Here is a 111,925-nt window from a genome sequence, read left to right as displayed (position 1 = left end):
CGCCGCGACACGACCCGTTGGAGCCTGGAGGCGTGGACGGGGCAAGGGCTCAGGAATCAGCCGGACGGTTCTGGTTCTCCAGCTTCTTCCTTAGCTCGATGATCTCGCGCTCGAGGGCTTCGAAGCGGTCGGCGATGGGGTCGGGCAGGTTGATATGGTCCATCGTGGCCTCGGGCAGGCGCTGGCCCTCCATCTTGATCACGCGGGCCGGGACGCCCGTCACGGTCGAGTTGGGCGGCACCGACTTGAGCACGACCGAGTTGGCGCCGATCTTGACGTTGTCGCCGATCTTGATCCCGCCGAGGATCTTCGCGCCCGCCCCGACGACCACGTGGTTGCCGAGCGTCGGGTGCCGCTTGCCGCGCTCCTTCCCCGTCCCCCCCAGCGTCACGCCCTGGAACAGCGTCACGTAGTCGCCGATCTCGGCCGTCTCGCCGATCACCACGCCCATGCCGTGGTCGATGAAGAAGCCGGTGCCGATCTTCGCGCCGGGATGAATCTCGATGCCGGTCAGCCAGCGGGCGAGCTGGGAGATGAAGCGGGGCAGGAAGGGCACGCCCCAGGCGTGCAGGCGGTGCGCCACCCGGTAGGCCAGCAGGGCGTGGAAGCCCGCGTAGGTGAGGATGACCTCCAGCGCGCTGGTCGCGGCCGGGTCGCGGTCGAAGACCGCTTGGAGGTCCTGTCGAACGGCTTTGAACATCGCGCGGTTACTTCCCCGTGATCAAGCAGACCGCCTGCGCGGCGATCGCCTCCTCGCGGCCGATCGCGTCGTCGAGCCCCTCGCCGCCCTTGACCTTGACGTTCACCCGCTCCCGCTCGACCTTCAGCACCTCGGCCAGGCGCGCCTGCATGGCCGCGAGGTGCGGGCCGAGCCGCGGCGCCTGGGCGATGATGACCGTGTCCAGGTTGACGATCCGCAGGCCCTTCGTGTCGAGCATGGCCGCGACGTCCTCCAGCAGCCGCAGGCTGGAGATGTCCTTGTAGCGCGCGTCCGAGCTGGGGTAGTGCCGCCCCAGATCGCCCTCCCCCATGGCCCCCAGCAACGCGTCGCAGACCGCGTGGACGAGCGCGTCCGCGTCGGAATGGCCGACGAGGCCCTGATCGTGCGGCACGTCCACGCCGCCCAGGATCAGCTTGCGCCCCCGGCCCAACGGATGGATGTCGTAGCCCAATCCGACCCGCATGCGTCCCCCGTTCCCCGCGAAGCGCCGCCGCTGGTGACGCGCGGACGAACCCGCGCGGCGGGCGCGTCACGCGTCTCGCGCCCCGCTCCTTCGCGCGGCCAGGATGGCCTCCCCGATGACGAGGTCCTCCGGCCTGGTGATCTTGATGTTCTCGCCGCTCCCCTCCACGACCGCCACGGGGTTGCCGAACCATTCGACAAGCTGCGCGTCGTCCGTGGCGCGGACTCCCTCGAGCTGGGCCTTGCGGTGCGCCTCCCGCAGAACCCCGACCCGGAAGGCCTGCGGCGTCTGGGCGAGCCAGAGGCCCCGGCGGTCCACGGTCCGCTCGACGAGGCCGTCCGCGCCGACCCGCTTGACCGTGTCGCGCATGGGGATCGCGACGACCGCCGCGCCCCACTCCGCCGCCCGCGCCAGCGCCCGGCCGATCATGTCCGCGGTCAGGAAGGGCCGGACGGCGTCGTGCACCAGCACGAACTCCGCCTCGTCGCCGACGGTCTGGAGCCCCAGCCGGACCGAGTCCTGCCGCTCCTCCCCGCCGGGGACAACGCGGGCGACCTTGGTCAAGCCGTGCCGGGCGACGATCTCGCGCAGGCAGTAGTCGCGCTCCGCGGACGGGACGACGAGCACGACCTCGTGGACGGTGTCGGCGCGTTCCAGGGCGAGGAGGGAGTGCACCAGGATGGGGAGCCCGCCCAGCGTCAGGAACTGCTTGGGGACGTCGCCCCCCATGCGGAGCCCCCGCCCCGCCGCCGGGACGAGGGCGACGGTCCGGTTAGCCACGCGCGACCTGGAATTCCTCTTTTTCGGCCTCTTCCTTCAGCCGGGTGAAGATCATCCGGCCGGCGGTGGTCTGCAGCACGCTGGTGACGACCACGTCCACGTTGCGGCCGATGCAGCGCTTGGCGTTGTCCACCACGATCATCGTGCCGTCGTCGAGGTAGGCGACGCCCTGGCCGGCCTCTTTGCCCTCCTTGAGCACGAAGACGCGGATGGTCTCGCCCGGCAGCACGACCGGCCGGAGCGCGTTGCACAGCTCGTTGATGTTGAGGACGCGCACCCCCTGCAGCTCGGCGACCTTGTTCAGGTTCAGGTCGTTGGTGATGACCTTGGCCCCCACCTTCTTGGCGAGCACGACGATCTTGGAATCCACGTCCTTCACCTGGGGGAAGTCGTCGTCCACGATCCGGACGTCGATGTCCACCATCTTCTGGATCTTGTTCAGGATGTCCAGCCCGCGCCGCCCCCGCGCCCGCTTGAGCGAATCCGACGAGTCCGCGATGTGCTGGAGCTCGTGGAGGATGAACTGCGGGACCAGGAAGGTCCCCTCCAGGAAGCCGGTCTCGCAGAGGTCGGCGACCCGGCCATCGATGATGACGCTCGTGTCGAGGATCTTCATGTTGGACACGGACATCGCGTGCTCCGGATGCTTGGCCCCGCCCGGCAGTTTCTCCCGCCCGAACCGGGCGCCGAGGACGAGTCCCAGGTAGGGCAGCCCCAGCAGGAACACGAGCCCGCCGATGTGGAAGAGGAAGGTCTCCACGTCGAAGACGACGCTGCCGACCCACTCCACCAGCCCGGTCAGCACCAGCCCGATCGCCACCCCGGCCGTGCCGCCGACAATGACGCCGAACGAGAGCTGCTGCAACGCATATTCACCGGCCAGAATAAGTCCGCCCGTGGCCGCCCCGATCGCGAACCCGGCGAGCATCAACGGCACGCCCGGCTCCCCTCCCCTGAGGAAAAGGGCCATTCCCGCCAAGGCGCACAGGAGCACGAAGACCGCGCGTCGTGCCATAGACTCACCCCCTTCGGCGTCGAATTATAGCACCGGTCCGTCTCCGACTTACGACTTCACCGTCACATAGCTCGTCCGTCCGTTCCGCTGGATCAGCAGCAGCACGCTCGGCGCCTCCGCCGCGGCCGAGGCCGCCTCCCGGTAGGCCTTCAGGTCGGCCACGGGCCGGCGGTTGACCTCCAGGATCACGTCCCCCGGCCGGAGGCCGCTCTCCTCCGCGACGCTGCCCGGCCGCACGCCGGCGATCACCACGCCGCGCTGCGCGGCCGAGAGGCCCAGGCGGCCCGCCATTCCCCGGTCCAGATCCTGCACCTCGAGGTCCGACAGCAGCCCGGCGGGGCGCACGGCCTCCGCGCTCTCCTCTTCGCCGGCCTGGGCGACGCTCTTGGGCTGCTCGGCGATCGTGACCTCGACCGTCTTCGGGCTCCCCTCGCGGATCAGCTTGACGACCGCCTTCCGCCCCACCTCCGTCTGGGCGACGAGGTTCTTGAGATGGGCGGGGGTGTCCACCGGCTTGCCGTCGAACTCCACGATGATGTCGCCGCGCGCGAGGCCCGCGCGCTTGGCCGGGCTGCCGTCCAGCACGTCGCTCACCAGCGCGCCCTTCGTGTCCGCGGCGCCGAACTGCGAGGCCAGCTCCGGCGACAACTCCTGGATGGAGACCCCCAGCCAGCCCCGGACGACCCGTCCCGATTTCACGAGCTGATCCATGATGGACCGGGCCATGTTGCTCGGGACGGCGAACCCGATCCCCATGTTGCCGCCGCTCTGGCTGAAGATGGCCGTATTGATCCCGATCAGCTCGCCCCGGGCGTTGACCAGCGCCCCCCCGGAGTTGCCCGGGTTGATCGCCGCGTCCGTCTGGATGAAATCCTCGTACTCGGCGATGCCCATGCTCGCCCGCCCGATCGCGCTGATGATCCCCATCGTCACCGTCTGGTGCAGCCCGAAGGGGTTGCCGACCGCGAGGACGAACTCGCCGACCTGGAGTCGGTCGGAGTCGGCCCAGGGGATCGTGCGCAGCCCCTCGGCTTCCACCTTGAGCACGGCCAGGTCGGATTTGGCGTCGGTGCCGACCAGCTTGGCCTTGTACTCGCGCTTGTCGGCCAGGTAGACCTTGATCTCGTCGGCCTTGCTGACGACGTGGTTGTTGGTCAGGATGAGGCCGCTCGGGTCCACGATCACCCCCGACCCCAGGCTGCGCTCCTTCCGCTCCCGCGGCCCTTCCCGCTCCCGCGGCGCCTCGAACCGGCGGGAGAATTCGTCCCCGAAGAACCGGCGGAAGAAGGGGTCGTCGAAGGGCAGGGCATGGGGGGGACCGCCGGAGCTGGTCCTGGTCGTGAAGATGTTCACGACCGCCGGCGTGACCGCCTTGGCCACCTCCACGAAGTTCTGCCCGCCGGGCCCCGCCGTCGGCGGCAGGGCGACCGGCAGGGGCTGCGGGAGGGACGGCTCGGGCACGGCGTGGCCGAAGGGCAGCCAGCCCAGGTCCGACGCGACGACCAACCCGATGAGGACGCCCGCGCCGAGCAGCAGCGCGCGCGCCGCCCACGAGGCGGGCGGGCGCTGCCGCGGGCGGTAGGGTTCGTATCCGGTCACGGGAACTCCCTCACTGGCCGTCGGCTGCCGCTACGGAATCTCGCCCGCGTAGATGCCCATCACGGTCTGCAGGAACTTCAGGGCCTCGGCCTTGGGCCGCTGGAAGGAGTTGCGGCCGATGATCGAGCCGAAGCCGCCGCCGTCGCGGATCGCCCGGACCTCGTCGAAGAAGACCTTGTCCTCGCTCTTGGGTCCGCCCGAGAAGATCACGATCCGCCGCCCGTCGAAGGAACTCTGGACGACGTGCCGCACCCGCTCGGCGAGCGTCTTGATCGGCACCTGGAGGGACTCGTACACCTTCTTGGCGGCGGCCTGCTCCAGGTGGGCGGTCGGCAGCTTCACCTTCACGACGTGCGCGCCGAGCTGGCAGGCGATCTGGGCGGCGTAGGCGACCACGTCCACCCCGGTCTCCCCCTCCTTGCTGAGCTGGGAGCCGCGCGGGTAGGACCAGACGACGACGGCGAGGCCGTGGGCCTTGGCCTCCTCGCTGATCTCGCGGAGCTGCTGGTACATCGTCGTGCAGTGGGCCGAGCCGGGGTAGATCGTATAGCCCACCGCGGCGCAGCCGAGCCGCAGCGCGTCGCGGACGCTGCCCGTCACCGACGGCAGGGGATCCTTGTCGTCGTGCAGGAGGTCGTGGTTGTTCAGCTTGAGGATCAACGGGATGCGGCCGGCGAACTCGGCGGCGCCCGCTTCGATGAAGCCCAGCGGCGCGGCGTAGGCGTTGCACCCGGCGTCGATCGCCAGCTCGAAGTGGTAGTGCGGGTGGTAGCCCGGCGGGTTGGGGGCGAAGCTCCTGGCCGGCCCGTGCTCGAAGCCCTGGTCCACCGGCAGGATGACCAGCCGGCCGGTCCCGCCCAGCGTGCCGTGGGTGAGCAGGCGCGCCAGGTTGGCGCGCGTCCCCGGATTGTCGCTCCCGTACCAGCTCAGAATCTCCCGGACCCGATCGCTCATGCTCGCCCCTCCCGACTGAATGACGCGGTTATGAAGTCCGTCGTCCCTGGATGAACTGCTCCGCGGTCTCCACGTCCTCGCGGCTCCCGATGACGAGCGGGACGCGCTGGTGGAGCCCGGCCGGCTCGACCGCGAGGATGCGGTGCAGGCCCGTGCTCGCGCGGCCGCCCGCCTGTTCGACGACCATCGCGAGCGGGTTGGCTTCGTAGAGCAGCCGCAGCTTGCCCTCCGGCTTGTCCGCCTCGGCGGGGTAGAGGTAGATGCCGCCGCCGAGCAGGATGCGGTGCACGTCCGCCACGAGGCAGCCGGAGTAGCGCCCGGCGTAGGGGCGGCCCGTCGCCCCGTCCTTCGCCTTGAGCCAGTCCATGTAGCGCCTCGTGCCAGCCGGCCACTTCTGCGCGTTCCCCTCGTTGACGGCGTAGACGCCACCCCGCGCGGGGACCCGGATGTCCTGGTGGGAAAGGACGTATTCGCCCACCTCCGGGTCGAGGGTGAAGCCGTGCACCCCCTGGCCGGAGGTGTAGACCAGCATCGTGCTCGACCCGTAGAGGAGGTACCCCGCCGCCACCTGCTCGGTCCCCCGCCGGACCAGCTCGGCCTCCGCGGGCAGCCGGTCCTGCCCCTCGTGCCGGAGGACGGAAAAGATGGTCCCGAGCGGCATGTTCACGTCCGTGTTCGAGGAGCCGTCGAGGGGGTCGAAGAGGAGCATGTACTTGCCGTGCGGCCAGTTCTCGGGCAGTTGGACCGGCTTTTCCATCTCCTCGGAGGCCAGCGCGCAGACCAGCCCGCTGTAGGAGAAGACCTTCAGGAAGGTGTCGTTGGCCAGCTCGTCCAGCTTCTTGACGGTCTCGCCCTGGACGTTGACCTCGCCGGTCGTGCCCAGGATGTTGATCAGGCCGGCCCGCCGCAGGTCCCGGGCGATCATCTTGCCGACCAGGCCGATCTGGGCCATCAGGGCGGAGAATTCGCCGGTGGCGCCGGGATGGGCCGCCTGTTTCTGAATGATGAACCGCGTCAGCGTGACGGGAAAGGGACCCATGAGGACAGTCTCCCCGCGACGAGGTCACAATTATAGCCGGTTCGGGGTGGTCCGGCAATCACGGCCTGTCGGGTTTTCCCTCCGGCGCGTGCTCGCCGTAGCCCGCGATCAGGTCCGCGACGACCGATCCGATGACGACCTTGGCCTTCATCCGCAGCGGGACGTGCCGGTCGTCGTTGGTGAGCCAGACCCGGATGTTGCCCTGGTTGAGGAAGATGCCCTGGAAGGGCATGACGGCGAGCACGCGGATCGCCTCGGCCTCGCCCCAGGGCCCCTTGATCCGCTCGACCTCCTCCACTCTCACCTCCAGGCGGTAATTCTTCTTGTCGTGATGGACGGTGAGGACGGTCGAGCTTCCGGGGCGGAGCACCGGCAGGCTCCGCACGTAGTAGAGGCAGGAAATCGCGTCGTGGATGTCCGGCGGGATGGGGATCGTCTCCTTCACCCCGTCCTTGATGGAGACGGCGACGCCCTCTTCCCGGCGGAAGGTCACGTCGAAGTCGTTCTTCCGCTTCCCCTCGCGCCGGCGGAACAGCAGGCGCCGCGGGGCCAGCGTCTTCGCGTCCACGAGGGACTGGACGCGGTTGTCCACGGGGTAGAACTTCGACACGAAGGGACTCGACCGGGCGGTGGTGACCAACTCCAGAGCGGGCGGTCCCTCGGTCGGCGGCGGCTCGCGGACCTCCATCACGGCCGTGCCGGCGCGCAGGCTCAGCCAGGACAGGGCGTAGGTGAAGCGCTCGCCCGCGGCGAAGGGCGGAGACGGAGCCGGGCGGATGACCGTGGGCTCGGAAAGGACCGCGGTGGCGGCGAGCAGGGAACCGCCGTAGAGCAGGAGCGGGAGGACGAGCCGGAGGAGCCGGCGCCGGTCAGGCGCCCGTCTCACGGCGCGCCTCGTCCAGGCTGGCTTCGATCAGCGCCTGGATCGCGGCCAGCCGCTCCGCCGTCCCGGCCTCGAACCGGAGGACCAGGGCCGGCTGCGTGTTCGAGGCGCGGATGAGCCCCCAGCCGTCCTCGAAGATCACGCGGATGCCGTCAATGGTGACCACGTCCCGGATGGCGAGGCCGTCCTTGCCCGGCGACCGGCCGGCCTTGGCGTAGGCGGCGAACCGCTCCTGCACGCGCCGGACGAGGTCGAACTTGATCGGGTCCGGGCAGTCCACGCGGATCTCCGGCGTCACGCAGGTGGCGGGCAGGTCCGCGATCAGCGAGGAGAGCGGCCGGCCCGCCCGGCTGAGGATCTCCACGAGCCGGCAGGAGGCGTAGATCGCGTCGTCGTAGCCGAAGTAGCGATCGGCGAAGAACATGTGCCCCGACATCTCGCCGGCCAGCACCGCCTGCTCCTCCTTCATCTTGGCCTTGATGAGCGAGTGGCCGGTCTTCCACATGATCGGGCGGCCGCCGCGCGCGCGGATGTCGTCGTAGAGGGTCTGGGACGCCTTGACCTCCGAGAGGATCGTGCTGCCCGGCCTGGCCGCGAGGATGTCGCGCGCGTAGAGGACCATCAGCTTGTCGCCCCACAGGATGTCGCCGCGCTCGTCCACGGCGCCGATGCGGTCCGCGTCGCCGTCGTAGCCGATCCCGACGTCGGCCCCCGTCGCCTTGACGGTCTTGATGAGGTCCTGCAGGTTCGCGACCACGGTCGGGTCCGGATGGTGGTTGGGAAACCGCCCGTCCAGCTCGCAGTAGAGCCCCGTCACGCGGCACCCCAGCAGCTCCATCGCCTGCGTGGCGACGAGGGCCGCCGCCCCGTTCCCGCAGTCGATGACGACGTGCAGGCGGCCGGCGTCCACGTGGGCGAAGTGGCGCTTGAGATAAGCCAGGTACTCGGGCAGCATCGGCCGCTCGGTCACCGTGCCCGAGCCGGACGAGAACCGGCCCCCCTCGATGACCTTGCGGATGTCCTGGATCTCCTCCCCGTGCAGCGCCTCCGTGCCGACGCAGAGCTTGAAGCCGTTGTACTCGGAGGCGTTGTGGCTCCCCGTGATCATCACCCCGCCGTCCACCGGGAGGGTGAACAGGGAGAAGTACAGGACCGGCGTCGGGCAGACGCCGACGTCCACGACGGTCAGGCCGGCGGCGGTGAGCCCCCGCACGAGCCGGTCGCGGAGGACCGGCGAGCTGGCGCGCCCGTCGCGCCCGACCGAGACGGTCTTGAGCCCCCGCTCGCGCCCCATCGTCGCGAAGGCCCGGCCGATCCGCTCGGCCATGTCCTCCGTCAGCTCCTGCCCGACGATGCCCCGGATGTCGTACTCGCGAAAGAGTGCCATCGTATGCGCGCCTCGCTGGTCGTCCCTCGTCGCTCGTGGTTCGTCGTCCGCCCGAGCCGTCCCGTTGCCCTGGGGAGACGCGTCACGAACGACGCTTCACGCTTCGTCCGTAGTCGTCGTGCAGCCGGACGATGTCGTCCTCGCCCAGGTAGGGGCCGTTCTGGACCTCGATGATGTGCAGGGGCTCCGAGCCCGGATTCTCCAGCCGGTGGGCCGTCTCCTTGGGCACGGCCGTGCTCTGGCCCACGGCGAGCTCGAAGACCCGCTTCCCGCAGGTCACGCGCGCGCGGCCAGCGATGACGACCCAGTGCTCGCTGCGTCGGTGGTGGAGCTGGAGCGACAGCCGCCCCCCCGGGCTCACGGACACCCGCTTCACCTTGTAGCCCGGCCCCTCCTCCAGCACGGTGTAGGAGCCCCACGGCCGGAACACGGTGCGGTGCTCCAGGTGCTCCGGCGCGCCCCGCCGCTTCAGCTCCGCCACGACCCGCTTCACGTCCTGCGCGCGCCCCTTCGGGCAGACGAGCGTCGCGTCCGGCGTGTCCACGACGACCATGTCGGCCAGGCCGATCGTCGCGACCAGCCGCCGGTCCGCGTAGATGATCGAGTCGCGGCTGCCCAGGTCCACGACGTTGCCGGTCAGCACGTTGCCGGCCCGGTCCCGGTCCGCGACCTCCTCCAGGCTGCTCCAGGTGCCGACGTCGGACCAGCGGAAGGCGACGGGGATCATCGCCGCGCGCGAGGACCGCTCCATGACGCCCTGGTCGATCGAGAGCGGCGGGAGCCGGCGGTAGAGCCCATGCAGCCGCCCGTCCGACGCCCCGGACGCGAGGAGCCTCGCCAGGCCGCGGATCGTCCCCGCGAGCGCCGGCTGGTGCCGCGCGTACTCCTCCAGGATCGTCGCCGCGCGCCAGAGGAAGATCCCGCTGTTCCAGTAGTAGTGGCCGTCCCGCAGGTAGCGGGCCGCCGTCGCGGCGTCGGGTTTTTCCACGAACCGCTCGACCCGGTAGCCGGTCAGGCCCTGCCGCGCGGCCAGCCGCGCCCGCCGGTCCGGCCTGATGTAGCCGTACCCGGTCTCCGGACGGATGGGCGGGACCCCGAAGGTGACCAGGTGGCCCGCCGCGGCCAACTCCGCCCCCAGCCGGACCGCGGCCCGGAAGGCCCGGTCGCCCGTGATCACGTGATCCGCCGGCAGCACCAGCATCACCGCCTCGGGGTCGCGCGCGACGAGCGTGGCCGCCGTCAGGGCGATGGCCGGCGCGGTGTTCCGCGCCTCCGGCTCGATGACGAAGTGCCCGTGGAGGGCGTCCTTCCACTGGCCGAGCTGGACCCGCAGGGACTCCGCCTGGGCGGGGGTGGTGGAGAGATAGACCCGCTCGACGGGCACGCAGCGCAGGACCCGCCGCATCGTCTGCTGGATCAGGGTCTCGTCGCCGATCAGGCGGAGGAGCTGCTTCGGGTAGAGCTGGCGGCTCAGCGGCCAGAACCGCGTGCCGCTGCCGCCGGCCATGATGACGCCGTAGAGGCGCCGCTCGGGACCGGACGCCGCCATCGGTCAGCTCCGCCCGCGGGGGGCGTCCGCCCGCTCGCCGCGCGGGTCGAACCCCTGGGCCGCCAGCAGCAGGTCGGCGACCTCGCGGACCGCTCCGTCGCCCCCGCGGTGCCGGCAGCGGTAGCGGACCGCCTGCAGGACGGCGGGCACGGCGTCGGCCGGCGCCGCGGAGAATCCCGCCCCGCGCAGCGCCTCCAGGTCATTGACGTCGTCGCCGACGTAGGCGACCTGGTCGAGGGAGAGGCCGTAGCGGGCCGCCAGGTCTCGCAGCGCGCCGAGCTTGTCCATGATCCCCTGGTGCACCTCGGGGATCGCGAGCCGCTCCGCGCGGCGGGCGACCAGCCTGCTCTGCTCCTGGGTGATGATCGCGGTGATGAAGCCGGCCTTCTGCAGCAGCTTGATGCCCATCCCGTCCCGCACGTGAAACCGCTTGCTCTCCTCCCCGGACTCCGCGTAGACCATCCCCCCATCCGTCAGCACGCCGTCCACGTCCGTGGCCACCAGACGGATGCGCCGCAGGGCGGCGGCCAGCGACGGCCGTTCCTTCTTGCGCTTCGATCGGCTGGGTTGGGCGGTCGGCATGGGGTTGGGGTCCGGGGTCGGAGGCGATCTTAGCAGAGCCGGACGGAAGGCGCCACCGGCCGGCGGCCGGTCTCCGTCACGCGCCCCTGCCGCTCCTGAGCGCCCGCAGGTCCTCGTCCACCATCTCCTCGACCAGGGCCGTGAAGCGGACCTGGCAGTCCCACCCGAGGTCCCGTTTGGCCTTGGACGCGTCCCCGAGCAGGGTGTCCACCTCGGCGGGCCGCATGAACTGCGGGTCCACCACGACGTAGTCCCGGTAGTCCAGGCCGACGCGGGCGAAGGCGGCCTCGGCGAACTCCCGGACCGAGTGCTGCTCGCCGGTGGCGATGACGTAGTCCCCCGGCTCGGGCTGCTGGAGCATCATCCACATGGCGCGGACGTAGTCGCGGGCGTGGCCCCAGTCCCGTCGCGCGCTCAGGTTGCCCAGCCGGAGCTCCTTGGCGAGCCCCAGCTTGATGCGCGCCGCGTGGGCGGTGATCTTCCGGGTGACGAACTCGAACCCCCGGCGGGGCGACTCGTGGTTGTAGAGGATGCCGCAGCTCGCGCGGATGCCGTAGGCCTCCCGGTAGTTCCGGGTCAGATGGAACCCGGCCACCTTCGAGATGCCGTAGGCCGACCGCGGGTGGAAGGGCGTGGACTCGGTCTGCGGCACTTCGGCGACCTTGCCGAACATCTCGCTCGACGCGGCGAAATAGAACCGGCAGTCCGGTGCGCAGTCTCGGAGCGCGGCCAGCACGTAGTGGGTGCCGTTGACGTTGGCGTTGAACGTGGAGAACTCGTCCTCGAAGGAGTAGGTCACGAAGCTCTGGGCGGCCAGGTGGTAGCACTCATCGGGCTTCACGATCTGGAACACCCGGTAGATGCTGGGCAGGCTCTCCATGGAAGCCGCGTGGAGGTGTATCCGGTCCCGGAGGTGGAGGATCCGCCACAGCCGGTGCTCCGGGTCCTCGATGGCCACGCGCCGGACGATCCCATGGACCTCGTAGCCCTTCTCCAGCAGCAGCTCGGCCAGGTAGGAGCCGTCCTGGCCGGTAATCCCCGTGATCAGCGCGCGCTTCATGACGACCCGCTCACCCTTCCGACGGGCCGGAGAGGGCCGCGGGGGAGGCCGCCCCCGCCTTCAGCCGGTCCCGGTACTGCCGCTCGTAGTAGGCCCGGAACTCGCCGGACTTGATCTTCCGCCACCAGGCCTCGTTCGCCCGGTACCAGTCCACCGTGGCGCGCAGCCCCTCCTCGAAGGGCACGGTCGGCGCCCAGCCGAGCCGCCGGAGCTTCGCGCAGTCCACCGCGTAGCGGCGGTCGTGCCCCGGCCGATCCCGCACGAAGCGGATCAGCGACGCGGGCCTGCCCAGCCGCGCCAGGATGAGCCCGGCCACCTCCAGGTTCTCCCGCTCGTTGCCGCCACCGACGTTGTACACGGAGCCCGGCTCGCCGCGGCGCAGGACGTGCTCGATCGCCGCGCAGTGGTCGTGGACCGAGAGCCAGTCGCGCCGGTGGCGGCCGTCGCCGTAGAGCGGCAGCGGCTCCCCGTCGATCGCGTTCGTGATGAACAGGGGGATGAATTTCTCCGGGTACTGGTTCGGCCCGTAGGTGTTGCTGCCGCGCGTGATGAGCACGGGAAACTTGAAAGTCGTCCAGTAGCTGCGCACCAGCAGGTCCCCCCCGGCCTTGCTCGCGGCGTAGGGACTGCGCGGGGCGAGCGCGTCCTCCTCCGTGGAGGCGCCCGACTCGACGCTGCCGTAGACCTCGTCGGTGCTCACCTGCAGGAAGCGGGACACCCCCGCTTTGCGGGCGGCCTCCAGCAGCACCGCCGTGCCGACGACGTCGGTCCGGGCGAAGCCGTCCGGGTCGAGGATGGAGCGGTCCACGTGGGTCTCGGCCGCACAGTTGACGACGGCCGCGATCGCGTGGTCGCGGAAGACCCGTTCGACGGTCCCGGCGTCGCCGATGTCGCCGTGGATGAAAACGTGGCCGGCGTGGCCGGCCAGGTCCGTGAGGTTGTCGAGGTTGCCGGAGTACCGCAGCGCGTCCAGGTTCACCACCCGCTCGCCCCCGGCGACCAGCCGCCGCACCAGGTGCGAGCCGATGAAGCCGGCGCCGCCGGTCACGAGCAGGGCCACCTCAGGGCTCCATCTTGTTCGCGCCGGTCCGGGCGACGAGCTGGTTCGCGTGGAGCAGCGAGGCGATCGTGCCGGCGTCGGTCCACCAGCCGTCGAGGACGTCCCAGGTGAGCTGCCCCTCGCGGATGTAGGCGTTGTTCACGTCGGTGATCTCCAACTCGCCGCGGCCGGAGGGCTTCAGCGTCTTGATGATCTCGAAGACCCGGGCGTCGTAGAAGTAGATGCCCGTGACCGCGTAGGGGGAGGCCGGCCGCTCGGGCTTCTCCTCGATCCGCACGACCCGGTCGCCCTGCAGCACGGGCACGCCGAAGCGCTGGGGGTCTTTGACCTCCTTGAGCAGAATCTTCGCCCCGACCTTCTGGTCGCGGAAGGCCCGCGCGGCGCGCAGGATGTTCCGCTCGATCAGGTTGTCGCCCAGCACCACGCACACCGGCCCGCCCTCCGCGAAGTACTCCGCGAGGCGGAGCGCGTCGGCGATGCCGCCCTCCCCCTCCTGGTAGGTGTAATCCAGGTGGCGGAGCCCGAACTCCTTCCCGTTGCCCAGCAGGCGGAGGAAATCCCCGGCGTTGTTCCCGCCGGTGACCAGCAGGATCTCCCGGATGCCGGCGTTGACCAGCGTCTGGATCGGGTAGTAGATCATCGGCCGGTCGTAGACCGGCAGCAGGTGCTTGTTCGTGACCTTGGTCAGCGGGAGCAACCGGGTGCCGAGCCCGCCCGCCAGCACGACGCCCTTCATGGCGCGCCGCCCTCCAGCCGGGGCAGCATCGAACGGAAATAGTCGATCGTCTTCGCCAGCCCGTCCTCGAGCGTGATCTGCGGCTCCCACCCGAGGAGGGTCTTCGCCTTCCGGATGTCCGGCCGGCGCACCTTCGGATCGTCCGCGGGCAGCGGCAAGTGGCGCAGCCCGCTCCGGCTGCCCGTCAGCTTGAGGACGAGGTCCGCGATCTCCAGCACCCGCAGCTCGCGGGGGTTCCCGATGTTGACCGGCTCGTGCACGCTCTCCGGCACCGGCGCGGCGCGCGCGGTCAGGAAGCCCCGGTCGGTCCGCTCGGCGACCGGGCGGTCCGACTCGGCCGTCAACAAGGCCGCGATCCCCCGCACCAGGTCGTCCACGTAGCAGAAGCTGCGCGTCTGGTTGCCGTCGCCGAACACCGTCAGGGGCTTGCCCTGCAGGGCCTGCACGATGAAGTTCGACACCACCCGCCCGTCGTTCGGGCGCATGCGCGGGCCGTAGGTGTTGAAGATCCGGACGATGCGCGTGTCCAGCCCATGGTAGCGGTGGTAGGCCATGGTCATGGCCTCCGCGAAGCGCTTGGCCTCGTCGTACACGCCGCGCGGGCTGATCGGGTTCACGTTGCCCCAGTAGGACTCCGGCTGCGGGTTCACCAGCGGATCGCCGTAGACCTCGGAGGTGCTCGCGAGGAGGAAGCGTGCGCTCTTGGCCTTGGCCAGCCCCAGCGCCTTGTGCGTCCCCAGCGCGCCGACCTTCAGCGTCGCGATCGGCATCTCCAGGTAGTCCTGCGGGCTGGCGGGCGAGGCGAAGTGCATGACCGCGTCGAGCGGACCGTCCACGTGCAGGTAGTCGCAGACGTTGTACTTGACGAAGCTGAACCGCGCGTGGCCGAGGAGGTGCGCGATGTTCTCCGCCCGGCCCGTGCTCAAGTTGTCCACGCAGACCACCTCGTGCCCGCGGCCCAGCAGCAGGTCGCAGAGATGGCTGCCGAGGAAGCCCGCCCCTCCGGTGATCAGGATGCGCATGGACGATTCCGTGGGTAGCGCGTCGTCCGCGGGCCGGCTCGCGGCGGCGGACGGCGCGGGGAGAAGATACGCGAACCCCGGCCCGCGACGCAAGCGGTATCCGCCGGGACGGCCGGGGCTATGGCCGTCCCGCGACCCTCCGGTAGACCGCCGCGGTTTCCCGCGCGGTCCGGTCCCAGGTGAACTGCGCCGCCCGCGCGAGCCCCCGTGCCCGAAGATCGCCCCACAGCGCCCGGTCCGTCAGCGCCCGCTCCATCGCCTCGGCGAAGCCCCCCGTGTCCGAGGGGTCCACCAACAGCGCCGCTTCCCCGGTCACTTCGGGCAGGGAGGAGGCGTTGGAGCTCACGACGGGACAGCCGCAGGCCATCGCCTCGAGCACGGGAAAGCCGAAGCCCTCGTAGCGGGAGGGGAAGACGAACAGGGCCGCGCGCTGGTAGAGGACGATCAGGTCCTCGTCGCTGACCACGCCCGTGAACCGGGTCTGCGGGGCGAGCCCCGCGGCGGTCACACGCTCCAGGAGGTCGGGCCGGCGTCGAAAATCCCCGGTGAGCACCAGGTCGTGCGCGGCGCGCAGGTCGCGGGGCAGCCGGGCGAAGGCCTCGACCAGGGTCAGGACGTTCTTGGTGGGGTCCGGGCCGGCCACGCAGAGGACGTAGGGACGCGCGCCGTCCCCGATGGCCGTCGGCGGAGCCGGTCGGAACCGCTCCAGGTCCACGCCGGGGAACACGACCGTGATCCGCTCCTCGGGAAGGCCCACCCTCTCGATCAGGTCCCGCTTGGAGCAGTGGGAATCGGTGATGATGTGGTCCATCCGCGCCCAGCGGTCGCCGACCAACCGGCCCTCGACCAGGCTCGCGAGGGTCTTCTTGGGCTGGAGCTCGGAGAAGATCAGGGGCTTGACGTCGTGGACCGTCGTGACGAAGGGCCCCCGCTTGCGCAGGACGGCGGAGTCGTAGGGAAAGTGCAGGACGTCGTAGGGGCCGACGAGCTGCGGCGCGAGCTGCTCCCAGAACCGGCGCTTGAAGAGGGGGAAGCGGACCAGGCGGTGCCGGACGGTCGGCCGCGGTGTCAGAGCCGGCGCCGGCACGGGGGCCAGGACCTCGTACCACGTGTCCCGGTCCACGCGGCCCAGCGCCTCGATCAGCCCGAGGGCGTACCGTCCGAGGCCGACGTTGGAATGGCTCAAGTGCCAGGCGGCGATGACGACCTTCATGGCCGCCATCCGTCGCCGGCCCCGCCGCCGCGGCCCGCCCTCATCCGCCGCCTCGGCGGCAGTCCGCCACCTTGACCGCACCGACGATCAAGCCTTCGCCGAAGAGGACCTCGTCGGACAGCAGGGTCTGCCGGACCGCTGCCACCTTCGGATGGGCCGCAGCCGCCCGGCGTCCCCTCGTGAAGAGGAGCCGCCGGAGCGCTCGGTACCAGAGGGCCCCGCGCTTGAGATAGCGGTTGGTCCGGACGAGGTCGGTCTCGAAACCCCACCGGGCCAACACGTACCGCAGCTCGAGGAAGCCGATCGGATTGATGTGCGCCACGGGCTTTTCCCGTCCGGTGTCCGGCTCCACCTCGACCATGTAGTGGAACTGATCCGGGTAGCCCCGCAGCAGGGTGCTCAGCCGGGACCGGATCGAGAGCACGTTGGGCGTGCTGATGAACAGGCGTCCCTTGGGCTTGAGGACCCGATTGGCCTCGCGGACGAGCAGGTGGGGGTTCTCGATGTGCTCGATCCCTTCGATGCAGGCGAAGCCGTCGAACTCCTCGTCGCCGAAGGGCAGCGCCGCGTTGAGGTCCGCCCGGAGGCAGGACCGGCCCGGCACGACGAATCCCTCCGGGCACAGGTCGGCCGACACCACGTCGATCCCCGATTCGAGCAGGAGGTGGGTCAGCGCGCCGGTGCCGCTGGGCAGGTCCAGGACGCGCCGACAGCCCGCCGCCCGGATCAGCCCCGCGACCAGCACCCGGGTCATGTGGACGGTGTTGGGCCCCCGGTGCGCGGGGTCCACGTGGTCGTAGGTCATGGGGTCTCCTCGGCGTGCAGGTTATTTCCCGTCGGCCGCCGCAACCGGGCCGCCGGTTTGGTATGATGGGGCGCACCCTGCGGCTCCCCGACGAACCGGACCAGATGGCGACCGTCAGCGCGATCATCCCGGCCTACAACGGCGTCTCGCGGTACCTGGAGCAGGCCATCCGGAGCGTGCTCGGCCAGACCTACCGCGACCTCGAGCTCATCGTCGTGGACGACGCTTCCACCGACGACACGGCCCGGCTCGTCCTGCGCTACCCGCGGGCGCGCTATTGCCGCCGCGCGACGAACGGCGGGCAGGCCGCGGCCCGCAACGACGGCGCCAGGCTGGCCCAAGGCGAATACCTGGCCTTTCTCGACCAGGACGACCTCTGGGAGCCGACGTTCCTCGAGCTGACCGTCCCCCGGCTGAAGGCCGCCCCCGACGCCGCGCTCGTCCACTGCGACGGCTACCAGACGGACGAGGCCGGCGCGCCGATCGAATACGACGCCGCGATGAAGGCGATGACGAGCATCACCCAGCTCCTGCGCGGGACCCACGACGTGGCGACCTCCGGGACCCTGTTCCGGAAATCCTGCTTCGACGCCGTCGGCGGCTACGACGCCCGGCTCGCGATCTGGGAAGACATCGACCTGGCGATCAGGCTCTACGGCCGCCATCCCTTCCTGCACCTGCCGCAACCGTTGTATCGCCATCGGCTCTATTCGCGCAACGCCTCACGCGACATTCCTTCGGAACGGGCGATCGAGGCCCGCCGCTATTTTTTGGAGAAGCACGCCCCGTCTTGCCGCCCGGGCACGGAGGAGGCGCGGGCGCTCGTGCGCGATTGGGCCTGCTATTACGGCGACCTGGGCAAGCTCCGCCTCGCCCAAGGCCGGGTCGGCGAGGCGCGCGAGGCCTTCCGGCAGGCGATCCGGCGCGACCCCTGGAACCGCCGGGTCCTCCTCCGGTTGATCCGTGCCTACCTGGCCTCGGCCAAGCCGACGCCCTCGACCGGGCTCCGGGCCTGACCGGGCGCACGCCGGAAGACGAACGCCTGCGGCACGTCGTGGCGATCGCGTTTCCTCCATCGTCATTCCGGCGGAAGCCGAAATCCAGAGCCAGACCGGCCCCCGGATTCCGAGGGGGAGACGGACACGGGGCAGGCTGCTCCACCCTGGACACCGCAATCACGGACGTCCAGCACCCGCTCGGCGATGAACCGAGCCACGGCCTCATGTCCGCATTCCCCCAGGTGCGTGTCGTCCCGCCACCAGAGCAACAGACCCGACGACTCGTACCGCCGCCGCGCCTCCTCGACCAGGAAGGGTTTCGCGTCCAGGCAGCGAAGGCCGGCTCGGTCGCAGGCAGGAAGGACGGCCTGTACGAAGCCGGACGGCGGAGCCTCCCACGAGGGCGCGGGCTTCCCGTCCAGAACCCACCGATACACCTCTCCCTTGGTCGGCAGGATCAGCACGGTCACGGCTAACCCGCGTTCCCTCGTCAGCCGGCTCACAGCCGCCAGGGTCCTCTCCAGTTTCGAAAAGTTCGGATGGGCCTCCACCTCGGTCCGCGCGCGGCGGCCCCACGCTTCCTGCTTGCCGCTGAACAGCATCGCGCGGCCGTCCGGCAGCGTCCGGACGAGCACCTCGAAGAAGGTCCAGACCAGCCCGGCGGACGGCGCAAGCGGCAGCCGCGGCCATTCGATCGCCAGGTTGAGGTACTGGTCGTAGGGCCCTCCGGGGAACCCGAGGTTGTAGACGCGCCCGCCGAGCCTCCCGGCCAGCAGGCTCGAAAACATCCGCTCCTGCGTCGTGCTCGCCCCCGCGGCGAAGGAATCGCCCAGGACGAGCAGGGCGATCCGACCCGGCACCGCGTCGTTCCGGAACCCCGCCTCGTCGGTCCGGAAGCGAACCCGTCACGGTTCCCTGAGGCCAGGCTCGCCGAGCATCGCGGCCAAGTCGCCGTACACCTCGGCCTCCACGTCGAGGTTCGCGTCCCACCGCCCCACGATCGGCAGCTTCGGCAGCTTGTGGCTGGAGATGTTCAAGGGCGTGTAGCTCAACCGCCGCGCCCACACCGGCCGGAGCGCGAGGTCGAAGGCGGTGGCCGTCACGCAGCAGACGGTCAGCGTGAGCAGCATCGAAGCGAGACGCCGGGTGCTTCGGCCGGGCAGGACAAACCAAAGGACCGGCGCCAGGAGGGCGACCTCGATCCAGCCGCTCTTCAGCAGCCCCTCCGCGAAGGGGAGCGCCGTGGACAGGCCCGCCGCCGCGGCAAGCCCCATGCGACAACGGGCGCTCACAAGGCTGTCCCCACGTCGCTCACTCGGCGGCGCCTTCCGTCAGTCGAGCTGGAATTCCGTCCGCCAGTCGCCATCCGACGAGAGCGGCGGCTGGTCGTGTTTTCGGAGGAGCGCGTTGCCCAGGACGAGCGCGTCCATCTCCGTCCGCATGAAGCAGCGGTAGGCGTCCTCCGGGCTGCAGACGATCGGCTCGCCCCGGACGTTGAAGGAGGTGTTGACGAGCACGCCGCAGCCGGTCTTGGCCTCGAAGGCCTTGAGCAGCGCGTGGAACCGGGGATTGGTCTTCGGCGAGACGGTCTGGATGCGGGCCGAGTAGTCCAGGTGCGTGACCGCCGGGATGTCCGAGCGCGGCCGGGTGAGCCGCTCGATCCCGAACAGCCGCCGGTCCGCCTCCGTTTCCGGCGCGCGCCGCTCCGCCCGGACCGGCGCCACCAGCAGCATGTAGGGCGACGGCTCGTCGAGCTCGAAGTACTCCGACACCCGCTCCTCCAGCACCGCCGGCGCGAAGGGGCGGAAGGACTCCCGGTACTTGATCTTGAGGTTCATCACCGACTGCATCCGCGGCGAGCGGGCGTCGCCGAGGATCGAGCGGTTGCCCAGCGCCCGCGGGCCGAACTCCATCCGCCCCTGCACCCAGCCCACGACGGCCTCGCGGGCAAGCAGGTCCGCCACCGCGGCGACGAGGGCCCGGTCGTCCAGCCGCTCGTGGGGCAGCCGGCGCGCCGCCAGCCACCGGTCGATCTCGTCCTGCGCCCAGGCCGGCCCGAGGTAGGAGCCGGCCATGCCGTCGGGCTCGTCGGGGGCCAGCCGCCGCGCCCCGCCCCCGTGCACGTGGTAGGCGGCCAGCGCCGCGCCCACGGCCCCGCCCGCATCGCCCGCCGCCGGCTGGACCCAGAGCCGGTCGAAGACGCGCTCGCGCAGGAGCTTGCCGTTCGCCACGCAGTTGAGCGCCACGCCGCCGGCCAGGCAGCACTGCCGCAGGCCGGTCTCCCTCCGCACGTGGCGGGCGAGCTTCAGCACCGCCCGCTCCGTGACCTCCTGGATGGAGCGGGCCAGGTCCATCTCCCGCTGGGTCACCGGGGCTTCGGGGGCCCGCGGCTCCCCACCGAACAGCCGGTGGAAGCGCTCGTTGGTCATCCGCAGCCCGGTGCAGAAATCGAAGTAGTCCAGGTTGAGCCGGAAGGAGCCATCCTCCTTGAGGTCGAGCAGGTGGGTCAGGATCAGGTCCACGTACTTGGGCTCGCCGTAGGGCGCCAACCCCATGACCTTGTATTCCCCCGAATTGACCTTGAACCCGGTGTAATAGGTAAAGGCCGAGTAGAGCAGGCCGAGCGAGTGCGGAAAGGCGAGTTCGCCCTGGAGCGTGAGGGTCGCGTCGCGCCCGACGCCGAAGCTGGTCGTCGCCCACTCCCCCACCCCGTCCATCGTGAGCACCGCCGCCTCGCGGAAGGGGGAGGGAAAGAAGGCGGAGGCCGCGTGGGAGAAGTGGTGCTCCGGAAAGAGCAGCGGCCCGGTCCAGGGGCCGCCGCCCGTCTCCGCCGCCACCGCGTCGAGCTCGCGCCGGAGCAGGCGCTCCAGGAAGAGCTTCTCCTTGAGCCAAACCGGCATGGCCGCGACGAAGGAGCGCCAGCCGCGCGGCGCGAAGGACAGGTAGGTTTCCAGCAAGCGCTCGAATTTCAGGAGCGGCTTGTCGTAGAAGGCGACCCGGTCCAGGTCCTGGAGCCGGCAGCCGGCTTCCTTGAGGCAGTAGGCCAGGGCGCGACGGGGAAAACGGGCATCGTGCTTCTTCCGGGTGAAGCGCTCCTCCTGGGCCGCGGCCACGATGCGGCCGTCCACGACCAGGGCGGCGGCGGAGTCATGGTAGAAGGCGGAGAGGCCCAGGGTCTTCATGGGGCGGCGGCCCGCCGTCAAAAGAGGGTATAGATGAACGGCGCAACCGCCGACCCTTCGGTCAGCACGATCAACGCGCCGAAGAGCAAGAGGACCATGATGACGGGCAGCAGCCAGAACTTCTTCCGCTCCCGCATGAAGGCCCACAGCTCCGTCAGAAACGCTCCCACGTCCCCTCCCTCGGGGTGTTCCCCTGACGCCTCACCCCCGGCTCCTCACGCCTCACGGTTCACGTCTGCGTCAGAACTGCCGCTCCATACGCGCCGGCGTGAACTCCTCCGCCTTCCGGCCGCGCCAGTAGGAGGCGGCGGCCTTGTCCCATCCCAGGGCCATCGGCCGCTTGCCGAGAAGCCGGAGCAGCACCGCCATCGGCGTGATCAGGAGCGCGAAGAGGAGCGTCAGCAGGATGCGCCCGTTGACGGCGCCGAGGACCGCGGCGAGCTTCATCCAGCCTTTGCGAAGGGGCTCCAGCTTCGCCGGCGCGACCAGCGCCGCGGCGAGCACGACGAGGGCCGCGGCGACCAGCCACCAGAGGATCACGCCCGAGAGCCCGTAACGGAGGGCGGCCAGCGCACCGAAGCCGCCGGCCAGGACCAGGGCGAAGGACCGGTTGGCCGCCGTCAGGTCGTTCCGTCGCCTCATGGCCCCTCCCGCTTCACCGCGAACCGGCTCTGCAACTGCCGCCGCAGGACGGGCGCGATGGCCTCGGCCGCCAGCGCATGGCCCGCCTCGTTCCAATGGATGTCGTTCCGGAAGTGGAGGTCTCCGGGCGTTCCCATCGCCCGGAAGACGGGAAGCAAATCGATCACCTGGACGCCCTCCTCGCGAGCCCAGGCGTTCAGGAGCCGTTGGGGCTTGCCGAAGTCGTACCGCTCCTCGGACGATGCGAAGGCTCCAAGATACTCGTTTTGCAGGTCCGGGTCAAATTGCACCTGGTCGGGAATCAGGACGAGCACCAGGGGAATGTGCCGCTGCCCCAAAAGGCTGCGGATCGCGGAGAGAGTCGCCCGGGTACGGGCCCAGTGCCCCTGGAAATAGTCCGTGTCGCGGGCGAGATAGATGTCGCTCCGCTCGTGAATCCCCCGCAGGTAGGCGGAGCGAGGCACCAGTCCCGGCCCCCGGTCGGCCATGGACCCCGCCTCGGCCCTGGCGAGGATCCGCGCCGTGCCCACCCGCCAGAGATAGTTCAGGTCGTGGTAGAGATACCAGCGGTCCGGCCCGAGCGTATCATGGACTAGGTGGCCGTTGCTGTGGACGTAGTAGCTCTGGCCGGCGACCAGGAGGATCTTGGTCAAGTTGCCGTCGTCGCCGCGCTTGTTCTGGATGTCGTTGCCGACGTAGAAGTCGAGCAGGACCAGGTCCGGGTCGAGCCGGACGCCGTAGCTCTCCAGCAGGTGCAGCTCCTCGTGGGGGCCCCAGCCGCCGACGCCCAGGTTGATGACCTCCAGCCCGGGCCACTCGGTCTTAAGCTTCTGCTCCACCAACGTCGTGAAGGTCTGGTCGTAGCTCACGCCGGCGCCCCAGGTGAAGGAGTCGCCGAGGGCCACGACGCGGGGCCCCGGGCCCCGCCGTTCCATCGTCCGCTCGCGGTCGCGGAAGCCTTGGGAATTGGAGACGCCGATCGAGCCTTGGACCGGCGCGTGCGGCTTGAGGTGGGCGGGCGTGTGCTTGTCGCCGAACAGGCCGCTCCGGGCCAATAGCGGGTCGGCGAGGCGAAACAGCGCTTCGCCGACCAGGGCGAAGACGACGGCGTTGACGGCCAGGACCCGCAGCCAGCGGGCCGGCCTCGTCGCGACAAGCCGGGCCACCGCGCCTGGCCGGACGTTCAGCGCCAGGCCGACGGCGAGGAGGAGCAGGCAGAGGACCAGGAACTTGTCCGTGTGGTGCGTCAGCGGAGGGACCGGGCTGTTGACCATCCACACGTACCACAGGAGCACGCCCCACAGCAGGATCGAGCCGGTGGACCAGGAGCCCGCCGCCGCCCGCTGCGCGGAATCGGCTCGCCACGTCTGCCGAGCGCCGACGGCGAACGACGCGGCGAGGACCGCCAGGACCGGCAGCAAGACCATCAAGGTGGTCGCCCGCGGAAGGGCGGCCAGCTTCGAGGCGGCGCGCCCCTGCAGGTAGAGGGCGATGTCCGCCAGCGCCAGGAGCGACAGGACGGCGCCGGCGCCGAGCAGCAGCGCGAGCACGGTCGCCGGGTCGCGCAGGCGGCGGACCCGGCCTTCCCCCCGCCGCCACCCCGCTCCCCGCAGGACGTCAGGCATCGGCCTCCTTCCCGGACTTCTCCGCATGGACGATCAACTCCGTCCCCGCCCCGATGTTCCCCGCCAGGAGACAAAAGGGACGCGCGACCAGCCGCTCGACCCATCGCCCGGCCGGCAGCGGGCCTCCGGCCCCGCGCGTCCAGGCCCGCTCCAGGCTGGACAGCCAATGCGCCGCCGTCACGCCCGTCCCCATCCGGACGACGCGGAAGCCCGCCCGATCGAGCAGGCGGGTCAGCGTCGCCTTCCCGAAGTGGTAGAGGTGGCGCGGCGGGTCCCAGTTCACCCACCAGCGGCCGAAGAGCCGCGCCTCCCAACTGTCCGCGTTCGGCACGGCGACGACCAGGCGGCCCCCGTCATCCAGGATGCGCCGGACCTCGGCCAGCACCGCGACCGGCCGGTACATATGCTCCAACGAATGGCTCATCAGCACGACGTCGAACGCGCGGTCCGGGTAGCGCGCGCTTTCCAGGTCGCCCGCGCGCACGCGGTCGCCGAGCAGCCTGCGAGCCAGGGCCACCGACGCTTCGCTGAAGTCCAGCCCCTGCACGTCCCACCCCTGCGCCAGCAGCATGGCCGCGCCGACGCCGTGGCCGCACCCCACGTCCAAGAGCCGGCCCCGGCCGACCCAGGGCAGGATCGTCCGCCCCGTCGCCGCCCGGCGGACCGCCTCCGGCCAGAGGAGCGCGCGGCGCAGCAGGCGAACCGCCGCCGGGACCGCCGGTCCCGGATAGCCGTAGAACTCCTCCATCAGCCACCGCTTGACCCGGCTCACCCGCCTCGGCGGCGCGGGGTCGCCGAAGTAGTGTTCGGGATAGAACCGGCCGATCTCCGCCGGCGCGGGCCGGGGGGTGAGGTAGAGGAACCCGCAGGCCGCGCACCGCACGATGGTGAACTCCTCGTCCGTGACCCGATGGAGCAGGTCCTTCTGCCTGATGACGACGGCCGACTCGTCCGATCCGCACAGCTCGCAGCCGACCTTCTCCACTCCCCCCCTCCCGTCGGGCGATCAGACGTAGGACCGCAGCAGGCGGCTCGCCGCCCGCCACACCGTCTTCCAGCGCAGCGCCTCGCGGAAGCTCACGGCGAGCGATTCCGCGAGGGCGGCCCGCCCGCCGGCCAGGTCCCCCTGCCGGCAACGCCACTTGCCGAGGTCGGCCAGGTAGGCGGCGCGCTCCTCCATGAGGTAGCGCCGCTTCTGCGGCTCGTGGCCGAAGCGCTTAAGCAGGGCCTCGTTGAGGACGGCCCGATGGCCCAACTCGATCTGCGGCGGCTTGACGAGCCGATGCCGGTGGAAGGTGAGCGGCTCGTCCACCAGCGCGAACTCGCAGAGCTGCGCCAGCCGCGGCCAGAGCTCATGGTCGTCGAGCCCGGCCGACCCGAAGCGTTCGTCGAAGCCGCCCGCCTTCTCGAGGATCGCCCGCCGGACCATGACGGCGGAGGGGGTAGGACCGAAGCCCTTCACGAACAACTGATAGAAGCGGCTGGACGGTCCGGTCGGCGCGGCGGGGATCGGCCGGCCCTCCCGGTCCAGGTGAGCGATGCCGGTCGTCACCAGCCCCACCTCGGGGCGGGTCTCCAGCACAGCCACCTGCTTGGCCAGCTTCGTCGGAGCCCAGAGGTCGTCATGATCCAGGAGCGCGATGTAGCGTCCCCGGGCCAGGGCGATCCCGCGGTTTCTGGCCCGGGCCACCCCGCCGTTCTCGAAGAAGTGGTAGCGGACCCGATCGCCGAAGGCCCGGACCACGGCGGCGGAGCCGTCGGTGGACCCGTCGTCGACGACGAGGATCTCCCGGTCCGTCCACGTCTGGGCGAGGGCGCTCTCGATCGTCTGCGCGATCACGTCTTCCCCGTTGTACAGGGGGATCACGACGCTGACCGTCGGGGCCCCGCTGGCGGCCGGTTCATCCCGCATGGCCCCGCCTCATCGCGCAGGCGCGTGCGAGCCGGAGGTAGGTGCGCAGCTTGAACGGGTTGTACCGCAGGGCCTCCAGCAGCTTCCGCCGCCCCTCCGCCGTCCGACCGGCCCGCGCCTGGCTGAGGCCCCAGTCGGAATAGCATTCCGCCAGCATCGTCCGGATCAACGCCTGTTTGTCCCCGTCGTCCGCGAACAGGGCCCGCATGCGGAGCAGGAACCGCTCCCGGCTCCGCTGCAACCGCTCGCCGCCCGAGCGGCTGAAGCTGCCCCGGTGCACGCGATAGCACATCCCGGGCTCCTCCACGAAGGCGAACTCCCCCAGGCGGCGCAGGCGGGCACAGAGGTCGAAATCCTCGAACCCGTGCAGGTCGGGGTCGAACATCCCGGCCCGCACGAAGGCCTCGCGCCGCACCATGATCGCCGAGGAGAGGAGCTGGTCGGTTTCCATCAGGCGGCCCAACGGCGAGTCCTTGAGCCTCGGCCGTTCGGCCGCGGTGGCCCTGGTCTGGATCAGACGCCCCTGCTCATCCATGCGGTCCGATTCGCTGAGCACGAGCACGACCTCCGGCCGCGCGTCCAGGACCGCCGTCTGCTGCTCCAGCTTCCGGGGATACCACCGATCGTCGTGGTCGAGGAACGCTACGTAGGGCGCCGCCGTCCGCTCCACGCCCAGGTTCCGCGCGGCGCAGGCCCCCCCCTGCTCCCTCGAGATGACCGCCAGCCGGTCCCCGTACCCCCGCAGGATCGCCGGGGTCTCGTCGGTGGAGCCATCGTCCACGACGATGACCTCGAAGTCCCGAAACGTCTGGGCGAAGACGCTCTCCAACGCCTCGGCGAGGTATCGCGCGCCGTTGTGGACCGGCATGACGACGCTCACCCTGGGCATGGATCGAATCCCCCCCGGAGCGCTCCCGGGGCGGCGCCCGGCGTCCGCGCCCCTTCCGCCGTCTCCGCCGGTTTCGAGCGATAGAGGATGAAATTCTCGTCGTCGCGAATCGCCCCGAGAAATTCGGCCACCTTCACGAAGTCGGCCTCGCGTGCGGAGGACTCCGTCGTGTAGGAACTGACGACGAGCACGTCCCCGCCCGCCGCGGAGGCGGATCGCAGGCAGTTGTCGAGTCCCACGTTTTCGTAGCGCTTGCGGTCCCAAATCACGAAGGAGCCCCATCGTTCACCCTGGGGATAGTAAAACCGCTCGGCCCCCAAATACCCCAGAACGGTCTGGGCCGAAAAGTCCACGCAGCCGACGACGGGAAGGCCCTTTAGACCGCGCGCCCGGATAGCGTCCGCCACGGCCTTCCCGTTGGAATAGGGCTTCGTCAGGTCCTGGTACAGGGCGGGGAGGCCGAAGGCGGCCTGGCCCGCGAGGACCAGCGTGAAGACCGCGTCCGCCGTCCGGCTCCGGCTGGACGCCGGCGACGCCGCCCGAGTCAGCCGGTCGAGCCAGTAGCCGATCAGGTACACGACGAACAGCAACCCGTGATGGTGGGGGCCGCCCGAGTGCACCGCGGAAAAGAAGAGGAGCAGCCCGGTCGTCCCCAGCCCGTACAGCAGCAGGAGCGGAAGACGGTCGCGCAGCCGGGACAACTGGAAGAGGAACACCGCCAGCCCGCAGAAGGCCAGGGTTTTGAAGCCGGACGCGCCGACCAGCCCTCCCAGGACGCTCGAATCGAAATAGAGCACGACGGCGACCGCCCCTATGCCCGCCGCCAAGACCGGGGGAAGCCGCTCCCGCAGCCGGAACAACAGCCATCCGACGAGCGCCGCCGCCCCGAGCGCCGCCGCCCCGAGCGCCGGGCCATGTTCCCGCAAGAGCCCCACCGTCGAATCGACCGGGCCGACGTAGCTCCGATCGGGAAGGAGCTGGACGAGCGACGTCGCGACCCCGACCGCGATCAGGACAAAGCCGAGGACGATGCCGGCCCGCCGCCGCGAAGCCGCTTCCTGCCGCAGGCGATCCCGCGCCTCCCAGCAATCCACCGCCAGGCCGGCGGTGATCGCGATCACCAGGAGCAGGATCAGCAGATGGGTATGGGCCGCGAGCATCAGAAGCAGACCGATGACCGGGAACAGACGGTGCCGCCTTTGATAGAGCGCGCAGAAGGCCACGAGCAGCAACACCCCCAGGGCATAGTTCCGGCTCACCACCGCATACTGCCAGAGCACGAAGAAACCGAGGGGAAACAGGACCTGTTGGAGGCGCGACAGGGGAGACCAGCGCGCGACCAGGTAGACCATCGCCGTGGCGATCGTCAGATGCAGCCCCTGCATGATCTCGGGCGAGCGGGACAGGCGCGTGAGCGGCATCAAGAGAAGATACCAGAGCGCGGGATGCCCTTCGTTCTTCAGGACGGCCAGCAGCTCCGGCACGGACCGGCTGTCGCGCGCGATCAGCCAGGCCTCGATCTCATCCCGCCACATTTCGTGGTGCACGAGGGCGGTGCCCACGACGACTCCGTACACGGAGGCGATGATCACGGCCGCGCGACCGGGAGCACGCCACCCCTCGTTGAGCCGATCGAAGAGCCCCATCAAGCCGGTCATCCGGGCGAAAACGTGCGCAGCCACCGGGTGTAGCCCCGCAGGCGCAGCGGCGCCTTGCGGATCGCCCGGGCGTAGAGGTCCCGGGCGTCGCCCCGCCGGCCCGTCAGCTCGGCCAGCCGGCCGGCCAGCAGGAAATAGTTCGCCCACTCGCGGGCCAGCGCCCTTCGCTGCTCGGTCGTCAGCGCGCCCCGGCCCTCCAGCCGCTCCAGGAACCGTCGCCGGCTGGACAGCACGCGCGCCCGGTGCGTCGGCTCGTCGAAGGCCATGTCCCGATAGCCGTGGCCCCGCTGGAGCTTGCGCACCAGCACCCGATCGACGCACTCGAAGGCGGCCGCCGCGTAGAGCCGGATCGTCAGGTCCGAGTCCTCGGAGCCGTAGAGGTCGGGGTCGAGGGCGCCGACCCGCTCCAGGACCGCCCGTCGCACCAGCAGCGTCGAGGGGAGGGCCACGTGGCCGCCGGCGAACGCGCGGACCAGCGGCTCCGCGCTGCGCCGGGCATGGACGCGCTCCTCCACGCGGCCGTCCTCGCGGACCACCTCGAAGTCGGTGTGGACGACCCCGACCTCGGGCCGCTGCCGCATGACGGCGAGCTGGGCCGCCAGCTTGCCCGGGAGCCACACGTCGTCGCAATCGAGCAGCGCGACGAATTCCCCGCGCGCCTCCGCGATCCCGCGGTTCCGCGAGCGGGCGGGCCCCCCGTGGTCCTGCTGGAACCACACGAGGTCCGCCGCCCGCTCCAACTCCTTGAGGACCGCCTGGGTGCCGTCCGTCGAGCCGTCGTCCACGACCAGGATCTCGACCTCCGGCACCCCCTGAGCCCTGATGCTCTCGACCGCCTTGGCGACGAAGGGCGCCCCGTTGAACACGGGAATGACCACGCTGACCAGCGGCGGCCGTCCGCCCATCAGGCCCCCCCCGCCGCGGCGAGCGCCCGCTCCGCCGCGGCGAAGACTTCATCCGTCGAGATCAGCTTCATGCAGCGCTCCTCGCCGCGGAAGCAGGTCGGATGGAAGCAGCGGCGGCAATCCAGCCCCTTCGAGAGCGTCAGGACGCGGCGGCCCCGCGGCCCCCAGACCGCGGGATCGGAGGGGCCGAACAGCGCCACGACGGGGACGCCCAGGGCGGCGGCCATGTGCATGGGCCCGTTGTCGTTGCCGACGAAGAGCGCGCAGCGCGTGAGCAGGGCCGCAAACTCAAGCAGGCTCGTCCGTCCCGCCAGCACCAGGGGCGCCGAGCGGGCCAGTGCGCGGACCGTCTCCGCCGTCTCGCGCTCGGCGGGACTGCCGCCTACCAGCACCAGGCAGCCGTACCGCTCCGTCAGCCGGTCGGCCAGCTCGGCAAAGCGCTCCACCGGCCAGGCCTTGAACCAGTACCGCGCCCCCGGCTGCAGCAGGACGAGGGGCCTCCGGTCCCCGGGGGCCACGCCCGCCTCGGCCAACAGGCGCCCGGCCGCCGCCTCGTCCTCCGGCGCGGTCCGGAGGACCGGCGGCTCCGGCTTGGGATCGAGGCCCAGGAGGCGGAGCGCCGCCAAGTCGTGCTCCAGGCGGTGCTCGGATTCCGGCCGCGCCGGCACGATGTCGCTGTACAGCAACCCGCGCCAGCGGTGTTCCTCGTTGAAGCCGACCCGGATCGGCGCCCCCGTGAGCCGGGCGAGGACCGCGGAGCGGTCCGCGTCGGTCAGGTCGATGACGCAGTCGAAGCGCCGCCGTCTGAGCTCCCGCGCGAAGCGGAGATCCCCGGCGGCCCCCATGCGATCGAGCACCAGGACCTCGTCCAGGTCGGGGTTCCGGCGGAGCACGTCCTCCGTACCTCGGTTGACCAGCATGGCCAACCGGGCCGACGGAAACCGGCTGCGCAGCGCCCGGAGCACCGGCGTCGCCAGCAGCACGTCGCCGATGTACCGGAGCTTGATGACGAGGATGTTGTTCATGGCCTCCGGCGTGAACGAGGGACCGTCCTTCTCCGCGTTGCCCCTGACCCCGTACTCCGTACCCCTTCCCACTACGAGGCTTCAGAGCAGAGCTCCCGGTACAGCTCCACCGTCCGACGCGCGGCGCGCTCCCAGGTGAACTGCTTGACCCGCTCGAAGCCCTTGCGGCGAAGCTCCCGGCGCAGATCCTCGTCCTCCAGCACCCGGACGATCTCGTTCGCCAGCGTCTCCGCGTCCTCCGGGTTCACCAGCACCGCTGCGTCTCCGGCTACCTCCGGCAGCGCGGTGCAATCCGAGGTAATCACCGGCGCCCCGCAGGCCATGGCTTCCAGCACCGGCATCCCGAACCCCTCGTAGAGCGAGGGAAAGACGAAGAGATCGGCGTGGGAGTAGAGCAGCCGCAGCTCGCCGGGCAGGAGGCGCCCCGGACACACGACGCGGCGCTCCACGCCGAAGGTGTGCGCGGTCTGGCGGATGTCCCCGAACCGGTGGGTCGCATCCCCGACCATCAGGAGCGTATAGTCCGCCAGCAGCTCGGCCACGCGCGCGTAGGCGCGGAGGAGGATCTGGTGGTTCTTCCGCGGGTCCGCGCCGCCAACGAAGAGGATGAAGCGTTCGGCCGGGAAGGCGTGCTTCCGGCGGAAGGCCTCCATCGCCGCCCCGTCCGGCACGGGACGGAAGTCGTCCGACACACCGTTGTGGATCACGGCGATCCGGTCCGCCGGCAGCCCGTAGAGCGCCTGGATGTCCCGGGCGGAGAACTCGGAGACGGTCACGACCTTGCGCGCGCGCCGGGCCGTCCGCCTGGTCCGGTAGAAGGACGCCCGTTGCCCGAACAGCTTGGCGGAGTATTGCGGATGGCGGTCCAGCCAGAGATCGTGGATCGTGACGACCCCGCCGCACCGCCCGGTGGTCGGCATTTTGAAATTGGTGCCGTGGTAGAGGTCCAAGCGGTCCAGGAGGCCCCGCCAGCCCATCATCGTGCGGCCGGACTCGACCCACCTGGCCCTTTCGCCCTCCGGCCAGGGGGGCAGCTTGCCGCGCCGAGCCGCCCCCGGCTTGACGTAGCAGAGGAGGTCGAGGTCCTCCTTGAGGTCGAGCATCGCTCGGACCAGGTTATACGTATGCCACCCGACCCCGCCGCGGTCGCCGATGATGGGGTTGGCGTCGATCCCGATGCGCATGGTCAACCGTGAGGCGGCAGGGATGCGGCGTGAGGCGACGCCCCGCCGACACGCCCCGCCCGCCGCTCCGTCATGGCCGATTCCTCACGCCTCACGCCTCGCGTTTCACGTTCAGGGCTTCCCACGCCTTCGCGTACTTGACGAAGGTGTGCATGCCCGAGAACAGGGCGAAGATCAGGCCGGGGACGCCGTCGCGCCAGCCGCCGCGCCAGAGGTAGATCCTCACGATCGTCGCCACGTGGCCGCCGAGGAGGTCGGCGGCCGTCACGCGCGACCGGCGCTTGAGCTTCTCCCGCGCCGCCAGAGTCGTGTACCGGACGATCTTGCGGACATGCTCCCGGATGTCCGGCATGCTGTGATGGTCCAGCGGCCGGGTCAGCCGCTCCGTGCGTCCGTCGAGATGCAGGTTCTCGTGCAGCAGCACACCATCGTACCGGCCGGCCGTGCGGCGGAAGAGGCGGAGCTGGTAATCGGGAGAGGCGCCTCCCCCGCGCAGCCGGCGGCCGTAGAAGAAGTTCCGGCGCGGCACCTCGTAGCCGGCCAGGTCGGGCGGCGGCCCCTTCCCCAGCACCAGGGCGATCTCCTCGCGCAGCTCCGGCGTGACCCGCTCGTCCGCGTCCACGATCAGGACCCAGTCCGCCGTCGCCTGCTCGATCCCGAAGTTCTTCTGGGGCCCGTAGCCCGGCCAGGGACGGACGAAGACCCGCGCGCCGCGGGCGCGGGCGAGCTCCGCCGTCCGGTCCGTGCTGTCGGCGTCCACCACGACGACCTCGTCGGCCCAGCCCACCGAGTCGAGGCAGGCCTCGATGTTCCGCTCCTCGTCCTTGGTGATGATCACCACCGCCACGGAAGTCGCGCGGGGTGAAGCGTGAGGAGGGCGGGGGGCCGCCTGGAGCGCGCGCCGCTCGCCCCCGTGTCGCGAATCTCTCGGTTCTTGTCCGGACACTCTCAGCCCTTACGCCTGACGCCTCGCGGTCTTCATCCCCGGAACCCCCGCTGGAGGACCGCCCGGTAGAAGCCGGGCGCGAGCCAGCGGTTCCGCCACGGCTTGATCGGCGGATAGCGGCGCACCCGCTCGGCCATCACCGCGGGGTGCGTCCCGGTGAAATTCCGCATGATGTCGTACTCCTCGAACTCGTAGGCGTCCCGCGCCAGCATGCGCGCCTGCTCTTCGCCCGGCTGCTCGCCGTGGTGCCGGGCGACCTGGTAGCGGAACTTCTCCAGCAGCACCCTGGGATGCTTGACCCAGCCGTAGTGATAGATCGTCGCGCCGGAGGGCCGGAGCCGGTCCTTGTGGGGCCCCTGGAGGTAGCCGCGGTCCGCCTTCAGCCAGAACCCGACCGCGTCGCCGCAGGACTCCACCTCGCCGTCGTTCCGGATCAGCCGGACCGCCTTGTGGTAGAACCACGGATTGGTGGACCGGTAGTCTCCGTAGAAGTGCAGGTAGCGGAAGGTGAGCCCCACGACCCGCGGGTCGGCGTGGTGCGTACGGACCGCCCGCCGGATACGGTCGAGGTCCGCCTCGTGGAGCACCTCGTCCGCCTGGAGGTAGAGCGCCCAGTCGCCCGTGCACTTCGCCAGCGCCTTGTTCGTCTCGCAGGAAAAGAGCAGTCCATCCTTCTTCATCGAGTCGTCCCAGACCGACTCGACGATCCGGACCTTGGCCGAGTCGATCGAACGGATCAGCTCCGGCGTCCCGTCGTCGGACTGGCCGACGTTCACCACGAACTCGTCCACGAGCGGCAGAGCCGAGCGGATCACCTCGACGATCGGATAGTCGAAGCGCACCGCGTTCCGGCAGATCGAAAACCCGCTGATCTTCACCTCAGACACCACTGTCCCGATCCCTCAATCATCCGCGGTCCTTCGTCAGCTCCCAGAACTTCGCGTACTTGACGAAGGTGTAGTAGGCGTAGAGCCCGGCGAGGATGGCGCCCGGCATGCCGTCCAGAAAGCCGGCGCGGCCGAGGTACATCTTGGCGAAGGTGAAGGCGGGGTGCGTCACGAGTTGATGCGGCCGGAAGCGCCGACCCTTCTCGTACAGCCGCCTCGCCATCAGGTCCGAGTACCGGTCCATTTTCGCCAGGTAATGATCCAGGTCCCGGAACGGATACTGGAGGACATGGTGCCGCAGGAAGCCGGCGCGGCCCTCCACGTCGAAGCCCTCGTGGACGATGTCTTCCCGGTAGCGCAGCCGCGCCCGGTGGAAGAGCTGCGGCTGCCGGTAGTCCGGATACCAGCCGCAGTGCTTGATCCAGCGCCCCAGAAAATAGTTCCGCCGCGGCACGAAGTAGGCCGGCGCGTCCGGCCCCCGAGCAAGGAGCGCATGGATTTCCTCCTTGAGCTCCGGCGTCATGCGTTCGTCGCTGTCCAGGCTGAAGACCCAGTCGTGCGTCGTCCGCGCCACGGCCTCGTTCCGCAGCCGGCCGAAGCCCCTGAACTCGTGCTGGTACACCTTGTCGGTGAACTCGCGGCTGATCGCCGCGGTCCGGTCCGTGCTGAACGAATCCACGACGACGAGCTCGTCCGCCCAGGCCACGGACTCCAGACAGGCCCGCATGTTGGGCTCATCGTTGTAGGCGATGACGTAGACGGACAGCTTAGACATGACGCACCCGGATGGGCTCGGCCCGACTGATGACCTCCCGCACCCGCCCGGCCACCTCCTCCACCGTGATCCGGTCCAGACAGTCCCAGTAGGGACAGGCCTCGAAGATGCAGCGCTCGCAGGTGGGCACGTCGGGCACGAGCACGAGGCCCTGGCCCAGCGGCCCCCAGCGGACCGGCGAGGTCTTCCGCTGCGGGTCGTAGAGGCTGACCGTCGGCACGCCCAGCGCCGCGGCCAGATGGGCCGCGCCGGTGGAGCCGGAGACGACCGCGCGACTGGCCGCGATGACCGCCATGAACTCCCTCAAGCCCAGCTCGCCCCGCAGGTCGCGCAGGACGCCGCGCGCGGGCGCCACCGGGCCGCCGGCTCGCTCGAACCGCTCGCGTTCCTCACGGCCGCTGGTCAGGACCACCCCGTACCCCTCCTCGGCCAGGCGGCGGGCCAGGTCCCGGTAATGCTCCGCCTTCCAGTTTCTCGCGGAGAGCCCTCCCACGTGCAGGAGCACGCGCGGCTCCGGCAGGCCGGCCAGCCGCGCCCCCCCCGCCCGGCGCTCCTCATTCGTGAGGGCCAGCCTAGGCGGGACCAGCGGGCCGGGGTCGAGTCCCAGGCCCCGGAGCAGGCCGAGATTATACTCACTCTCGTGCTTGGAAAACCCGCTCCGATGCTCGTAGACCCGCCGGTTGGCCAGGAGGCTGTACCAGCGGTAGCCCGTCGCCACGCGCTGGGGCACCCGCGCGACCCAGGCCGCCGCCATCAGCCGTCGGTAGGGTTTGAGAAAAATCGCCGCGCCGATGTCCCGACGGAACAGGGACACGAGGTCGCCAAACCGCTCCCGCCCGTCGAGCGCCAGCACGCCGTCGAGGTCCGGATGCCGCTCCAGGACCGGGGCGGCGGAGGCGCTGGAGAGGAACAGGACCCGCGCCTTCGGCAGCAGCCGCCGGAGCGCCGTGGCGAGGGGCAGCGCGAGCACCTCGTCGCCGATCCCGTCCGGCCGAACGAGCAGGACGGTCGTCCGATCCTCGGGCGTGAGCCGCCTCATCGCGCGGCCAGCCTCGCCGCCATCCGGTCCCGGACCGCCTCCACGACCATCCCCGGCGTGATGCGGCGCAGGCAGGCCAGCGGCTCCTCGTTCCGGCAGGCGACGCGGAAGCAGGGGGCGCAGGGCACCTCGCCGACGAACAGCCGGTGCCGGTCGCCGCGGGGGCCGGAATACCCGGGACTCGACGGCCCGAACAGCCCGACCACCGGCGTGCCGACCGCGGCGGCCAGGTGCATCGGCCCCGAGTCGCCGCTGATCACCACCGTCGCCGATTCCAACAGCGCGGGGAGCAGCGCCACCGACGTCGCGCCCGTCAGGTCCACCGGCGTGGTGGTCATCAGCCGCTTGACCGCCGCCGCCCGCTCCCGCTCGTCGGGCGCGCCGATGAGGGCCACCCGCCCGGTTCCGCGCTGGAGACCGTCCAGGGCCTCCGCGAACAGCTCCGCCGGCCACTGCTTCGTCGGCCAGCGGGCCGAGACGTTCGCGGCGATCCAGGGCGCGCCGGGCGTCACCCCGTGCTCGGCGAGCAGCGTCGCGACCCGATCCCGATCCTCGGACAGGGGGGTCAATCCGAAGTCCCAGGGCTCCGCCATCCCCTGCGCCTCCCCGCTCCAGAGGGCGGACGCGGCGAGCAGGTAGCGGTCGATCACGTGCATCGTCGGATCGGGCACGGCGACCCGCTTCGTGTAGAAGAGCGGCGCGCCCTCGCGCGCCTCGGCCAGGCCGACCCGGACCGGGCAGCCGGCCAGCCACCCCATGGCGCCGCTCCGAAACAGGCCCTGCAGGTCCAGGGCGGCGTCGAAGCCGGCGGCGCGAAGGCGCGGCACCTCTTCGAGCCAGCCGCGGACGGTCGGCTCGACGGGCCAGACCTGATCCAGCCCCTCGACGCCCCGCAGCAGGTCCGCCCACGGCCGCTTGACCAGCCAAGCCAGGTGCGCACGCGGGAAACGCCGTCGAACGGCCCGAAACGCCGGCAACGCATGGACGATGTCGCCGAACGAGCTGGGCTTGATGAGCAGGATGCGCCGGTAGTCCGCCATCGCCGATGCTTTCAGCAGACCGCCCTCATCGAACAGCCGACCGAGCCGGCTCGTCGGCGGAAGGAGGGCGGCGGGAGGCTCGATCGGCCATGATCCAGTCCGCCGCCTCCCGAAGCCCCGTCGCCACATGGTCCGGCTCCCCCTCGCTCCCCTTGAGGGACGCGAGCGTTTCGGAGCTCGCCGGCCCGCTCAGCACCAGGACGGCCCGTGCGCCGATCCGTCGCGCGAGCTGCATGTCGCGCGGCTGGTCGCCCACCACGTAGGCGACCGACAGGTCGAGCCCCAGGTCGGCCGCCGCCCGCTCGACCAGCCCCGGTCGCGGCTTCCGGCAGGCGCAGCCCTCCGCCGGATGGTGGGGACAGGCATAGAGGCCGTCGAGCGGCGCCCCGGCCCGTCGCATCGTCTCGCGCAGCCGCTCGTGGATCCTTTCCAGCGCGTCCGGCGCGATCAATCCGCGGGCCACGCCGGACTGGTTGGTCACGACCACGACACGAGCCCCCGCCCGCTTGAGCCGGACCAGGGCCTCGACCACGCCGGGCAGGAGCCGGAACTCCTCCGTGGACTTCACGTAGCCCGTGTCCTCGTTGATGGTCCCGTCGCGGTCCAGGAAGACCGTGACGCCCCGCAGGTCCGCCGCCGGATCGCCCCCGTGTTCGGCCGCGCCGGCCCCCCGTACCTGATCCAGCGCCGCCGCCACCACCGCCTCGACCGTCACGCCCGTCATGCACCGGTGGTCGATCGGACATTGTCCCAGATGGCAGGGGGCGCAGTCCACCGGCTGGCGGACGAGGGCATGGCCGCTCCCGAAGGGGGCGGTGACCTGCGGATCGGTCGGGCCGAAGATCGCGACGAGCGGCACCCCGAACGCCGCGGCGACGTGCATGGGGCCCGTGTCGTTGCTGACGAAGAGTCCGCAGCGCTTGATGACGGCCATGAGCTCCCGGATCGAGGTCCGCCCCGTCAGGACGACCGGCCTCGCCTGCATCCGCCGCGCGATGTCTCCGGCCACCGCCTCCTCGCCGGCCGCGCCGACGATGACGAGCTTCGCCCGCCTCCCGCGCTCCCGCGTCAACCGATCGAGGACCCGGTCGGCCGCCTCGGCGAAGCGCTCGGGGAGCCAGCGCTTGGCCACGCCGTAGGTCGAGCCGGGATTGAGGCCGACCAGGGGGTCGTCCGGTCCGATCCCCGCCTCGGCCAGAATCCGCGAGGCCGCCGCCTCCTCCTCCGCTCGCAGATGGAGCTGCGGCGGCCGGGCCGGCGCGAGGCAGCCCAGGGGCTCGAGGAGGTCGAGATAATAGCGCACTTGGTGGGGCCGCCGTCTCCGGGACGGCGCCGGCACCGGCCCGGTCAGCAGGAGGCCCCGTCCGTCCGTCGCGTAGCCGTGGCGGCGCGGCACCCCGGCGAGCCAGGCGATGAGCGCCGCCTCGAAGGCATTCTGGAACAGCACCGCCAAGTCGAAGCGGAACGACCTGAGCATCGAGGCGAGCCGCCATTTCCCGGCGAGGCCGGCATGTCCGCCCTTGCTGTCGTAGACGAGGATCCGGTCCGGGACCGGATGGGCGCCGAACAGCTCCGCGACCGCCGCTCTGGCGAGCAGGGTGATCTCGGCGGAGGGAAACAGCGTCCGCAGCGCCGCGAGCGCCGGCTCGCACATCACGGCGTCGCCGATCCAGTTGGGTGCCCGCACGAGCAGCCGACGAACGGCGGCCGGACGCACGGCCGGCTGGTCGGTGGTGAGCCGTACGGCGGCGGCGTTTCGTTGCGAGCTCTTCATGAACTCACCCTTCCACCCGGACGGCTCAACACTCGTTCAAGGCGCTCCCGCCCCCCGACGACTTCCGGTTCCAGCCGCAGGGCCCACACCCGCTCGTCGGCCCCGAGGAACGGCGCCACCTTGCCCGCGTCCTTCTCCGTCGTCACCAGCCGCTCGGCGCCGAGGCGGTCGGCCTGCTCCAGGAGGGCCGACACGTCGGCCGCCCTGTAGGTGTGGTGATCGGCAAAGACCCGGTGATCGGCGACGACCGCGCCCACCCCCTCCGCCAGTGTCTGAAAGGAGGCCGGGCTCGCGATCCCGCTGAACAGGAGGACCTTGCGTCCGGCCAACGAGCAGGCCGGCTCCTCCCGTCCGGCCGTCACGGCGACGAGGGCGCCGGGGGCGAATCGGAACAGAATGGGCGCCCCGGCCGGCGCCCCGGCTTGCCCGAGGGCGGCGAGCAGCGGCTCTACGGGCCGCCCCCCGTCCGCGCGGGTGAGGACGAGGGCCGTCGCCCTGGCCGCGGCCGACAGCGGCTCGCGGAGCCGTCCGGCCGGACACAGCGCCTCCAAGTCCGCCGGCGCCGAGGCGTCCACCAGCAGCAGGTCCTCATCGCGGTGGAGGGCCAGGTGCTGGAAGCCGTCGTCCAGCACGAAGCAGTCCACGGGGAACCGCTCCAGGAGCCACTGCCCAAGCGCGTAGCGATCCGCTCCGACGGCGACGAGGGCGCCGGGGCAGCGGCGTGCGATCAGATGGGGCTCGTCGCCCGCCTCCGCCGGGCCGGCCAGCAGATCGCGGCCGTCGGTGACGAGGAGCCGCGGCTCGCGGCTCCTCCGGCGGTAGCCGCGGCTCAGCACCGCGACCCGCACCCCCCGCTCCAGGAGGCGGCCGACGAGCCAGATCACCACCGGCGTCTTGCCCGTCCCCCCCAGCGTCAGGTTCCCGACGCTGATGACCGGGACCGGCAGCCGCCTCCGCCTGAGCCAGCCGCGCCGGTACAGCGCCGCACGGAGGCGAACCGCCAGGCCGTAGGGGGCCGCCACGGTCGCCAGCAACCACCGCCCCGGACCGGAGCGGAGGGGAACGGAAGAGGCCGGGAGGATGGAGTCAGGGTTCATGCCTCGCCCGCGAACGGGGGCGGCGGGGGCTACGACGGCGCGCCGCCCGCGCAGCAACCGGCCGGCTGCGCCGGCAAGGCCGACGGGCCGCCGAGCCGCCCGGCCTTCTCGACGGCGGCCCCGATCAACTCCAGGCTCCGTTCGAGCGCCCCGCGATGGTCCGCGACCACGGCCTGCGCGGCCCGTCCCATCTCTTCCAGGCCGGCCTTGTCGCGCAGAAGCGCGGCCACGAGCCGTTCCAGCTCGGCCGCGTCCACGGCGCACGCCCCGCCCCCGGCATCGAGGAGCACCCGGGCCACCTCCGCGCAGTGGTCGGTGTGCGGGCCGAAGAGGACCGGTCTGCCCCACTGGGCCGGCTCCAGCAGGTTGTGTCCGCCGACCGGCGCCAGCGTGCCGCCGACGAAGGCGACCTCCGCATGGCGGTAGGCGACGGCCAGCTCGCCCCGCGTGTCCAGGATCACCACCCGCGGGCCGGACCGCAACGCCTTGCCCGACGCCAGGTCCGTCCGCCGCACGGACACCAGGCCGGCCGCCCGGACGGCCGCCTCCACCCGGGCGACGCGCTCGATGTGCCGCGGCGCCAGCAGGAGGACGAGCGAGGGAAACGATCGGACCAGCGAGGCGTAGGCCGTCAGGATCTGCTCTTCCTCGCCGGGATGGGTGCTGCCGGCCGCGAAGAGGCTCTCGCCCTCGGCGAGCCCCAGGGCCTCGCGCGACAGGCCGTCCCGCGCGGGCAGGGGCTGGTCGAACTTGAGGTTCCCCGTGACGTGCACCGATTCCCGCCTCGCGCCGAGCGCCGCGATCCGTTCCGCGTCCCGGGCCGACTGCATGAGACAGGCGTGCACCCCGCCGAGCACCTGCTCCATGAAGGGCCGGATGAGCCGGTACCGGCCGAAGGAGCGGGAGGACAACCGCCCGTTCACCATCAGACAGGGCACGCCGCGGCGGGCGAGGACCCGCAGGAGGTTGGGCCATAGCTCCGTCTCGACGAAGAGGAAGGCGGCCGGGGCGATCGCCGCCGCGACGCGCGAGACCGTCCAGGGCGCGTCCAGGGGCGCGTAGCAATGGGTCGCCACGCCGGCGAGCCGCCGCTCGACCGCCTCACGCCCCGTCTCGGTGACCGTGGAGACCAGAATCCGACAGGCCGGGTAGCGCCGGTGAAGCGCCTGCACGAGCGGGGCGACCGCGACGACTTCGCCGAGCGACACGGCGTGGACCCAGAGGGTCGGGCCCGGCGAGCCCGACGGCGCGGGGAGCCGGAGGCCCAGTCGCTGGGGAATCCCCCTCCGGCACCGCTTCTTCGCCAGCAGGACCAGCAGGATCGCCGGAGAGAACGCGATCAGCAGCAGGTTGTAGACCACGTACCACATCGTTCTGTCAGGAGCGTCGCGCGTGGCGTCTTGCGTGTCGAGTCGGGGAAGGGGGCGGCCCCGCGCTCACCCCCCATCGGTCATCCCTCATCCCCCACCCACCGCCTCGTCCGCCCGGGCGGTCACGCGGCTGATCGCCTGCTCCACCTCCAGCCGCTTCTTCTCCAGCTCGTCGCCCTCCACCTCGCGCGGCACCCAGATCGGCGGCCCCCAGACGAAGCGGGCGCGGCAGAAGGGCCAGGGCAGGAGGAACCGGTCCCAGCTCGCGAAGACTTTTTTTTTGAGCAGCCGAACGCGAGGGGCACGATCGGGAGGCCCGTGGCCCTCGCAAGCTGGACCACGCCCATCTGCGCGACTTCCCGCGGCCCGCGGGGGCCGTCCGGCGTCACGACCAGATCGACGCCCGAGCGGCCCAGCCGGATGAGCCGGCGGAGGGCCTCGACGCCGCCGCGGGCGGTCGAGCCGCGCACGGAGCGGAGCCCGAAGCGCTCGACGATCCGGCTGATCAATTCGCCGTCGCGGTGCCGGCTGATGAGCACGTAGGCCAGGTCGCCCCGGTAGGCCAGGGGCATCATGAGCTGGCGGGCGTGCCAGAAGGCGATGATGATCCGCCCCCCGCGGTCGTAGACGGCATCCACATGCTCCGCGCCCTCGGTCCCGAGCCGCAGGCTCCGCCCGATCAGTCGGATCATCCACGCGGCCAGCGGCGGTGCGAAACGCAACACGAGCCAGGACACCGCCCGTTTCAAGAGCGGGCGACGGCGCGGCGGTCCGCCGGGGGCTGCCCGCACCGATCAGCCCTCCTCGACGACGGACGCCGCGAACTGCATCGCGTGCAGCCGCTGGTAGAGACCGCCGGCCCGCAGCAATTCCTCGTGCCGCCCGGTCTCGACGATGCGCCCGCGGTCGAGCACCACGATGCGGTCGGCCCGCTGGACGGTCGAGAGCCGGTGCGCGATCACCAGGGTGGTGCGGTGCTGCATCAGATTGGCCAGCGCGAGCTGGACGATCCGCTCGGACTCCGAGTCCAGGGACGAGGTGGCCTCGTCGAGGATCAGCAGCGGTGGATCGCGCAGGATGGCGCGCGCGATCGCCAGCCGCTGCCGCTCGCCACCCGAGAGCTTCACGCCGTTCTCGCCGATCAGGGTATCGTAGCCCTCCGGGAGCCGTTCGATGAAGTCGTGGGCGTAGGCCGCCTTGGCCGCCGCGACCACCTGCTCCGCCGTCGCGCCCTGGCGCCCGTAGGCGATGTTGTTGCGCACCGACTCGTCGAACAGGACCGTCGCTTGGGAGACGATCCCGATCTGTGCCCGCAGCGACGCGAGCGTCGCCTCCCGGATGTCGAGGCCGTCGATCAGGACCGCACCCTCCGTGGGCTCGTAGAACCGGGGGACGAGGCTCACCAGGGTGGTCTTGCCGCTCCCGCTGCTGCCCACGACCGCGACGACTTCCCCCGCCGCGACGGCCAGGTTGACGTCGCGGAGCGCCGGCTGCTCGCTCTCGTCGTAGCGGAACGTGACGTGCCGGAACTCCAGCGATCGGCTGATCGGACCGATCACCGTGCCGCCCCGGTCCAGGGTCCGCTCCGTCTCCAGGTCCAGCACGTCGAACACGCGCTGCGCGCCGGAGAGGGCCTGCTGGATCGTGTTGTTCGCGCCGGCGAGGCGGCGGATGGGCGAGTAGGCCATGGCCATCGCAGTCAGGAACGAGAAGAAGGAACCCGGCGTCATCGAGCCCTCGATCACCAGCGTGCCGCCGTACCAGATGATCGCGGCGATGCCCAGCCCGCCGATCGCCTCCATGTAGGAGGACACCAGCGAGGAGACCTGCACCGCCTTCATGTTCGCGCTGAGGTGCGCCCGGTTGCTGGCCAGGAACCGCTCGCCCTCGTAGCCCTCCCGGCCGAAGGCCTTCACCTCCCGGATGCCGACGAGCGTCTCCTGCAGCACGGAGGTCATGTCGCCGGCCCGCTCCTGCCCGCGCGTCGCCAGCCCGCGCAGACGCGTGCCCATCCGGATCATCGTGTGGGCGGAGAGCGGGATGACGACGATCGAGAGCAGGGCGAGCTTCCAGTTCTGGTAGAAGAGGATGCCCAGCATCGCGACGAAGGTCAGACCCTGCTGGAAGACGTCCTTCATCACGCCCGCGACCGCGTTCGCCATGAGGCTCACGTCGTTGGAGATCCGGGAGATCAGGCGCCCGGAGGCGTTGGCGTCGTGGAAGCGCAGGGGCAGGACCATGAACTGCCCGAACAGCTCCTGGCGCAGGTCCGTCACGACGCGGCTGCCGACGTAGTTCATCAGGTAGTTCTGCCCGTAGCTGAACACCCCCTTGGCCAGGGCGACCGCCAGGATGGTCAGGGGGATGACCGTGAGGAGCATCCGGTCCTTGTTGATGAAGATGCCCTGCAGCACGGGGTCCACCAGCCAGGCGTACATGCCGCTCGTGCCGGCGACGACCGCCGCACAGAGGAGCGCGGCGCCCAGCCGGAATCGGTAGGGCCAGAAGTACCGGGCCAGCCGGAGGAACAGCTTCATCCGCCGCACTCCTCGAGGACCGATTGCGCCGCGCGCCGGGACGCGCCGGACCCGCCGAGCGAGGCCCGGACCGACCGCAGCGCCGCGCGCATCGCCCCGGCCGCCGCCGCGTCGTCCAGCAGGCGCCCCGCCTCCTCGGCCATCCGCCGGGCCGTCGCCTCCCCTTGCAGCAGCTCCGGCACGACGCGGCGACCGGCCACGATGTTCACCAGGCCGATGCACCCCAGCCGAGCCACGATCCCGGTCCGATGGGCGAGGATCAACCGCCGCGCGAGCCAGTAGGACAGGGCCGACGCCTTATAGGTCAGGACCATGGGCGTGCCCACGAGCGCGGCCTGCAGGGTGGCCGTGCCCGAGGCGACGAGCAGGACGTCGGCGGCCGCCATGACCTCGCTCGCCTGTTCGGCCACGACCCGCACCGGCGCGGGGCTCCGCGCCGTGAGCGCCTCGACCAGCTCCGGCGGAATCGACGGAGCCCGGGCGAGCAGCGCGCACAAGCCCGGTCGGTCCCTCGTCAGCAACGCGGCGGCGTTCAGCATCTCGGGCAACAACGTCCGCACCTCGCGCTCCCGGCTGCCCGGCAGCAGGCCGAGCACCGGCCGCCCCGCCTCCAGCCCGAATCGTTTCCGCAGGTCGGCGCGGTCGTAGATCGGGGCCACCTCGTCCAGCAGGGGATGCCCGACGAACTCCGTCCGCACCCCCGCCTCCCGGAACAGAGCCTCCTCGAAGGGCAGGATCACCAGCAGGCGATCCACCACCCGGGCGATGAGCCGGAGCCGCGAGGGGTTCCAGGCCCAGACCTGGGGGGCGACGTAGTATACCACCCGATGCCCGGCGCGTGCGGCCGCGCGGGCCAGCCGCAGGTTCAGGCCAGGGTTGTCGATGAAGACCGCCGCATCCAGCCGCTCACGCCGGAAGAAGCGCGAGAGCGCGAGGTACGTCCGGACGCCCGCGCGGAGCTGCGCGAGCCCGACCAGACCGATCGCATCCAGTCGCTCGTTGCCCCCGATCAGCTCCACCCCCGCCGCCCGCAGCCCGGGCCCCCCGACCCCCAGGAGCTCCGCGTCGGGGCGGAGCGCCCGGAGCGCCGCGGCCAGCTTGGCTCCGTGCAGGTCGCCCGAGGCCTCGCCCGTCACGATCAGGATGCGCGGCCTCGCGGCCCGTCGCGCGTCGCTCGCGGTCCGCTCCACGAGCGACGCGGGGGAATCTCCGAGTTTCCGTCCACTCACGCCGCCCCCTCACGTCTCACGCCCGACGCCTCACGGGCCTTCGTGGCGCTGCATGAACTCGCCGATCGACTCCAGGACCCGGTAGGCCAGCTCCAGCGCGGCGAGGCCGTCCTCGCCCGAGACCACGGGAGGGGTCCCGTCCGCGACGGCCCGGAGGAAGGCCTCCAGCTCCAGCTTCAGCGGCTCCTCGTCCCCCCCCTGCACCTGCTCCGCCTTGATCGCCGGCCGCCCGCCCGGCGCGGCCTCCCGCCGGCAGATCACCCCCTGCCGGGTCTGGTAGTCCACCGAGATGTAGGCGTCGCGCTGAAAGAGCCGCAGCCGGCGCAGGCGGGTCATCGACACCCGGCTGGCGGTCAGGTTGACGACGCAGCCGGCGGCGAAGGCAATCCGGACGTTGGCGATGTCGATCGTGGACGAGAGCACCGGCACGCCGGCCGCGCGCACCTCCTCCACGGGCCCCGGCCCGAAGGACAGGACCATGTCCAGGTCGTGGATCATCAGGTCCAGGACCACGTCCACGTCCGTACCCCGCTCCCCGAAGGGCGCCAGGCGGTGGCATTCGATGAACCCCGGCTTGCCGACGAGCGGACGGACGGCGCGGATGACCGGATTGAAGCGTTCGATGTGGCCGACCTGCAGGATGCGCCCGCGGCGCCGGGCCCGGTCGATCAGGTCGCGGGCCTCGGCCACCGTCACCGCGATGGGCTTCTCGACGAGGACATGGGCGCCGGCCTCCAGGCAGTCCGACACGACGGCATGGTGGGCCGAGGTCGGGACGGCGACGCTCACCGCGTCCACCGCGGGAAGCAGGGCGGCCGGGTCGGTATGCCAGGGCACGCCGTGACGCTCCGCGACGAGCTTCGCCCGCTCGGAGCTGGCATCGACCACGCCGACGAGCTCGCAGCCCGGCAGGCTCGCGTACACCCGGGCATGGTGCTGCCCGAGATGGCCCACCCCGATGACGCCGACCCTCAGGCGATTCATAGCCTCGTGAGGCGTGATGCCTGACGTCCGGTTGTACGTTGGGCGTTGGGCGTTGGGCGTTGCGCCTCTTTCATGGACTCAACACTCAACGCTCGCCACTCACCCCTCTCTGCCTCACCCCTCACGCCGCTCGGCCGCGAGACCGACGATCGCGATCCCCGCCCGGTCGGCGTCGCGCAGGGTCGCCTCCCGTTCGAGCAGGATGCCCCGCCCCGCCTCCAGGGCCAGGACGGCGGCCTTCACCGATTCCATCGCCTCGATCGTGCGCGGGCCGACGGCGGGCAGGTCGAACCGAAGGTCCTGCTGCGGCTTGCAGCGCTTGACGACGACGGCGCCCGCCCCGGCCAGCGCGCCGCCGCGGCGGATGGTCTCGTCCGTGCCCTCCACCGCCTCCACGGCCACGACGACGCGCTCCTTGATCACGACGCACTGGCCGATGTCCAGGCGTCCGACCTCCCGCGCGACCTCCCACCCGTAGCGGATGTCCTCCCATTCCCTGTCGTCGGGACCGCGGCCGGTCAGCACCCCCGCCTCCACCAGGATGCCGGTCAGGCCGAAGGTGGACTCGCAGATGGTGATCCCCTCCGCCTCCAGCTCCGCCGCGATCTCCCGCAGGATCGCGTCGTCTTTCCAGACCTTGAGCCGGCCGGCGAGGGCGAGCGCCCGGAAGTCCGGCCGGACGGTCGTGAAGACGTGCGTCTTCTTGATGCCGCCGAGCATCACGGCCCGGCGCACGCCGTCGTCCTTGAGGGCCTGGATCAGCTTGTTGAACTGGCCGATCTTGATCCAGTGGATCCGGTCCACGTGCCGCTCCAGCTCGGGGTCCGTCTCCCCGACGTGAGCGACCGCCGACACGGCGTAGCCCATGCGCGTCACGTTGTCCGCGAAGATGATCGGGAACCGGCCGTTGCCCGCGATGAGCCCGATGCGCTCCCCCGGCGCGACGGGCCGGCGCGCCTCTCCACCCACGGCTAGTCCTCGTCCTCCGGCTCCTCCGACGCGGCGCGGCAGAGGCCGCGCTTGGTGCCCTCGAGGAACTCCAGCATGGCCCGCACGTCGGCGCTGTCCGCGAACTTCTCCCGCGCCTGCTTGACCGCGTCCGCCAGCTTCTGGCCGGAGCGGAACAGCAGGTCGTAGGCGTCCCGGATCGCGCCGACGCGCTCGGCCGAAAAGCCGTGACGCCGGAGACCGACGGAATTGAGCCCGTAGAGCTTGGCGCGGTACCCGCCCGCGGCCCTCGTGAAGGGGGGCACGTCCTGGCCGACGGCGGAGCAGCCGCCGATCATCACGTAGGCCCCGATGCGGACGAACTGGTGGATCCCCACCAGGCCCCCGATGATGGCGTGGTCGCCGATGGTGATGTGCCCCGCCAGCGTCGCCGAGTTGGCCATGATGAGATGGTCGCCCAGCCGGCAGTCGTGGGCGATGTGGCAGTAGGACATCAGGAAGTTGTGGTTCCCGACCGAGGTCACGCCCCCGCCCAGGGCCGTTCCCCGGTTCACGGTGACGTACTCGCGGATAATGTTGTCGTCGCCGATGACGACCCGCGTCGGCTCCCCGCGGTACTGCAGGTGCTGGGGCGGAGTGCCGATCGAGGCGAAGGGGTAGAGCTGGCAGCGCTCGCCGATTTCGGTCCAGCCCTCGATGTAGACGTGCCCGATGAGCCTGGTGCCCCGGCCGATCTTGACATGCTCGCCGACGATGGAGTACGGCCCGATCTCCACGTCGAGGCCCAGCTCAGCCTTGGGATGAACGATCGCGGTCGGATGGATCTGCACTCTTCCCTCCAGAGTCTCGTGATGGGCGATGCGTGATGCGGCTTTCCTCACCCGTCACTGGTCATGCGTGTCGGCTTTCTCTTCCGTGACCATCGCGGTCATCTCCGCCTCGCAGGCGAGGTCGGCCTCGACGTAGGCCCGCCCCTGCATCTTCCAGAACGGCGCCCGCTGTTTGAGCACCTCGACCTCCAGCCGGAGCTGGTCACCGGGGACGACGGGCCGCCGGAACTTGGCCTTGTCCACCCCGGTGAGATAGACGACGGGCCGCCCCCCGGGCGGCGCGGACTTGAAGGCGAGGACACCGCCCACCTGCGCCAACGCCTCCAGGATCAGCACGCCGGGCATGATCGGCCGGCCCGGAAAATGCCCGTCGAAGAAGGGCTCGTTGCGCGTCACGTTCTTGATCCCGACGATCCGGCGGCCGACCTCCATCTCCCGGACCCTGTCCACGAGCAGAAAGGGGTACCGGTGCGGCAGCGTCGCCTGGATCTCCTGGATGTCCATGTTCGCCATCGCGCTCGTCTCCTATTCCCTGCGGCCCGCCGCCCGTCACGGATACCGGCGGTCGAACTCCTTGATGACCTGCTCGGTCAGGTCGATCCCCTTGTGGCTGTACACGACGATCCGGACCGTCTCGGGGTTGCCGGTGTCCATCACGGCCGCGAACCCGCCCTTCTTCGCGACGTCCGCCGTGACCTCGGCGATCTTCTTCGTGTACTCCTCGAACAACTGCTGGTTCCTGGTCTGGAGCTCCCGCCGGAATTCCTCGATGCGGCGCTGGTACGCCTCCACCTTGCCCTGGAGCTGGGCCTGCTTCTGGGCCCGCTCCTCGGCCGGGAGCGTCCCGCTCTGCAGGTCGCCCTGGAGCCGCTTGAGCTCCTCCTCGTCGGACTGGATGATCCGCTCCCGCGCCGTCGCCAGCTCGCGGAGCCGGTCCATGTCCCGCTTCCCGGATTTGCTCTTCTCGAGGACCGCGCGCTGGTCCACGATGCCCACCTTGAACGTTTCGGCGGCCCGACCGCCCGCGGGCAGCAGCGCCAGCACCAAGAGCGCCCCGACCGCCATTCGCACAGTTCCTCTGCGCATGTTCGCCTCGCCCCCCCGACGCCTCGGTTTCGCGCCGGCGTCCCCGGCGCCTTACTTGGCGCCCTTGTTCAGCTCCTCGATGACCTTGTTCGTGATGTCCAGGGAGCCGTCGGCGAAGATCGTCGGGCTTCCCTTCGACTTCTCCAGCACCATCAGCAGCCCCAACTGGACGGCCACGCGGGCCGACACCCGCTCCACGTGCTCCCGGAACCCCTCGAAGATCTCCCGCTGCTTGTCCTGCACCTCCCGGTTCAGCTCGGCCGCCTTCTGCTGGTACTCCATCACGCGCCGGCGGAACTGCTCCTCGCGCTCCCGCTTCGCGTTGGCGCTCAGCACGCTGGCCTGCTTGGCCAGCTCCTCCTCCAGCCGGCGCAGCTCCTTCTCCTCGAGCTCGACGAGCTGTTGGCGGTTCTTCATGAAGACGTTGAACGAGTCCGTGGCCTTCTGGCCGGGGGTCGAGTCCTTGAGGACCCGCTCGGTGTCCAGGATCCCGATCTGCAGCGGCGGCTTGAGGGGACCGCTCCCGCCGTTGCACCCGCCGAGCAGCAGGAGGAGGCCCGCCAGGGTGCCGCCGAGCGCCCGCCGCGCCGTCCGTCTGGCCGTCTGATCCATCACGCCCCTCCCCCCCTTCTCCGCCACCGTACCCGGTCCGCTAGAAGAGCGAGCCGACCGAGAACTCGAACACGCCCTCCCGCTCGCCCGTCCTCGGCTTCAGGTTGATGCCGTAGGCCGCCCGCAGGGGGCCGAAGGGCGAGATCCAGCGGAGCTCGAGCCCGGCCGCCGTGCGGAGGTTGAGCGTGAGCGACTCGTTCTCGTCGAAGCCCTTGCCCCAGTCGAAGAAGATGTCGCCGTTGAGCTTGGCCTCCGACGAGATCGGGAAGATCAGGTCGTTGTTGAAGATCAGCTCGCGGGCGGCGCCGACCAGCGAGCCACTGCTCGTCACGGGGCCGGCCCGGCCGAAGACGAAGCCGCGCATGGTATTGATACCGCCGACGAAGAACCGCTCGGTGATCGGGATCGGCCGCCCGCCGATGCCCTCGACCGCGCCGTACCGCACGCGGATCGAATGGCGCAGGTCCCAGGGCAGCGGCGTGTAGTGGATCACGTCGCCCACGACCTTGTAGAAGTTGTTCGTGCCGCCGAAGTAGCGGGAGCCCCAGTCCAGGTTCAGCCCGATGCGGGTGCCGGTCCGGGGGTCCAGGTAGTAGTCGCGCGAGTCCCTGGCGAGCGAGGTCCGGAAGCCGGTCGTGGATTGGTAGCCGACCTGCTGGAGGATGAACTCCGGCGCATCGCTCTGCGGGTCCTTGATGTTCAGCCGCTCCGCGACCACCGAGACGCTGCCCGAGGTGTACTCCGAGAACCAGCGACCGAAGGTGCCGCTGATGCCCGCCTTGTCTTCCACGTAGGTGATGTAGTTGGTCAGGGTCGCATACACGTCGGCCTGGAAAGAGGTCAGCGAGTCCCGGATGTAGGGCTCGCGGAAGGTGATCAGGCCCAGCGACCGGCGCTGGCCGAGCTGGCCGCGGACGCGGACGAGCTGCCCGCGCCCCCCGAGGTTGCCCTCGGTGATGTCGGCGATGGCGACGAACTGGTCCAGGGTGCTGAACCCGCCGCCGATGCTGAACATGCCCGTCGGCTTTTCCTTCACCTTGACGTCGAGGTCCACCTTGTCCGACTCGACCTGCTTGGGCAGGATTTCGACGGTCTCGAAGAAGTTCAGGTTGTTCAGCCGCTGGAAGCTCCGCTTCATCGCGACCGTGTCGATCACCTCCTGCTCGTTGAGACGCAGCTCGCGGCGGATCACGTTGTCGCGGGTCTTGTCGTTGCCGCTGATCCGGATGTTGCGCACCCGGATCAGGTCGCCCTCCTTGATGTGGAACAGGATCGTCGCGGTCTTCGTCTGCGGGTCGGGGGTGACGGCCGGGTTCACGTCGGTGAAGGCATAGCCCTTGGAGCCGTACATCTCCGTGAGCCGAGTGAGCTCGTCCCGGACCTTCTGGCGCTGGAACACGTCGCCGACGTGGAGCTTGGTCCCCGCCCGCAGCTCCGGCTCCTCGAAGACGGTGTTGCCCCGGAACCCCACCTCGCCCACCTGGTAAGGCTCGCCCTCCTCGATCACGAAGGTGACGACGAACCACTTCTTGTCCTCGGTCAGCTCGATGGTCGGCAGCCCCACCTGGACGTTGAGGTAGCCCTTGTTCATGTAGACTTCGCGGATCCGCTCGACGTCGTTGACCAGCTCCTCCCGCTTGAGGAGCCCCGCGTCCGTGAAGTTCGAGATCAGCCAGACCCACTCGCGGGTCGCCATGAGCTTGAACAGCTCCTTCTTCGTGACCGCCGTCCGGCCCGGGAACCGCACTTCCTTGATCTTGGCCCGCTCCCCCTCCTTGATGTAGAAGGTGAGCCGCTTGCGGTCCTTGTCCAGGGCCTGGATGATGGGGATCACCTGCGCGTTGTAGTAGCCGTCCTCCTGGTACTGGAGGCGGATCTTCTCCGCGCTCTCCTTGGCCTGCTGCAGGTCGAGGAACGACTGGCTACGGATGGTGACCTTCTCCTTGAGCTTGTCGTCGCTCAATTCTTCGTTGCCGTCGAAGACGATCTCGGTGATGAAGGGTTTCTCGCGCACCACGAAGGTCACGGCGACCCCCGACGGCCCGGGCTCGGTCTCGACCTGCACGTCCTCGAAGAATCCCATCTCATAGATCTGCCGGATCTGGTTCCGCACGGCGTCGGCGGTGTGCGGGTCGCCGGGCCTGAGGGTGAGCCGGCCCAGGATCGCCGACGCCTCGATCCGCTGATTCCCGCGCACGCTCACCGTCGCCACCTTCTCCACGGTCCCCTGCGGGGACGGCGCCTCCGCGGCCGAGGCGCCGCGCGCGAGGACGAGCAGGACGACCATCGCCGGCACGGCCAGAAGCAGGAACGGGCCCACCGCGCGAGTGGTCACCGGGACGCTTCCGGGCAAACCCGTGGCCCCGCATTCGTGGCGATCGACGCCGAGGCTTGGAAACCCGCGAGAGGAGCGTGGACAGCGACGCCTGTGTCACCGTGGCGAGTGGTCATGGGCCTATGCTGGACGACGTGGGACCGCGGCACGTCTCGCGGGCCGCCCCGCTCGCGGCGCATCGTCCGTGCGCGGAGGGAGGTGCCGTCAAAGCGTTTGAAAAATCTGACGGATTATAGGGGGACACCCGCGCGATGTAAAGAGAAATTCTCCGCGCCGGGACGGTCCGCGCGGGAGCAGACGCGGGCCGCGTCGCCTTGACTTTCCCAAGACCCATCTCATAGTATCCCGTGCATGTCCCGTCCGGCGATTCGTACCGCCATCATCCCCGCCGCAGGGCTCGGCACCAGGTTCCTCCCCGCCACCAAGGCCTCTCCCAAGGAAATGCTCCCCTTGGTGGACAAACCGCTGATCCAGTACGCGGTCGAGGAGGCCGTCGCCTCGGGCATCCGGAACATCATCGTGATCACCGGCCGCGGCAAGCGCGCGATCGAGGACCACTTCGACCGTTCCCTGGAGCTGGAGGAAAACCTCAAGGGCAACGGGAAGAGTCAGATGCTCAGGGACATCCGCCGCATCTCGGACCTGGCGAACTTCTGCTACGTCCGGCAGGCGGAGGCGCGGGGACTGGGCCACGCCGTGCTCTGCGCCCGGCACCTGATCGGGAACGAGCCGTTCGCCGTCATCCTCGGCGACGAAGTGATCGACGCGCGGGTGCCCGCCCTGGCGCAGCTCATGCGGGTCTTCGAGGCGGACACCGGCGCCGTGCTCGGCATCAAGCAGGTGCCGACCACCCAGGTGCACCAGTACGGGATCATCGCGCCGCGCAAGGTCGGCGAGGGGCTGTACCGCGTCCTCGACATGGTCGAGAAGCCCTCGCCGGAGCGGGCGCCCTCGCGGCTGGCCGTGATCGGCCGCTACGTCCTGTCGCCGACAATCTTTCCGATCCTGGAGCGCACATCGCCGGGCAAGAACGGGGAGATCCAGTTGACGGACGCGCTGCGACGCCTGGCCCGGGAGGCGCCGGTGTTCGCGCAGGTCGTCAGCGGCGAACGCCACGATGCGGGCGACAAGCTCGGGTTTTTGAAGGCCACCGTGGCGTTCGCGCTCAAGAACCCGACCCTCGGTCGGCCGTTCTCCCGATATCTCCGGGAGGTGGTCGGGGGCGCTCGGAGCGCGCCGCTCGGCTGAGGGTCGGGCCACCGCCGCCGCCCGGCCCCTCCCGCGCCACCGCCGCCGCCCGGTCCACCAACATCGTCCGAGACACCGTCAGGAGCATCATGTCGGCAGAGCACAACGAACGAGACCCCCAGCCGGTCGAGATTCCGGACCAGCTCCCCCTGCTCCCCGTGCGGGACATCGTGGTCTTTCCGTATATGGTCCTGCCGCTCTTCGTGGGCCGGGAAATGTCCATCAAGGCCATCGAGGCGGCCTTGGCGGGCAACCGGATGATCTTCCTGGCCACGCAGAAGGCCTTGGACGTCGAGAATCCCACCCCCGACGACATCCACCGGGTGGGCACGATCGGGATCATCATGCGCATGCTCAAGCTGCCGGACGAGCGCATCAAGATCCTGGTCCAGGGCGTGGCGAAGGGCCGCATCCTCGAGTACATCCAGCAGGAGCCCTACTACTCCGTCCGCCTGGCCAAGATCGACGAGCCGAAGGCGCCGGCGGTGTCGCTCGAGGGCGAGGCCGTGATGCGCACGGTCAAGGAGCAACTCGAGCGCGTGATCGGCCTCGGCAAGGTGCTGATGCCGGACGTCATGGTCGTGATCGAGAACCTGGAGGACCCCGGCCGGCTCGCGGACATGGTCGTCTCCAACCTGGGCCTCAAGGTGGAGGTCGCCCAGGAAGTGCTCCAGGTCGAGGATCCGATCGCCCGCCTCAAGCGGGTGGGCGAGATCCTCGCCAAGGAGATCGACGTCCTCTCGATGCAGCAGAAGATCCAGGCCCAGGCCAAGGGCGAGATGGACAAGACCCAGCGGGAGTACTTTCTCCGCGAGCAGCTCAAGGCCATCCAGAAGGAGCTGGGGGAGCTGGACGAGCGCGCCGAGGAGGTCGCCGAGTTCCGCAAGCGCATCAAGGACGCGAAGATGCCGGAGAAGGTCCTCAAGGAGTGCGAGAAGCAGCTCAAGCGGCTGGAGAAGATGCACCCCGACACGGCCGAATCGGCCACGGTCCGGACCTACCTCGAATGGATGGTGGAGCTGCCCTGGAACAAGCGCTCCAAGGACAACCTCGACATCAAGGCGGCAGCCAAGGTCCTGAACGAGGACCACTACGACCTGGAGAAGGTCAAGGAGCGCATCCTCGAGTATCTCGCGGTCCGCAAGCTCAAGGACAAGATGAAGGGCCCGATCCTCTGCTTCGTCGGCCCGCCCGGGGTCGGCAAGACCTCGCTGGGCAAGTCCATCGCGCGGGCGCTCGGGCGGGAGTTCGTCCGCATCAGCCTCGGCGGCGTGCGCGACGAGGCGGAGATCCGCGGGCACCGCCGGACCTACGTGGGGGCGCTGCCCGGCCGCATCATCCAGGGCATCAAGCAGGCCGGCACGGCCAACCCCGTCTTCATGATGGACGAGGTGGACAAGATCGGCATGGACTTCCGCGGGGACCCCGCGGCGGCGCTCCTGGAGGTCCTCGACCCGGAGCAGAACCACGCCTTCAGCGACCACTACCTCGGCGTCCCCTTCGACCTGTCCGAAGTCATGTTCATCACGACCGCGAACCTGATGGACCCCATCCCCTCCCCCCTCCGGGACCGGATGGAGGTCATCGAGATCCCCGGGTACACCGAGGAGGAAAAGCTCGGCATCGCCCAGCGCTACCTCATCCCCCGCCAGCTCAAGGAGCACGGGATCTCGGACCAGCACATCCGCATCCCGGAGGCCTCGCTCCGGCAGGTCATCACGCACTACACGCGCGAGGCGGGCGTCCGGAACCTGGAGCGCGAGATCGCGAACATGATGCGGAAGGTGGCCAAGAAGGTCGCGGAGGGCAAGGCGGCCCGGCACACGGTCACGCCCGGCAGGCTCCACCGCTACCTCGGCGTCCCGAAGTTCCTGCCGGAGGCCGAGCAGCAGAAGGACGAGGTCGGCGTGGCCACGGGCCTCGCCTGGACCGAGACGGGCGGCGACGTGCTCTACATCGAGGCGACCGCGATGAAGGGCAAGGGCCACCTGACCCTCACCGGCCACCTGGGCGACGTCATGAAGGAGTCCGCCCAGGCCGCGCTCAGCTACGTCCGGGCCCGCGCCCGGCACCTGGGGATCGACCCGGAGGTCTTCGCGAAGACGGACATCCACGTCCACGTGCCGGCCGGGGCCATCCCGAAGGACGGCCCCTCGGCCGGCATCACGATGGCCACGGCGCTCGCCTCCATCCTCTCGAACCGCCCCGTCCGGCGGGACGTCGCCATGACGGGAGAGGTGACGCTGCGGGGACGGGTGCTGCAGATCGGCGGGCTCAAGGAGAAGATCCTCGCCGCCAAGCGGGCCAAGCTCTCGACCGTGATCCTGCCCGCCCGGAACGAGAAGGACCTGGAAGAGATCCCCAAGCACCTCCTCCGGGGCCTCCGCTTCGTGTTCGCGGAGACGATGGACGAGGTCATCCGCACCAGCCTGCGGCCGAAGGGCGCGGCCGACGCCACGCCCCGGCCCGCGCGCGTCCCCTCGCCGCGCCGCCTCAAGGCCGGCCGTGCGGAAAGGCGCAAGCCCCTCCCCCGCGCCCGTCCGCTCCAGCCGAGCGTGTCGGTCGCGCCCGACCGATCCCGCGCACGCTGACATGCCCCCCCGAGGCCGGCGCGAACCCGCCCTCCGCGAATTCCGCCTCATCCGGGACCTGGCGCGCCGGTTCGGCCGGGTCGGCCCCGCCGTCCGGCGCGGCATCGGCGACGATGCGGCGGTGGTGCGGCCGGAGGCAGGCCGCGACCTGGTGATGACGACCGACCTGTTGGTCGAGGGCGTGCACTTCGACCCCGCGACGGCTTCCTGGGAGGACATCGGCTACAAGGCCGCCGCCGCCAACCTGAGCGACATCGCCGCGATGGGCGGCCTCCCCCGCTATGCGCTCGCCGCCCTGGCCCTGCCCCGCGGACGCCGCGCCGAGGAGGTCCGGCGGCTCTACCGGGGGATGATGGCCGCCTGCCGGCCCCACGGAGTCGAACTGATCGGGGGCGACACGTCGGCCTCGCCGCACGACCTGTTCCTGAGCCTCACCGTGACCGGGGTCGTGGAACGGGGCCGAGCCCTGACCAGGGAGGGGGCGCGCGTCGGAGACCTGATCTGCGTCACCGGCACCCTGGGCGACGCCCGCGCCGGCTTGGCGCTGCTCGGCGAGGCGCGGGCCGGTGGACGCTCGTCCCTGCCGGCGCGCCACCGGCGGTTCCTCATCGCCCGGCACCTCCGGCCGACGCCGCGCCTCCGCGAGGGACGGCTCCTGGCGCGGCACCGTCTTGCGACGGCGGCCATCGACCTCTCCGACGGCCTCTCCGGCGACCTGGCCCATGTCTGTACCGCCAGCGGCGTCGGGGCCCTGATCGAGGCCGAGGCCCTGCCCCTGTCCGCCGCCGCCAGGGCCTACGCCGAGACCTCCCGGACCGCCCCCCCCGACCTGGCCCTGGCCGGTGGGGAGGACTACGAGCTGCTCTTCACCGTCCCCCCCGACCGGCTGGCGACGCTCGCGCGGCTGGCGCACCGGGAGGGCCGACGGTGCGCGGTCGTCGGGACGATCCGTCCACGCGCCGAAGGGCTGCGCGTACGCCTGGCCGGCGGCGCGGTCCGGCGGCTGGTTCCGACGAGCTACGAACACTTCCGATGAGCCCGCTCGCGAGCCTCCGCCGGCGCTTCCATCGGGTTCTGCACCTGGACGAGCCGCCGCGCCGCACGGCGGTCGCCTTCGCCCTCGGCACGTTCATCGCCTTCTGCCCCCTCTATCCCCACACGGCGCTGGTGCTGCTCTGCGCCTGGGCCTTCCGCCTCAACGTCGTGGCGCTCATGGCCGGGGCGCTGATCAACAACCCCTGGACGCTGCTCCCGATCCTCGGCGCCACGCTCTGGACCGGGATGCGGCTGGTCGGGGCGCCCGGCACGGCGGCCCTCGCCTGGGACGGCGGCTCGCTCGGCTCGCTGTACGCGGCCGTCGCCCCCTACGCGGTGCCCTTCGTCGTCGGAGGCCTCGCGCTCGGCCTCGCCGGGGCGGGGCTGGCCTACCCCGCGGCCTATTACGTCATCGTCCGCCAGCGCGGGCGGCGGGACCGGGACCGCGGCCCCGGCGCCGGTTGCGGGCCCGGCGCGCCCTGAGCTAAGATGCGCCATCCTCGAGGACCCGCCATGGACACCGCCGCGGCGCCGGGAGCCCCCTACGACGGCTCGGCCCTGATCGCCGACCCGATCCACGAATACATCTCCTTCACCGTCCCCTACGCGACGCCCGACCCGTCGGAACGCACGGAGAAGGACCTGATCGATTCCCCCTGGGTCCAGCGGCTCCGCTACATCTACCAGCTCCAGAGCGCCCGCTGGGTGTACCCTTCCGCGGAGCACAGCCGGTTCCAGCATTCCCTCGGCGTGATGCACGTGGCGGGCCGCTTCGCCCGGCACCTCTATCCCTTCCTGAAGCGGGTCGCGCCGGAGGTGCCGTCGGCCCACTACATCGAAGAGCTCCTCCGGGTCACCGCGCTGATCCACGACATCGGCCACGGCCCGTTCTGCCACTTCTTCGACGACAACTTCCTGAACGCCTTCGGCCTGACCCACGAGCGGCTCGGGCAGGTCATCATCCGCGAGCACCTGGCGCCCCTGATCCGGCGCATCCGGCGGAGCCCCTCCGGCCCCTTCGCGCGGGGCGAGGAGCTGGACCCCGACCAGATCGCCCACCTGATCCTCAAGGACAAGGGCAAGGACAACTCGCGGATGCCGCGCTGGTTGCACGCGATCCAGCCGGTCATCTCCGGCGGCTACACGGCGGACAACCTCGACTACGTCCTCCGCGACGCCTACATGTGCGGGGTGGCCGTGGGCCCCGTGGACCTCACCCGCCTCATCCACTACAGCCTCATCACCCCGCAGGGCTTCACGATCCACAAGACGGGCCTGCCCGCGCTCCAGATGTTCCTCACGACCCGGATGTACCTCTACTCGAACGTCTACTACCACCGGACGACGAGGGCCATCGACATCCACCTGCGCGAAATCTTCGGGGACACGATGCGCTGCCTGTTCCCCTACGACCCGCGGAAGAAGATGGACCGCTACCTGGGCTTGACCGACTGGTCGCTGCTGGAGGAGGTGCGGGGCTGGACGAAGGCGAGGCAGGCCGCTCGCCGCCGGCTGGGCGGCGAGTGGGCGCGCATCCTGGGACGGGACGTCAAGTGGAAGATGGCCTACAGCACCGTCTTGAAGGAGAAGGGGCAGGCGCGGGGCATGGACTTCCCCAGCCGCGAGGCGTTCGAGCGCCAGATCCGCAAGGAGCTGCCGGCCCGTCTGCAGGCCCTGCCCTTCAGCGTGGACATGGCGCCCCTGGACCCTCGGCCGGACCCGAAGGACACCCGCGGCACACCCCTGCTGGTCTACGACCCCGGGACGAGGCGGGTCTCGACCGAGCCGCTGGAGGAGTTCCTGGACCTCCTGCCGACGCGGCTGGTCCAGTTCCGCCTCTACGCCCTCCACCACCGGGCCGACTCCGAGCTGTCCCGCGCCGCCGCGACGGTGCTGAGCACGGCGTCGGCCAGCAGCCGCACCAACCTCTGATCGGCGGAGCGGAACGCGGGAGGCCGGGTCAATTCTCCCTGGTGGCGGGCGGGCGCTCCAGAAGATAGTGCGCGTCCATCGTCTGCTCCCAGATGCTCTCCTCGCTGTCGCCGCCCCAGCCGCGCAGGAAGAGGGCGTGGAGGACCGGCTCGCGCCCGGAGGCGGGCGAGCCCGCGGGCGCCGCCGCCACGCGGCCGACGACGGTCACCTGGGCCCAGTTCCGGTACGTCTTCGGGAGATTCTTCGAGGGCACGGCCACCCAGTAGTAGCCCGCCTCGGAGGGGATCTGCGCGATGGGCAGGTGCGGCTCGTAGTCCTCGTCCAACGGCCGGTTCTTCATGTGTAGCCAGACCTGCGCCCCCGCCTCCCGATGCTCCACCACGACGCCGCCGAGCAGCACGACCTTGCCGCGGTAGGCCTCCGGCCGACTCGCCAGGACCGTCAGGGTGACCCCCGGCTCCGCCTGCTTGAGGTACTTGGCGGGAATCGTCTGGCCGCAGCCCGCCGCCAGGGCGGCGGCGATCAGGGTGAGGACGACGCGGCCCCGGCCGAGCCGTGCGCAAGCGGAACCGAGGGGCCCGGCGCCGCTGCTCATGGCCGGCCGGCCGCCTCCTCGGCGAAGGACAGCGTCAGCAGGGCATAGGGGTCCACGCGGGCGCCGTTCAACCGGACCGCCCAGTGGAGGTGGGGACCCGACACCCGCCCGGAGGCCCCGACGCGGCCGATGACCTGACCCCGCTTGACCTCCTCGCCGTCCCGCACCGTAATCTCCGACAGGTGGAAGTACATCGAATAGAGGCCGAGCCCGTGGTCGAGATAGATCCCCTTCCCGGAGAAGAAGTGATCGACCGTCAGGCGGACGATCCCGTCGTTGGTCGCGACGACCTCGGTGCCGGGCGGCGCCGAGATATCCTCGCCGTTGTGGGGGTTGCGCGGCCGGCCGTTGATGATCCGCGCCTGTCCGAAGGAGCCCGCGATCGGGCCGTGCACCGGCTCGACGAAATCGCCGGCCCAGAGCCGCTCGCGGGTCACGTGGTCCAGCACCGACCGCACCTGTTGCTGCTCGGCCTTGACGCGGACGAGGCTCCGCTCGTCCAAATCCACCTTGTCCTTGGGCAAGGTCAGCCGCTGGACCGGGTAGGAGTGCTTGATGACGAGGACGTTGTAGCTCAACCGCTTCGTCCGGCCGGCCGACTTCACCCGCACGGCCAGCTCGTGCGTGCCGGGGGCGTCCTGCAGGTCGATCCCCAGGAGCCCGACGTAGCGCCCCCCCGATGAGGCCTGCGCGGGGAAGAAGGGGATCGTCCGACCCAGGAACCGGCCCTCAACCTCGATCGGATCGTCGGCCGACGGCTCCCCCTCGACGGGAAGCCGAACGACGATGACCTGCCCCTGTTTCCCGCTGAACTGCCCGTCGGTGCCGCGCAGGTCGCGCGGGGCGCCGGGGAACGGCTCGACGGGGAACACGCTGGTCACCAGCACGACGGCCATGATCGTCAGGCGATCCCGCCGACGGCCGCGCTCCGCCGTCGTCTGCCCGCCCCCGCCCATCATCGGTAGAACCGCAGCCCCGCCACCTGGGACACCAGCTCGTCCACCCGCCGGTTGACCGCGCTGAAGGGATCCATGCAGAGGATCGTCTCCTCCCAGTAGCCGTTGAGCTTCAGGTAGGTCCAGTCCACGGTGTAGGACCGATTCTTGGCCCGCGCGAAGCGGATGAAATCCCCCCGCACCTTGGCCCGCGTCGTCTGCGGCGGGACGGACATGGCCCGCTGCACCGCCTCCTCGTCCACGATCCGCTCGGTCAGGCCCCTGGCCTCCAGAAGATAGTAGAGCCCCCTGGTACGCTTGACGTCGTGGTACTGGAGGTCCATGAGCAGGATGCGGGGGTCGTCCATGCCGCAGCCCTTCTTGTCCATGTACCGGTCCAGGAGCCTCTTCTTGCTCACCCAATCGATCTCGCGGGAGAGCTGCATGGGGTCGTCCTCGAGTCGGTCGAGCACGTCGGCCCACTTCGCGAGGACGTCCTCCATCACCGCGTCGCGCGGCTGGGCGCTCAGGTACTCCCCGGCCCGGTCGAGATAGACCCGCTGGATCTCGATCCCGCTCAGTTGGCGGCCGTCGTCCAGCTTGACCTTCTTCTTCAGCGTCGGATCGCGGGAGATCTCGCGGATGGCCTTGACCGGGTCCTCCAGCTCCATTCCGCTGACGGTGAAGCCGTCCTCGATCATCGAGAGCACGAGCGCGGCGACACCCACCTTCAGATAGGTCGCGTACTCGGACATGTTGGAGTCGCCGACGATGATGTGCAAGCGACGGTACTTCTCGGCGTCCGCGTGGGGCTCGTCCCGCGTGTTGATGATGCTGCGGGAGGAGGTCGTCGAGGAGGAGGTCTTCTCGTGGATGTGCTGGGCGCGCTGGGAGATGAAGTACTGCGGCTTGCCGGACACCTTGATGACCTTGCCGGCGCCCGCGTAGATCTGCCTCGTCACGAAGAAGGGGATGAGCTGCTCCGTCACCTTCCAAAAATCCACGTCCCGGCGCATCAGGAAATTCTCGTGGCAGCCGTAGGTGTTGCCCAGCGAATCGGTGTTGTTCTTGAAGATGTAGATCTCGCCCGACAGGCCTTCCTCGCGGAGCCGCTCCTCGGCGGCCGGCAGGCAGGCCTCGAGGAGCCGCTCGCCGGCCTTGTCGTGCACGACGAGGTCGAGGATGTTGTCGCACTCGGGAGTGGAGTACTCGGGGTGGCAGCCGGTGTCCTGGTAGAAGCGCGCGCCGTTGACGAGGAAGGCGTTGGAAGGCCAACTGTTCGGGATGAGCCCCTCGAAGATATACCCGAGGACCTTCTCCATGGGCAGGTAGATGCGCCCGTTGGGGGAGAAGATCAGGCCGTACTCGTTCTCGAGCCCGAAGATGCGTTGTCTCATGGACGCGCCGCGTGCGGTCAGGTCATGGGCCAAGCATACACGCGGAGCCCGCCGACTTCAAGAACGGGAAGGACGGTCAGGCGAGGATCTGGCGCACCTCGGCGGGCGGGAGACGGCGGAAGCGGCGGCCGGTCCGGTGGCGGTCCAGTACGGCGATCTCCAACCCCTCGAGGGGGAGCTTCTGGTTGGTCACGCTCTCCAGCGCCTCCGTGCAGAGGGTGAGCGCGACCTTGAGCGACGGCGCCTCGCTCTTGTAGCGCTCCTTCAGGAAGACCTGGAGCGCCTCCGCCCGCCCGCCGATCGCGGTGAAGCCCCGCTCGTCGAAGATGCTGCCGTCGAACGAGATGCGGTACATCTCGTTGGGGCGCCCCGGCTCGCCCACCTGCGCGACGAGGATCTCGACCTCCAGCGGCTTGATCTCCTGGCTGAAGATCGTCCCCAGGCTCTGCGAGTAGGCGTTCGCGAGCGAGCGCGCGGTCACGTCCTCCCGGCTGTACATGAAGCCCTTGAGGTCCGCGTGGCGGATGCCGGCCTTGCGCAGGTTCTCGAACTCGCTGTACTTCCCCGCGCCCGAAAAGGCGATGCTGTCGTAGAGCTCGGAGATCTTGTAGAGGGAGGCGCTCGGGTTGTCGGCGACCAGCAGAACTCCGTCCGCATACTCCATGGCGATGATGGACCGCCCCTTGGCGATGCCCTTCTTGGCGTACTCCGCCTTGTCCTGCATCATCTGCTCGGGCGAGACGTAGTAGGGCAGCGCCATCCTCAGACCTCCTTCTTCCTTCCCTCGATCAGCTCCGCGTAGACGCCGGCGATGCGCCGCTCGTCCACGTCCGCGATGCCGCCGGCGCCGACGAGCTTGGCCGTCGGGTAGATGCCGCGGATCAGGTCGGGACCGCCCGTGCCGACGTCCTCCTCGGCGGCGTTGTACAGCGCGAGCAGGGCGACCTTGAGCGCCTCGGGCTCCGCCAGGTCCCTGCGGTAATGCTCCTTGATGGTGTTGCGCGCATCCTTGCCGCCCGAGCCGATGGCGTGGTACTCGGACTCCTCGTACCGGCCGCCCGTGACGTCGTACTTGAAGATCCGCCCCTCGTTCCGCCGGTGGTCGAAGCCGGCGTAGATCGGGATCACGATCAGCCCCTGGAAGACGAGGGGCAGGTTGGCCTTGACCATCTGCCCGAGCTTGTTCGCCTTGCCCTCGCAGGAGAGCTGGACGCCCTCCAGCTTCTCGTAGTGCTCCAACTCCGTGCGGAACAGCCGGGCCAGCTCGATGCACGGCCCCGCGGCCCCGGCGATGGCCATGGCCGAGTGCTCGTCCACCTTGAAGACTTTCTCCATCCGCCGGCCGGCGATCTGGAAGCCCTCGGTGGCCCGCCGGTCGCCGGCGATGAGGACGCCGTCCCGGTACTTGATCGCGAGCACGGTCGTGCCGTGGGGCGAGTCCGGCAGGGGCCCGCCCCGCCCCTCGACGGCCGCGGGCCCGGGCCAGCCGCGCGCCGCCGGTATCAGGTCGGGTCGCTGGTGGAGGAGATAGTCGAAGAAGCTGGAGCCCCAGTCGTCGGACGGCGGGAACGCCACGGTCTGCCCTCTCCTTCTGTCGGAACCGATCCCGGCGAATGTCCGGGTCGAGCGGCGCGGCGCGTGGGGCGGGCGCCGCAGGCGGGCACGGTCACGAGGTCAATTTGGCGAGCAACGACGCCGCCGAATCGGACCCTTCCAGCAACTCGCGCGTCAACGACTCGCTCCCGCGCAACGGCTCCATCAACGGGATTTTCTTGATCGCGGTGTTCCCGACGTCCAGGAGCACCGAGGTCCAGCTGGCCGCGTACACCTCCCGGGGGAACTTGGCGAGGCACCCCCCGCGGAAATAGGCCCGCGTCCCGGTCGGAGCGTGCCGGACCGCCCGCTCAATCTCGCCGTCCTGGAGCAAGCGCTCGATCATATTGCTACGCTCCAGCGTGTAGTACAGCCCCTTCTCCGGCCGGACGTCGTGGTACTGCAGGTCCAGGAGCAGGACGCGGGGATCGCTCCAGCCGCAGCCCCGACGGTCCATGTAGGAGCGCATCAGCTCCCGCTTGGCGACCCAATCCAGCTCCCGGGCCAGGAGCAGGGGATCGCGCTCCAGCTTGTCCAGCACCTCTTCCCACCGGACCAGGACGTCCTTGGTCACCTGCGAAATCTCGTGGCAGGCGTAGAAGTCGTACGCGGCCTTGAGGTAGCCGCGCTGGACCGCCACGGCGGAGGTGACGCGGCCGTCGGCCAGCTTGAGCACGCCCCTGAGGTCCAGGTCACGCGAGACCTCCTTGATCGCGCGCACCGGGTCCTCCAGCTCGAGTTCCGGCAGCGGCCATCCGGCCTCGATCATGTCCAGGACGATCATCGTCGTCCCGACCTTCAGATAGGTGGACAGCTCGGCCATGTTGGCGTCGCCCACGATGACGTGCAGGCGGCGGTACTTGGCCGGGTCGGCGTGCGGCTCGTCGCGCGTGTTGATGATGGGCCGTTTGACCATGGTGTTCAGGTCCACCAGGCACTCGAAGAAATCGGCCCGCTGGGAGATCTGGTACTCGGTCGGCCCGGTCTGATTCTCGGCGCCGACCTTGCCGGCGCCCGCGTAGATCTGGCGGGTCACCAGGAACGGGAGCAGGCCCCGCACGATCCGGTCGAAGGGCACGGCGCGGGGCACCAGGTAGTTCTCGTGGTAGCCGTAGCTGTTCCCCTTGCCGTCCGTGTTGTTCTTGTACAGGACGAACTTCTCGCCGCGGGCGTTCGCCATGGCCCGCAGGCAGTCGGCGAGCACCAGCTCGCCCGCGCGCTCGAAGGCGACCAACTCGCGGGCGTTCGTGCATTCGGGGGTCGAATACTCGGGGTGCGCGCCGTCCACGTAGAGGCGGCCGCCGTTGGCCAGCAGCTTGTTCAGGAGGCGGTTGTAGTCCGGCCCCGGACGCTCGCGCTCGCCCTCCACCTCGAAGCCCCGGGCGTCCAGCAGGGGATTCTCGTTCTCGTAGTCCCAGATGGCCTGGGGCGCGGGCAGGGCCGGATAGTGGCCGATCAACTGGAGCGAGTTGGACACCGGGTCGAGCGCCTCGGGGTCGCGGGCGGCGATGCCGAACTCCGTTTCTGTTCCCAGAACTCGCGGCACGGGTGTCTTCCCTGGTCGGTGCGGTCCGGTCAGAAGTAGTGACCGGTGCTGATGGTCTCGATCCGCCGGGACTCCGTCGAGCCCGCGGTGATGGTCCGGACGTGGATGATCTTCTCGCCCTTCTTGCCGGCGATCTTGGCCCAGTCGTCCGGGTTGGTCGTGTTGGGCAGATCCTCGTGCTCCTTGAACTCCTCGCGGATCGCCCGCTGCAGGTCCTCCAGCTTCAACCCCTTGCCCTGACCGGCGATCGCCCGCTTGATGGCGTGCTTCTTCGCGCGGGACACCACGCCTTCGATCAGCGCGCCGCTGGCGAAATCCTTGAAGTAGAGCAGCTCCTTCTCGCCGTTCGCGTAAGTCACCTCGAGGAATTTGTTCTCCTCGGAGGTCGCGTACATCCCCTCGACGGTCCGGGAGACGAAGGCCTCCACGAGCGCGCGCCGGTCGCCGCCGTAGCGCGCCACCTCCTCCTCGGCGAAGGGCAGCTCCGTCGTGAGGTACTTGGAGAAAATGTCGCGCGCGGCCGACTGGTCCGGACGCGAGATCTTGATCTTGACGTCGAGCCGGCCGGCCCGCAGCACGGCGGGGTCGATGAGGTCCTGCCGGTTGCTCGCGCCGATCACGATCACGTTGCGGAGCCGCTCCACGCCGTCGATCTCCGAGAGGAACTGGGGCACGATCGTGGACTCGATGTCGGAGGAGATCCCGCTGCCGCGGGTCCGGAAGAGCGCGTCCATCTCGTCGAAGAACACGATGACGGGGTTCCCCTCCGCCGCGCGCTCCTTGGCCTTCTTGAACACCTCCCGGACCTGCCGCTCGGACTCGCCGACGTACTTGTTCAGCAGCTCCGGCCCCTTGACGTGGAGGAAAAAGCTCCGCAGGGCCTTGCCCGTCAGGTGCCCCAGCTTCTTGGCAATGGAGTTGGCGACGGCCTTCGCGATCAGGGTCTTCCCGCAGCCGGGAGGCCCGTAGAGCAGCACGCCCTTGGGCGGGTTGAGCTTGTGCTCGGCGAAGAGGTCCGGGTACAGGAATGGCAGCTCGACGGCGTCGCGGACCTGCTCGATCTCCTTCTCCAGCCCGCCGATGTGCTCGTAGCTGACGTCGGGCACCTCTTCGAGGACCAGCTCCTCCGCCTCCGACTTCGGCAGCTTCTCGATCACGTAGCCGGAGCGCGGGTCGTAGAGCAGGGTGTCGCCTACGCTCAGGCGCTCGCCCTTGAGGCGATCTCCCAGCTCGGCGACCTTCTCCTCGTCCATGTGGAGGGTCACGAGTGCGCGGTGGTCCTCCAGCAGGTCCTTGAGCCGGACCACCTCCCCCATCCCGCCGTACTCGCGGACCTCGATCACGTTGAAGGCCTCGTTGAGGATCACCTCCTGGCCCTTGCGCAGCTCCTTGGCCTTGATCGCGGGATGGAGGTTGACCTTCATCTTGCGGCCGGACACGTAGACGTTCGCCGTGTGATCGCCGTTGAGGCTGGAGAAGATCGCGTAGGTGGAGGGCGGGGCGGTCAGCTTGTCCACCTCGACCCGCAGGGCCTCGATCTGCGCCTTGGCCTCCTGCAGGGCGGCGGACAGGCGCTCGTTCTGGCGGGACGCCTGCTCCAGTTGATGGCGGGAATGGTGGAGCTGCCGCAGCTCCTCCTCCATGGACTGGAGCTGGACGCGGAGCTTCTCGACCTCGCGGGCCTGTTCCTCCGACCTTCTCATCGGGTCTGCCTCTCCGTCCGACAACCGTTCGGTCAGTTTCTTCACCGAATCCCGAAGGGAACTGAGCCGACTCGAGCCGCGCTTGGACTCGGCCATGGGCCCCCTCTCCCGCCGTCTGCCGTCATTCACGGAGCGCAAACATGGGCGGATTCTATCATCGCCCCCCCGAGCGGTCAACAGCGGCGGCGGGCCGCGGGCGCGCGCCTCACCGCGCGAGCGCCGCCAGCAACGCGCGCGTCGCCGCCTCGACGTCGGAGGCGGAAAGGATCGCCGAGACGACGGCGACGCCGGCCGCGCCGGCCGCGCGCACCTCGCGGACGCGCGCCGCCGTGATGCCGCCGATCGCGAGCACGGGCATCCGACAGCGGCGGCACGCCTCCTCGACCGGCGAGAGGCCGATCGGCGCGCCGTACCCCCGCTTGGAGGGCGTGTCGTAGACGGGGCCCAGCACGGCGAAATCCGCCCCTTCCTCCGCGGCGCGCACGGCCTCGTCCGCCGAATGCGCAGAAACCCCGATCACTCGGCCGGAACCGACCAGGCGCCGCGCCACGTGGACGGGCAGGCCGTCGGACCGAAGATGGACGCCGTCGGCCTCGAGCGCCAGGGCGAGGTCCGCTCGGTCGTTGACGAGGAGACGGCAGCCCGCCTCGCGGAGGCAGGGCAGCGCCTCGCCGGCCAGGGCCAGCAGCTCCCGGTCGGCCAGGTCCCGCTCGCGGAGCTGGATCGCCCGGAGGCCCGCCCGCGCGGCCTGGCCCAGCAGCGGCACCAGCGGACGGCCGGCGGTCTGACGACGGTCGGTGATCAGATAGAGGGAGAAATCGATGGGAGGCATCGAGGCGTCACGGGTGGGAGGCTAGACGTGAACCGTCACCGCGTCCATCGGCCGGCAACCTTTTCCTTTACGGTTCGCGCCTCGCCGTTCACGCCTCACGCGGTCAGAGCATGCCCTCGATGGGGCTGCTGGCCGTCGCGTAGAGTTTGCGGGGGATGCGGCCGGCCCGGTAGGCCAGCCTCCCGGCCTCGACCGCGCGCTTCATCGCCTCGGCCATCATGACGGGATCCTTGGCCCCGGCGATCGCCGTGTTCATCAGCACCGCGTCGCAGCCGTACTCCATGGCGAGGGCGGCATCGGAGGCGGTCCCCACGCCGGCGTCCACGACGACGGGCACCTTGAGGGTCTCGAGGATGATCCTGAGGTTGTAGGGATTCCGGATGCCGAGGCCGGAGCCGATCGGGGCCGCCAGGGGCATGACGGCGGGACAGCCCACGTCCACCAGCTTCTGCGCCGTGATCGGGTCGTCGTTCGTGTAGGGCAGGACGAAGAACCCCTCCTTCACGAGGATCTTCGCCGCCTCGATCAGCCCCACGACGTCGGGGAACAGGGTGCGCTCGTCGCCGAGCACCTCGAGCTTCACCATGTCCGACACCCCGGCCGCCCGCGCCAGCCTCGCGTACCGGAGCGCGTCCTCCACCGTGTAGCAGCCGGCCGTGTTGGGCAGGATGGTGTAGCGCGCGGGGTCGAGATAGTCGAGCAGGTTTTCCTTGCCGCGGTCGGTGATGTTCACGCGGCGCACGGCGACGGTGACCACGTCGGCCCCCGCCGCGTCGATGGCCCGCTTGGTCTCGGCGAAGTCCTTGTACTTGCCCGTGCCCACCCACAGGCGGGACTTGAACTCGCGGCCCCCGATGATCAGGCGATCGTCGTCCTTCATCCGCCCCCCCGGTGCCGCGGTCGGCGGCCAGGGTCTCCACCGCCGATGAAGCTCAGAATCTCCACCCGGTCCCCGTCCCGCAATCGCCGCCGCTCGAAGTCGCCGCGGTCCAGGATCTCCAGGTTCACCTCGACCGCGACGCGGTCCGGTCGGACGTCCAGCTCGCGGAGGAGGTCCGCCACCGTCACATCCTCACCGGCGCGCCGAGGCTCGCCGTTGACGCGAATCTGCAGGGTCCGCCCCCCGGTGCCCACCCCTCTTCCCCCGGTCGACCCGCCCATCCTAGGGGAGGGTCCGACGGGTTGTCAACCGCCCCGGGCGCGCCCAAATGCGGTATCATGGAGGCATTCCGACGCGACCACGGCCCGACACGCAGCCGATGACCGACACCAACCGCGCGCTCGCGGCCCTCTTTCAAGCCATGGCCGCCGAGCTGGCCGCGCAGCAGGCCAACCCCCATCGGATTCGCGCCTACCGGCGCGCGGCCGCCGCCATCGCCGACCTGTCGGAGGATGTGCGGGCGGTGGCGGATCGAGGCGCGCTGCGCACGATTCCGGGGATCGGCAAGGACCTCGCGGCGAAGATCGCGGAGTTCCTCGGCACCGGCACGATCCGGGCCTACGAGGACCTCCGCCGGCCGCTTCCGCCCGAGGTCGCGGCCTGGAGCACGCTGCCCGGCCTGTCGGAGGGGATCGTGCAGTACCTCTACGGCCGGCTCGGCATCCGGACGCTCGCCGACCTGGAGGCGCTGACCCGGTCCCATCTGCTGCGGACGCTGCCGGGCGTCACGGCGACGGAAGAGGAGCTGTTGGCGGCCATCAGGCTGAGGATCGACGGCGGATCGCCTTGACTTGCCCCGATCCCTCTGCTACGGTGCGCCGTCCAGGTAGAAACCCCGAATGAAGAGGAACGGGACCGACGATGAGCGTGTCAGCCTTCGTGTTGATCGACGTGACCGGAGACCACACCAGGAGCGTCTTCAAGACGCTGAGCCGGATCGAGGGCGTGAAGGCGGTCTATAACGTGTCGGGGCCCCACGACCTGATCGCGCAGGTGGAAGGCGAGAGCTTCGACACCCTGTACGAACACACGATCGCCCCCATCCGCGCGGTGGACGGGGTGACCAAGACCCTCACGTGTTTCGTGCTTAAGCCCGAGAAACCGCGCTAGGCCGGGCGGGGGCGGCGGCCGGCGCTCCTCCGCCGCGCGCCGCTCAGAGCGGTCTCAGCTCCTTGAAGATCTTCCAGGTCTTCAGCAGCTCGACCGCCTTCTGGAGCTGCACGTCCTCCTCGGCGGCGGGCTCGGCCCCCGGCTCGCCGGCCGCCGGGGTCTTCGCGGCGCCCTCATCGCCCGGCTTGGCGCCGGCGGGCACCGTGCCCTCCTTGGGCTTCGCTCCCTTGGCCTCCGCCTCGCCCGCCTTGGCGACGACGGGCTGCGGCGGCTTGACCACGATGTCGGGCGTGATGCCGGTGGACTGGATGCTCCGCCCCTTCGGCGTGTAGTACTTGGCCGTCGTCAGCCGGAGGCCGGAGCCGTCGGCGAGCGGCAGGATCGTCTGGACGGACCCCTTGCCGAATGTGGTGTTCCCCACCACGACCGCGCGGCCCCAGTCCTGCAGGGCGCCCGCGACGATCTCCGACGCGCTGGCCGACCCCTCGTTGACCAGCACGATCATCGGATGGTCCTCGGGCTGCTCCTTCAAACGGGACACGTACTCGTCCTTCCGTCCGTCACGCCCCTTGATGTAGACGATCAGCTTGCCCGGCCCGATGAACTGCTCCGACACCTCCACCGCCGAGGTGAGCAGCCCGCCCGGGTTGTTGCGCAGGTCCAGGATCGTGGACTGCACCTTCTGCTCGCGGAACTGCTTGAGCACGCGGCTCAAGTCCTTGCCCGTGGACTCCTGGAACTGGCTGAGCCGCACGTAGCCGATGTTGTTCTCTAGCACCTTCGACTTCACGCTCTCGATCTTGATGACGTCGCGCACGAGCGTGAAGGAGAGCGGCTCGGCTGCGCCGTCCCGCTGGACCGTCAGGCTGACCTTGGTCCCCTTGGGTCCGCGCATCCGCTGCACGGCGTCCATCAGGGTCATGTCCTTGGTGGACTCGTCGTTGACCTTGATGATGAAGTCCCCCGCCTTGATCCCCGCCCGCTGCGCCGGCGTCCCCTCGATGGGCGCGATCACGGTCAAGCGATTCTCCTTGATCCCGATCTGGATGCCGACGCCGCCGAACTCGCCCTTGGTCTCGACCTGGATCTCCTTGTACATCTCGGGAGTCATGTAGGCCGAGTGCGGGTCCAGCGTGGCGAGCATCCCGCGGATCGCCCCCTGGACGAGGTCCTTGGTCTTGGCCTCCTCGACGTAATGCTTCTGGATCTGCGTCAGCACTTCCGAGAAGGTCTTCAGCTCCTCGTAGGTCTCCGTCGCGTGGCCGGTCCGCTCCCATCCCTTACCGATGAGGATGCCGAAGACCAGGACCACCATGACGAGGGGGCCCCAGTACCATGAACGCCGCTGGCCGTCGTGTGCCATAGCCTCTCGTATCCTTTCCTGAGATGAGGATGCGCCGGAATCGGTCGTATCTTACCGCCGTTTGGACAGCCATGCCAAGGGATCGACGGGGTCGGCCCCCTGGCGCAGCTCGAAGTACAGCGTGCTGTCGCCCGTCATGCCCGTGTCCCCGGTCTCGCCGATCACCTGACCGGCCTGGACCGGGTCCCCCACCTTGGCGAGCAGGCGGGACGCATGGGCGTAGAGGGAGAAGAACCCGTTGCCGTGGTCGAGGATGAGCACCAGCCCGTACCCCTTGAGCCAGTCCGCGAAGGCCACCTGGCCGGACATGACGGCCTTGATGTCGCTGCCCTCCACGGTGCGGATCTCGATGCCCTTGCGCTCGACGTAGGTGTTGAACTGCGGGTGCTTCTGCCGCCCGAAGTAGGACACGACCTCGCCGTCCGCCGGCCACAGGAGCGCGCCGCGGGGGGGCAGTGCGCCCTTGGGGCCAGTCGGCGGCCGGAGCGCGGCGGCCCGGCGGCGCTCCTCCATCTCCTTGAGAAGCTTTTGCACCAACTGGTCCACCCGGGCGGCCGACTTTTCGAGCTCCTCCACCGCCCGGTCGTAGGCGGCCTTCTCGCGGTTGACCTTCGCGAGGACGGCGTGCTTCTGCCGCTTCGTGTCCTGAATCTCCGCCAACGACTGGTCCACCCGTTGCTTGAACGTGAGCATGTCCGCGCGGGCCCGGACCCGCTGCTGCTCCGCCTCCTCGATCTCCATCAGGTCGATCCGGTAGTCGGTCATCATCTCGAACTCGAGCTTGGAGACGGCCGACAGGTACTGGAACCGCCGCTGGAGGTCGGCCGGGCTCCCCGCCGAGAGCAAGGCCTTGAGGCGGCCCAGCCGGCCCTCCATGTACTGCACCCGAAGACGGGCCAGGATCGAGCCCCGCCGCTCCTCGATGCCCGCGCGCTTGGCGGCGATCTGTCCGTTGAGCGCCTCGATCTCCTGATCCTTCTTCTTGAGCTGCTGGTCGATCTCCCGCCGCTCCTGCCGGCTGCGGACCAGCCGCTCGTCCAGGTCCTGGACCGATTGCAGGATCGACTCGCGCTTCCTCTCCGCCTCCTCGGCCTGCCGTTTCTTCTCCTCGATCTCCCGGTTGAGCTTTTCGAGCTGCTTCCGCTCGCGCTCGATCTTCTGGGCGATGGGGTCGTCCTTCTCCTTGGCCGCCCCGGCCTCGTGGACCGTCCACGGCGCAAGCAGGGCCGCGACGAGGGCGACGCTCCGGACGACGGTTCCGGCCCTCACGTCCGCGCCCTCCCGAACCGGAGCAGCGACACATAGCTCCCGGCGAAGCCGACCACCACCCCCGCCGACAGGAGCACCGCCGACAACTCGACGGGGAAAAAGCCCAGGTCCGGCGTCACGCCGAGGACGCGCCCGGATTCACCGAGCCGGCGCGTGACGTACTCGAACCCGCCCCGCAGCAGCAGGAGGGACAACGCCCCGCCGGCAGCCCCGAGCAAGGCGCCCTCCAGCAGATAGGGCACCCGGATGAAGGCCCTCGTCGCCCCGATCAGGCTCAGGATCTCGATCTCGTCGCGCCGCGCGTAGAGGGTCAGCCGGATCATGCTCGCGATGATCGTCACCGAGGCGGCCGCCAGCAGGCCGCCCACCCCCACAGCCGCGAGCTCCAGATAGCCGACCAGGCTGGCCAGGTTCTCGATCCATTCGTGGCTGTACTGCACCTGCGCCACCTCCGGCAGGGCCTGAATGCGCGCGGCCCACCGCCTGACCGCGTCCGCCGAGCGGAGCGGGGGCGCGAGCGTCACCTCGAGCGAGGCGGGTAGCGGGTTCCTGCCCAGGGTGGGAAGGAGGCTCGCCTCCGCGGGGAACTGCCGGGTGAACTCGGCCAGCGCCTGTTCCTTGGAAATGAACGCGAGCGCCACGACCTCCGGCTCCGCCTTGAGCCGCCGCTGCAGATCGGCCGCGGCGTGGGGCGCGGCGTCGTCCTTGAGATAGACGATGACCTTGATATCGTCCTGCAGGGAGCCGACGAGCCCGCGGAGGTTGAGGTAGAGGAGCAGGAAAACCCCGAAACAGGCCAGGGTGAAGGCGGTCGTCGCGACGGCGATGAGCGTCGTGGTCCGGTTCAGGCGGACGTTCGCGAGCGCTTCGCGCACCAGGTATCCGAGCCGCCTCACGCCCCCGCCCCCACGTCGGACTGGACGCGGCCCCGGTGCAGCACGATCACCCGACGGCCGACCTGCTCCGCCACCTGCTGGTTGTGCGTGGCGATCAGGACGGTCGTCCCGCGGGCGTTGATCGTCTTGAACAGCTCCACGATCTCCCGGGTCAGGTCGGCGTCCAGGTTGCCCGTCGGCTCGTCGGCGAGCAGGATGATCGGCCCCGTCACGATCGCCCGCGCGATGCACACCCGCTGCTGCTCGCCCGCCGACAGCGCGAGCGGCTTGGCATCGCTCTTCTGCTCGACCCCCACGCCCTTGAGGGCCTCCATGACCCGGCGCCTGGTCTCGAACGCCGCCACCCCCTGCACCACCAGAGGGAGGGCGACGTTCTCGAAGACCGTTTTCTTGGGCAGGAGCCGGAAGTCCTGGAAGACGAAACCCATCGTGCGCCGGAGATACGGGATGTCGGACCCGCGGAGCCTGGCCACGTTGCGGCCCTGGACCAGGATCTGCCCCTCGTCCGGCTGCTCCGCGCAGAAGAGGAGCTTCAGCAGCGTCGTCTTGCCCGCCCCGCTCGGCCCCATGAGCAGAACGAACTCCCCCTTGCCGATATGAAGATTGATGTCCTGGAGCGCCGGCTTCCGGTCATAGGACTTCGAGACGTGGAAGAGCTGGATCATTAGCGAACTTCCGGCTCCGCCCCCTACCATCCCCGGCCGCCGTCGGCCACCTCGAACGCGTTCTCGATGTGCTCCAGCCGGTCCGGCCGGGCCTCGGCGCCCTGGCAGAGCACGACGTCGAACCGGCAGGGCCGCCCCGCGAGCCCGCGTCCCGCGAGGAACTGCGTCGCCAGGCGCACCAGCCGGTCCCGCTTCCGGCCGTCCACCGCCGACCGCGCGCCGCCGAACGCCTCGCTCCGCCTGGCCTTCACCTCGACGAACACGACGACGCCCGCCGTCTCGGCGACCAGGTCGAGCTCCCCGCCGGGCAGCCGCACGTTGCGGCCGAGAATCCGGTAGCCCTTCCCGCGCAGCAGCCGCTCCGCCGCCTCCTCCGCCGCCGGCCCGAGCGGGAGGGGCTCAGGCATCGCCGCCCCCGCTGGCCGGGACCGGCGCGCCGCCGCGGAGAGCCCGGACGGGCCCGAAGCTCAACCGATGCAGCTCGCAGGGACCGTGGGCGGCCAACAACCGGAGATGCTCCGGGGTGGGATAGCCCTTGTGGACGAGGAAATTGTAGAGGGGAAAGCGCCGGTGCTCCTCCGCCATGATGCGGTCCCGCGTGACCTTGGCCACGATCGAGGCCGCGGCGATGGAGAGGGAGAGCCCGTCGCCCTTGACGATGGCCCGCTGGGGAAGGGCAAGGCCGGGGAGGACGAGGGCGTCGAGGAGCAGGAAGTCCGGCGGAGGAGCCAGCGCCGCGATCGCCCGCCTCATGGCCAGCCGGGTCGCCTCCAGGATGTTCACCGCGTCGATTTCGCGCGCGCTCGCCCGCCCGATGCCGACGCCCACGGCGCGCCGCAGGATCGCCTCGCACAGCCGCTCGCGCTCGGCCTCCGGCACCAGCTTGGAATCGTCCAGCCCCGGGAGCCGGAACCGGCGGGGGAGGATCACGGCCGCCGCGACGATGGGGCCGGCCAGCGGCCCGCGCCCGGCCTCGTCCAGGCCGGCCACGCGCCGGTAGCCGCAGCTTCGCGCTTCCCCCTCGAAGAGGTCCGTGGGCTCCACCGCTCCCCGATGCGCCGGCCGGCGGGCCGGACCCGGCCGCCGGGTCAGGCCTTCGCCGCCCCGACCTCGTCCGGGACCTCGGCCGCCTTGACGGGCGCGGCCGCCTGCTTGGCCTCGGGCGTGTACTCCCGCTCGCTGACCCGCGCCGTCTTGCCCTTCTTGTGGCGCAGGTAGTAGAGCTTCGCGCGCCGCACCTTGCCGTGCCGCACGACTTCCACCCGCGTCACCGTCGGCGAGTGAACGGGGAAAATCCGCTCCACGCCGACGCCGTAGGAAATCTTCCTGACCGTGAACGTCTCGCTGTTGCGGCCGCCCTTGCGGGCGATGACCGTGCCCTCGAAGATCTGGATCCGCTCCTTCTCGCCCTCGACCACCTTCACGTGCACCCGCACCGTGTCCCCGATCTCGAAGGCCGGCATCGTCTTCTTGACCAACGATCGTTGGATGCGCTCCAACCGATTCATGTGATTACCCCTCCTCCCCGCAATGCACCGCCGTGCCGTCCGCGCGCTCGCGGACGATCTCATCCAACAACCGCCGCTCCTCGTCGCTCAACGGCCGTCCCTGCAGCAGGTCCGGCCGCTTCAGGTACGTGCTCCGCAAGGCCTCTTTTCGCCGCCACCGCCGGATGGCCTCATGGTTGCCCGAGAGCAGCACCTCCGGCACCTCCAGCCCCCGGAACTCCGGCGGGCGGGTGTACTGGGGAAAATCCAGGAGCGACTCGGCGAACGACTCGAAGCGCGCCGACTCCGGATCGCCCAGCACGCCGGGAACCAGCCGCACCGCCGCGTCGATCATCACGAGCGCGGCCAGCTCCCCCCCCGTCAGCACGTAGTCGCCGATCGAGATCTCCTCCGGATGCAGGCCGAGCCGCACCCGCTCGTCGATGCCCTCGTAGTGCCCGCAGAGGAATACGAGCCGCCGGGGCTCCCGCGCCATCCCCTCGGCCATCGCCTGCGTGAACGGCCGCCCCTGGGGCGACGGCAGGATCAGTCGCAGACCGGTCGTCCCGCCCGGCTCCTCCGCCGCGAGGACGTCCACGGCGCGGAACAGCGGTTCGGGCTTCATCACCATCCCCGCCCCGCCGCCGTAGGGCGCGTCGTCGGCGACCTGGTGGCGGTCCGTCGTATAGTCCCGGAGGTTCCGCACGCCGACCTCGACCAGCCCCTTCTCCCGGGCGCGCTTCAACATGCTCTGGGCCAGGACCGGCCGGACCATGTCCGGGAACAGCGTGAGGATCTCGCAACGCATCGCGGTCAGGCCCCCACAGCCCTGGAGGGCGCCTCCTCCGACACCAGCGCGGCCCGGCGGACGACCATGGTCCCCTGTTCCAGGTCCACGGACGCCACGGCCTGCTTGGTCGCCGGGAGCAGGACCTCCCGGCCGTCCCCCCGGATCACGAACACGTGGTGCGCGCCGGTCTCCCAGATGTCCGTCAACGTGCCCAACTCCTCGCCGGCCTCGTCCGACACCGCCAGGCCGACGAGTTGAAACTCGTAGTACGCCCCCTCGGGCAGGGGAGGCGCCTGGTCCCGCGGAATCTTGAGCAGCGCACCGCGCCAGGCCGCCGCCTGCTCCGGCGTCGTCAGGGCTTCGAGGCCCAGAACATAGCCGGCGGCGACGCCCCGGTCCTCCCGCACCCGGGTCACGGCCGTGACGAGCACCCGGCCCGACGGAGCCTCGACCGTGACACGCCGCAGCCGCTCGAAGCGCCCCGGCACGTCGCTGAGCGACCGGACCCGGACCTCGCCCCGCACCCCGAAGGGCTTGACGATCTGCCCGACCGCGATCAGGTCAACGTCGTCGTTCATGGAAGGAACCGGGCCGCAGGCCTCCTCCGCGCCGGCGCAGGGTTGACCCCGGCCATGTTCTCGCCGGGATGACGGATACCGACCCCGGATACAGGAGCGTCTGGAGCCGGCCCCGCACTGCCCCATCCGGGGCGACGGCTCCGCCGACGGCGCCCTTACGAGGCCTTCTTCGCCGCCTGGTGCTGCGCCAGGACGCCGGTCCGCTTCAGCAGGGTCCGGACCGTCACCGTCGGCTGCGCGCCTTTTTTCAACCAGTCGAGCACCCGCTCCGTCTTGAACGCGGTCCCGCCCTCGCTCTTGAGCGGATCGTAGGTCCCGAGGACCTCCAGGTACCGCCCATCGCGCGGCTTCCGCGAATCGGCCGCCACCACCCGATAAAAGGGCCGCTTGTGCCGGCCCGCCCTCGCCAACCGCAAATGCACCGCCACGTGGAGTCCTCCTTAGCTCAGAACGACCGCAACAACTGGGCGAGCTGTCGCTTCGCGCCCCCGCCCGACAACGCCTTCATCATCTTCCGGGCCGCCAGGAACTGCTTGAGCAGCCGGTTCACGTCCTGCACCTCCGTCCCGCTGCCCCGCGCGATCCGCTTCTTGCGGCTCCCGTTGATGATCGCGTGGTCCCGCCGCTCTTTCGGCGTCATCGAGTCGATGATCGCCGCGACCCGCTTGATCTCCTTCTCGGGCACCTGCCCGTCGAGCATGCCCTTGAGCTTCTGGCCGCCCGGCAGCATGCCGAGGATCTGCTCCAGCGAGCCGACCCGCCCCATCTGTCCCAATTGCTCACGGAAATCCTCCAACGTCAGGCTCCGCGAGGTCAGCCGCTTTTGCAGGGCCTCGGTCTCCTCCCGCGAATAGGCCTCGTGCGCCTTCTCGATGAGCGAGAGCACGTCGCCCATCCCCAGGATGCGCGAGGCCATCCGGTCGGGATGGAAGGGCTCCAGCGCGTCCAGCTTCTCGCCCACGCCGAGGAACTTGACCGGCTTGCCGGTGGCGGCGCGGATGGAGAGCACCGCCCCCCCGCGCGCGTCGCCCTCGACCTTGGTGAGGATCACGCCGGTGAGCCCCACGCGCTGATCGAACCGCTCCGCCATGGCCACCGCATCCTGGCCGGTCATCGCGTCGGCGACCAGCAGGACTTCGTGCGGCCTGACGGCGCGCTTGACCTCCGCCAATTCCTCCATCAGCTCGTCGTCGACGTGCAGACGGCCGCCCGTGTCCAGGATGGCCAGGTCGTAGCCCTGATCGGTCGCCCGCGCCACCCCCTCCGCGCAGACGTTCACGACGTCCCCACGGGCCGTCCCCGACGCAGCCGGTCGGTGCACGGGCACGTCCAGCGCCCGGCCCAGGCTGGCGAGCTGCTCGCCGGCCGCCGGCCGGCGCGGGTCCGCCGCCACGAGCAGGACGCGCCGGCCCTGCTGCTTGAACAGGCGCGCGAGCTTCCCGCAGGTCGTGGTCTTCCCCGCCCCCTGCAGGCCGACCATCATCACGACCGTGGGCGGCGTCGAGGCCAGGGCGAAGCCGGCCTGCTCTCGCCCCATCAGCTCGCACAGCTCGTCCCAGACGACCTTGACGACCTGGTGGCCCGGCGTCAGGCTCTGGAGCACCTCCCGCCCCACCGCCTTCTGCCGCACCCGCTCGACGAAGTCCCGGACGATCTTGAAATTGACGTCGGCTTCCAGGAGGGCGAGGCGGACCTCCTTGAGCGCCTCGGCGATGTTCTGCTCCGTGAGCACGCCGTGGCCGCGGAGCCGCTTGAGGATTCGCTCGAACTTTTCGTTCAGGGCATCGAACATCAGAGTGCTCGTGTCGGCGATCCTTCCCGACCCCCCGCCCGTCCCCCCACCCGCGACAACGGCCGCGGCCTTCCGCCCAAGCGCGCTCCGCCTGCAACGGAACCGGTATCTCTCGCCGCCGACCGTGAGGAAAGAGTGCGGGGGTCCGCCGGGTATCTCCGGCCCCCCCCCAGAGCCTGTGCGACGCTCGTGGGTGTTAGGCGCGCCCACCACGTCACCGGCCCGGCGGGCATCGACAGTCAGGATGATCGCCGGACTCTCGATCCGGCCGGAAGCCTCAAGGACCAGGAAAAATCAGGAAAAAGCCATCGCGCAGTCTACAGAACGGCCGGAGACAAAGTCAATGGCCGAACGGGCGTCGCCGGCCCGACCGCCGGCAGCGCCCCGCCCCTCCCGGAGAATCCGGCGGCCGCGCCTTGACTTCCCGCTCCCACTCCGCTATCGTACACCGCAATTTACCCTAAGCAGGGAGCGGCTCTCGGGGCGGCGGGGACCATGCGCAAGTCGCCAGTCATGTTCATCCTGTTCATCCTGCTGGGAGGGCTGCTCGGCGGCCTCCTGGGGGAAATTCTGAGGACCATGGCCCCGGGCGGGACCATTCAGGCCATCTTCTCCGAGGCCGTGACGCCGGGCCTCAACCCGCCGGTCACGGTGGACCTGATCCTCCTCAAGGTGACCTTTGGCTTCACCGTTAAGATGAACCTGCTCACCTTCCTCGGCATCTCCCTCGGCATCTATCTCTACAAGCAGGCCTAGCCCACGCACCGACCCTCGCGCGGCACCTCCAGGAGCTTCGCCTTGAGCGCGCGGATGCGGTCCCGCAGCGCCGCGGCCCGCTCGAACTCCAGGTCCTTCGCCGCCGCCTTCATCTCCGCCTCCAGCTCCTTGATGCTCCGCTCCATCGCCTGCTCGTCGCCGCCGGACACCCCGGGGTCGGCCGCCAGGTCGAGCTGCACGTAGTCCATCTCCGCCACCCGGTATTCCAAGTCCGGGATCCCCTTCCGGATGCCCTCGGGCGTGATGCCGTGCGTCGCGTTGTACTCGGCCTGGATCGCGCGGCGGCGGCGCGTTTCCTCGATCGCCAGCCGCATGGACTCGGTCACCGCGTCGCCGTAGAAGATCACCCGCCCCTCGACGTGCCGCGCCGCGCGGCCCGCCGTCTGGATCAGGGAACGGTGCGAGCGCAGGTAGCCCTCCTTGTCCGCGTCGAGGATCGCCACGAGGCTCACCTCCGGGATGTCCAGCCCCTCCCGGAGCAGGTTGATCCCCACCAAGACGTCGAAGACGCCGCGCCGCAGGTCCCGGACGATCTCCGCCCGCTCCAGTGTCTTGATGTCCGAATGGAGGTAGCGGACGCGCACGCCCAGCTCGTGGAAATACTCGGTCAGGTCCTCCGCCATGCGCTTGGTGAGCGTCGTGACGAGCACCCGGTTCCCTCGCCCCGCCTCCTTGCGGACCTCGCCGAGCAGGTCGTCCACCTGTCCGCGCGCCGGTCGCACTTCGATCTCCGGGTCCATGAGCCCGGTCGGCCGGATGATCTGCTCGACGACGTGCCCGGCCGCATGCTCCAGCTCGTAGGGACCGGGCGTGGCGGAGACATACACCGCCTGACGGACCATCCGCTCGAACTCTCGGAACGTGAGCGGCCGGTTGTCGAAGGCGGAGGGCAGACGGAACCCGTACTCCACCAGGCTCCGCTTGCGCGAGCGGTCGCCCTCGTACATCCCCTGCACCTGCGGGATCGTCGCATGAGACTCGTCCACGATCAGCAGGAAATCCTCGGGGAAATAGTCCAGCAGCGTCGGCGGCGGCTCCCCGGGCGCTCGGCCGCTCAGGTGCCGCGAGTAGTTCTCGATCCCGTGGCAGTAGCCCATCGCCCGGATCATCTCCAGGTCGAAGCGCGTCCGCTGCTCGATGCGCTGCGCCTCGACGAGCTTGCCCTCCCGCGTGAACCAGGCGATACGCTCCTCCAGTTCCGCCTCGATCCCGTTCAGGGCCCGCTCGTAGCGGTCCGGGGCGATGAGGTAGTGCGTGTTCGGGTAGATCGGCACCTTGGGCAACCGGTGCAGCGCCTCGCCCGTGAGCGGGTCGATCTCGTGGATCGCGTCCACCTGGTCGCCGAACAGCTCGATCCGGACCGAGTTGGCCTCCGAGGACGCGGGAAAGATCTCGATCACGTCGCCCCGCGCCCGGAACGTACCGCGGTGAAAGTCCGTGTCGTTGCGCGCGTACTGGATATCCACGAGCTTGGCCAGGATCTGCTCCCGCCGGATCTCCATGCCCTCCTCCAGGTAGAGCAGCATGTCGTGGTAGACCTCCGGCGAGCCCAGGCCGTAGATGCAGGACACGGAGGCGACGATCACGATGTCGTTCCGCTCGAAGAGCGATCGCGTCGCCGAGTGGCGCATCTGGTCGATCGCGTCGTTGATCGAGGCGTCCTTGGCGATGTAGGTGTCGGTCTGCGGCAGGTAGGCCTCCGGCTGGTAGTAGTCGTAGTAGCTGACGAAGTACTCGACGGCGTTGTGGGGGAAGAAGGCCCGGAACTCCTGGTAGAGCTGCCCGGCGAGCGTCTTGTTGTGGACCAGGACGAGCGTCGGCTTCTGCGCCCGCTCGATCAGGTTGGCCATCGTGAAGGTCTTGCCCGAGCCCGTGACGCCCAGCAGGACCTGGTGCTTCCTGCCGTCCCGGACCCCGGCCGCAAGCCGCTCGATGGCCCCGCCCTGGTCCCCGCAGGGTTTGAACGGCGCGACGAGCTTGAAGGGACTGGACGCGGGCATGGCGGACTCCGGCGGTGATCTTAGCACAGGGAACCTCGGTCGAGACGCACCGCTCCGGAGCCGCCTCTCCCCCAAGGGATTAACGGCGGAGCCGGCTGGCCCCAAGGGCGCCGGGCTAGCGCGCCCGCTTCCCGCCGCCGCGACCGCCGCCGATCGCCTCGCCCCACCGGGACAGGAACGTCGTGACGAAGGCGTGTTCCTTGGCCGGCTCGACGGCGAGCGGCGCAAGCGCGAGCGCCACGGCCAGGCAGATGCGGTACCCGACCGACCGGGAGGCAAGGGCCCGCCGATACGCCGGATGCGCCTGATTGATCCAGACGGTGGACTCGACCAGACGCCCGAGCTCCGCATCGCCGGGGCGTTCCTCGAACTTGAGACTGAGCCCGTACCGCGCCGGCCTGGCGCCGCGCCCGCGGTCCGGCAGCGCCGCGCCGCCCGATGGAGGCTCCTCCGGAATCGGGCCCCGAGGCTCGCCGGGCGTCGGCGCGACCGGTTGGGCCTCACCCGGAGCAGGTGGCTCCGCCGGCTCGCCTCCCGGTCCCGTGCCGGTCGGCTTCAGTACCGGCACCGCGGCATGGTCGGCCGCCGGCCCGTCGCTCCGGCCGATCGGCAGCCGCCGCTGCCCGCCGGGACGACGCTCGACCAGGGCGGCACGGAGGGGGCAATCCCGCGAGAGGTCTTCGAGCACCCGTCCCAAGTCCCGTTCGAGGGGCCGCGCCAGGCGCTGACGCGCTTCCTCGCCGGCCTCCCGCACATCACCCCAGGCCTGGAGTTGGCGCGCGACCGCCTCCTGGATCGCCTTACGGTAGGCCAGGTACGCCGCACCGCGGGGCCCCGTGCGGATGAAATCGCCCTTGTTCAGCGTCAGGCAGGCGGCGAGGGCGGGCGCCTCGATGAGGCCCCCGATCCGGTCCGGCGCGCTGGGCGTGAGCCCGAGCCAGTCCCACCCCCGCTTGATGACCTTGCCGAAGGTGCTGATGGCGAGGCCGCGCCGCTCTTCGGGGAGCGGCAGATCGTCCCGAAGCAGGTAGCCGACCGCCGACGGCTTGCGCTTACGCGCCATACGGGTCTCCAGCGGCGCCCGTTCCGACCCGCCGTCGCCCCGACGCTCACAGGATACCCCGTTGACCACGAAGCGGACACCGCCCGGGTAGTGGTCGCTTAACTGGGCATCGAAGGCCGGGGCGAGCAGCGGCAGGAAGTGCTTGCGCGGCGATGTCGTGGTAACGCGCCAATTCCCGCCGCTGCATCCCCGAGCCGTTGTCGAGCACCAGGAGCGTGGCCTGGGCGGGGTCCGCCGTGAGGGCCACGCAATCGGCGCCGGAGTCGAGTGAGTTCGCGACGATTTCGGTGAGAATGGTCTCTTCGAGGGACCCTGGATAGGCGTCGCGCAGGTCCTCGAGGAGGTGCAGCAGGTCAACCCGCGTCTCGCCCAACGGACAGCCCCCCGGTTCCGGCCGACTGTAGTACGGCGGGCGGGCGCAAGGCAAGCGTCACGGTCACGCGGTTCGCCGAGGATCAGCCATGTCCCGGCGGCCGCCAGGACTCGGCCGGGATCGTCGGGGCCTGGTCGGGCCGCTGCTGAATGGCTTGCTCCCACGAGAGGCCGGTCTGGACGCTGAGGCCGGCTATGGCCTGGATGAGCTGCGGCACCTGCCGGTCGGGCAGCGCGCTCCCGTCGCCGGCGCCGCCCTGCATGGTCGTCGGCATGGGTCGTCCTCCCGTCAGCCCAGGTCTATTCCCTAGGGGCGCAGTAGAGACCGGGCGGCCCCCCGCCGATCCCCTCGCTTGCGACCGGGCAAGCACGGGAGACCGCCGCCCGCCCGGGCGCCACGGAGAGCAGCCCGCCGCGCTGGACAACGGCCACGCCCTTCTCTATGATCGGCGCCGACCTCACGCCGCCCCCACCCTCGGAGCCGGACCTCCATGACGCAGCGGATCGGTTTCCTCCGCCGCTGGCTCCCCCTCATGGGGGTGGTCTGGGCGCTCGGCTCCTCCGCAGTTCCCGCCCGCACCCTCATCCTGACCGGCGAGCTGACCTCGGCCTTTCACGTCTCAGACCAGGCCGTGCTCGACCTGCCGGCCGGCATCGAGGAGCTGACCTACCACCTCGTCCCGCCGCCATCGGTCAGCACCAAGACTTCCAAGCAGGCGGTGGACCATTACCGCCAACGAGCGACTCCCGCGCCGACCACGGTCGAGGAGAGGACCGACCCCTACGGGAACCGCATCCTCGCCCTCGTCTGGAAGAACCCCGCCCCGGGGGAAATCCGGATCGCCAGCGAGTACGACGTGCAGGCCTCGGTGGCCTTCGCCCCCGTGGCAACGGCCGCGCCCTACCCGCTGCCGACCTCGGCCATCCCGGCCGACGTGGCGCCCTATCTGAAGCCGAGCGCGCTGGTCCAGTCGGACGACCCGGAGATCCGCGAGCTGGCCGCCGGGCTGGTGAAGGGGGCCGCGACGGAGGGCGAGGCGGTGACGCGCCTCCTGCGTTGGCTCGTCGACCACCTCCACTACACGCTCGAGCCGACCGCCTACGACGCGCTCACGACCAAGCGGGAGGGCAAGGGCAACTGCCAGAACTACACGCACCTGGCCGTCGCGCTGCTGCGGGCTTCCGGCATCCCGGCCCGGATGGTCCGCGGCCGCACGCTGGAAAAACCCTGGGAGGTGGACGAGGACAACGGCCGGCGGCGCTGGACCGCCCGCTGGGCGGCGGGGCGCCATGCCTGGCTGGAGATCTTCTACCCGGATCAGGGCTGGCTGATGTTCGACGCCCAGGCCTATCACCTCTTCGTGTCCACGCGGTTCATCCGCGTCGAGGTGGGGCCGGACAACCAGGCCGCCCATACGGACGGGCTGATCACCTGGCGGACGCGGGGGGCGGCGCGGCCGAGGCTCGCCGACGTGAGGCTGGAGGCGGACTTCTCACGCGACCAGGACGTGGTCACGGCCCAGAAGGTCGAGGCCCAGCCCCAGAAGCTGATCTACGCGGCGAGCCTGGCGGTCCCCCAGGCTCAGCCTGCCCCGCCCGCCGCGCCGCGTCCGCCCGACGCCCCATCCCCGCCCCCTGCCGCGGTTCCGCCGGCGCCGCACCCGCCCGACGCGCCACCGGCCGCGCTCACGCCGGAGCAGTTCGACTTCCCGGTCGTCTTCGGCAACCTCGATTTTCCGCGGGAGATCCGGCTGTTCGAGCCGGTGAAGGCGGAGGGGAGCGGCCAATACTCCATCGAGCAGGGCTACATGGTCGAGACGGCGGAGTACGTCACCGGCGATCGGCTCTACGCCCAGGCCTTGGAGCCGGAACGGCCGGTGCTGGTCAAGGACTTTTCGCTGGCCCTGCACCGCTTCGGCGGGGAGAGCGGGGCGCTCTGGGTCGAGCTGTACGCGGATGGCGGCGACGGACCCGGCCGCCTGCTGGCGAAGAGCCGGCCCGTCCCGGCCGCGGCGATCCGCACGCCGCCCAACCGGTACGAGTGGGTGGCCTTCTCCTTCGAGCAGACTCCCACGATCATGCCGGCCGGACGGCACTGGATCGTGCTCAAGCACGAGGGCGACGCGATCGTGAACTGGTTCTACCTGTACGGGAAGGTCGTGAGCCCGGAGGACGGGACGCGCGCGCGGCCGCGCGCGGCGACGGGGCCGGTGTGGAACCAGGTCCTCAACATCGAGTTCAACTTCCGGCTGCGGGGGCTCGTGCACCCCCGTTAGCGTCCATCCGGCGTCCGGGGGGTCTTCACCTCCAGAATCTCCTGCACCCGCCGATCCCGCTCGGAGCGGATCCGCTTCATCCGCCGCCAGCGGTCCCAGGTCCACCACGTCAGTTTCTGGCCGAAGGTCACGACCGGCGGCGCCACGCTGCCGGTCGGCCCCTGCTGAAACTCGTAGCCCTGCGCCCGGTCCTTCTCCTGGACGAACTTGGAGTAGACGTGGTCGTAGGGTCCGCCGTCGTTCATACCCTGTGCCTCACAACAGCCGCTCCAGCGCGATCCAGTCGGTGGCCGGCTTAGAGCAGGTGAACCGGTGACAGACATAGGCGGTCGGCTTGCCGTCCACCGGCTTCTTACCCTCCAGGGCCGGCGGCAGGAACCGGGCGCCGCCGCCGAGCCCCGGGTCCACGAGCTGGATCGTCCGGTTCGGCAGGTACCGCCGCCCGAGCATCGCCAGCATCTCCTGGAGCGCCCGGTCCCCGCGGGGTCCCATCAGCACCACCGTCTTCGGCCCTTGAAGCCAGAAGTCCGCCGCGCAGAGCAGCGCCGACGAGCCGTGGGCGTTGCGGTCCATCTGCGCCCGGAACAGGCGGAGCGTCCGCTCGGCCCGCTCTTCGTAGCGCGGCTCGCCGGTATGGGCCGACAGACGCAGCAGGACCATCGCCGCCGCCCCGTTTGCCGAGGGGATGGCGCCGTCCAACCCCGGCTTCATGCGCGGGAGCGGCATGTGCCGGTCCTCCGCGGTGTAGAAAAACCCTCCCGCCTCCCGATCCCAGAACCGCTCGACCATCAGGTCCGCCAGCGCGACGGCGCGATCGAGATAGACCGGCTTCCCCGTCGCCTCGAAGGCGTCCAGCAGCGCCGCGGCGAGGAAGGCATGGTCGTCCGCGTAGCCGGACAGCCGCCCGCAGCGGCTCGTGACCGTCCGGTGGACGAGACCGCCCGTCCAGGCATGGTCGAGGAGGAAGAGCAGGGCCCGCTCCGCCCGCGCCAGCCAGTCCGGCCGGCCGAAGGCGCGGGAGGCGTCCAGGAACGCCGACACCGCGAGCGCATTCCAGCCGGTCAGGATCAGATTGTCAAGCCCCGGCTTGACGCGGCGCTCACGCACCTCGAGCAGCTTCTTCCGGGCCGGGGCGAGCAGTCGCTCGATCTCCTGCAGCTCCTCCGGCCCGGTGGCCCCACCGCCGAGCCGGTTGAGGATGGACCGTCCTTCGAAGTTGCCGTCCTCGGTCACGTCGTACACGCGGCAGAACAGCTCGCCGAGCTCGGCGCCGAGGACGGCCGTGACCTCCCCCGGCGTCCAGAGGAAGTAGGCTCCCTCGCGTCCCTCGCTGTCCGCGTCCCGCGCCGCGGACCAGCCCCCGTCGGGGTCCGACAGCTCGCGCTCCAGGTAGCCGATCGTCTCCTCGACCACCTGCCGGAAACGCGCCTCGCCGGTGAGCCGCCAGCCGTCGAGGTACAGCCGGATGAGCTGGGCGTTGTCGGAGAGCATCTTCTCGAAGTGGGGCACCAGCCAGCGACCGTCCACCACGTAGCGATGAAACCCGCCGCCCAGATGGTCGTAGATGCCGCCGGCGGCCATCCGCCTGAGCGTGTGGAGCACCCGCTCGCGCGATTCTCCGTCCCCCGTCCGGTGGGCGTGGCGCAGCAGGAGGTCCAGGGGCGACGTCGTCGGAAACTTGGGGCCGTCCCCGAACCCGCCGTGGACCGGCTCATACAGGAGATGGAGCTCCCGGACGGCCTCATCGAGCACCCCCGCGGTGACGGACTCGTCGGAGGGAACGGGCGACGCGACCCGGCGCAGCCCGGCCTTCACGCGCTCGACGTTGCTCCGGACGTCGCCGCGTCGGCTCCGGTAGGACTCCGCCACGCCGAGGAGCACCTGCGGGAAGGCCGGCAGGTTGTACCGCGGCGTCGGCGGGAAGTAGGTGCCGCCGTAGAAGGGCTCCAAGTCGGGCGTCAGGAACACGGTCAGCGGCCAGCCGCCCCCGCGCCCCGTGAAGACCTGCACGGCCTTCTGATAGACATCGTCCAGGTCCGGACGCTCCTCGCGGTCCACCTTGATGTTGACGAAATGCTCGTTCATCAGCCGGGCGATGTCGGGGTTCTCGAACGACTCGTGGGCCATGACATGGCACCAGTGGCAGGCCGAGTACCCGATGGACAGGAGCACGGGACGGTCCTCCCGTTTGGCGAGGGCCAGCGCCTCCTCGCCCCAGGGATACCAGTCCACCGGATTGCCGGCATGCTGGCGAAGGTAGGGGCTCGGCTCATGGATGAGCCGATTGCCCTCGCCCCTGCCTGTGCCGGTCCCGCTCATGTCCCGCTCCACGACCCGCACGATGGCGCATCCTACCCCGTCCCCCTGGGCTCCGCAACGGCGCGACTGTGCTATAGTCGCCGCCGCATGATGCGGTCACGCCTCCGGCACCACCGGCCCCTCGCCCTCGCGGGGCTCGCCTGGCTCCTCGCCGCCGCCGTCACGGCGCCGGCGGCCGAGTCCCCCTCCGCCGACGAGGCCCTGGCCCGTGCGCTGGCGCTGGTGTCCGGGTCACGCATGGCCGCGGACGTCGCACGCCTGAGCGGGTCCGCCTTCAACGGACGGCAGACGGGCACGGCCGACGACCGGCGCTCCGCGCAATTGGTGGCCGCGGAATGGGCGGCCGCTGGGCTCCTGCCCGCCGGCGTCGAGCCGATCCCCGGCGAGGCGGCTCCTTCGCCGGTCGCGGCGGCCGTCGGCCCCTGGGCGCTGACCGAGCCGGTCCTCGTGACACAGATTCAGCCGGACTGTCGTCTGGAGCTGACGCTCGGCCTGGAGGTCGTCACCGCCAGGCCCGGCACGGACTTCCTGCCCGTCCTCGACTCGCCCTCCGTCGGCGCCGCCGCCCCGGTGGTCTTCGTCGGCTACGGCATCAGCGATCCCGCCCACGACCTCGACGAGTACGAGGGCGTGGACGTGCGCAACCGCGTCGTCCTGTTCCTGCGCGGCAAGCCGGAGGGCTACGCCGGGACGAGCTCCCAGGCGGACAAGGAGCGGACGGCCCGCGCACGGGGCGCGGTCGCCTACCTGACGGCGGTCGGTCCCCTCCTCTCCCCCTACGAGGCAAGGCGCGGCGTCACGGGCGAGCCGGTCGCCGCCTACAATCTCCCCGAGGGCGAGCGGCCCCTGCCCGGCGCCTGGATCAGCACGGACCTCGCCGTGCGACTGCTCGCCGCCCAGGGTCTCTCGCTGCGCGAGATCCAAGAAGCGCTGGCCCAGAGGCGCCGGCCGCGGTCGGTGGCGCTCGCTGCCCAGGCCCGCCTTCGGTGGACGTCCGTCCAGGAGCCGGGCCAGATGGTCAACGTCCTCGGGCTCCTGCCGGGCCGCGACCCCTCGGCGCGGGGGGAGACGGTCGCGCTCGGCGCGCACCGCGACCATTTCGGGCGGCAGGCCGGCCTCCTCTTCCCCGGCGCCGACGACAACGCCTCGGGCACGGCCGTCCTGCTGGAAGTGGCGCGGGCGCTCAGGGAGGCGGGCGTCGCGCCCCGGCGCTCGCTCCTCTTCCTGTCCTTCAGCGGCGAGGAGCAGGGGCTGCTCGGCTCGCGCGCCTACGTCCGCAGGCCGACGCGCGCGCTCGCGGGCACGAGGGCCATGGTCAACGTGGACCATGCCGGCGTCGGCAACGGGCGCCTGACCGTCGGGCTCACGCAGATCACGAAGGATCTGGCATTCGGCGCGGGCCAGACGGCCGGCCTGGGCGACCGGCTGGATCTCTTCGGCTACTTCCCGGGGGGCGACCACGTGCCCTTCGCGGAGGCCACGGTGCCGACGGCGACGGTCGTGTCGAGCGGCGTCCATCCCCATTTCCACCGGCCGACGGATCGGGTCGAAACCGTCAAGCCGGAGTTGCTGGAGGCCGCGGCCCGATACGTCCTGGCCCTGCTCTGGACCTTGGCCGAGGCGCCGTGACGGCCCGGCTCACTTGACCGTCACGACCTCGACGGTCCCGCCCCGCCGCGTCACGTTGATCCCCCCATCCTCGTCATGCCGCCGCAGCCGCAGGTCCAAGGGCGCTTCCCCCACCGTCGGATTTCTGATCCGCCCCTCCTGGAGAAAGAGGGAGAGAGCATCGGCTTGACGAAGTCGAGCGGTCGCTCGGTCGCCCGGATCGTCAAGCCCAGGCGGGCCTGCCGGAGCAGGAACACGGCGCCGGAGGCCCAGGCCTCGCGACTCCAGCCGTGCACGCAGGGTCGCCCGTCCCTCCGAGAGGGACGCCGGCGGCGCGACGGTGATCCCGGTCCGACGGCCCACCCGTCCAGCCGCTCGTAAGCCAGGGGCACGGCCCCGTCTTCGATCGCGGGCGGGAGCTTCCGCCCCCGTCGAGCCCGATCGCTTCCCGCACACTTCGTTGACGGAGGATGGCCTCTTCCATCGCCGCGCGGCTCCTGCCTCGCCATGTCCATAGCCCGGGGGGCCGGCCTCCGCAAGCGGCCGAGCCCCGGCGCCTGCGCAAGCCCGCGCCGGGTCGGCGCAGAGGAGGGGACTGACGGCGGCGAGGGGGCCACCGACGCGACGCCGATCGGCGGGAAGAGCTACGGGATCTCGTCGAAGGAGGATTGGATCTCCGGGAGCGGGGGGAGCGCGCGCGGCGGCGGCGGGAACACCGTGGGGGAGCCGCTGAGCTGGTTGGCCCCCGTCGCGAGCGAGAAGCTGCTCTGGTTCCCCCCCGAGATCAGGCCGACGCCGAGCTGGGGGCCGAGGGTCATCATCCCCCCGCTCCAGGCCTGACCGGTCGCGGTGTTCCGGAAGTTGTAGGACTCGAAGGTGTTGAAGCTGTACATGTACCCCTGGCCGCCCTGGCTGTCCAGGTAGAGGGTGCCGGGCCCCGTCAACCCGAAGAGCACCCCCACCCCGCCGTTCATGCCCCTGGTGCCGGAGGCGGACTGCCCCCACGCGGGAGCCTGGGCCGCCAGGACCAGAGCGATCAGCAGCAGCGTTCGCAGGGCCATGAGCGCCTCCCGGACGTCAACAACGTGACAACCAGCGGGATAACGCGTATAGTATGGCCGATCTCGGACTCCCTTCGCAAGGAGAAACCGCCATGGGTCGAGCAGGCCGTTTCCTCTGGCTCACGTGGACGCTGGCGATAGGGCTCTGTTTCGTCGTCCCGGGGCCGCTCCCTTCGCCGGCGGCCGAGCCGCCGGCCGCGGCCGAGCCGCGGGAGGCCCTCTCCCTCACCGACGCGGTGATGCGCGCCCTCCAGCACAACCTGGACATCACGATCAGCCGGCAGACCAAGGACAGCCGGGTCGCGGACATCATCTTCGAGCAGGCCAAGTTCGACCCCACGGTCAGCCTCAACGGCCAGTACAACCGCAGCGTCACCCCGTTGAACCGGCCGATCTTCGGCTTCAACCAGAGCCCGGACCTGACCCGTATCCAGGGGTTCGACCAGAACCAGTCCCAGGTCACGCTGGACATGACCCAAAACCTCCTCACGGGCGCCAACTATGACCTGAACTTCAGCCCGACGCGCACCTTCGTCGCGGGCAACCCGGGCTTCCTCTTCAACCCCGGCTACCAGTCCGGCCTCGCGTTCACGCTGACGCAGCCGCTGCTCAAGAACTTCGGCCTCGACGTCAACCGGACCTTCATCAAGGTCGCGCAGAACAACGCCAAGGTCGAGGAGCACGTGTTCTTCGACCGCGTGCTGACGGTCATCGCGACGGTCGAGCAGACCTACTGGGAGCTGGTCTTCGCGAACGAGAACTTGAAGGTGGCGAAGGCGGCGCTCAAGGCCGCGGAGGAGCTGTTGGCGAGCAACAAAGCCAAGGCCAGGGCGGGCGTCATGGCGATCGTGGACGTGCTGCAGGCCGAGGCGGCGGTCGCCTCCCGGGTGGAGCAGGTGCTGATCGCCGAGAAGGCGATCCGCGACCAGGAGGACCAGCTCCGGCGTCTCCTGAACCCGGCCGAGGAGGACCTCCGCCAGGACGTGCGGGTGCTCCCGACCGACCAGCCGCTCCAGACGATGGAGCCCCTCAGCCTGCAGGAGACCATCGACATCGCCATCGAGCGACGCCCGGAGGTGCTCCAGGCCAGCAAGAACATCGAGACGAGCGACCTCAACACCAAGTTCGCCAAGAACCAGCTCCTGCCCAACCTCTCCTTCCAGGGCACGACGGGCCTCGCCGGGCTCGGCGCCGACCCCTCGTCCATGATCAGCCGGAACTTCAGCGGCGACTTCTATAACTACGGGGCCGGCCTGGTCCTGAGCTATCCGCTGGGCAACCGCGCCGCCTGGAGCCAGTACAACAAGCGCCAGTTGGAGGCCCGCAACGCCCAGGCCTCGCTCCAGAGCGCGCGACAGCAGGTCATCGTCACCGTGAAGGAGGCGGTCCGCCGAGTGCAGACCGACTTCAAGCGGATCGAAACCACGCGGTCGGCCCGCATCCTCGCCGAGAAGCAGTTGCAGGCCGAGCAGGAGCGGTTGAACGTCGGGCTCAGCACGACCAGGTTCGTGCTCGATTTCCAGCGGGACCTCGCGCTCGCGCGCGGGAACGAGGCCCGCGCGGTCGTGGACTACAATAAGTCCCTCTCCAACCTGGCGAGGGCCAAGGGCACGACGCTCGAACGGTACCGCATCGAGCTGCAGTAACGGTGGAGACCGGCCGCCGGACGCCCGCCGGCCCGCCCGCCGCGCAGGGCCCGGAACGCCTGGCGGCGCTCGCCTGGGCGCCGCCCGTCGCCACCCTCCTCTTCTACACGCTTCCCGAACCCCTGCGGCAGAGCCGGCCGATCCAGTTCCTGCCCCAGCTCCTGGCCTACCTCTGCCTCGTCCTCTGGGCGGGGCGCCACGGCGACTGGGTCGCGCGGCTCGGGCTCACCCCCTCGCGCTGGCCGCAGGGGCTGCGGTGGGGACTCATGACGGGGCTGCTCCTCGGCATCTTCAACACAGCGGTGATCCTCCGGCTCGTGCCCGCCCTGGGGGGCGACATCCAGTTCCTCCGCGAAACGCCCCATGCGCAGGCGCCCCTCCTGCTCATGCTGCCCTGGACGATCACGCTCATCGCCGTGGGGGTGGAGCTGAACTTCCGCGGGTTCCTTCTCGGCCGGCTCCTGGCCCTGTGGCAACCGCCGCCGGGCTCACGCTATCATCCGTGGGGCGCGGCGCTCGCGGTGGCCGTCTCCGCCCTCACCTTCTCGTTCGACCCGTTCATGGTGGCGACGTTCCGCCACCTGCACTGGATTGCGGTCTGGGACGGCCTCGTCTGGGGCATCCTCTGGGTCCGGCTCGCGAACCTCTATGCGCCGATCGTCGCCCACACGGTCGAGGTAGTCATCATGTACAGCGTGCTGAAGGCGGTGCTCGGGTGACCCCCTCTTTCTCCGGCTATCTCGTCAACGAGCCCTTCGGCGACCCGGGGCTCTACGTGGAGGTTCGGTGGGCGCGACGGGCCCTCCTGTTCGACCTCGGCGCGAACGAGACGCTCTCGCCGACACGTCTGCTCCGGGTCGGCGCGGTCTTCGTGTCCCACACCCACATGGACCACTTCATCGGCTTCGACCGGCTGCTCCGGGTCGCGTTGGGGCGGGGCAAGACGCTCCGACTGTTCGGCCCGCCGGGGCTCATCGCCAACGTGGCGGGCAAGCTGCGCGGCTACACCTGGAACCTCGTGGACGGCTACCCCCTGCGGATCGAGGTCACGGAGCTGCACCCCGGCGAGACGCGGGGCGCGGCCTTCGACGCAGCGACAGGCTTCCAGCCCCTCGAGCGCCCGGCGAGGCCGCGTCCCGAGGCCCCGCCGCCCGCGCCCTCGCCGGTGATCGAGGACCGCCAGTTCACGGTGAGCGCGGTGGCCTTGAACCATCGGATTCCCTCGCTGGCCTGGCGGCTGGAGGAGCGATTCCACGTCAACGTCAACAAGGAGCGGCTGCACGCGGCCGGCCTTCCGGTCGGCTCGTGGCTGCGGGATGTCAAGCAGTACCTCTGGGAGGGTCGGCCCGACGACTTCCGGTTCACCGCGACCCTGTACTTCGAGCACCGCCGCGTGGAGCAGGAGTTCGTCTTGGGCGACGTGCGCGACCGCTTCCTCACGATCACGCGCGGGCAGAAGCTCGCCTACGTCGTGGACGCCCGCTACGACGAGGAGAACGAGGCGAAGATCGTCGAGCTGGCGCGGGGGGCGGACCTCTTCTACTGCGAGGCGCCCTACCTCCACCGGGACGCGGACAAGGCGCGGGAGCGCTACCACCTGACGGCCCGGCAGGCCGGGACGATGGCGGCCAAGGCCGGCGTCCGCCAGCTCGTCGTCTTCCATTTCTCGCCCCGCTACACCGGCCGGGGCGAAACCCTCGTCCGGGAGGCCATGGACGCCTTCCGGGAAACGGCCGTGCCACGGGAGACCGGTTCATGAACGAGACGCTCAAGCTGGTCCTGTACTTCCTCCTCGGCGGGACGATCGTCAGCCTCTCCACCTACGTCGGCGCACAGGGACGCGGCTTCCTCGCGGCCTTCGTCAGCACCTTTCCCGCGATCACCGGGGTGACCATCATCCTGATCTACCTGAACGGCGGGAACACGACCGCGCTCGCCTACGCAAGGCACCTGCTCTGGTTCGTGCCGCCCTGGATCGCCTACGTCGGCTTCCTGATCTTCGGCATCGACCGGCTCGGCTTCTGGCCGACGATCGCCGGCGCGCTCGCCCTGTACATGGCCCTGATCGCGCTGGTCAAGCTGGCCCTGCGGTGAATGAAGCATGATCACTGAGGGCGACCGCCCCATGCACCGGCGCGACCCGCCTGCTTCCCGCAGGAGGCCGCCACAGGGCATTTGACAACGGGGGCGCGACGGACTAGTATTTTTCTGAATTCTCAGCGGGTTGCGAGCGCCCCATGGGTCTGCCGGCTGGAGGGAGGAGATGGGCCCGAAGCAGTGGGTGGTCTATGAGGCCGACCGGGAGCGGCGGCAGGCGCTCGCACGGGCCCTCTCGATCTCCCCGATCACGGCGTCGGTGCTGCTCGCGCGCGGCATCACGACCGAAGGCCAGGCCCGCTCCTGGCTGGCCGCCGAGGATGGGGGGCGCCACGATCCCTTCGCCCTGCCCGACATGGAGCGCGCCGTGGACCGCCTGCACCGGGCGGTCCGGCTCGGCGAGCCCCTGGCCGTCTACGGCGACTACGACGTGGACGGTATCTCCGCCTCCAGCCTTTACCTGACCGTCCTCCGCCGCCTGGGCGCCGACGTCCGGGTCTACATCCCCCACCGCCAGCTCGAGGGCTACGGCCTCAACGGCCCGGCCATCGAGCGGCTGCGCCGCGAGGGAGTCCGGCTGCTCGTCACCTCGGACTGCGGAACGACCTCCCACCGCGAGGTGGCGCTCGCCAATTCCCTCGGCGTGGACGTCATCGTCACGGACCACCACCAGCCGGACCTGACGCTGCCGCCCGCCCTCGCGGTGCTGAACCCGCACCGCGCCGACTCGACCTACCCCTTCCGCGGCCTCTGCTCGGCAGCCCTCGCCTACAAGGTGATGAGCGCCTACGCCACGACGCACGGGGGCGACCTCGCGCTCGACGAGACGCTCGACCTGGTGGCCCTGGCCACGGTCGCGGACGTCGTCCCGCTCCAGGACGAGAACCGCCCCTTCGTGCAGGCGGGGCTGGAGCGGCTCACGCGCGGCGCGCGGCCTGGCATCCGGGCGCTGAAGGCAGCGGCCGGGATCGACCGCCCCTGCACGGCCGGGACGGTCGCCTTCAGGCTGGCCCCCCGCCTGAACGCTTCCGGTCGCCTGGCGCACGCCGAGCTCGGAGTCCGGCTGCTGACGACGGCGGATGAGGAGGAGGCACGGGACCTGGCTGAGCAGCTCGAGCGGCTCAACCGCGAGCGGCAGCGGATCGAAGAGCAGATGACGGGCGAGGCGGTCGCGGCGCTCGCGGGCGAGGACGCACCGGCGGCGATCGTCCTGGGCGCCGGCCACTGGCACCTGGGCGTCGTCGGCATCGTCGCCGCCAGGCTGGCGGACCGGTTTCACCGACCCGCCGCGGTCATGGCGATCGGCGAGGGGGGCCTGGCGAAGGGCTCGGCGCGGAGCATCCCGGGCTTCGACCTCTGCGAGGCCCTGCGGCAATGCCGCGACCTCCTGGAGGGCTTCGGCGGTCACCCGAGCGCGGCGGGGCTGACCCTCCGCGAATCGCGCCTGCCCGCGTTCCGCGAGCGGTTCACCGCCATCGCGGCCGAGTGGGCCGGCCCGACCCGGCGGCCCCCCGCGCTCCACGTGGACGCGCTGGTGTCCCTCTCCGAGGTGGACCACCGGCTCGTGCGCGAGCTGGACCGGCTCCATCCCTTCGGCGCGGGCAACCCCGAGCCGACCCTCGCGGCTTGCAACCTGGAGATCCTCGCCCAGCGCGTCGTGGGGGACGGTCACCTCAAGCTGACCGTGCGCCACGGCGGGTCGGCGCCCTTCGACGGCATCGGCTTCCGGATGGGCCCCCTGGCCGACCGAGGCCTCGCCCCCGGCCGGGCCGTGGACCTGGCCTTCGTGCCGGAGCTGAACCGCTGGAACGGGCTGGACCGCATCCAACTCCGCATCCGGGACCTCCGCGCCGGCCGCGAGGGGTGAGCGCGATGCCCTACGAGACGATCAGCGAGATCGGGCAGCTCCTCGACAAGATCCGCGGCTACAACCCGGCCGCGGACACGGAGCTCGTGCGCAAGGCCTACGACTTCTCGGCCAAAGCGCACGCGGGCCAGACGCGCCGGTCGGGCGAGCCTTACCTCCAGCACCCGCTGGCCGTCGCCGGCATCCTGACCGCGTTGCGAACCGACGTCTACGCCATCGTGGCGGCGTTGCTCCACGACACCTTGGAGGACACCCTGGCCACGCCGGAGACGCTGGAGCAGGAGTTCGGCAAGGAGGTGCTCCGGCTCGTCGACGGCGTGACGAAGATCGGCAAGATCCGCTTCCGCAGCTACGAGGAGAAGCAGGCGGAGAACTTCCGCAAGATGGTGCTCTCGATGGCGGACGACATCCGGGTCGTCCTCATCAAGCTGGCCGACCGCCTCCACAACATGCGGACCCTCGAGCACCTGCACGAGGCCAAGCGGCGGCAGATCGCCCAGGAAACGATCGAGATCTACGCGCCGCTCGCGAACCGGCTCGGCATCGGGTGGATGAAAAACGAGCTGGAGGACCTGTGCCTGAAGGCCCTGAAGCCGGACGTCTACGCGACGCTCAAGCTCCGCGTGGCCAAGCGCGACGAGGAGCGGCAGGCATACATCCGGGAGGTCACCCAGGTCGTGCGCAAGACCCTCGCGGAGGCGGCCCTGCCCGGCGAGGTCCAGGGCCGGCCCAAACACCTCTACGGCATCTGGCAGAAGATGGAGCGCCAGTCCATCTCCTTCGAGGAGGTGTACGACCTGACGGCGATCCGCGTGATCACCGACACCAAGATGAACTGTTACGCGATCCTCGGGCTGATCCACTCGCTCTGGCGCCCCGTCCCCGGCCGCTTCAAGGATTACATCGCGATCCCCAAGTCGAACCTCTACCAGTCGTTGCACACGACCGTCGTGGGACCGAAGGGCGAGCACGTCGAGTTCCAGATCCGCACCGAGGAGATGCACCGGATCGCGGAGTATGGCATCGCCGCCCACTGGAAGTACAAGGAGCGTGGACAGATCGACGACCGCGACGGCAAGGTCTTCTCCTGGCTCCGGCAGTTCGTCGAGTGGCACCAGGACCTCACGGACAACCGCCAGTTCATGGACACGGTCAAGCTGGACCTGTTCCACGACGTCGTCTACGTCTTCACCCCCAAGGGCATGGTCAAGGAGATGCCGCTCGGCTCCACGCCGGTGGACTTCGCCTACGCCATCCACACGGAGATCGGGGACCACTGCGTCGGAGCCAAGGTCAACGGCAAGATCGTCCCGCTCAAGCACCAGTTGTCCAGCGGGGACACGGTCGAGATCCTCACGTCGCCCACGCAGGTCCCGCACAAGGACTGGCTCAAGTTCGTCCGGACGCCGCGCGCGAAGACCAAGATCAAGCACTGGCTGCGGGTCGAGGAGCAGAAGCGGAGCGTGGAGATCGGCCGCCGGCTGCTGGAACGGGAATTCCGCCGCCACGACCTCGCGCCGGCGCAGCTCCTGAAGTCGGACCGCCTGCTGCAGGCCGCCCGGGACCTCGGGTTCGAGTCCACCGACGAGCTGGCCGCCGCCGTCGGCTACGGCCGTCTCTCGCTCTCGCAGGTGCTCCACCGCCTCCTGCCGGCCTCGCCCGAGACCGGCCGCCCCGCGCCGACGGAGGAGCCGCCGACGCGCCCGGCCGGCCCCAAGCCCGAGGAGCGCGGCGTCAAGGTCAAGGGCGGGCGCGACCTGCTGATGCAGCTCTCCCGCTGCTGCAACCCCGTGCCCGGCGACCGCATCATGGGCTACATCACCAGGGGCCGGGGCCTGACGATCCATTCCGTGGGCTGCCCCAACCTGGAGGCGCTGGACTACGACCGGGAGCGGCTGGTCGAGGTCGAGTGGGACACCTCGATGCCGAGCACCCACGCGGTGAAGCTGTCCGTGCTGACGGTGGACAAGCCCGGCGTCCTGGCCAGCGTCTCCTCCTGCATCTCGGAATGCGAGGCCAACATCAGCCGGGCGGAGATCACGACCCGCGAGGACCGGAAGGCGGTCCTCGACTTCGTCATCGAGGTCACCGACACGGCGCACCTGGAGCGGGTGCTGAAGAGCATCGAGCGGGTGGAGGGAGTCATCACCGCCCGACGCGTCCGGGCCTGGCAGGAGCGGTAGCCGACCTCAGGACGGTGGGACGGTGAACTTCAGCTTGACACCCCGCTTCAAGTTCAGCTCGTCCGCGACGCCGGCCGCGACCTCGAGCACGTAGAGGGCGGGGTCGTTGGGCTGGTAGTTGGGACACCCGTCGTCGGTTCTCGTGCAGACCGGGACGTGGCGCTCGACGTGGATGATCTTCTTGTTCCCGTCCAGCCAGATGATGTCCAAGCTGATCCGGGTGTTCTTCATCCAGAAGCTCCAGGGCTGGGCCTCCGGAAAGGTGAACAGCATCCCGCGGTCCTTGGCGAGCGACTCCCGGAACATCAGGCCCCTGGCGCGCTTCTCGGTCGTGTCGGCGAGCTCGGCGCGGATCGTCACGCCCTGGGGGGTGAGGATCGCCACCTCGGACGCGGGGGCCGGCGCGACACCGCTCCCCGCCGTCGCGTCCCCCGGGACGACCGGGGCGAACAGGAGGCCCGCGGCCGGGAACCAGGCCGCTGCGATCCACCGGACCGCTCGCCTTCTCGCGCGGGACATGCGCGCATCCTAGTCAGGCCGCTCCGCACTGTCAAGGCGGCGATTGACAATCCGCCGCCGGGCGATTAGGGTACGCGCCGCCGAGGTGGCCTCCCATGAACCCCTGTTGGACCGCCCGCTACGATCCCGGCGTTCCCGCCACGCTCACCTACCCCGACTGGACCGTCTCGGACCTCCTCGGGCAAGCGGCCGCGCGCTTCCCCGACCGCCCGGCGATCCGCTTCTACGGCCGCACGCTCACCTATCGCGAGCTCGACGACCTGGCCACGCGCTGGGCGGGAGCCGTCGCGGCGCTGGGCGGCGGACGCGGACGCACGGTCGGGATCATGCTCCCGAACCTCCCGCAGACCGTGCTCGCCTGCTACGGCAGCCTCCGGGCCGGCGCCGTCGTGACGATGATCAACCCCCTCTACGTCGAGCAGGAGATCGCCCACCAGGTGCGCGACGCCGGCTGCGAGCTGCTGCTGGCGCTGGACCAGTTCTACCCGCGCATCGCCCCCCTCCTGGGCCGGAGCTGTCTCCAGCGGGTCGTCGTGACGGGGGTGGCCGATTTTCTTCCGTGGGCGAAGCGGCTCCTGTACCCGCTCAAGGCGGGCGGTCCGCAGATCGCCATCCCGGCGGAGGTGCCCCGGCTGCGCGACCTCCTGCGCGGCGCGGGGCGGCCGCCCGCCGGCCGCCCCGCGCCGGAGGACCTCGCGCTCCTGCAGTACACCGGCGGCACGACCGGCCTCCCCAAGGGCGTGGTCCTCTCGCACCGCAACCTCGTCTGCAACACCTGGCAATGCCGGAGCTGGATGCCGACGCTGCGCGAGGGGGAGGAGCGCTTCCTGGCCGTGCTACCCTTCTTTCACGTCTACGGCCTCAGCGCGTGCCAGAACCTGGCGGTCAGCATCGGCGCCTGCCTGACCCTCCTCCCCCGTTTCCAGGTGTCCGAGGTGCTCGAGACGATCAGCCGCGAGCGAGTCACCGTGTTTCCCGGCATCCCCGCCATGTACGCGGCGATCAACAACCACCAGTCCATCGAACGGTATGACCTGCGATCCGTCCGTCTGTGTATCAGCGGAGCGGGGCCCCTCCACCCGTCGGTGCAGGACCGTTTCCAGTCGCTGACCGGCGCGCGGCTCGTGGAGGGCTACGGGCTGACCGAGGCCGCCCCGGTGACGCACGTGAACCCGATCGAAGCGCCGGGCCACGAACGTCCTCGTCGCAGCATCGGGCTGCCCCTGCCGGACACGGAGGCGAAGATCATGGACGCGGAGGCCGGGACGCGCGAGCTGCCCGACGGTCAGGTCGGGGAGCTGGCGATCCGCGGCCCCCAGGTGATGCAGGGCTACTGGAAGCGGGAGGACGAAACGCGCCTGGTCCTGCGGGACGGCTGGCTCTTCACGGGGGACATGGCCCGCCGCGACGCCGCCGGCTACTTCTACATCGAGGACCGGAAGAAGGACATGATCAAGTCCGGCGGCGAGAACGTCTACCCGCGGGAGGTCGAGGAGGTCCTGCTGCGTCACCCGAAGGTGAAGGACGCGGTCGTCGTCGGCATCCCCCGAGGGCTGCGGGGGGAGATGATCAAGGCCTACGTCGTCCTCCACGAGGGCAACCGCGCCACCCCCGCCGAGCTGCTGGACTATTGTCGGAGGGACCTGGCGCGCTTCAAGGTTCCCAAGCAGATCGAGTTCCGCCACGAGTTGCCCAAGACGCTCGTCGGCAAGGTGCTGCGTCGGCTGCTCGTCGAGGAAGAGATGAAGAAGGGCGCGCCGCCGGCCGCCGAGGCGCCGGACGAGGAGGACAACCCGTGAGGGGCGCCGCCCCGTTGCTTTCCCGCCGAGTCCTGTGTCATCCTGAGGCCGCCGGCGGCGGGCCGGCGTCACGACGAGGGGCACGATGAAGGAAAAACGACTGGTGCACTACAAGAAGGGCGTCTTCGTCTGCCCGAAATGCAAGCAGACCTACGTCCAGGAAAAGTGGGTCGAGGAGTGGCGGATCCGCTGTCACAAGTGCGACTACCGCGGAACCCTCACCGATGTATCGGTCGAGGAGCAGATGGACGAGGAAACCTTCCGTCACTGACCGCCCCCGCCCCTTCTGCCCCGTGATCCGCGCGCCACGCAGCCCCAGGGGCGTTGGTGCGCCCGCCCCCCGCTCCGCGTCAGCCGCCGAAACCGCACGCCGTTCACCAGCGCAGGAGGCCTACGATGAACCGAAGATCGGCCGTCTTGATGATCCTCGCCTGGGCAGTGCTGGCCGCCTCCCCATCCCACGCGGCGGACAGGCCGCCGATCAAGGTCCTCATCGCCTACCATTCCGCCACGGGCAACACGGAGCAACTGGCTCGGGGCGTGGCGGAGGGCGTCCGGCACGCATCGAACACGGTCGTCGTGCTGAAACGCGTCGGGGAGGTGACGTCGGACGACCTGCTCTCCGCCGACGCGATCGTGCTCGGTACGCCGGTCTACTGGTCCAACATGGCCGGCCCCGTCAAGACCTTCATCGACGACTGGCAGCTCAAGTTCGGTGTCTATCCCGAGTTCAAGCTGCGGAATAAGGTCGGCGCGGCCTTCGCCACCGGGGGCCAGGTGTCGAGCGGGAAGGAGGTCGCCCTGCTCACGATCCTGGCCGCGATGCTGGGCAACCAGATGATCGTGGTCGGCGGCGGAGGGGCCTTCGGTGCCTCGGCCACCACGGAAGGCGACAGTCCCGGCATTGACGAAAAGGAACTCGCCGCCGCCAGGGCGCTCGGGACGCGTGTCGCGGAAGTGACCTGGATGGTCAAACGGGGCGGCGGGCAGTAGCGGTCGGGACGGCCGGAAACCCGAAGAGGGACGGGCGCCTTGGCGCCCGGGCGGTCAGTAGCGGCAGTTGGCCCGCCCGACGCCGCAGGACACCTGTCCCGAGGCCAGGGCGACCAGCTCATGGATGTTGCGCGCGCACCGCCCGCAACATTCGTCGTCGTCGAGGCCGAATCGTTCAACCAGGGAGGACGAGTCCACCAGCCCCGCCTCGCCCACCCGTCTGACCTCCGACTCCGTCAAGCCCTTGCAGAGACAGACATACATGAGAATCGGCCTCCTCACCAGGACCGCAAGAGAACGATAATGATAACCGTTCTCATCATAAAACAATTGTAGCGCCCGCCCCGGTCGGAGTCAAGACCTTATTTCTTCCGTCTTTTCGAAGGGTTGGATTGGGGGTGGGCCGAAGGGCTCCGCCGCGGGTCTTCGGGCTCGACGCTCAGTTTATCCCACAGTCCGTTCAAGCTCTTGGACCATCGCCGCGATGGTGTCGAAGCCAGATTGCCAAAAGGCCTCCGCACAGATATCGATGCCCATCTCGCCCAGGAGCGCCCCGGGGCTCCGCGATCCCCCCGCCGCCAGGAGCTCGTGGTACTTGGGGACAAAGGCCGCACCCTCGCGCGTGTAGCGCTGGTAGAGGGCCAGGACGAGGAGATTGCCGAAGCTGTAGGCGTAACAGTAGAAGGGGCTGCCGAAGAAGTGGGGGATCGTCAGCCACTCCCAGCGGAACAGGTCCGGCACCGGGACCGCCTTCCCGAACTGCTCACGCAGGCCGGCGAGGTAGGTCGCAGCCAGGTCCTGGACGGTCGCGCCGCCGGCGACCATCTCGTGGGCCCGCTTCTCGAACAGGACGAAATAGGCCTGACGCATGATCGTGGCGTACATGTCGTCGAGCTGAGCCAGCAGAAGCCCCTGCCGCACGGCGCGGTTGCGCTCCTGCGCCATCAAGGCATCGGAGAGGATCCGCTCTCCGAAGACGGAGGCGGTTTCCGCGAGCGGCAGCGTGGCGTGGAAGGTGAACACGGAGTGGTCGGCGGCCATCATCGCATGCACCGCATGGCCCAGCTCATGCGCCAGCGTCGCCACGTCGCGCGCCTCACCCGTGAAATTCAGCAGCACGTAGGGCGTCACCCCCGGCACGATACTGTAACAGTAGGCGCCGCTGAGCTTGCCGGGCAGGGTCCTGGCGTCGAGGTGGCGCTCCGCAAGGACGCGCTCGGCCAGGTCGGCGAACCTGGGCGAGAAGCTCCGGTAGGCCTCCAACACCATGCGTACCGCATCCGGGTAGCGGAAGCGTTTGCGGTCGGCCCGGTGGGGCGCATAGATGTGGTACCGGGTCATGGGCTTGATGCCGCAGATCCGGCCCTTCAGGCGGAAGTATTCCTGGAACAGCGGGACGTTCTTGACGCAGACGGCCAACAGCGCGTCCACCGCGCGGTCCGGCACATCGTTGCCGAGGTTGCGCACGGCGATGGGGCTCGCGTGCTTGCGGAGTTCCAGGTTCTCACCCTTCCAATCGTTGATCAGGGCGGTGTAAGCCTCCCCGATCACGTCCCGGTGAGAGGCGAAGACCCGGTACAGCTCGCGATAGGCCCGCTCCCGCAAGGCCGCCCGGGGGCTGCGCAGGTACGCGGCCAGTTGCTCCCTCGTCAACGATTTCCGTCGGCCGTCGACCGTGAGCGTGAACGTCAGGCCGTTGGTCAACACGTCATAGAGGGTGTTGATGGCGCTCCGGCCCGTCGTGTTCTTAAGGTTGATGATCTTCTCCTCCGCCTCAGAGAGGGTGTGGTCCTTGAAGCGGCGGATGGATTCCAGGTGATACCGGTAATCGCCCGAGGCGGCGAGGAGGCGGGCGGCATTCGCGTCGTCGAGCTTCTGCCACCAAAGGTCAAGGAAGAGGGTGCGGTTCTGCAGGGCAGCGAGCCGCTCCTCGACCTTCGTCTTGAAGGCCCGGGCCTCTGCATTCCCCGTGTCCTCGGAAAACCACAGGTAGGCATAGGCCCCCAATTTCGCCGAGTGGATGGCCACCTCCTCGTCCTGCCTGAGGAGGGTCAGGAAATCCTCTTCCGGGAGATCGGGGCGCAAGCGAGGACGCCAGGCCTCAACCTCCCCGACCAGCCCGTCCAAGTCCTTGACGAGGGTGTCGAACTCCCCCACCGGGTCCCGGAACAGGTGGCTCAGGTCCCATCGGTCCGGCTTGCCGCCGGCCACGGCCGCCCGTGAGGACGGCTTCATGCTCATCCGCTTCATCAGTGTGCGTTTCATCGAAGGGGCTCTCCTCGGTCCGGCCGGAACCCCGAAATCATACCACCCCGGCCGTTGCTACCGAAAATGGCTTTTTATTCGTTTACTTTCAATGGCTTGTGAGTTTTTTGAGCACCGGGCTGCACAAATCCGGGGAGGGTATGGGAGCGCGTTGCGCGGAATTGACAGCCCTGGGCGGGATGTTAGAATCCCCCTCGCCCAGGGTGAGCATCCGATGACGGAAGCCGAGATCAATCGAGCGGTCCAGTACGTCACGGCGGTGACCTCCTACGGGCGGCCCGCCGTGGAAGGCATCGTCCGCACCGGGCTGAACGAGCTCGGGGCCCTCGCCGGCACGACCACCGCCGCCATCCCTCGAGAGCACCTGCTCGAATACGTCTGTCAGTGGACGATCAAACGATCCGGCCATCCGGAGCCGATGGTCCGGGAGGTCCTGGGCCATACCGGACGGTGGCTGGATCAGCTCTACGAGGAGATCGCCGGCGAGCACCCGGAATTGCTCGGCGAGCCGGGGAGCTAGAGCCTCGATGGCCTGGCGACGGCCCCGTTCACGGCACCGATTCCACCCCGGGGGCATCCCTCGATCCGGCCCTCCGCCCGGCTTCTCCCGGGCCAGGCAGGGAGGACCGGCCCTTCCCGTGACCGAGCCCTCCATCCACCCCGACGTCGAGGGACAGTGGGCCGCCCTGCACCAGGCCTGCGCCGATCGGGCCAGCAGGCTTCGCCTGGCAGGCTCCGGGAGCGGCTCTGCCACCGCCGCACCGGCGTGCTGGAATCCGCGGCCGCCGAGTTGGACCTGGCGGCCCGGCTCCTCCGGGCCGGATGCGGGGTGCAGTTCCTGCCGGAGTCCCGGGCCAGGACCGCCGACCTCGAATGCAGACTGGCGGGTGACCGCTTTTACGTGGAAGTGACGGTCATGGTGGGATCAAGCGGGAGGCGGCAGGCCGCCCGCGGCCACAGGCCGCTCCACGAGGAGCAGGACGAAGGTTCGAACGGCCGGCTCCTCGTCGATCGGATCGTCGGGCGGATCGCCGGGAAGGCCGGGCAACTGTCGGACTACTGCGCGCCCGTGGTGCTCGCCATCAGTCTGCCCTACCGGGACGAGGGCGTCGCGGAGGTGGACCTGCGGCAGCTCGCGGGGTCGGTGACGGTGCTCCTGCCCCTGCTGCGCCAGATCAGCGCCGTTCTGCTGTCCCTGTGGCACGTCGCCCCCTCACCCGCGCGATCCGCCCTGCGACTGGCGAACGTCCGGATGGTCGAGCGCGCGGCCGGGCAGGTCGGCCACCCCCGAGCCCGCCTCCTGATCACCAACCCCGCCGCCCGGTACCCCCTGAGCCGCGGACAGTCCGACACCCTGACGGGGCTCTTGTAGCCCGGGCCGGTTGGTCAGCGCAGGGCCTGCGCCAGCGCTTCGAGGCTCCTGGTCACCATCATGTCGCCGTTCTTTGCGGAGACCGCGATGCCTTGGGCGCAGACCGCGCGGCAGCTCTCGAGTTGCCCCAGCTCCTTGAGCGACTGGGCGAGAGCGAGAAAGGCCGCCGAATAGGTCGGCTTGACCTCGACGCACCGTCTGAGCGCGGCGGCGGCCTCGGCGTAGTTGCCGTCGTCCATGTAGGCCTTTCCCAGGCCGAACCAGGCGACCTCGTCGTTGGGGTCCACCGCCAGGAGCTTCTTGAGCGGTTCGATTCTGGGATGCGCCACAGTGTCCTCCTCGCCGTGTCCGATGTACCGGCGCGCACTGTACTACGACGCCTTCGTCATTGTCCACGCGCGCTTCCCCATGTTAGGATGCCGCACGGCGCGGCCGGGAAGCGGACGGCCGCCTGTTCCGGCGAAGGAATCGTCCATGGCGCGGACGGGGTTCGTCTACCATCCTGCCTATCTCAAGCACGAGATGGGGGCCAGCCACCCCGAATCCCCCAAACGCCTCGAGGCCATTGTCGGCCACCTCCAGCAACGAGGCCTGCTCGACCGGCTGGTCCCGATCGAGCCGCGCGTCGCCGAAGACGAGTGGGTGACGCTGGTCCATGCCCCCTCCTACGTTCGGACCTTGAAGGCTCGATCCCCCGCCTCGGGGTACGCCGCGCTCGATCCCGACACGGCCCTCTCCCCCGGCTCCGTGCCGGCGGCCTACCTCGCAGCCGGGGGGGCCCTGGCCGCGGCCGACACGATCATGGCCGGTCGGGTGGACCAGGCCTTCTGCGCGGTCCGGCCGCCCGGCCACCATGCGGAGCGGGATCGGGCGATGGGGTTCTGCCTGTTCAACAACGTCGCGATCGCCGCCCGCTACCTGCAGCGCCGTCACGGCGTCGAGCGGGTCCTGATCGTGGACTGGGACGTCCACCACGGGAACGGCACGCAGCACACCTTTGAAGAAGACGGCTCGGTGCTGTTCTTCAGCGTCCATCAACATCCTCACTACCCGGGCAGCGGCCGCGCGACCGAACGGGGGCGCGGCCCGGCCGAGGGGTTGGTCGTCAACGTGCCCCTCTCCGCCGGGGAGGACGACGACACCTACCGGGAGGTGTTCGAACGGGTCCTCGTGCCGGCCGCCGACGCCTTCAAGCCGGGGTTTATCCTGATCTCGGCCGGCTTCGACGCCCACCGGGACGATCCCCTCGCCGGCATGCGGCTCACGGAACGGGGCTACGCCGACCTGACGAGCCTCGTCGCGGGGATCGCCCGCCGCCATTGCGGGGGCCGTATCCTCTCCTGCCTCGAGGGAGGCTACAGCCTGGCCGCCCTGTCCGCCTCGGTCGAGCAGCACCTGCTCGCGCTCCTGGCGGCCTGATCGGCCGCGCCGCCCATGCGACGAGCCGTCACCATCCTCCTGAGCGCCGCCGTCCTCGCGGGACTGGTGTACCTCTACTACACCGAGGTGAAGCCGGTCGTCATCTTCGGGCTGCGGTCCGACTACGCGAGGGCCATCCCCTACCAGGAGGTTCCGAAGGGCCTGGACAGCCTGAGGGCCGAATCCTGCGGCGCCTGCCACCGGGCGATCTACGAGGAGTGGAAGAGCAGCATCCACGCCCACGCCTACGACGACCCCTTCTTCCAGGCCTACTGGAAGAAGGATCGGCAGATCTGGGTCTGCCTCAACTGTCACACGCCGCTCGAAAACCAGCAACCGACCCTGATCAAGGACATCCCCCGCGGCCGGGTCGAGAAGGCCGTGCAGGAGCCGAATCCCCGCTACGACGCGGCCTACCAACACGAGGCGATCACCTGCGCGGCCTGCCACGTCCGCGACGGGGTGGTGCTCGGCCCCTTCGACGATTCGGTCGCCCCCCATCCCACGAGGTTCGACCCGTCCTTCCGGACGACCCAGGTGTGCTACCGCTGCCACAACGTCGTCTCGGGGCCGGCCCAGTTCTACAACGTCGGGCCCTGCGGGACCTACGCCGAGTACGAGGGCAAGTTTTTCATGCAGGAGCGCGGGTTGATCTGCCAGAGCTGCCATATGCCGGAGGTGGAGCGTCCGGCCGCGGAGGGCGGCCCGCTCCGGCAGGGCCGCCGGCACCTCTGGCGCGGCGGCCACGATCCCGACATGATCCGGCGGGCCGTGGCAGTGCAGGTGGAGTCCGATCCCCCGACGCCGGTCCCGGGCGAGCCAGTCCGCTTCACGCTGACCCTGATCAACGCCGGAGCCGGCCACAAGATTCCGACCGGCGACCCGGACCGCCACTTCACGATCGAGTTCCTGGTGAAGGATCCGCAGGGGCAGGTGGTCACCAGGCAGGAAGACACGATGGGCCGGTGGATCCTCTGGCAGCCAGTCGTCCTCGAGGTGTACGACAACCGGCTCCTGCCGCTCGCCAGCCGAACCTACACCTTCGCCTACCGGCTGCCCGAGCGCATGGCGGGCTTTACCCTGACCGCCCGTGTCAAGTACCATATCCTCACCGACGGTCAGCACGAGATGCTCGTCGCCCGGTACGGCCTCACGGGTGATGATCCTTACGCCTTCACCATCTACGAGCGGGACTTCCCGCTCTCCGAGCGGCTGGCGGCGGCGCTGGCGGCATCCGCTCACTCACCAACCGGCTGCGCGGCCGGCCCCGCCGGCCCACGGGGATGAGGACCGCGCAGCCCGATCAGGCAGAAGGGAATGTCCATGCATCCGATGCTCATCGACACCGATTCGCTGGACCGCAGCCTCGGCCGAGCCGACCTGGTCGTCGTCGACGTCCGCGGGAAGGCCGCCTATGCTTACGGCGGTCACATCCCCGGCGCGGTTCATGCGACCTGGCACGAGTTCAGCGATCCCGACGCGGCGGCCAAGGGCCTGCTGGACCCGGACCTCGGACGGATCGAGCGGCGCCTGCGCGCCCTGGGGATCAACCAGGACAGCGAGGTCGTGATCTATTCCAACCCCTTCGACAACTGGGGCGATGAAGGCCGGATGTACTGGATGCTCGAATACCTGGGCCATCCCAAGCTGAGGATCCTGGACGGCGGCTGGGTCAAGTGGGTGGCCGAGCAGCGCAAGTACGAATACGGTCCCGTCAGCCCCGCGCCGGGCGATTTCAAGGCCTCTCCTCGGCCGGACCTGATCGTCCTAAAGGAGGAGCTCAAGAAGGTGGTTCGGGGACCGCACCCGGACGTGGCCATCGTGGATGCAAGAAGCCTCGAAGAGTACGCAGGCAAGGAGATCCTCGGCATCCCCAGGCCGGGGCACATCCCCTCCGCGATCAGTATTCCGTGGAACGGCTTCCTCAACCCCGACGCCACCGTCAAGGATATCGAGGCGGTCCGTGAGCACCTGCGCGAGCGCGGCCTCGACGAGCGACAGGAAGTGATCTGCTACTGCACCGGCGGCGTGCGCTCGGCCTGGCTCTATTGCGTCCTCAAGCTGGCCGGGTTCCCCAAGGTGCGCAACTACCCGGGGTCCTGGTGGGAGTGGAGCCGCGACTTCGCCGCGCCGGTGGAGACCGACCCGCACCTTCTGTACAAGGTGACCAGCAAGGAGCAACCCAGGCCGTCTTGACTCTAGAGAAATCCACGTGATAACGTCCGGCTCAGGAATTCCCGCACCTGCGGACGTCGTCGGGCCCGGCCCGGGCCTTCACCCGCAATCAGACAGGAGGGAGACCACATGACCAGACAGATCCTCATCGGAGCCTTCGTCGTCGGACTCATGGCCGGATTCCTCAGCCTCCCCCTCTCCCAGGGCATGGCGCTGGCCGCGGCCAATCCGCATGTCGGCGAGGCTCTCACCCACGCGAAGGAAGCGGTCGAGCACGGCAAGGCCGGCCACGCGAAGGAGCTGGTGACCCATGCCGAGGGGGCCTTGATGCATGCCCAGGGCGCCCAGAAGGACATGAAGAACCCCCACCTGGACGGGGCGGTCAAGTCCTTGAAGGACGCCGTCGAGCACGGCAAGGCCGGCCACGCCGACGTGGCGACCAAAGCGGCCGAGGACGCCGTCAAGCACTTGGGCGAAGTGAAGTAAGTCACTCGAACCGACGAAAGGGGAACGGGCAGGGACGAGGCGTTCCCTGCCCGTTTTCATTTTCAGGCGGGACGCCATGCGGGTCGGCTTCTACCAGTTCGCTCCCGAGTTCGGAGAGGTCACGCGAAACCTCGATCGCGTGGAGGCCGCCGTATCCCGGGCCGACTGCGATCTCCTGGTGCTCCCCGAACTCTTCGCCACGGGCTATCAATTCGTGTCCGCGCGCGAGGCGCTGGACCTCGCGGAGCCGGTTCCGGACGGGCCGACCACGCGACGCCTGATCGAGCTCGCGCGGGCCAGGCATCTGCACCTGGTGGCCGGCCTCCCCGAGCGCGAGGGCGACCGCTGCTACAACTCGGCCGTGGTGATCGGGCCATCCGGCCACGTCGGCACCTATCGGAAGACCCACCTCTTCGACGAGGAAACGCTCTGCTTCTCCCCGGGGGACACGGGGTTCAGGGTCTGGGACGTCGGCGAGGCCAGGATCGGCGTCATGATCTGCTTCGACTGGTTCTATCCCGAAGCGGCCAGGACGCTGGCCCTGCAAGGCGCCGACATCATCTGCCACCCGGCCAACCTGGTCCTTCCCCACTGTCCGGAGGCGATGGTCACGCGCTGTCTTGAAAATCGGGTCTTCGGCGTCACGGCCAACCGCATCGGCTTTGAGGGGCGGGGCGGCAAGCCGCCCCTCGCATTCATCGGCCAGAGCGAGGTCGTGTCGCCCCGCGGCCGGATTCTCCACCGCGCCCCGGCCGACCGCGAGGCCTTGGCCATCCAGGACATTGACCCGCGGGAAGCGCGCGACAAGTCCCTCAACGAGCACAATGACCTCTTCCGGGACCGGCGACCGTCTCTCTACCGGCTCTGACCTCCCCGGCCGCTCCGTCGGGACCACCCGCGACCGCGCTGTGGTAGGATAGACTCATGATTCAACCGTGTCGGCTCGGCAAGGGCATCTTCCTCATCGCCGCTCCGGGACTGCGCGACCCGAACTTCCGCCAGACCGTCGTGCTGCTGTGCGAGCACAGCGCGGAGGGGGCGCTGGGCGTCGTGGTCAACCGGCCGACGGGCATGATGCTGGCCGAGGCCCTCCCGCAGGTCCCGGTCCTGGAAGGCCAGTCGCACCGCCTGTTCTCCGGGGGCCCCGTTCAACCGAACCAGATCCTGATCCTCTACCGCCTCACGCAGGAAGCGACCGAGTCCCACCATGTGTTCGACGGCGTCTACTTGGGCGGGGACCTGGGGATGCTCGAGCGGGTGTTGGCCGCGGCCGGCGCGGCACACGCGTTTCGCGCCTATGTCGGCTATTCGGGCTGGGGGCCCGGCCAGCTTGAGGACGAGATGAAGACCGGGTCCTGGATTACAGTTCCCGCCGACCCCGTTTTCGTGTTCGAGACACCGCCAGAACGGGTCTGGCCCGACCTCCTCCGGTCGCTGGGAGGCCCCTTCGAGGTCTACGCCGACATGCCGGCCGAGCCGAGCTTGAATTAACCGGGCTCGGCCTGTCGGACGATCGCTCGCCCCTGCTCCAACAACGGACGAAGGGCGAGGCCCGTGTGGGACGTCGGGACGGCCGCCACCTCCTCGGGACGGCCCTCCGCCACAATCCAGCCTCCCTCCTCCCCCCCTTCCGGACCAAGGTCGATGATCCAATCGGCGGTCTTGACCACTTCCAGGTTGTGCTCGACGACCAGGACGGTATGCCCCGCCTCCACCAGGCGGTTCAGGACGGCGAGGAGCTTCCCGATGTCCTCGACGTGCAGCCCCGTGGTCGGCTCATCCAGGATATAGAGACACCCGGCTCCACGAGCGCGCTTGGCTCCGGCTGTCCCAGCCCCAGCGCCGGTCAACTCCGCCGCGATCTTGAGCCGCTGCGCCTCCCCGCCGGACAGGGTCGTGGCCGGCTGCCCCAGCCGGAGATAGCCCAACCCGATGGACGCCAGCAGGTGCAATCGTTCGACCAGCCTTCCCTGCACCGGGAAAAAGGACAGGGCGCGGCTGACGGTCATCCCCAGAACGTCATGGATCGTCAGACCCCGGTAGCGCACGGCGAGGACGTCGGGGGAAAACCGCCGCCCTCCGCAGTCCTCGCACGTGACATAGAGATCTTCGAAGAAATACATCTCCAGCTTTTCGAACCCGTTGCCCTGGCAGCGCTCGCACCGGCCACCCCGCTGGTTGAACGAAAAATGCGCCGGTGCGAGCCCCCGGCGGCGCGCCTCGGGCTGAGCGGCGAAGAGCGCCCGGACCTCATCGAAGACCTTGAGGTAGGTCACCGGGTTCGAGCGCGGGGTGCGTCCGATGGGCTCCTGGTCGATCAGGCGCACGCCGGACAGGTGATCGAGCCCCTTGATGGCCGTGAATCGGCCCACGGGGAGGGACTCGCCGCGGAAGGCGCGCGCCACGGCCCGGTAGATCGTGTCGCGGACCAGCGTGCTTTTGCCGGACCCCGCCACCCCAGTCACGCAAACCAGCAGTCCCAGGGGGATCGTGACCGTCAGGTTCTTCAGGTTGTGCTCGCGGGCGCCGACGATGACGAGGGCCCGGCCGTCGGCCCGCCGTCTGGCGGACGGGAGAGGGATGCCGGCTTCACCCCTCAGGTAGCGGGCCGTGAGCGAGGACCCGCCGGCCGCCCACGGCTCGCGTGGACCGGCATAGAGGAGCTCGCCGCCCCGGTCGCCGGCCCCCGGCCCCAGCTCGACGAGCCAGTCGGCCGAGGCCATCACCTGCCGATCATGCTCGACCACGACCACCGTATTACCCGCCGCGGCCAGCTCCCGTAGAATCGCCGCCAGGGCTGCGGTGTCCCGCGCATGGAGCCCGATCGTCGGCTCATCCAGCACGTAGAGCGTCCCGACCAGCGGAGCGCCCATCTGGTTGGCCAGGGCGATCCGCTGGGCTTCGCCGCCGGAGAGCGTCCGTGTCTGCCGTGACAACGAGAGGTAGCCGAGGCCCACGCGCAGCAGAAAGCCGGCCTTCGCGGCCAGGCGATGCAGGAGATCGGCGGCCACGCCGGCTTCGAAGGACGAAAGGTCCAGGCGGCTGATCCACTGCGCGAACTCCTTGATGGTCAGCTCCTGAACCTCGTGGATGGTCAGACCGGCCACTCGGACGAGGAGGGCCTCTGGCCTCAGCCTGGCTCCACCGCACGCGGTGCAGGGGAAGGGGCTGCGGTACCGGCTCAAAAACACGCGGACGTGCAGCTTGTAGCGCTTCTGCTCCAGGTAGTCGAAGAACGGCTGAATCCCCTCGAACTTGCCACCACCCTTCCAGAGCAATGCCCGATCCGCGGCGGAGAGCTTAAAATAGGGCACAGTGACATCCACCCCCCGCCGCTTCATCGCGAGCAGCATCTGGCGCTGCCACCAGTCGGTGCCCGGCTTGGTCCAGGGCTCGACGGCTCCTCCGGCCAACGACCGGCTAGGGTCCGGGATGACCAGGCCCTCGTCATATCGCAGAATGTTGCCGTATCCTTTGCAGGCGGGACAGGCGCCCACGGGGTGGTTGAACGAGAAGAGCAGCGGGCGCACCGGCTCGAAGCCGCGCCCACAACGCGGGCACCTCGGCTCCCGGCTGTAGACCAGCCGCTCCCGGCCGATCACGTCCACTCGACACAAACCGTTCCCCTCGCGAAAGGCGGTTTCGACCCCCTCCGCGAGCCGGGGACGCTCCTCGGACCTGAGTTGGACCCGGTCCAGGAGGACATACAGGTCGGCATCCGCCCCGCCGGGGAGGGGCCGATCCGGTCCAAGATCGAGGGCCTCCTCTCCGCGCATCAGACGGGTGAACCCCTTCGCCCGCAACGCGCGCGCCATGGTGACGCCATCGCCCCATTCCGAGGCCCGAACCGGGAAGAGAAGGCGGGCGCGGTCGCCTGGCCATCGGGCGAGCAGGTCGTCGACCACCGCCGAAGGGGCGTGGTTGACCCCCTCCTCGCCGCAATCGGGGCAGCGAGGACGGCCGACTTTCGCGAAGAGCAACCTGAGCAGGTCGGCGACCTCCGTCGCGGTGGCCACCGTGGAGCGGGCGGTGCGGACGGGGTTCTTCTGCTCGATGGCGATGGCCGGACGGATGTTCACCAGCCGATCGACATCCGGCCGATCGACCCGGTCGAGAAACATCCTGGCATAGGTGGAGAGGGACTCGACGTAGCGCCACTGCCCCTCGGCGAAGAGGGTATCGAACGCCAGGGAGGACTTGCCCGAGCCGGACAGCCCCGTCACGACGGTCACGGCATTGTGAGGGATCCGAAGGGAAAGATTCTTCAGGTTGTGTTGGCGCGCCCCCTCGACGATGAGATCGCCGCCGGAGCCTCCGGAGATAGCCGAGTCGGTCACGGAGGTGGCCTCATGGCTCGACCCGTTCATCGTAGCAAGCCGCCCCCGCCGCCGCAACGGTCGCCGTCGCGCGGGAGCTGTTCCTGGGGTGCGGCGGGGACCCCTCTCCCGAGAAAGAGAGGTCCCCGGCTGTGTCCAGGCGTTGTCTGGTGTAAACGGCTTCCGAGCGTCGAGGTGGGTCAGATCACCCGCGTCGAGGAGGGAGCGGGACGCCGGGCGGTTCCGCTGAAGGACCGAAGGACGGCACCGACGAGGGTCGGACCATGGGCTTATTCCCCGCCCTTCTGCACGTAGTTCTTGACGAATTCTTCGGCATTTTTCTCGAGCACGTCGTCGATCTCGTCAACCAGTTTGTCGATGTCTTCCTTGAGTTTCTTCCCGGCCTCGACGACCTTCGGGTTGGGTTTGACGTCCTCCTTGGCCTGGGTATCCCGCTTGGACTCGGGTCTCCTGTCTTGCTTCTCCATAGGAGCACCTCCCCGTATCGGGCACGTGAGCCGCCGATCCGCCTCCTCAACTCATCATGCGGAAAGAATACTCCCGGTCCCCCGCGCCGTCAAGCCGACGTATTGAGTCATCTAAAATCTTACCGAGAGACAGATCGTTGCGTCATTTGT

Annotated in this window: 110 protein-coding genes; 28 read left to right on the top strand and 82 right to left on the bottom strand. The window is 70.0% G+C overall.

The window, feature by feature from the left end:
* Positions 1 to 49: 49 nt before the first annotated feature.
* From cysE to AC1U7O_RS11300, 17 genes are all read right to left on the bottom strand, one after another.
* A complete protein-coding gene (gene cysE / locus AC1U7O_RS11380; protein WP_479894898.1) occupies positions 50 to 700 on the bottom strand; it encodes a serine O-acetyltransferase in 651 nt (216 codons plus the stop codon).
* A gap of 7 nt (positions 701 to 707) precedes the next feature.
* Complete coding sequence (gene ispF, locus AC1U7O_RS11375; protein ID WP_479894897.1) at positions 708 to 1,184, bottom strand: 2-C-methyl-D-erythritol 2,4-cyclodiphosphate synthase; 477 nt, start codon at positions 1,182 to 1,184, stop codon at positions 708 to 710.
* Between the two features lie 66 nt (positions 1,185 to 1,250).
* A complete protein-coding gene (gene ispD, locus AC1U7O_RS11370; RefSeq protein ID WP_479894896.1) occupies positions 1,251 to 1,964 on the bottom strand; it encodes a 2-C-methyl-D-erythritol 4-phosphate cytidylyltransferase in 714 nt (237 codons plus the stop codon).
* Positions 1,957 to 2,979 carry a PIN/TRAM domain-containing protein gene (locus AC1U7O_RS11365; RefSeq protein ID WP_479894895.1) on the bottom strand — a complete coding sequence of 341 codons (1,023 nt, stop codon included), beginning with the start codon at positions 2,977 to 2,979 and terminating at the stop codon, positions 1,957 to 1,959. Before AC1U7O_RS11365 ends, ispD begins: the two co-directional genes overlap by 8 nt.
* A 48-nt stretch (positions 2,980 to 3,027) precedes the next feature.
* Positions 3,028 to 4,578 (bottom strand): DegQ family serine endoprotease, encoded by a 1,551-nt coding sequence (locus AC1U7O_RS11360; protein WP_479894894.1) that lies wholly within the window; start codon positions 4,576 to 4,578, stop codon positions 3,028 to 3,030.
* A gap of 30 nt (positions 4,579 to 4,608) precedes the next feature.
* Entirely contained in the window at positions 4,609 to 5,532 is a 924-nt protein-coding gene (locus AC1U7O_RS11355; protein WP_479894893.1) for a class I fructose-bisphosphate aldolase, read from the bottom strand.
* 28 nt (positions 5,533 to 5,560) lie between these two features.
* On the bottom strand, positions 5,561 to 6,571 hold the full coding sequence (gene fbp / locus AC1U7O_RS11350; RefSeq protein WP_479894892.1) for a class 1 fructose-bisphosphatase: 1,011 nt from the start codon (positions 6,569 to 6,571) through the stop codon (positions 5,561 to 5,563).
* A 58-nt stretch (positions 6,572 to 6,629) separates the two neighbouring features.
* Complete coding sequence (locus AC1U7O_RS11345; RefSeq protein ID WP_479894891.1) at positions 6,630 to 7,457, bottom strand: DUF3108 domain-containing protein; 828 nt, start codon at positions 7,455 to 7,457, stop codon at positions 6,630 to 6,632.
* On the bottom strand, positions 7,441 to 8,841 hold the full coding sequence (locus tag AC1U7O_RS11340; RefSeq protein WP_479894890.1) for a phosphomannomutase/phosphoglucomutase: 1,401 nt from the start codon (positions 8,839 to 8,841) through the stop codon (positions 7,441 to 7,443). Before AC1U7O_RS11340 ends, AC1U7O_RS11345 begins: the two co-directional genes overlap by 17 nt.
* 82 nt (positions 8,842 to 8,923) lie before the next feature.
* Entirely contained in the window at positions 8,924 to 10,390 is a 1,467-nt protein-coding gene (locus tag AC1U7O_RS11335) for a mannose-1-phosphate guanylyltransferase/mannose-6-phosphate isomerase (RefSeq protein WP_479894889.1), read from the bottom strand.
* 3 nt (positions 10,391 to 10,393) lie between these two features.
* The gene (locus tag AC1U7O_RS11330; protein ID WP_479894888.1) at positions 10,394 to 10,972 is read right to left on the bottom strand and encodes a KdsC family phosphatase; all 579 of its coding nucleotides are present in this window, start codon (positions 10,970 to 10,972) and stop codon (positions 10,394 to 10,396) included.
* A 76-nt stretch (positions 10,973 to 11,048) separates the two neighbouring features.
* Positions 11,049 to 12,032 (bottom strand): GDP-mannose 4,6-dehydratase, encoded by a 984-nt coding sequence (locus tag AC1U7O_RS11325; protein ID WP_479894887.1) that lies wholly within the window; start codon positions 12,030 to 12,032, stop codon positions 11,049 to 11,051.
* A gap of 10 nt (positions 12,033 to 12,042) precedes the next feature.
* On the bottom strand, positions 12,043 to 13,092 hold the full coding sequence (gene rfbB / locus AC1U7O_RS11320; RefSeq protein WP_479894886.1) for a dTDP-glucose 4,6-dehydratase: 1,050 nt from the start codon (positions 13,090 to 13,092) through the stop codon (positions 12,043 to 12,045).
* A gap of 1 nt (position 13,093) precedes the next feature.
* Positions 13,094 to 13,828, bottom strand: coding sequence for a sugar phosphate nucleotidyltransferase (locus AC1U7O_RS11315; RefSeq protein WP_479894885.1), 735 nt, complete (start codon positions 13,826 to 13,828; stop codon positions 13,094 to 13,096).
* A complete protein-coding gene (locus tag AC1U7O_RS11310) occupies positions 13,825 to 14,850 on the bottom strand; it encodes a UDP-glucuronic acid decarboxylase family protein (RefSeq protein WP_479894884.1) in 1,026 nt (341 codons plus the stop codon). The genes AC1U7O_RS11315 and AC1U7O_RS11310 overlap by 4 nt, the downstream gene beginning before the upstream one ends.
* A gap of 118 nt (positions 14,851 to 14,968) precedes the next feature.
* Positions 14,969 to 16,063, bottom strand: a complete 1,095-nt coding sequence (locus AC1U7O_RS11305) for a glycosyltransferase family 4 protein (RefSeq protein WP_479894883.1) — start codon at positions 16,061 to 16,063, stop codon at positions 14,969 to 14,971.
* A 40-nt stretch (positions 16,064 to 16,103) separates the two neighbouring features.
* The gene (locus AC1U7O_RS11300; RefSeq protein WP_479894882.1) at positions 16,104 to 16,868 is read right to left on the bottom strand and encodes a class I SAM-dependent methyltransferase; all 765 of its coding nucleotides are present in this window, start codon (positions 16,866 to 16,868) and stop codon (positions 16,104 to 16,106) included.
* Positions 16,869 to 16,972: 104 nt separating this feature from the next.
* On the opposite strand from AC1U7O_RS11300, the gene AC1U7O_RS11295 reads away from it, so the two are divergent.
* Positions 16,973 to 17,884 carry a glycosyltransferase family 2 protein gene (locus tag AC1U7O_RS11295; protein WP_479894881.1) on the top strand — a complete coding sequence of 304 codons (912 nt, stop codon included), beginning with the start codon at positions 16,973 to 16,975 and terminating at the stop codon, positions 17,882 to 17,884.
* Positions 17,885 to 17,946: 62 nt separating this feature from the next.
* Here AC1U7O_RS11295 and AC1U7O_RS11290 read toward each other — a convergent pair whose 3' ends face one another.
* From AC1U7O_RS11290 to bamA, 31 genes are all read right to left on the bottom strand, one after another.
* On the bottom strand, positions 17,947 to 18,726 hold the full coding sequence (locus tag AC1U7O_RS11290) for an alginate O-acetyltransferase AlgX-related protein (protein WP_479894880.1): 780 nt from the start codon (positions 18,724 to 18,726) through the stop codon (positions 17,947 to 17,949).
* Between the two features lie 45 nt (positions 18,727 to 18,771).
* Positions 18,772 to 19,158: a hypothetical protein gene (locus AC1U7O_RS11285; RefSeq protein WP_479894879.1), complete on the bottom strand. Its 387-nt coding sequence runs from the start codon at positions 19,156 to 19,158 to the stop codon at positions 18,772 to 18,774.
* Between the two features lie 39 nt (positions 19,159 to 19,197).
* A complete protein-coding gene (locus AC1U7O_RS11280) occupies positions 19,198 to 21,048 on the bottom strand; it encodes a carbamoyltransferase family protein (RefSeq protein ID WP_479894878.1) in 1,851 nt (616 codons plus the stop codon).
* A gap of 17 nt (positions 21,049 to 21,065) precedes the next feature.
* The gene (locus AC1U7O_RS11275; RefSeq protein ID WP_479895035.1) at positions 21,066 to 21,185 is read right to left on the bottom strand and encodes a DUF5989 family protein; all 120 of its coding nucleotides are present in this window, start codon (positions 21,183 to 21,185) and stop codon (positions 21,066 to 21,068) included.
* 103 nt (positions 21,186 to 21,288) lie between these two features.
* Complete coding sequence (locus AC1U7O_RS11270) at positions 21,289 to 21,690, bottom strand: SxtJ family membrane protein (protein ID WP_479894877.1); 402 nt, start codon at positions 21,688 to 21,690, stop codon at positions 21,289 to 21,291.
* Complete coding sequence (locus AC1U7O_RS11265; protein ID WP_479894876.1) at positions 21,687 to 23,315, bottom strand: SGNH/GDSL hydrolase family protein; 1,629 nt, start codon at positions 23,313 to 23,315, stop codon at positions 21,687 to 21,689. Before AC1U7O_RS11265 ends, AC1U7O_RS11270 begins: the two co-directional genes overlap by 4 nt.
* Entirely contained in the window at positions 23,308 to 24,300 is a 993-nt protein-coding gene (locus tag AC1U7O_RS11260; protein ID WP_479894875.1) for a class I SAM-dependent methyltransferase, read from the bottom strand. The genes AC1U7O_RS11265 and AC1U7O_RS11260 overlap by 8 nt, the downstream gene beginning before the upstream one ends.
* A gap of 21 nt (positions 24,301 to 24,321) precedes the next feature.
* Positions 24,322 to 25,227, bottom strand: coding sequence for a glycosyltransferase family 2 protein (locus AC1U7O_RS11255; protein ID WP_479894874.1), 906 nt, complete (start codon positions 25,225 to 25,227; stop codon positions 24,322 to 24,324).
* Positions 25,217 to 26,116: a glycosyltransferase family 2 protein gene (locus AC1U7O_RS11250; RefSeq protein WP_479894873.1), complete on the bottom strand. Its 900-nt coding sequence runs from the start codon at positions 26,114 to 26,116 to the stop codon at positions 25,217 to 25,219. Before AC1U7O_RS11250 ends, AC1U7O_RS11255 begins: the two co-directional genes overlap by 11 nt.
* On the bottom strand, positions 26,104 to 27,798 hold the full coding sequence (locus AC1U7O_RS11245) for a hypothetical protein (RefSeq protein ID WP_479894872.1): 1,695 nt from the start codon (positions 27,796 to 27,798) through the stop codon (positions 26,104 to 26,106). Before AC1U7O_RS11245 ends, AC1U7O_RS11250 begins: the two co-directional genes overlap by 13 nt.
* A complete protein-coding gene (locus AC1U7O_RS11240; protein ID WP_479894871.1) occupies positions 27,771 to 28,679 on the bottom strand; it encodes a glycosyltransferase family 2 protein in 909 nt (302 codons plus the stop codon). Before AC1U7O_RS11240 ends, AC1U7O_RS11245 begins: the two co-directional genes overlap by 28 nt.
* On the bottom strand, positions 28,679 to 29,776 hold the full coding sequence (gene rfaQ / locus AC1U7O_RS11235) for a putative lipopolysaccharide heptosyltransferase III (protein WP_479894870.1): 1,098 nt from the start codon (positions 29,774 to 29,776) through the stop codon (positions 28,679 to 28,681). The genes AC1U7O_RS11240 and rfaQ overlap by 1 nt, the downstream gene beginning before the upstream one ends.
* A complete protein-coding gene (locus tag AC1U7O_RS11230) occupies positions 29,776 to 30,888 on the bottom strand; it encodes a glycosyltransferase family 4 protein (protein ID WP_479894869.1) in 1,113 nt (370 codons plus the stop codon). Before AC1U7O_RS11230 ends, rfaQ begins: the two co-directional genes overlap by 1 nt.
* Before the next feature lie 91 nt (positions 30,889 to 30,979).
* Positions 30,980 to 31,735: a glycosyltransferase family 2 protein gene (locus AC1U7O_RS11225; RefSeq protein WP_479894868.1), complete on the bottom strand. Its 756-nt coding sequence runs from the start codon at positions 31,733 to 31,735 to the stop codon at positions 30,980 to 30,982.
* A gap of 131 nt (positions 31,736 to 31,866) precedes the next feature.
* Positions 31,867 to 32,721: a glycosyltransferase family protein gene (locus tag AC1U7O_RS11220; protein WP_479894867.1), complete on the bottom strand. Its 855-nt coding sequence runs from the start codon at positions 32,719 to 32,721 to the stop codon at positions 31,867 to 31,869.
* Positions 32,722 to 32,740: 19 nt separating this feature from the next.
* Positions 32,741 to 33,496 (bottom strand): glycosyltransferase family 2 protein, encoded by a 756-nt coding sequence (locus AC1U7O_RS11215; RefSeq protein ID WP_479894866.1) that lies wholly within the window; start codon positions 33,494 to 33,496, stop codon positions 32,741 to 32,743.
* Positions 33,489 to 34,535 carry a glycosyltransferase family 9 protein gene (locus tag AC1U7O_RS11210; RefSeq protein WP_479894865.1) on the bottom strand — a complete coding sequence of 349 codons (1,047 nt, stop codon included), beginning with the start codon at positions 34,533 to 34,535 and terminating at the stop codon, positions 33,489 to 33,491. Before AC1U7O_RS11210 ends, AC1U7O_RS11215 begins: the two co-directional genes overlap by 8 nt.
* Positions 34,532 to 35,575, bottom strand: a complete 1,044-nt coding sequence (locus AC1U7O_RS11205; protein WP_479894864.1) for a glycosyltransferase family 9 protein — start codon at positions 35,573 to 35,575, stop codon at positions 34,532 to 34,534. The genes AC1U7O_RS11210 and AC1U7O_RS11205 overlap by 4 nt, the downstream gene beginning before the upstream one ends.
* A 25-nt stretch (positions 35,576 to 35,600) precedes the next feature.
* Positions 35,601 to 37,349, bottom strand: a complete 1,749-nt coding sequence (gene waaF / locus AC1U7O_RS11200; protein ID WP_479894863.1) for a lipopolysaccharide heptosyltransferase II — start codon at positions 37,347 to 37,349, stop codon at positions 35,601 to 35,603.
* Entirely contained in the window at positions 37,346 to 38,446 is a 1,101-nt protein-coding gene (gene lpxK, locus AC1U7O_RS11195) for a tetraacyldisaccharide 4'-kinase (RefSeq protein WP_479894862.1), read from the bottom strand. The genes waaF and lpxK overlap by 4 nt, the downstream gene beginning before the upstream one ends.
* 29 nt (positions 38,447 to 38,475) lie before the next feature.
* A complete protein-coding gene (locus tag AC1U7O_RS11190; protein ID WP_479894861.1) occupies positions 38,476 to 39,816 on the bottom strand; it encodes a 3-deoxy-D-manno-octulosonic acid transferase in 1,341 nt (446 codons plus the stop codon).
* A gap of 122 nt (positions 39,817 to 39,938) precedes the next feature.
* Positions 39,939 to 40,607: a lysophospholipid acyltransferase family protein gene (locus AC1U7O_RS11185; RefSeq protein WP_479894860.1), complete on the bottom strand. Its 669-nt coding sequence runs from the start codon at positions 40,605 to 40,607 to the stop codon at positions 39,939 to 39,941.
* Positions 40,608 to 40,610: 3 nt separating this feature from the next.
* Positions 40,611 to 42,353, bottom strand: a complete 1,743-nt coding sequence (msbA, locus tag AC1U7O_RS11180; protein ID WP_479894859.1) for a lipid A export permease/ATP-binding protein MsbA — start codon at positions 42,351 to 42,353, stop codon at positions 40,611 to 40,613.
* Complete coding sequence (gene lpxB / locus AC1U7O_RS11175) at positions 42,350 to 43,582, bottom strand: lipid-A-disaccharide synthase (RefSeq protein ID WP_479894858.1); 1,233 nt, start codon at positions 43,580 to 43,582, stop codon at positions 42,350 to 42,352. The genes msbA and lpxB overlap by 4 nt, the downstream gene beginning before the upstream one ends.
* A 30-nt stretch (positions 43,583 to 43,612) precedes the next feature.
* On the bottom strand, positions 43,613 to 44,566 hold the full coding sequence (locus AC1U7O_RS11170; RefSeq protein ID WP_479894857.1) for a Gfo/Idh/MocA family oxidoreductase: 954 nt from the start codon (positions 44,564 to 44,566) through the stop codon (positions 43,613 to 43,615).
* Between the two features lie 114 nt (positions 44,567 to 44,680).
* Positions 44,681 to 45,535: an LpxI family protein gene (locus tag AC1U7O_RS11165; protein ID WP_479894856.1), complete on the bottom strand. Its 855-nt coding sequence runs from the start codon at positions 45,533 to 45,535 to the stop codon at positions 44,681 to 44,683.
* Between the two features lie 2 nt (positions 45,536 to 45,537).
* Positions 45,538 to 46,344 (bottom strand): acyl-ACP--UDP-N-acetylglucosamine O-acyltransferase, encoded by an 807-nt coding sequence (gene lpxA / locus AC1U7O_RS11160; RefSeq protein WP_479894855.1) that lies wholly within the window; start codon positions 46,342 to 46,344, stop codon positions 45,538 to 45,540.
* A gap of 54 nt (positions 46,345 to 46,398) precedes the next feature.
* Complete coding sequence (gene fabZ, locus AC1U7O_RS11155) at positions 46,399 to 46,857, bottom strand: 3-hydroxyacyl-ACP dehydratase FabZ (protein ID WP_479894854.1); 459 nt, start codon at positions 46,855 to 46,857, stop codon at positions 46,399 to 46,401.
* Between the two features lie 36 nt (positions 46,858 to 46,893).
* Positions 46,894 to 47,430 carry an OmpH/Skp family outer membrane protein gene (locus tag AC1U7O_RS11150; protein WP_479894853.1) on the bottom strand — a complete coding sequence of 179 codons (537 nt, stop codon included), beginning with the start codon at positions 47,428 to 47,430 and terminating at the stop codon, positions 46,894 to 46,896.
* Positions 47,431 to 47,481: 51 nt separating this feature from the next.
* Complete coding sequence (locus AC1U7O_RS11145) at positions 47,482 to 48,042, bottom strand: OmpH/Skp family outer membrane protein (protein ID WP_479894852.1); 561 nt, start codon at positions 48,040 to 48,042, stop codon at positions 47,482 to 47,484.
* 40 nt (positions 48,043 to 48,082) lie between these two features.
* Complete coding sequence (gene bamA, locus AC1U7O_RS11140; RefSeq protein ID WP_479894851.1) at positions 48,083 to 50,377, bottom strand: outer membrane protein assembly factor BamA; 2,295 nt, start codon at positions 50,375 to 50,377, stop codon at positions 48,083 to 48,085.
* Between the two features lie 351 nt (positions 50,378 to 50,728).
* Between bamA and galU the strand changes: the two genes are divergently transcribed.
* From galU to AC1U7O_RS11115, 5 genes are all read left to right on the top strand, one after another.
* Positions 50,729 to 51,625: a UTP--glucose-1-phosphate uridylyltransferase GalU gene (galU, locus tag AC1U7O_RS11135; RefSeq protein ID WP_479894850.1), complete on the top strand. Its 897-nt coding sequence runs from the start codon at positions 50,729 to 50,731 to the stop codon at positions 51,623 to 51,625.
* A gap of 89 nt (positions 51,626 to 51,714) precedes the next feature.
* Positions 51,715 to 54,216 (top strand): endopeptidase La, encoded by a 2,502-nt coding sequence (gene lon, locus AC1U7O_RS11130; RefSeq protein WP_479894849.1) that lies wholly within the window; start codon positions 51,715 to 51,717, stop codon positions 54,214 to 54,216.
* Position 54,217: 1 nt separating this feature from the next.
* Positions 54,218 to 55,252: a thiamine-phosphate kinase gene (gene thiL / locus AC1U7O_RS11125; RefSeq protein ID WP_479894848.1), complete on the top strand. Its 1,035-nt coding sequence runs from the start codon at positions 54,218 to 54,220 to the stop codon at positions 55,250 to 55,252.
* Positions 55,249 to 55,734 (top strand): DUF2062 domain-containing protein, encoded by a 486-nt coding sequence (locus tag AC1U7O_RS11120; RefSeq protein ID WP_479894847.1) that lies wholly within the window; start codon positions 55,249 to 55,251, stop codon positions 55,732 to 55,734. Before thiL ends, AC1U7O_RS11120 begins: the two co-directional genes overlap by 4 nt.
* 30 nt (positions 55,735 to 55,764) lie before the next feature.
* On the top strand, positions 55,765 to 57,183 hold the full coding sequence (locus AC1U7O_RS11115; protein ID WP_479894846.1) for an HD domain-containing protein: 1,419 nt from the start codon (positions 55,765 to 55,767) through the stop codon (positions 57,181 to 57,183).
* A gap of 28 nt (positions 57,184 to 57,211) precedes the next feature.
* Here the strand turns inward: AC1U7O_RS11115 and AC1U7O_RS11110 are convergent, their stop codons facing one another.
* From AC1U7O_RS11110 to thiS, 10 genes are all read right to left on the bottom strand, one after another.
* On the bottom strand, positions 57,212 to 57,778 hold the full coding sequence (locus tag AC1U7O_RS11110; RefSeq protein ID WP_479894845.1) for a Slp family lipoprotein: 567 nt from the start codon (positions 57,776 to 57,778) through the stop codon (positions 57,212 to 57,214).
* On the bottom strand, positions 57,775 to 58,737 hold the full coding sequence (locus AC1U7O_RS11105) for a M23 family metallopeptidase (protein WP_479894844.1): 963 nt from the start codon (positions 58,735 to 58,737) through the stop codon (positions 57,775 to 57,777). The genes AC1U7O_RS11110 and AC1U7O_RS11105 overlap by 4 nt, the downstream gene beginning before the upstream one ends.
* Positions 58,734 to 60,110: a Pup--protein ligase gene (gene pafA, locus AC1U7O_RS11100; protein ID WP_479894843.1), complete on the bottom strand. Its 1,377-nt coding sequence runs from the start codon at positions 60,108 to 60,110 to the stop codon at positions 58,734 to 58,736. The genes AC1U7O_RS11105 and pafA overlap by 4 nt, the downstream gene beginning before the upstream one ends.
* Before the next feature lie 76 nt (positions 60,111 to 60,186).
* Positions 60,187 to 60,870: a proteasome subunit alpha gene (gene prcA / locus AC1U7O_RS11095; RefSeq protein WP_479894842.1), complete on the bottom strand. Its 684-nt coding sequence runs from the start codon at positions 60,868 to 60,870 to the stop codon at positions 60,187 to 60,189.
* Between the two features lie 2 nt (positions 60,871 to 60,872).
* Positions 60,873 to 61,685: a proteasome subunit beta gene (gene prcB, locus AC1U7O_RS11090; protein WP_479894841.1), complete on the bottom strand. Its 813-nt coding sequence runs from the start codon at positions 61,683 to 61,685 to the stop codon at positions 60,873 to 60,875.
* Between the two features lie 91 nt (positions 61,686 to 61,776).
* Positions 61,777 to 63,249 (bottom strand): depupylase/deamidase Dop, encoded by a 1,473-nt coding sequence (gene dop / locus AC1U7O_RS11085; RefSeq protein ID WP_479894840.1) that lies wholly within the window; start codon positions 63,247 to 63,249, stop codon positions 61,777 to 61,779.
* Between the two features lie 29 nt (positions 63,250 to 63,278).
* Complete coding sequence (arc, locus tag AC1U7O_RS11080) at positions 63,279 to 64,952, bottom strand: proteasome ATPase (RefSeq protein WP_479894839.1); 1,674 nt, start codon at positions 64,950 to 64,952, stop codon at positions 63,279 to 63,281.
* Between the two features lie 205 nt (positions 64,953 to 65,157).
* Positions 65,158 to 65,784, bottom strand: a complete 627-nt coding sequence (gene thiE, locus AC1U7O_RS11075; RefSeq protein ID WP_479894838.1) for a thiamine phosphate synthase — start codon at positions 65,782 to 65,784, stop codon at positions 65,158 to 65,160.
* A gap of 103 nt (positions 65,785 to 65,887) precedes the next feature.
* Positions 65,888 to 66,664 (bottom strand): thiazole synthase, encoded by a 777-nt coding sequence (locus AC1U7O_RS11070; RefSeq protein ID WP_479894837.1) that lies wholly within the window; start codon positions 66,662 to 66,664, stop codon positions 65,888 to 65,890.
* Complete coding sequence (thiS, locus tag AC1U7O_RS11065) at positions 66,661 to 66,846, bottom strand: sulfur carrier protein ThiS (RefSeq protein ID WP_479894836.1); 186 nt, start codon at positions 66,844 to 66,846, stop codon at positions 66,661 to 66,663. Before thiS ends, AC1U7O_RS11070 begins: the two co-directional genes overlap by 4 nt.
* 197 nt (positions 66,847 to 67,043) lie before the next feature.
* Between thiS and AC1U7O_RS11060 the strand changes: the two genes are divergently transcribed.
* Together AC1U7O_RS11060 and AC1U7O_RS11055 are read left to right on the top strand one after the other, a co-directional pair.
* Complete coding sequence (locus tag AC1U7O_RS11060; RefSeq protein ID WP_479894835.1) at positions 67,044 to 67,514, top strand: helix-hairpin-helix domain-containing protein; 471 nt, start codon at positions 67,044 to 67,046, stop codon at positions 67,512 to 67,514.
* A 71-nt stretch (positions 67,515 to 67,585) separates the two neighbouring features.
* On the top strand, positions 67,586 to 67,834 hold the full coding sequence (locus AC1U7O_RS11055) for an Lrp/AsnC family transcriptional regulator (RefSeq protein WP_479894834.1): 249 nt from the start codon (positions 67,586 to 67,588) through the stop codon (positions 67,832 to 67,834).
* A 43-nt stretch (positions 67,835 to 67,877) separates the two neighbouring features.
* Here the strand turns inward: AC1U7O_RS11055 and AC1U7O_RS11050 are convergent, their stop codons facing one another.
* The 11 genes from AC1U7O_RS11050 to ffh all read right to left on the bottom strand — a co-directional run bounded on the left by AC1U7O_RS11050 (position 67,878) and on the right by ffh (position 76,674).
* The gene (locus tag AC1U7O_RS11050; RefSeq protein ID WP_479894833.1) at positions 67,878 to 69,197 is read right to left on the bottom strand and encodes a S41 family peptidase; all 1,320 of its coding nucleotides are present in this window, start codon (positions 69,195 to 69,197) and stop codon (positions 67,878 to 67,880) included.
* 51 nt (positions 69,198 to 69,248) lie between these two features.
* Positions 69,249 to 70,466 (bottom strand): murein hydrolase activator EnvC family protein, encoded by a 1,218-nt coding sequence (locus tag AC1U7O_RS11045; protein WP_479894832.1) that lies wholly within the window; start codon positions 70,464 to 70,466, stop codon positions 69,249 to 69,251.
* Positions 70,463 to 71,362, bottom strand: coding sequence for a cell division protein FtsX (locus AC1U7O_RS11040; RefSeq protein ID WP_479894831.1), 900 nt, complete (start codon positions 71,360 to 71,362; stop codon positions 70,463 to 70,465). Before AC1U7O_RS11040 ends, AC1U7O_RS11045 begins: the two co-directional genes overlap by 4 nt.
* On the bottom strand, positions 71,359 to 72,027 hold the full coding sequence (ftsE, locus tag AC1U7O_RS11035; RefSeq protein WP_479894830.1) for a cell division ATP-binding protein FtsE: 669 nt from the start codon (positions 72,025 to 72,027) through the stop codon (positions 71,359 to 71,361). The genes AC1U7O_RS11040 and ftsE overlap by 4 nt, the downstream gene beginning before the upstream one ends.
* 23 nt (positions 72,028 to 72,050) lie before the next feature.
* Positions 72,051 to 72,434 carry a YraN family protein gene (locus AC1U7O_RS11030; protein WP_479894829.1) on the bottom strand — a complete coding sequence of 128 codons (384 nt, stop codon included), beginning with the start codon at positions 72,432 to 72,434 and terminating at the stop codon, positions 72,051 to 72,053.
* Positions 72,427 to 73,071 (bottom strand): ribonuclease HII, encoded by a 645-nt coding sequence (locus tag AC1U7O_RS11025; RefSeq protein ID WP_479894828.1) that lies wholly within the window; start codon positions 73,069 to 73,071, stop codon positions 72,427 to 72,429. Before AC1U7O_RS11025 ends, AC1U7O_RS11030 begins: the two co-directional genes overlap by 8 nt.
* A gap of 44 nt (positions 73,072 to 73,115) precedes the next feature.
* Positions 73,116 to 73,535, bottom strand: a complete 420-nt coding sequence (gene rplS, locus AC1U7O_RS11020) for a 50S ribosomal protein L19 (protein ID WP_479894827.1) — start codon at positions 73,533 to 73,535, stop codon at positions 73,116 to 73,118.
* A 4-nt stretch (positions 73,536 to 73,539) separates the two neighbouring features.
* Complete coding sequence (gene trmD, locus AC1U7O_RS11015; protein ID WP_479894826.1) at positions 73,540 to 74,322, bottom strand: tRNA (guanosine(37)-N1)-methyltransferase TrmD; 783 nt, start codon at positions 74,320 to 74,322, stop codon at positions 73,540 to 73,542.
* Positions 74,323 to 74,327: 5 nt separating this feature from the next.
* Positions 74,328 to 74,882 carry a ribosome maturation factor RimM gene (rimM, locus tag AC1U7O_RS11010; protein ID WP_479894825.1) on the bottom strand — a complete coding sequence of 185 codons (555 nt, stop codon included), beginning with the start codon at positions 74,880 to 74,882 and terminating at the stop codon, positions 74,328 to 74,330.
* Positions 74,883 to 75,037: 155 nt separating this feature from the next.
* Positions 75,038 to 75,310, bottom strand: coding sequence for a 30S ribosomal protein S16 (gene rpsP / locus AC1U7O_RS11005; RefSeq protein WP_479894824.1), 273 nt, complete (start codon positions 75,308 to 75,310; stop codon positions 75,038 to 75,040).
* Positions 75,311 to 75,327: 17 nt separating this feature from the next.
* The gene (ffh, locus tag AC1U7O_RS11000; protein ID WP_479894823.1) at positions 75,328 to 76,674 is read right to left on the bottom strand and encodes a signal recognition particle protein; all 1,347 of its coding nucleotides are present in this window, start codon (positions 76,672 to 76,674) and stop codon (positions 75,328 to 75,330) included.
* A 495-nt stretch (positions 76,675 to 77,169) separates the two neighbouring features.
* On the opposite strand from ffh, the gene AC1U7O_RS10995 reads away from it, so the two are divergent.
* Entirely contained in the window at positions 77,170 to 77,430 is a 261-nt protein-coding gene (locus tag AC1U7O_RS10995; RefSeq protein ID WP_479894822.1) for a DUF4321 domain-containing protein, read from the top strand.
* Here AC1U7O_RS10995 and uvrB read toward each other — a convergent pair.
* The 4 genes from uvrB to AC1U7O_RS10975 form a co-directional block, all read right to left on the bottom strand.
* The gene (gene uvrB, locus AC1U7O_RS10990; protein ID WP_479894821.1) at positions 77,427 to 79,451 is read right to left on the bottom strand and encodes an excinuclease ABC subunit UvrB; all 2,025 of its coding nucleotides are present in this window, start codon (positions 79,449 to 79,451) and stop codon (positions 77,427 to 77,429) included. The genes AC1U7O_RS10995 and uvrB overlap by 4 nt on opposite strands.
* 115 nt (positions 79,452 to 79,566) lie before the next feature.
* Entirely contained in the window at positions 79,567 to 80,514 is a 948-nt protein-coding gene (locus AC1U7O_RS10985; RefSeq protein ID WP_479894820.1) for a hypothetical protein, read from the bottom strand.
* Positions 80,515 to 80,560: 46 nt separating this feature from the next.
* Complete coding sequence (locus AC1U7O_RS10980) at positions 80,561 to 80,887, bottom strand: ATP-binding protein (RefSeq protein ID WP_479894819.1); 327 nt, start codon at positions 80,885 to 80,887, stop codon at positions 80,561 to 80,563.
* A gap of 82 nt (positions 80,888 to 80,969) precedes the next feature.
* A complete protein-coding gene (locus AC1U7O_RS10975; RefSeq protein WP_479894818.1) occupies positions 80,970 to 81,161 on the bottom strand; it encodes a hypothetical protein in 192 nt (63 codons plus the stop codon).
* 216 nt (positions 81,162 to 81,377) lie between these two features.
* Between AC1U7O_RS10975 and AC1U7O_RS10970 the strand changes: the two genes are divergently transcribed.
* On the top strand, positions 81,378 to 83,162 hold the full coding sequence (locus tag AC1U7O_RS10970; protein ID WP_479894817.1) for a transglutaminase-like domain-containing protein: 1,785 nt from the start codon (positions 81,378 to 81,380) through the stop codon (positions 83,160 to 83,162).
* Here the strand turns inward: AC1U7O_RS10970 and AC1U7O_RS10965 are convergent.
* Both AC1U7O_RS10965 and AC1U7O_RS10960 read right to left on the bottom strand, forming a co-directional pair.
* The gene (locus AC1U7O_RS10965) at positions 83,159 to 83,407 is read right to left on the bottom strand and encodes a hypothetical protein (protein WP_479894816.1); all 249 of its coding nucleotides are present in this window, start codon (positions 83,405 to 83,407) and stop codon (positions 83,159 to 83,161) included. The two genes, AC1U7O_RS10970 and AC1U7O_RS10965, sit on opposite strands and share 4 nt — an antisense overlap.
* A 10-nt stretch (positions 83,408 to 83,417) precedes the next feature.
* Complete coding sequence (locus AC1U7O_RS10960; protein WP_479894815.1) at positions 83,418 to 85,502, bottom strand: thioredoxin domain-containing protein; 2,085 nt, start codon at positions 85,500 to 85,502, stop codon at positions 83,418 to 83,420.
* A gap of 66 nt (positions 85,503 to 85,568) precedes the next feature.
* On the opposite strand from AC1U7O_RS10960, the gene AC1U7O_RS10955 reads away from it, so the two are divergent.
* Complete coding sequence (locus AC1U7O_RS10955) at positions 85,569 to 87,110, top strand: M20/M25/M40 family metallo-hydrolase (RefSeq protein ID WP_479894814.1); 1,542 nt, start codon at positions 85,569 to 85,571, stop codon at positions 87,108 to 87,110.
* 623 nt (positions 87,111 to 87,733) lie between these two features.
* Here the strand turns inward: AC1U7O_RS10955 and AC1U7O_RS10950 are convergent.
* Positions 87,734 to 88,150, bottom strand: coding sequence for a hypothetical protein (locus AC1U7O_RS10950; protein ID WP_479894813.1), 417 nt, complete (start codon positions 88,148 to 88,150; stop codon positions 87,734 to 87,736).
* A gap of 92 nt (positions 88,151 to 88,242) precedes the next feature.
* Here AC1U7O_RS10950 and AC1U7O_RS10945 point away from each other — a divergent pair, with 92 nt between their 5' ends.
* From AC1U7O_RS10945 to AC1U7O_RS10920, 6 genes are all read left to right on the top strand, one after another.
* Complete coding sequence (locus AC1U7O_RS10945; protein WP_479894812.1) at positions 88,243 to 89,796, top strand: TolC family protein; 1,554 nt, start codon at positions 88,243 to 88,245, stop codon at positions 89,794 to 89,796.
* Positions 89,797 to 89,798: 2 nt separating this feature from the next.
* Complete coding sequence (locus tag AC1U7O_RS10940) at positions 89,799 to 90,515, top strand: CPBP family glutamic-type intramembrane protease (RefSeq protein WP_479894811.1); 717 nt, start codon at positions 89,799 to 89,801, stop codon at positions 90,513 to 90,515.
* Positions 90,512 to 91,555, top strand: a complete 1,044-nt coding sequence (locus AC1U7O_RS10935; protein ID WP_479894810.1) for a ribonuclease Z — start codon at positions 90,512 to 90,514, stop codon at positions 91,553 to 91,555. The genes AC1U7O_RS10940 and AC1U7O_RS10935 overlap by 4 nt, the downstream gene beginning before the upstream one ends.
* Positions 91,552 to 91,890, top strand: a complete 339-nt coding sequence (locus tag AC1U7O_RS10930; RefSeq protein ID WP_479894809.1) for a DUF3147 domain-containing protein — start codon at positions 91,552 to 91,554, stop codon at positions 91,888 to 91,890. The genes AC1U7O_RS10935 and AC1U7O_RS10930 overlap by 4 nt, the downstream gene beginning before the upstream one ends.
* Positions 91,891 to 92,059: 169 nt before the next feature.
* Positions 92,060 to 93,760, top strand: coding sequence for a single-stranded-DNA-specific exonuclease RecJ (recJ, locus tag AC1U7O_RS10925; RefSeq protein WP_479894808.1), 1,701 nt, complete (start codon positions 92,060 to 92,062; stop codon positions 93,758 to 93,760).
* Between the two features lie 5 nt (positions 93,761 to 93,765).
* On the top strand, positions 93,766 to 95,943 hold the full coding sequence (locus AC1U7O_RS10920; RefSeq protein WP_479895034.1) for a RelA/SpoT family protein: 2,178 nt from the start codon (positions 93,766 to 93,768) through the stop codon (positions 95,941 to 95,943).
* A gap of 6 nt (positions 95,944 to 95,949) precedes the next feature.
* On the opposite strand, the gene AC1U7O_RS10915 is transcribed toward AC1U7O_RS10920, so the two are convergent.
* A complete protein-coding gene (locus tag AC1U7O_RS10915) occupies positions 95,950 to 96,462 on the bottom strand; it encodes a DUF192 domain-containing protein (protein WP_479894807.1) in 513 nt (170 codons plus the stop codon).
* A 95-nt stretch (positions 96,463 to 96,557) separates the two neighbouring features.
* Between AC1U7O_RS10915 and AC1U7O_RS10910 the strand changes: the two genes are divergently transcribed.
* From AC1U7O_RS10910 to AC1U7O_RS10900, 3 genes are all read left to right on the top strand, one after another.
* Complete coding sequence (locus AC1U7O_RS10910) at positions 96,558 to 98,261, top strand: long-chain-fatty-acid--CoA ligase (protein ID WP_479894806.1); 1,704 nt, start codon at positions 96,558 to 96,560, stop codon at positions 98,259 to 98,261.
* An 85-nt stretch (positions 98,262 to 98,346) separates the two neighbouring features.
* Complete coding sequence (locus AC1U7O_RS10905) at positions 98,347 to 98,532, top strand: hypothetical protein (RefSeq protein ID WP_479894805.1); 186 nt, start codon at positions 98,347 to 98,349, stop codon at positions 98,530 to 98,532.
* Between the two features lie 125 nt (positions 98,533 to 98,657).
* Positions 98,658 to 99,254, top strand: coding sequence for a flavodoxin family protein (locus AC1U7O_RS10900; RefSeq protein WP_479894804.1), 597 nt, complete (start codon positions 98,658 to 98,660; stop codon positions 99,252 to 99,254).
* A 54-nt stretch (positions 99,255 to 99,308) separates the two neighbouring features.
* Here AC1U7O_RS10900 and AC1U7O_RS10895 read toward each other — a convergent pair whose 3' ends face one another.
* Positions 99,309 to 99,518 (bottom strand): (2Fe-2S)-binding protein, encoded by a 210-nt coding sequence (locus tag AC1U7O_RS10895; protein WP_479894803.1) that lies wholly within the window; start codon positions 99,516 to 99,518, stop codon positions 99,309 to 99,311.
* 180 nt (positions 99,519 to 99,698) lie between these two features.
* On the bottom strand, positions 99,699 to 101,519 hold the full coding sequence (locus AC1U7O_RS10890) for a M3 family oligoendopeptidase (protein WP_479894802.1): 1,821 nt from the start codon (positions 101,517 to 101,519) through the stop codon (positions 99,699 to 99,701).
* Positions 101,520 to 101,733: 214 nt separating this feature from the next.
* Between AC1U7O_RS10890 and AC1U7O_RS10885 the strand changes: the two genes are divergently transcribed.
* Positions 101,734 to 102,039, top strand: coding sequence for a hypothetical protein (locus tag AC1U7O_RS10885; RefSeq protein WP_479894801.1), 306 nt, complete (start codon positions 101,734 to 101,736; stop codon positions 102,037 to 102,039).
* Positions 102,040 to 102,195: 156 nt separating this feature from the next.
* Positions 102,196 to 102,891 carry a hypothetical protein gene (locus AC1U7O_RS10880; protein ID WP_479894800.1) on the top strand — a complete coding sequence of 232 codons (696 nt, stop codon included), beginning with the start codon at positions 102,196 to 102,198 and terminating at the stop codon, positions 102,889 to 102,891.
* Between the two features lie 14 nt (positions 102,892 to 102,905).
* Here AC1U7O_RS10880 and AC1U7O_RS10875 read toward each other — a convergent pair whose 3' ends face one another.
* Positions 102,906 to 103,220: a tetratricopeptide repeat protein gene (locus AC1U7O_RS10875; RefSeq protein ID WP_479894799.1), complete on the bottom strand. Its 315-nt coding sequence runs from the start codon at positions 103,218 to 103,220 to the stop codon at positions 102,906 to 102,908.
* A 145-nt stretch (positions 103,221 to 103,365) separates the two neighbouring features.
* Between AC1U7O_RS10875 and AC1U7O_RS10870 the strand changes: the two genes are divergently transcribed.
* From AC1U7O_RS10870 to AC1U7O_RS10845, 6 genes are all read left to right on the top strand, one after another.
* Positions 103,366 to 104,310, top strand: coding sequence for a histone deacetylase family protein (locus AC1U7O_RS10870; protein WP_479894798.1), 945 nt, complete (start codon positions 103,366 to 103,368; stop codon positions 104,308 to 104,310).
* A gap of 15 nt (positions 104,311 to 104,325) precedes the next feature.
* Entirely contained in the window at positions 104,326 to 105,597 is a 1,272-nt protein-coding gene (locus AC1U7O_RS10865; RefSeq protein WP_479894797.1) for a hypothetical protein, read from the top strand.
* Positions 105,598 to 105,633: 36 nt separating this feature from the next.
* Positions 105,634 to 106,506: a sulfurtransferase gene (locus AC1U7O_RS10860; protein ID WP_479894796.1), complete on the top strand. Its 873-nt coding sequence runs from the start codon at positions 105,634 to 105,636 to the stop codon at positions 106,504 to 106,506.
* A gap of 108 nt (positions 106,507 to 106,614) precedes the next feature.
* Positions 106,615 to 106,971 (top strand): small metal-binding protein SmbP, encoded by a 357-nt coding sequence (gene smbP / locus AC1U7O_RS10855; RefSeq protein WP_479894795.1) that lies wholly within the window; start codon positions 106,615 to 106,617, stop codon positions 106,969 to 106,971.
* Between the two features lie 76 nt (positions 106,972 to 107,047).
* Positions 107,048 to 107,839 (top strand): nitrilase-related carbon-nitrogen hydrolase, encoded by a 792-nt coding sequence (locus tag AC1U7O_RS10850; RefSeq protein ID WP_479894794.1) that lies wholly within the window; start codon positions 107,048 to 107,050, stop codon positions 107,837 to 107,839.
* A 56-nt stretch (positions 107,840 to 107,895) separates the two neighbouring features.
* Positions 107,896 to 108,462 carry a YqgE/AlgH family protein gene (locus tag AC1U7O_RS10845; protein ID WP_479894793.1) on the top strand — a complete coding sequence of 189 codons (567 nt, stop codon included), beginning with the start codon at positions 107,896 to 107,898 and terminating at the stop codon, positions 108,460 to 108,462.
* On the opposite strand, the gene uvrA is transcribed toward AC1U7O_RS10845, so the two are convergent.
* Together uvrA and AC1U7O_RS10835 are read right to left on the bottom strand one after the other, a co-directional pair.
* Entirely contained in the window at positions 108,459 to 111,308 is a 2,850-nt protein-coding gene (gene uvrA / locus AC1U7O_RS10840) for an excinuclease ABC subunit UvrA (protein ID WP_479894792.1), read from the bottom strand. The two genes, AC1U7O_RS10845 and uvrA, sit on opposite strands and share 4 nt — an antisense overlap.
* A 269-nt stretch (positions 111,309 to 111,577) precedes the next feature.
* Positions 111,578 to 111,775: a ubiquitin-like protein Pup gene (locus AC1U7O_RS10835; protein ID WP_479894791.1), complete on the bottom strand. Its 198-nt coding sequence runs from the start codon at positions 111,773 to 111,775 to the stop codon at positions 111,578 to 111,580.
* Positions 111,776 to 111,925: the final 150 nt, after the last annotated feature.

Source organism: Candidatus Nitrospira neuquenensis (assembly GCF_979578155.1).
Note: the sequence above shows the minus strand (reverse complement) of the source record. Positions and strands in the feature narration are given on the sequence as shown.

Excerpts from the sequence above, each read along its gene's own strand:
- cysE (WP_479894898.1), bottom strand. The coding sequence starts at position 700 with ATGTTCAAAGCCGTTCGACAGGACCTCCAAGCGGTCTTCGACCGCGAC.
- ispF (WP_479894897.1), bottom strand. The coding sequence starts at position 1,184 with ATGCGGGTCGGATTGGGCTACGACATCCATCCGTTGGGCCGGGGGCGC.
- AC1U7O_RS11365 (WP_479894895.1), bottom strand. The coding sequence starts at position 2,979 with ATGGCACGACGCGCGGTCTTCGTGCTCCTGTGCGCCTTGGCGGGAATG.
- AC1U7O_RS11355 (WP_479894893.1), bottom strand. The coding sequence starts at position 5,532 with ATGAGCGATCGGGTCCGGGAGATTCTGAGCTGGTACGGGAGCGACAAT.
- fbp (WP_479894892.1), bottom strand. The coding sequence starts at position 6,571 with ATGGGTCCCTTTCCCGTCACGCTGACGCGGTTCATCATTCAGAAACAG.
- AC1U7O_RS11340 (WP_479894890.1), bottom strand. The coding sequence starts at position 8,841 with ATGGCACTCTTTCGCGAGTACGACATCCGGGGCATCGTCGGGCAGGAG.
- AC1U7O_RS11335 (WP_479894889.1), bottom strand. The coding sequence starts at position 10,390 with ATGGCGGCGTCCGGTCCCGAGCGGCGCCTCTACGGCGTCATCATGGCC.
- AC1U7O_RS11330 (WP_479894888.1), bottom strand. The coding sequence starts at position 10,972 with ATGCCGACCGCCCAACCCAGCCGATCGAAGCGCAAGAAGGAACGGCCG.
- AC1U7O_RS11325 (WP_479894887.1), bottom strand. The coding sequence starts at position 12,032 with ATGAAGCGCGCGCTGATCACGGGGATTACCGGCCAGGACGGCTCCTAC.
- AC1U7O_RS11315 (WP_479894885.1), bottom strand. The coding sequence starts at position 13,828 with ATGAAGGGCGTCGTGCTGGCGGGCGGGCTCGGCACCCGGTTGCTCCCG.
- AC1U7O_RS11310 (WP_479894884.1), bottom strand. The coding sequence starts at position 14,850 with ATGCGCATCCTGATCACCGGAGGGGCGGGCTTCCTCGGCAGCCATCTC.
- AC1U7O_RS11305 (WP_479894883.1), bottom strand. The coding sequence starts at position 16,063 with ATGAAGGTCGTCATCGCCGCCTGGCACTTGAGCCATTCCAACGTCGGC.
- AC1U7O_RS11300 (WP_479894882.1), bottom strand. The coding sequence starts at position 16,868 with ATGACCTACGACCACGTGGACCCCGCGCACCGGGGGCCCAACACCGTC.
- AC1U7O_RS11295 (WP_479894881.1), top strand. The coding sequence starts at position 16,973 with ATGGCGACCGTCAGCGCGATCATCCCGGCCTACAACGGCGTCTCGCGG.
- AC1U7O_RS11280 (WP_479894878.1), bottom strand. The coding sequence starts at position 21,048 with ATGAAGACCCTGGGCCTCTCCGCCTTCTACCATGACTCCGCCGCCGCC.
- AC1U7O_RS11275 (WP_479895035.1), bottom strand. The coding sequence starts at position 21,185 with ATGCGGGAGCGGAAGAAGTTCTGGCTGCTGCCCGTCATCATGGTCCTC.
- AC1U7O_RS11270 (WP_479894877.1), bottom strand. The coding sequence starts at position 21,690 with ATGAGGCGACGGAACGACCTGACGGCGGCCAACCGGTCCTTCGCCCTG.
- AC1U7O_RS11265 (WP_479894876.1), bottom strand. The coding sequence starts at position 23,315 with ATGCCTGACGTCCTGCGGGGAGCGGGGTGGCGGCGGGGGGAAGGCCGG.
- AC1U7O_RS11255 (WP_479894874.1), bottom strand. The coding sequence starts at position 25,227 with ATGCGGGATGAACCGGCCGCCAGCGGGGCCCCGACGGTCAGCGTCGTG.
- AC1U7O_RS11250 (WP_479894873.1), bottom strand. The coding sequence starts at position 26,116 with ATGCCCAGGGTGAGCGTCGTCATGCCGGTCCACAACGGCGCGCGATAC.
- AC1U7O_RS11240 (WP_479894871.1), bottom strand. The coding sequence starts at position 28,679 with ATGGGCGGACGGCCGCCGCTGGTCAGCGTGGTCATTCCCGTGTTCAAC.
- AC1U7O_RS11230 (WP_479894869.1), bottom strand. The coding sequence starts at position 30,888 with ATGCGCATCGGGATCGACGCCAACCCCATCATCGGCGACCGCGGCGGG.
- AC1U7O_RS11215 (WP_479894866.1), bottom strand. The coding sequence starts at position 33,496 with ATGTCTAAGCTGTCCGTCTACGTCATCGCCTACAACGATGAGCCCAAC.
- AC1U7O_RS11210 (WP_479894865.1), bottom strand. The coding sequence starts at position 34,535 with ATGAGGCGGCTCACGCCCGAGGATCGGACGACCGTCCTGCTCGTTCGG.
- AC1U7O_RS11205 (WP_479894864.1), bottom strand. The coding sequence starts at position 35,575 with ATGGCGGACTACCGGCGCATCCTGCTCATCAAGCCCAGCTCGTTCGGC.
- waaF (WP_479894863.1), bottom strand. The coding sequence starts at position 37,349 with ATGAAGAGCTCGCAACGAAACGCCGCCGCCGTACGGCTCACCACCGAC.
- lpxK (WP_479894862.1), bottom strand. The coding sequence starts at position 38,446 with ATGAACCCTGACTCCATCCTCCCGGCCTCTTCCGTTCCCCTCCGCTCC.
- AC1U7O_RS11190 (WP_479894861.1), bottom strand. The coding sequence starts at position 39,816 with ATGTGGTACGTGGTCTACAACCTGCTGCTGATCGCGTTCTCTCCGGCG.
- msbA (WP_479894859.1), bottom strand. The coding sequence starts at position 42,353 with ATGAAGCTGTTCCTCCGGCTGGCCCGGTACTTCTGGCCCTACCGATTC.
- AC1U7O_RS11170 (WP_479894857.1), bottom strand. The coding sequence starts at position 44,566 with ATGAATCGCCTGAGGGTCGGCGTCATCGGGGTGGGCCATCTCGGGCAG.
- fabZ (WP_479894854.1), bottom strand. The coding sequence starts at position 46,857 with ATGGCGAACATGGACATCCAGGAGATCCAGGCGACGCTGCCGCACCGG.
- AC1U7O_RS11150 (WP_479894853.1), bottom strand. The coding sequence starts at position 47,430 with ATGCGCAGAGGAACTGTGCGAATGGCGGTCGGGGCGCTCTTGGTGCTG.
- AC1U7O_RS11145 (WP_479894852.1), bottom strand. The coding sequence starts at position 48,042 with ATGGATCAGACGGCCAGACGGACGGCGCGGCGGGCGCTCGGCGGCACC.
- galU (WP_479894850.1), top strand. The coding sequence starts at position 50,729 with ATGTCCCGTCCGGCGATTCGTACCGCCATCATCCCCGCCGCAGGGCTC.
- lon (WP_479894849.1), top strand. The coding sequence starts at position 51,715 with ATGTCGGCAGAGCACAACGAACGAGACCCCCAGCCGGTCGAGATTCCG.
- thiL (WP_479894848.1), top strand. The coding sequence starts at position 54,218 with ATGCCCCCCCGAGGCCGGCGCGAACCCGCCCTCCGCGAATTCCGCCTC.
- AC1U7O_RS11120 (WP_479894847.1), top strand. The coding sequence starts at position 55,249 with ATGAGCCCGCTCGCGAGCCTCCGCCGGCGCTTCCATCGGGTTCTGCAC.
- AC1U7O_RS11115 (WP_479894846.1), top strand. The coding sequence starts at position 55,765 with ATGGACACCGCCGCGGCGCCGGGAGCCCCCTACGACGGCTCGGCCCTG.
- AC1U7O_RS11110 (WP_479894845.1), bottom strand. The coding sequence starts at position 57,778 with ATGAGCAGCGGCGCCGGGCCCCTCGGTTCCGCTTGCGCACGGCTCGGC.
- AC1U7O_RS11105 (WP_479894844.1), bottom strand. The coding sequence starts at position 58,737 with ATGATGGGCGGGGGCGGGCAGACGACGGCGGAGCGCGGCCGTCGGCGG.
- pafA (WP_479894843.1), bottom strand. The coding sequence starts at position 60,110 with ATGAGACAACGCATCTTCGGGCTCGAGAACGAGTACGGCCTGATCTTC.
- prcA (WP_479894842.1), bottom strand. The coding sequence starts at position 60,870 with ATGGCGCTGCCCTACTACGTCTCGCCCGAGCAGATGATGCAGGACAAG.
- arc (WP_479894839.1), bottom strand. The coding sequence starts at position 64,952 with ATGAGAAGGTCGGAGGAACAGGCCCGCGAGGTCGAGAAGCTCCGCGTC.
- thiE (WP_479894838.1), bottom strand. The coding sequence starts at position 65,784 with ATGCCTCCCATCGATTTCTCCCTCTATCTGATCACCGACCGTCGTCAG.
- AC1U7O_RS11070 (WP_479894837.1), bottom strand. The coding sequence starts at position 66,664 with ATGAAGGACGACGATCGCCTGATCATCGGGGGCCGCGAGTTCAAGTCC.
- AC1U7O_RS11060 (WP_479894835.1), top strand. The coding sequence starts at position 67,044 with ATGACCGACACCAACCGCGCGCTCGCGGCCCTCTTTCAAGCCATGGCC.
- AC1U7O_RS11055 (WP_479894834.1), top strand. The coding sequence starts at position 67,586 with ATGAGCGTGTCAGCCTTCGTGTTGATCGACGTGACCGGAGACCACACC.
- AC1U7O_RS11050 (WP_479894833.1), bottom strand. The coding sequence starts at position 69,197 with ATGGCACACGACGGCCAGCGGCGTTCATGGTACTGGGGCCCCCTCGTC.
- ftsE (WP_479894830.1), bottom strand. The coding sequence starts at position 72,027 with ATGATCCAGCTCTTCCACGTCTCGAAGTCCTATGACCGGAAGCCGGCG.
- AC1U7O_RS11030 (WP_479894829.1), bottom strand. The coding sequence starts at position 72,434 with ATGCCTGAGCCCCTCCCGCTCGGGCCGGCGGCGGAGGAGGCGGCGGAG.
- rplS (WP_479894827.1), bottom strand. The coding sequence starts at position 73,535 with ATGAATCGGTTGGAGCGCATCCAACGATCGTTGGTCAAGAAGACGATG.
- trmD (WP_479894826.1), bottom strand. The coding sequence starts at position 74,322 with ATGCGTTGCGAGATCCTCACGCTGTTCCCGGACATGGTCCGGCCGGTC.
- rimM (WP_479894825.1), bottom strand. The coding sequence starts at position 74,882 with ATGAACGACGACGTTGACCTGATCGCGGTCGGGCAGATCGTCAAGCCC.
- ffh (WP_479894823.1), bottom strand. The coding sequence starts at position 76,674 with ATGTTCGATGCCCTGAACGAAAAGTTCGAGCGAATCCTCAAGCGGCTC.
- AC1U7O_RS10995 (WP_479894822.1), top strand. The coding sequence starts at position 77,170 with ATGCGCAAGTCGCCAGTCATGTTCATCCTGTTCATCCTGCTGGGAGGG.
- uvrB (WP_479894821.1), bottom strand. The coding sequence starts at position 79,451 with ATGCCCGCGTCCAGTCCCTTCAAGCTCGTCGCGCCGTTCAAACCCTGC.
- AC1U7O_RS10985 (WP_479894820.1), bottom strand. The coding sequence starts at position 80,514 with ATGGCGCGTAAGCGCAAGCCGTCGGCGGTCGGCTACCTGCTTCGGGAC.
- AC1U7O_RS10975 (WP_479894818.1), bottom strand. The coding sequence starts at position 81,161 with ATGCCGACGACCATGCAGGGCGGCGCCGGCGACGGGAGCGCGCTGCCC.
- AC1U7O_RS10970 (WP_479894817.1), top strand. The coding sequence starts at position 81,378 with ATGACGCAGCGGATCGGTTTCCTCCGCCGCTGGCTCCCCCTCATGGGG.
- AC1U7O_RS10965 (WP_479894816.1), bottom strand. The coding sequence starts at position 83,407 with ATGAACGACGGCGGACCCTACGACCACGTCTACTCCAAGTTCGTCCAG.
- AC1U7O_RS10955 (WP_479894814.1), top strand. The coding sequence starts at position 85,569 with ATGATGCGGTCACGCCTCCGGCACCACCGGCCCCTCGCCCTCGCGGGG.
- AC1U7O_RS10950 (WP_479894813.1), bottom strand. The coding sequence starts at position 88,150 with ATGGCCCTGCGAACGCTGCTGCTGATCGCTCTGGTCCTGGCGGCCCAG.
- AC1U7O_RS10945 (WP_479894812.1), top strand. The coding sequence starts at position 88,243 with ATGGGTCGAGCAGGCCGTTTCCTCTGGCTCACGTGGACGCTGGCGATA.
- AC1U7O_RS10930 (WP_479894809.1), top strand. The coding sequence starts at position 91,552 with ATGAACGAGACGCTCAAGCTGGTCCTGTACTTCCTCCTCGGCGGGACG.
- recJ (WP_479894808.1), top strand. The coding sequence starts at position 92,060 with ATGGGCCCGAAGCAGTGGGTGGTCTATGAGGCCGACCGGGAGCGGCGG.
- AC1U7O_RS10920 (WP_479895034.1), top strand. The coding sequence starts at position 93,766 with ATGCCCTACGAGACGATCAGCGAGATCGGGCAGCTCCTCGACAAGATC.
- AC1U7O_RS10915 (WP_479894807.1), bottom strand. The coding sequence starts at position 96,462 with ATGTCCCGCGCGAGAAGGCGAGCGGTCCGGTGGATCGCAGCGGCCTGG.
- AC1U7O_RS10910 (WP_479894806.1), top strand. The coding sequence starts at position 96,558 with ATGAACCCCTGTTGGACCGCCCGCTACGATCCCGGCGTTCCCGCCACG.
- AC1U7O_RS10905 (WP_479894805.1), top strand. The coding sequence starts at position 98,347 with ATGAAGGAAAAACGACTGGTGCACTACAAGAAGGGCGTCTTCGTCTGC.
- AC1U7O_RS10900 (WP_479894804.1), top strand. The coding sequence starts at position 98,658 with ATGAACCGAAGATCGGCCGTCTTGATGATCCTCGCCTGGGCAGTGCTG.
- AC1U7O_RS10895 (WP_479894803.1), bottom strand. The coding sequence starts at position 99,518 with ATGTATGTCTGTCTCTGCAAGGGCTTGACGGAGTCGGAGGTCAGACGG.
- AC1U7O_RS10890 (WP_479894802.1), bottom strand. The coding sequence starts at position 101,519 with ATGAAACGCACACTGATGAAGCGGATGAGCATGAAGCCGTCCTCACGG.
- AC1U7O_RS10885 (WP_479894801.1), top strand. The coding sequence starts at position 101,734 with ATGACGGAAGCCGAGATCAATCGAGCGGTCCAGTACGTCACGGCGGTG.
- AC1U7O_RS10870 (WP_479894798.1), top strand. The coding sequence starts at position 103,366 with ATGGCGCGGACGGGGTTCGTCTACCATCCTGCCTATCTCAAGCACGAG.
- AC1U7O_RS10865 (WP_479894797.1), top strand. The coding sequence starts at position 104,326 with ATGCGACGAGCCGTCACCATCCTCCTGAGCGCCGCCGTCCTCGCGGGA.
- AC1U7O_RS10860 (WP_479894796.1), top strand. The coding sequence starts at position 105,634 with ATGCATCCGATGCTCATCGACACCGATTCGCTGGACCGCAGCCTCGGC.
- smbP (WP_479894795.1), top strand. The coding sequence starts at position 106,615 with ATGACCAGACAGATCCTCATCGGAGCCTTCGTCGTCGGACTCATGGCC.
- AC1U7O_RS10850 (WP_479894794.1), top strand. The coding sequence starts at position 107,048 with ATGCGGGTCGGCTTCTACCAGTTCGCTCCCGAGTTCGGAGAGGTCACG.
- AC1U7O_RS10845 (WP_479894793.1), top strand. The coding sequence starts at position 107,896 with ATGATTCAACCGTGTCGGCTCGGCAAGGGCATCTTCCTCATCGCCGCT.
- AC1U7O_RS10835 (WP_479894791.1), bottom strand. The coding sequence starts at position 111,775 with ATGGAGAAGCAAGACAGGAGACCCGAGTCCAAGCGGGATACCCAGGCC.